At 43.4% G+C, this 115,343-nt stretch carries 97 protein-coding genes, 1 tRNA gene and 2 pseudogenes (2 of these 100 only partly in view); 76 read left to right on the top strand and 24 right to left on the bottom strand.

Features of this window, described 5'->3' with window-relative positions:
• A protein-coding gene (locus tag HXT36_RS03465; protein WP_421778574.1) for a nicotinate phosphoribosyltransferase crosses the window boundary here: on the top strand, positions 1-503 show its 3' end. The gene continues 904 nt to the left of window position 1, outside the view; the window shows 503 of its 1,407 coding nt (coding positions 905-1,407); the start codon falls outside the window, past its left edge; the stop codon is at positions 501-503.
• A gap of 38 nt (positions 504-541) precedes the next feature.
• On the opposite strand, the gene HXT36_RS03460 is transcribed toward HXT36_RS03465, so the two are convergent.
• Positions 542-889 (bottom strand): DUF3039 domain-containing protein, encoded by a 348-nt coding sequence (locus HXT36_RS03460; RefSeq protein ID WP_004131866.1) that lies wholly within the window; start codon positions 887-889, stop codon positions 542-544.
• Between the two features lie 478 nt (positions 890-1,367).
• On the opposite strand from HXT36_RS03460, the gene coaD reads away from it, so the two are divergent.
• The 6 genes from coaD to HXT36_RS03430 all read left to right on the top strand — a co-directional run bounded on the left by coaD (position 1,368) and on the right by HXT36_RS03430 (position 6,318).
• Positions 1,368-1,922: a pantetheine-phosphate adenylyltransferase gene (coaD, locus tag HXT36_RS03455; protein WP_020973209.1), complete on the top strand. Its 555-nt coding sequence runs from the start codon at positions 1,368-1,370 to the stop codon at positions 1,920-1,922.
• Between the two features lie 141 nt (positions 1,923-2,063).
• Positions 2,064-3,035: a hypothetical protein gene (locus tag HXT36_RS03450; protein WP_421778573.1), complete on the top strand. Its 972-nt coding sequence runs from the start codon at positions 2,064-2,066 to the stop codon at positions 3,033-3,035.
• A gap of 1 nt (position 3,036) precedes the next feature.
• Positions 3,037-3,687, top strand: a complete 651-nt coding sequence (locus HXT36_RS03445) for a YceD family protein (RefSeq protein WP_421778572.1) — start codon at positions 3,037-3,039, stop codon at positions 3,685-3,687.
• A gap of 111 nt (positions 3,688-3,798) precedes the next feature.
• Positions 3,799-3,993 carry a 50S ribosomal protein L32 gene (gene rpmF / locus HXT36_RS03440; protein WP_004113441.1) on the top strand — a complete coding sequence of 65 codons (195 nt, stop codon included), beginning with the start codon at positions 3,799-3,801 and terminating at the stop codon, positions 3,991-3,993.
• Positions 3,994-4,194: 201 nt separating this feature from the next.
• The gene (gene rnc / locus HXT36_RS03435) at positions 4,195-5,106 is read left to right on the top strand and encodes a ribonuclease III (RefSeq protein WP_421778571.1); all 912 of its coding nucleotides are present in this window, start codon (positions 4,195-4,197) and stop codon (positions 5,104-5,106) included.
• Positions 5,107-5,148: 42 nt separating this feature from the next.
• Complete coding sequence (locus HXT36_RS03430) at positions 5,149-6,318, top strand: tyrosine recombinase XerC (RefSeq protein WP_421778570.1); 1,170 nt, start codon at positions 5,149-5,151, stop codon at positions 6,316-6,318.
• A 36-nt stretch (positions 6,319-6,354) separates the two neighbouring features.
• On the opposite strand, the gene HXT36_RS03425 is transcribed toward HXT36_RS03430, so the two are convergent.
• On the bottom strand, positions 6,355-6,618 hold the full coding sequence (locus HXT36_RS03425; RefSeq protein WP_421778569.1) for a type II toxin-antitoxin system RelB/DinJ family antitoxin: 264 nt from the start codon (positions 6,616-6,618) through the stop codon (positions 6,355-6,357).
• Between the two features lie 175 nt (positions 6,619-6,793).
• Between HXT36_RS03425 and sufB the strand changes: the two genes are divergently transcribed.
• The 9 genes from sufB to HXT36_RS03380 all read left to right on the top strand — a co-directional run bounded on the left by sufB (position 6,794) and on the right by HXT36_RS03380 (position 17,643).
• Positions 6,794-8,398, top strand: coding sequence for a Fe-S cluster assembly protein SufB (sufB, locus tag HXT36_RS03420; RefSeq protein WP_421778568.1), 1,605 nt, complete (start codon positions 6,794-6,796; stop codon positions 8,396-8,398).
• Positions 8,398-9,702, top strand: a complete 1,305-nt coding sequence (gene sufD / locus HXT36_RS03415; protein ID WP_421778567.1) for a Fe-S cluster assembly protein SufD — start codon at positions 8,398-8,400, stop codon at positions 9,700-9,702. The genes sufB and sufD overlap by 1 nt, the downstream gene beginning before the upstream one ends.
• A gap of 9 nt (positions 9,703-9,711) precedes the next feature.
• Entirely contained in the window at positions 9,712-10,488 is a 777-nt protein-coding gene (sufC, locus tag HXT36_RS03410) for a Fe-S cluster assembly ATPase SufC (protein WP_004113429.1), read from the top strand.
• 233 nt (positions 10,489-10,721) lie between these two features.
• On the top strand, positions 10,722-12,647 hold the full coding sequence (typA, locus tag HXT36_RS03405) for a translational GTPase TypA (RefSeq protein WP_004574694.1): 1,926 nt from the start codon (positions 10,722-10,724) through the stop codon (positions 12,645-12,647).
• Positions 12,648-12,695: 48 nt separating this feature from the next.
• Complete coding sequence (locus HXT36_RS03400; protein WP_421778566.1) at positions 12,696-13,130, top strand: alcohol dehydrogenase; 435 nt, start codon at positions 12,696-12,698, stop codon at positions 13,128-13,130.
• Positions 13,131-13,266: 136 nt separating this feature from the next.
• The gene (locus HXT36_RS03395) at positions 13,267-14,328 is read left to right on the top strand and encodes a prephenate dehydratase (RefSeq protein ID WP_421778565.1); all 1,062 of its coding nucleotides are present in this window, start codon (positions 13,267-13,269) and stop codon (positions 14,326-14,328) included.
• Complete coding sequence (locus tag HXT36_RS03390) at positions 14,322-15,413, top strand: prephenate dehydrogenase (protein ID WP_421778564.1); 1,092 nt, start codon at positions 14,322-14,324, stop codon at positions 15,411-15,413. The genes HXT36_RS03395 and HXT36_RS03390 overlap by 7 nt, the downstream gene beginning before the upstream one ends.
• 259 nt (positions 15,414-15,672) lie before the next feature.
• Positions 15,673-16,740, top strand: a complete 1,068-nt coding sequence (locus HXT36_RS03385) for a site-specific tyrosine recombinase (protein ID WP_421779236.1) — start codon at positions 15,673-15,675, stop codon at positions 16,738-16,740.
• Positions 16,741-16,803: 63 nt separating this feature from the next.
• On the top strand, positions 16,804-17,643 hold the full coding sequence (locus tag HXT36_RS03380; protein ID WP_115756814.1) for a ParA family protein: 840 nt from the start codon (positions 16,804-16,806) through the stop codon (positions 17,641-17,643).
• A gap of 137 nt (positions 17,644-17,780) precedes the next feature.
• Here the strand turns inward: HXT36_RS03380 and HXT36_RS03375 are convergent, their stop codons facing one another.
• The 3 genes from HXT36_RS03375 to HXT36_RS03365 form a co-directional block, all read right to left on the bottom strand.
• Complete coding sequence (locus tag HXT36_RS03375) at positions 17,781-18,062, bottom strand: DUF6725 family protein (RefSeq protein WP_421778563.1); 282 nt, start codon at positions 18,060-18,062, stop codon at positions 17,781-17,783.
• Between the two features lie 279 nt (positions 18,063-18,341).
• Positions 18,342-18,749: a DUF86 domain-containing protein gene (locus HXT36_RS03370; RefSeq protein WP_421778562.1), complete on the bottom strand. Its 408-nt coding sequence runs from the start codon at positions 18,747-18,749 to the stop codon at positions 18,342-18,344.
• Between the two features lie 65 nt (positions 18,750-18,814).
• Entirely contained in the window at positions 18,815-19,246 is a 432-nt protein-coding gene (locus HXT36_RS03365) for a nucleotidyltransferase family protein (protein ID WP_016790002.1), read from the bottom strand.
• A 786-nt stretch (positions 19,247-20,032) separates the two neighbouring features.
• Here HXT36_RS03365 and HXT36_RS03360 point away from each other — a divergent pair.
• From HXT36_RS03360 to HXT36_RS03325, 8 genes are all read left to right on the top strand, one after another.
• Positions 20,033-20,194, top strand: coding sequence for a hypothetical protein (locus tag HXT36_RS03360; protein ID WP_421778561.1), 162 nt, complete (start codon positions 20,033-20,035; stop codon positions 20,192-20,194).
• A 3-nt stretch (positions 20,195-20,197) separates the two neighbouring features.
• Entirely contained in the window at positions 20,198-25,678 is a 5,481-nt protein-coding gene (locus HXT36_RS03355; RefSeq protein WP_421778560.1) for a Rib/alpha-like domain-containing protein, read from the top strand.
• A gap of 255 nt (positions 25,679-25,933) precedes the next feature.
• Entirely contained in the window at positions 25,934-27,610 is a 1,677-nt protein-coding gene (locus HXT36_RS03350; protein ID WP_421778559.1) for a SpaH/EbpB family LPXTG-anchored major pilin, read from the top strand.
• Between the two features lie 297 nt (positions 27,611-27,907).
• Complete coding sequence (locus HXT36_RS03345) at positions 27,908-29,044, top strand: class C sortase (RefSeq protein ID WP_421778558.1); 1,137 nt, start codon at positions 27,908-27,910, stop codon at positions 29,042-29,044.
• A gap of 417 nt (positions 29,045-29,461) precedes the next feature.
• On the top strand, positions 29,462-30,796 hold the full coding sequence (locus HXT36_RS03340) for a hypothetical protein (RefSeq protein ID WP_421779235.1): 1,335 nt from the start codon (positions 29,462-29,464) through the stop codon (positions 30,794-30,796).
• Between the two features lie 309 nt (positions 30,797-31,105).
• Positions 31,106-31,912, top strand: coding sequence for a GTP pyrophosphokinase (locus tag HXT36_RS03335; RefSeq protein ID WP_421778557.1), 807 nt, complete (start codon positions 31,106-31,108; stop codon positions 31,910-31,912).
• Between the two features lie 268 nt (positions 31,913-32,180).
• A complete protein-coding gene (locus HXT36_RS03330) occupies positions 32,181-32,942 on the top strand; it encodes a Bax inhibitor-1/YccA family protein (protein ID WP_032812822.1) in 762 nt (253 codons plus the stop codon).
• A gap of 85 nt (positions 32,943-33,027) precedes the next feature.
• Positions 33,028-33,112 (top strand) — tRNA-Ser (locus HXT36_RS03325).
• Between the two features lie 86 nt (positions 33,113-33,198).
• Here HXT36_RS03325 and HXT36_RS03320 read toward each other — a convergent pair.
• The 5 genes from HXT36_RS03320 to HXT36_RS03300 all read right to left on the bottom strand — a co-directional run bounded on the left by HXT36_RS03320 (position 33,199) and on the right by HXT36_RS03300 (position 39,215).
• The gene (locus tag HXT36_RS03320; protein ID WP_016837430.1) at positions 33,199-33,711 is read right to left on the bottom strand and encodes a Panacea domain-containing protein; all 513 of its coding nucleotides are present in this window, start codon (positions 33,709-33,711) and stop codon (positions 33,199-33,201) included.
• A 137-nt stretch (positions 33,712-33,848) separates the two neighbouring features.
• Positions 33,849-35,222, bottom strand: a complete 1,374-nt coding sequence (locus tag HXT36_RS03315) for a hydroxymethylglutaryl-CoA synthase (RefSeq protein ID WP_421778556.1) — start codon at positions 35,220-35,222, stop codon at positions 33,849-33,851.
• Between the two features lie 122 nt (positions 35,223-35,344).
• Complete coding sequence (locus HXT36_RS03310) at positions 35,345-36,751, bottom strand: hydroxymethylglutaryl-CoA reductase, degradative (RefSeq protein ID WP_421778555.1); 1,407 nt, start codon at positions 36,749-36,751, stop codon at positions 35,345-35,347.
• Between the two features lie 231 nt (positions 36,752-36,982).
• Positions 36,983-38,275, bottom strand: coding sequence for a thiolase family protein (locus HXT36_RS03305; protein WP_415696756.1), 1,293 nt, complete (start codon positions 38,273-38,275; stop codon positions 36,983-36,985).
• A 358-nt stretch (positions 38,276-38,633) separates the two neighbouring features.
• Complete coding sequence (locus HXT36_RS03300) at positions 38,634-39,215, bottom strand: xanthine phosphoribosyltransferase (protein WP_421778554.1); 582 nt, start codon at positions 39,213-39,215, stop codon at positions 38,634-38,636.
• 427 nt (positions 39,216-39,642) lie between these two features.
• Here HXT36_RS03300 and HXT36_RS03295 point away from each other — a divergent pair, with 427 nt between their 5' ends.
• From HXT36_RS03295 to mltG, 13 genes are all read left to right on the top strand, one after another.
• Positions 39,643-42,636 (top strand): ATP-dependent helicase, encoded by a 2,994-nt coding sequence (locus HXT36_RS03295; RefSeq protein WP_421778553.1) that lies wholly within the window; start codon positions 39,643-39,645, stop codon positions 42,634-42,636.
• Positions 42,637-43,059: 423 nt separating this feature from the next.
• Positions 43,060-43,494 carry a DUF4418 family protein gene (locus HXT36_RS03290; protein ID WP_421778552.1) on the top strand — a complete coding sequence of 145 codons (435 nt, stop codon included), beginning with the start codon at positions 43,060-43,062 and terminating at the stop codon, positions 43,492-43,494.
• A gap of 21 nt (positions 43,495-43,515) precedes the next feature.
• The gene (locus HXT36_RS03285; RefSeq protein WP_032842971.1) at positions 43,516-44,727 is read left to right on the top strand and encodes an FtsX-like permease family protein; all 1,212 of its coding nucleotides are present in this window, start codon (positions 43,516-43,518) and stop codon (positions 44,725-44,727) included.
• 1 nt (position 44,728) lies between these two features.
• Positions 44,729-45,514, top strand: a complete 786-nt coding sequence (locus tag HXT36_RS03280; protein WP_421778551.1) for an ABC transporter ATP-binding protein — start codon at positions 44,729-44,731, stop codon at positions 45,512-45,514.
• A 635-nt stretch (positions 45,515-46,149) separates the two neighbouring features.
• Entirely contained in the window at positions 46,150-46,776 is a 627-nt protein-coding gene (gene rpsD / locus HXT36_RS03275) for a 30S ribosomal protein S4 (protein WP_004113375.1), read from the top strand.
• Positions 46,777-47,251: 475 nt separating this feature from the next.
• A complete protein-coding gene (locus HXT36_RS03270; RefSeq protein WP_004574665.1) occupies positions 47,252-47,374 on the top strand; it encodes a hypothetical protein in 123 nt (40 codons plus the stop codon).
• A gap of 485 nt (positions 47,375-47,859) precedes the next feature.
• On the top strand, positions 47,860-49,194 hold the full coding sequence (gene galT / locus HXT36_RS03265; protein ID WP_080649148.1) for a galactose-1-phosphate uridylyltransferase: 1,335 nt from the start codon (positions 47,860-47,862) through the stop codon (positions 49,192-49,194).
• Positions 49,195-49,308: 114 nt separating this feature from the next.
• Entirely contained in the window at positions 49,309-49,983 is a 675-nt protein-coding gene (locus HXT36_RS03260; RefSeq protein ID WP_115756791.1) for a histidine phosphatase family protein, read from the top strand.
• Between the two features lie 141 nt (positions 49,984-50,124).
• Positions 50,125-50,559 (top strand): DUF948 domain-containing protein, encoded by a 435-nt coding sequence (locus HXT36_RS03255; RefSeq protein ID WP_004131946.1) that lies wholly within the window; start codon positions 50,125-50,127, stop codon positions 50,557-50,559.
• On the top strand, positions 50,559-50,837 hold the full coding sequence (locus tag HXT36_RS03250; protein ID WP_115756789.1) for a hypothetical protein: 279 nt from the start codon (positions 50,559-50,561) through the stop codon (positions 50,835-50,837). The genes HXT36_RS03255 and HXT36_RS03250 overlap by 1 nt, the downstream gene beginning before the upstream one ends.
• A 52-nt stretch (positions 50,838-50,889) precedes the next feature.
• Complete coding sequence (alaS, locus tag HXT36_RS03245) at positions 50,890-53,571, top strand: alanine--tRNA ligase (protein ID WP_421778550.1); 2,682 nt, start codon at positions 50,890-50,892, stop codon at positions 53,569-53,571.
• 63 nt (positions 53,572-53,634) lie between these two features.
• The gene (gene ruvX, locus HXT36_RS03240; protein WP_128813744.1) at positions 53,635-54,153 is read left to right on the top strand and encodes a Holliday junction resolvase RuvX; all 519 of its coding nucleotides are present in this window, start codon (positions 53,635-53,637) and stop codon (positions 54,151-54,153) included.
• Positions 54,146-55,303, top strand: coding sequence for an endolytic transglycosylase MltG (mltG, locus tag HXT36_RS03235; RefSeq protein ID WP_016636169.1), 1,158 nt, complete (start codon positions 54,146-54,148; stop codon positions 55,301-55,303). The genes ruvX and mltG overlap by 8 nt, the downstream gene beginning before the upstream one ends.
• Before the next feature lie 263 nt (positions 55,304-55,566).
• Here the strand turns inward: mltG and HXT36_RS03230 are convergent, their stop codons facing one another.
• A complete protein-coding gene (locus HXT36_RS03230; protein ID WP_016807582.1) occupies positions 55,567-56,070 on the bottom strand; it encodes a hypothetical protein in 504 nt (167 codons plus the stop codon).
• Between the two features lie 209 nt (positions 56,071-56,279).
• Between HXT36_RS03230 and aroC the strand changes: the two genes are divergently transcribed.
• The 9 genes from aroC to HXT36_RS03185 all read left to right on the top strand — a co-directional run bounded on the left by aroC (position 56,280) and on the right by HXT36_RS03185 (position 69,418).
• Positions 56,280-57,467: a chorismate synthase gene (gene aroC, locus HXT36_RS03225; RefSeq protein WP_421778549.1), complete on the top strand. Its 1,188-nt coding sequence runs from the start codon at positions 56,280-56,282 to the stop codon at positions 57,465-57,467.
• A complete protein-coding gene (locus tag HXT36_RS03220) occupies positions 57,464-59,167 on the top strand; it encodes a bifunctional shikimate kinase/3-dehydroquinate synthase (protein WP_421778548.1) in 1,704 nt (567 codons plus the stop codon). Before aroC ends, HXT36_RS03220 begins: the two co-directional genes overlap by 4 nt.
• A gap of 57 nt (positions 59,168-59,224) precedes the next feature.
• On the top strand, positions 59,225-59,707 hold the full coding sequence (aroQ, locus tag HXT36_RS03215; RefSeq protein WP_032816848.1) for a type II 3-dehydroquinate dehydratase: 483 nt from the start codon (positions 59,225-59,227) through the stop codon (positions 59,705-59,707).
• Complete coding sequence (locus tag HXT36_RS03210) at positions 59,700-61,367, top strand: CTP synthase (RefSeq protein ID WP_421778546.1); 1,668 nt, start codon at positions 59,700-59,702, stop codon at positions 61,365-61,367. The genes aroQ and HXT36_RS03210 overlap by 8 nt, the downstream gene beginning before the upstream one ends.
• A 520-nt stretch (positions 61,368-61,887) precedes the next feature.
• A complete protein-coding gene (locus tag HXT36_RS03205) occupies positions 61,888-63,519 on the top strand; it encodes an ABC transporter substrate-binding protein (protein WP_346284343.1) in 1,632 nt (543 codons plus the stop codon).
• Positions 63,520-63,751: 232 nt separating this feature from the next.
• Positions 63,752-64,678, top strand: a complete 927-nt coding sequence (locus HXT36_RS03200) for an ABC transporter permease (RefSeq protein WP_016636289.1) — start codon at positions 63,752-63,754, stop codon at positions 64,676-64,678.
• Between the two features lie 12 nt (positions 64,679-64,690).
• A complete protein-coding gene (locus tag HXT36_RS03195) occupies positions 64,691-65,680 on the top strand; it encodes an ABC transporter permease (protein WP_016797158.1) in 990 nt (329 codons plus the stop codon).
• 23 nt (positions 65,681-65,703) lie between these two features.
• The gene (locus HXT36_RS03190) at positions 65,704-67,731 is read left to right on the top strand and encodes a dipeptide ABC transporter ATP-binding protein (protein WP_421778545.1); all 2,028 of its coding nucleotides are present in this window, start codon (positions 65,704-65,706) and stop codon (positions 67,729-67,731) included.
• A 202-nt stretch (positions 67,732-67,933) separates the two neighbouring features.
• Positions 67,934-69,418 (top strand): sensor histidine kinase, encoded by a 1,485-nt coding sequence (locus HXT36_RS03185; protein ID WP_004131977.1) that lies wholly within the window; start codon positions 67,934-67,936, stop codon positions 69,416-69,418.
• A 9-nt stretch (positions 69,419-69,427) separates the two neighbouring features.
• Here HXT36_RS03185 and HXT36_RS03180 read toward each other — a convergent pair whose 3' ends face one another.
• From HXT36_RS03180 to HXT36_RS03165, 4 genes are all read right to left on the bottom strand, one after another.
• On the bottom strand, positions 69,428-69,700 hold the full coding sequence (locus HXT36_RS03180; protein ID WP_421778544.1) for a WhiB family transcriptional regulator: 273 nt from the start codon (positions 69,698-69,700) through the stop codon (positions 69,428-69,430).
• A 159-nt stretch (positions 69,701-69,859) separates the two neighbouring features.
• Positions 69,860-71,635 (bottom strand): FtsK/SpoIIIE domain-containing protein, encoded by a 1,776-nt coding sequence (locus HXT36_RS03175; protein WP_421778543.1) that lies wholly within the window; start codon positions 71,633-71,635, stop codon positions 69,860-69,862.
• A gap of 96 nt (positions 71,636-71,731) precedes the next feature.
• Entirely contained in the window at positions 71,732-73,081 is a 1,350-nt protein-coding gene (locus HXT36_RS03170; protein ID WP_421778542.1) for an LCP family protein, read from the bottom strand.
• 133 nt (positions 73,082-73,214) lie between these two features.
• Positions 73,215-74,579, bottom strand: coding sequence for an LCP family protein (locus HXT36_RS03165; RefSeq protein WP_421778541.1), 1,365 nt, complete (start codon positions 74,577-74,579; stop codon positions 73,215-73,217).
• A 217-nt stretch (positions 74,580-74,796) separates the two neighbouring features.
• Here HXT36_RS03165 and HXT36_RS03160 point away from each other — a divergent pair, with 217 nt between their 5' ends.
• Positions 74,797-78,108 carry a glycosyltransferase family 2 protein gene (locus tag HXT36_RS03160; protein ID WP_421778540.1) on the top strand — a complete coding sequence of 1,104 codons (3,312 nt, stop codon included), beginning with the start codon at positions 74,797-74,799 and terminating at the stop codon, positions 78,106-78,108.
• A gap of 57 nt (positions 78,109-78,165) precedes the next feature.
• Positions 78,166-79,791: a DUF5719 family protein gene (locus tag HXT36_RS03155; RefSeq protein WP_421779233.1), complete on the top strand. Its 1,626-nt coding sequence runs from the start codon at positions 78,166-78,168 to the stop codon at positions 79,789-79,791.
• 23 nt (positions 79,792-79,814) lie between these two features.
• Here the strand turns inward: HXT36_RS03155 and HXT36_RS03150 are convergent, their stop codons facing one another.
• Positions 79,815-80,243, bottom strand: coding sequence for a metallopeptidase family protein (locus HXT36_RS03150; RefSeq protein WP_004131993.1), 429 nt, complete (start codon positions 80,241-80,243; stop codon positions 79,815-79,817).
• 118 nt (positions 80,244-80,361) lie between these two features.
• Here HXT36_RS03150 and HXT36_RS03145 point away from each other — a divergent pair, with 118 nt between their 5' ends.
• Together HXT36_RS03145 and HXT36_RS03140 are read left to right on the top strand one after the other, a co-directional pair.
• Entirely contained in the window at positions 80,362-81,174 is an 813-nt protein-coding gene (locus tag HXT36_RS03145; protein WP_421778539.1) for an HAD-IIB family hydrolase, read from the top strand.
• A 101-nt stretch (positions 81,175-81,275) separates the two neighbouring features.
• Complete coding sequence (locus tag HXT36_RS03140; protein WP_421778538.1) at positions 81,276-82,013, top strand: ComF family protein; 738 nt, start codon at positions 81,276-81,278, stop codon at positions 82,011-82,013.
• Positions 82,014-82,081: 68 nt separating this feature from the next.
• Here HXT36_RS03140 and HXT36_RS03135 read toward each other — a convergent pair whose 3' ends face one another.
• Genes HXT36_RS03135 through glgB form a run of 3 tightly spaced genes read right to left on the bottom strand, consistent with a single transcriptional unit; the run spans position 82,082 to position 86,252 of the window.
• Positions 82,082-83,131, bottom strand: a complete 1,050-nt coding sequence (locus tag HXT36_RS03135) for a sensor histidine kinase (protein WP_421779232.1) — start codon at positions 83,129-83,131, stop codon at positions 82,082-82,084.
• A gap of 58 nt (positions 83,132-83,189) precedes the next feature.
• Positions 83,190-83,939 carry a response regulator transcription factor gene (locus tag HXT36_RS03130; protein WP_016636277.1) on the bottom strand — a complete coding sequence of 250 codons (750 nt, stop codon included), beginning with the start codon at positions 83,937-83,939 and terminating at the stop codon, positions 83,190-83,192.
• A 42-nt stretch (positions 83,940-83,981) separates the two neighbouring features.
• Positions 83,982-86,252: a 1,4-alpha-glucan branching protein GlgB gene (gene glgB / locus HXT36_RS03125; protein ID WP_421778537.1), complete on the bottom strand. Its 2,271-nt coding sequence runs from the start codon at positions 86,250-86,252 to the stop codon at positions 83,982-83,984.
• A 146-nt stretch (positions 86,253-86,398) separates the two neighbouring features.
• On the opposite strand from glgB, the gene HXT36_RS03120 reads away from it, so the two are divergent.
• From HXT36_RS03120 to HXT36_RS03055, 14 genes are all read left to right on the top strand, one after another.
• On the top strand, positions 86,399-86,995 hold the full coding sequence (locus HXT36_RS03120; RefSeq protein ID WP_346284357.1) for a CarD family transcriptional regulator: 597 nt from the start codon (positions 86,399-86,401) through the stop codon (positions 86,993-86,995).
• Between the two features lie 57 nt (positions 86,996-87,052).
• Entirely contained in the window at positions 87,053-88,033 is a 981-nt protein-coding gene (miaA, locus tag HXT36_RS03115; RefSeq protein WP_421778536.1) for a tRNA (adenosine(37)-N6)-dimethylallyltransferase MiaA, read from the top strand.
• 51 nt (positions 88,034-88,084) lie between these two features.
• Positions 88,085-89,044: a cation diffusion facilitator family transporter gene (locus HXT36_RS03110; RefSeq protein WP_421778535.1), complete on the top strand. Its 960-nt coding sequence runs from the start codon at positions 88,085-88,087 to the stop codon at positions 89,042-89,044.
• Positions 89,045-89,140: 96 nt separating this feature from the next.
• On the top strand, positions 89,141-90,130 hold the full coding sequence (locus HXT36_RS03105) for a TrmH family RNA methyltransferase (protein WP_421778534.1): 990 nt from the start codon (positions 89,141-89,143) through the stop codon (positions 90,128-90,130).
• Between the two features lie 53 nt (positions 90,131-90,183).
• A complete protein-coding gene (gene pheS / locus HXT36_RS03100; RefSeq protein WP_032815474.1) occupies positions 90,184-91,251 on the top strand; it encodes a phenylalanine--tRNA ligase subunit alpha in 1,068 nt (355 codons plus the stop codon).
• Between the two features lie 3 nt (positions 91,252-91,254).
• On the top strand, positions 91,255-93,873 hold the full coding sequence (pheT, locus tag HXT36_RS03095) for a phenylalanine--tRNA ligase subunit beta (RefSeq protein WP_421778533.1): 2,619 nt from the start codon (positions 91,255-91,257) through the stop codon (positions 93,871-93,873).
• A 242-nt stretch (positions 93,874-94,115) separates the two neighbouring features.
• Complete coding sequence (locus HXT36_RS03090) at positions 94,116-94,658, top strand: arginine repressor (protein ID WP_016797133.1); 543 nt, start codon at positions 94,116-94,118, stop codon at positions 94,656-94,658.
• Between the two features lie 137 nt (positions 94,659-94,795).
• Entirely contained in the window at positions 94,796-95,689 is an 894-nt protein-coding gene (locus HXT36_RS03085; RefSeq protein WP_018638757.1) for an exodeoxyribonuclease III, read from the top strand.
• Positions 95,690-95,758: 69 nt separating this feature from the next.
• A complete protein-coding gene (locus HXT36_RS03080) occupies positions 95,759-96,595 on the top strand; it encodes a DUF3710 domain-containing protein (RefSeq protein WP_018638755.1) in 837 nt (278 codons plus the stop codon).
• A gap of 55 nt (positions 96,596-96,650) precedes the next feature.
• Positions 96,651-97,409: a DUF3159 domain-containing protein gene (locus HXT36_RS03075; RefSeq protein WP_421779217.1), complete on the top strand. Its 759-nt coding sequence runs from the start codon at positions 96,651-96,653 to the stop codon at positions 97,407-97,409.
• A gap of 10 nt (positions 97,410-97,419) precedes the next feature.
• Complete coding sequence (locus tag HXT36_RS03070; RefSeq protein ID WP_421779216.1) at positions 97,420-98,829, top strand: class I SAM-dependent RNA methyltransferase; 1,410 nt, start codon at positions 97,420-97,422, stop codon at positions 98,827-98,829.
• A gap of 270 nt (positions 98,830-99,099) precedes the next feature.
• Positions 99,100-99,693: a DUF4097 family beta strand repeat-containing protein gene (locus HXT36_RS03065; RefSeq protein WP_421779215.1), complete on the top strand. Its 594-nt coding sequence runs from the start codon at positions 99,100-99,102 to the stop codon at positions 99,691-99,693.
• 91 nt (positions 99,694-99,784) lie between these two features.
• Positions 99,785-100,069, top strand: coding sequence for a hypothetical protein (locus HXT36_RS03060; RefSeq protein WP_004114737.1), 285 nt, complete (start codon positions 99,785-99,787; stop codon positions 100,067-100,069).
• A 108-nt stretch (positions 100,070-100,177) separates the two neighbouring features.
• Positions 100,178-101,656, top strand: coding sequence for an Lsa family ABC-F type ribosomal protection protein (locus HXT36_RS03055; RefSeq protein ID WP_421779214.1), 1,479 nt, complete (start codon positions 100,178-100,180; stop codon positions 101,654-101,656).
• Between the two features lie 655 nt (positions 101,657-102,311).
• Here the strand turns inward: HXT36_RS03055 and HXT36_RS03050 are convergent.
• Entirely contained in the window at positions 102,312-102,749 is a 438-nt protein-coding gene (locus HXT36_RS03050) for a GNAT family N-acetyltransferase (RefSeq protein ID WP_004114745.1), read from the bottom strand.
• Positions 102,750-103,164: 415 nt separating this feature from the next.
• On the opposite strand from HXT36_RS03050, the pseudogene HXT36_RS03045 reads away from it, so the two are divergent.
• Positions 103,165-103,750: pseudogene (locus HXT36_RS03045) on the top strand (type IV secretory system conjugative DNA transfer family protein); the annotation flags it as partial.
• A gap of 54 nt (positions 103,751-103,804) precedes the next feature.
• A complete protein-coding gene (locus HXT36_RS03040) occupies positions 103,805-105,121 on the top strand; it encodes a hypothetical protein (protein ID WP_020973530.1) in 1,317 nt (438 codons plus the stop codon).
• Positions 105,122-105,285: 164 nt separating this feature from the next.
• Here the strand turns inward: HXT36_RS03040 and HXT36_RS03035 are convergent.
• Positions 105,286-106,416 (bottom strand): annotated as a pseudogene (locus tag HXT36_RS03035) (IS1249 family transposase).
• Between the two features lie 413 nt (positions 106,417-106,829).
• Here HXT36_RS03035 and HXT36_RS03030 point away from each other — a divergent pair.
• Positions 106,830-106,982 (top strand): hypothetical protein, encoded by a 153-nt coding sequence (locus HXT36_RS03030; protein WP_415680658.1) that lies wholly within the window; start codon positions 106,830-106,832, stop codon positions 106,980-106,982.
• Positions 106,983-107,238: 256 nt separating this feature from the next.
• Here HXT36_RS03030 and HXT36_RS03025 read toward each other — a convergent pair whose 3' ends face one another.
• Positions 107,239-107,649 (bottom strand): hypothetical protein, encoded by a 411-nt coding sequence (locus HXT36_RS03025; RefSeq protein WP_421779213.1) that lies wholly within the window; start codon positions 107,647-107,649, stop codon positions 107,239-107,241.
• Between the two features lie 252 nt (positions 107,650-107,901).
• Between HXT36_RS03025 and HXT36_RS03020 the strand changes: the two genes are divergently transcribed.
• The 3 genes from HXT36_RS03020 to HXT36_RS03010 all read left to right on the top strand — a co-directional run bounded on the left by HXT36_RS03020 (position 107,902) and on the right by HXT36_RS03010 (position 109,774).
• Positions 107,902-108,141: a restriction endonuclease gene (locus tag HXT36_RS03020; protein ID WP_004132045.1), complete on the top strand. Its 240-nt coding sequence runs from the start codon at positions 107,902-107,904 to the stop codon at positions 108,139-108,141.
• Between the two features lie 186 nt (positions 108,142-108,327).
• A complete protein-coding gene (locus HXT36_RS03015) occupies positions 108,328-108,624 on the top strand; it encodes a type II toxin-antitoxin system RelB/DinJ family antitoxin (protein ID WP_421779212.1) in 297 nt (98 codons plus the stop codon).
• A gap of 538 nt (positions 108,625-109,162) precedes the next feature.
• Complete coding sequence (locus HXT36_RS03010) at positions 109,163-109,774, top strand: CadD family cadmium resistance transporter (RefSeq protein ID WP_004120505.1); 612 nt, start codon at positions 109,163-109,165, stop codon at positions 109,772-109,774.
• 183 nt (positions 109,775-109,957) lie between these two features.
• On the opposite strand, the gene HXT36_RS03005 is transcribed toward HXT36_RS03010, so the two are convergent.
• Positions 109,958-110,290: a type II toxin-antitoxin system RelE/ParE family toxin gene (locus tag HXT36_RS03005; protein WP_421779211.1), complete on the bottom strand. Its 333-nt coding sequence runs from the start codon at positions 110,288-110,290 to the stop codon at positions 109,958-109,960.
• On the bottom strand, positions 110,287-110,592 hold the full coding sequence (locus tag HXT36_RS03000) for a type II toxin-antitoxin system RelB/DinJ family antitoxin (RefSeq protein ID WP_353938800.1): 306 nt from the start codon (positions 110,590-110,592) through the stop codon (positions 110,287-110,289). Before HXT36_RS03000 ends, HXT36_RS03005 begins: the two co-directional genes overlap by 4 nt.
• A 413-nt stretch (positions 110,593-111,005) precedes the next feature.
• Between HXT36_RS03000 and HXT36_RS02995 the strand changes: the two genes are divergently transcribed.
• The 6 genes from HXT36_RS02995 to HXT36_RS02970 all read left to right on the top strand — a co-directional run.
• Positions 111,006-111,491 carry an NUDIX hydrolase gene (locus HXT36_RS02995; RefSeq protein ID WP_421779210.1) on the top strand — a complete coding sequence of 162 codons (486 nt, stop codon included), beginning with the start codon at positions 111,006-111,008 and terminating at the stop codon, positions 111,489-111,491.
• Positions 111,478-111,639 (top strand): hypothetical protein, encoded by a 162-nt coding sequence (locus HXT36_RS02990; protein WP_421779256.1) that lies wholly within the window; start codon positions 111,478-111,480, stop codon positions 111,637-111,639. Before HXT36_RS02995 ends, HXT36_RS02990 begins: the two co-directional genes overlap by 14 nt.
• A 444-nt stretch (positions 111,640-112,083) precedes the next feature.
• Positions 112,084-113,196: an ABC transporter ATP-binding protein gene (locus HXT36_RS02985; RefSeq protein WP_421779209.1), complete on the top strand. Its 1,113-nt coding sequence runs from the start codon at positions 112,084-112,086 to the stop codon at positions 113,194-113,196.
• A gap of 10 nt (positions 113,197-113,206) precedes the next feature.
• Positions 113,207-113,986, top strand: a complete 780-nt coding sequence (locus tag HXT36_RS02980; protein ID WP_421779208.1) for an ABC transporter — start codon at positions 113,207-113,209, stop codon at positions 113,984-113,986.
• A complete protein-coding gene (locus HXT36_RS02975) occupies positions 113,983-114,933 on the top strand; it encodes an ABC transporter permease (protein WP_421779207.1) in 951 nt (316 codons plus the stop codon). Before HXT36_RS02980 ends, HXT36_RS02975 begins: the two co-directional genes overlap by 4 nt.
• Positions 114,934-115,339: 406 nt before the next feature.
• Positions 115,340-115,343, top strand: partial view of a helix-turn-helix domain-containing protein gene (locus HXT36_RS02970; protein WP_115757655.1) — the start only. The gene runs 629 nt beyond the window's last position; 4 of the gene's 633 nt are visible here — the first part of the coding sequence; its start codon is at positions 115,340-115,342; its stop codon lies beyond the right edge, outside the window.

Genomic DNA, 115,343 nt, shown 5'->3' with positions numbered 1-115,343 from the left:
CTCTTGCGTCTTTGCAAAACGCGCCAGTCGATTCCTACGGCATTGGAACCATGCTGGTTACGGGTTCGGGAGCGCCTACTTGCGCAATGGTTTATAAGCTTACGGAGCGCCAGGGTGCGGATGGTGTTATGCAACCTGTTGCTAAGAAGTCTAAGAATAAGGCGACTGTTCCAGGGCGCAAGCTTGCGTATCGTTCTTACGATTTTAGTGGAGTAAATGGTGGAGCGAATGGTGGCGCTGCTGGCAATGGCGTAGCTGACTGCGAGCACGTGATTTCTGGATCGGAGAGTGCGCTCGCCGCCTTTAAGCCGCAAGATTCTTGGGAAGATTTGCTAGTTGACTACGTGCAAAATGGCGAATTTAATACGGAGTTTATGGGTCATGACGCGATTATGCGCGCACAGGATTATTGCGCCAAAGCGCTTAGCAGACTTCCGATTTCTGCTCAAAGTCTTATGCGTGGCGACCCTGCGATTCCTACAGAAATCAGCGTTTTAGGCTAGTTTTGCTAGTTTATAAATCAGCTTTAATTTGAGTTACTCTAAAAGCCCAGATTGTTCATCTCTTCGTAGATTTTTTTGCACTCTGGGCAAACAGGGTAGTCGTTTGCTTCGCGCTTTGGAATCCACACTTTTCCGCACAGTGCTACAACAGGGCGGCCAGTCAAGCGCGATTCGATTACGCGATCTTTGGAAACGTAGTGTGCAAAGCGGTCTGCGTCGCCGCCATCGTCCATTTTTGCGGATTCGTCTACTTCTGGTTTTTCGAGCACACTTGTGCTTGTGCTAGATCCAGAATCTGGGAGGCTTTGCGAATCGTCTTCCATAACAGCGTTCAAATTAGCAGCGTTTGAGCTATCGCCATATTTTGAATCATTTGAAAACGTCATTGCATCCCTTTCGTACAAATCGTGCTTTGTTGCTTGCGATTTATGTTTATACAAGCATAATTCATAATCGCAACAAATATTGCGCGAGCGGCATTCTCTGTTTGCTGTTGCGCGAGGTTTGAGTATTTCTCTCCTCGCAGGCGCGCCAATCTGCCTTCGAGCTTAAAGCGTAGCGCGAGAAGGCAATTTGGAGCGCTGAGCAGCTCAATGCAGAAGCACTGCTTCTGCTGCGCGCTTTGACTGAGCTTGAAATTGCATAACGTATTTCAAGCTCCTTCAAAGCGTGATTTGGCTTAAACATAAAGTCCAGTGGACTTTATGTGCCAAATCAGCCGAGCGGCTACTAATAGCCGCGAGGAATAGCGCGCTTAGACCGCGCGAACGACATAATACGCCGTAAATCTAGTACAAACTCGTGCAAAATATGCTAGTTGCGGCTTGTGTCTAGCTCGTGCCAGACACGTGGTAACCTAAAATCATGACTATAGCTGTTTGCCCAGGCTCCTACGATCCCGTTACAGCCGGGCACTTAGACGTGATACAACGTTGTACGCATCTTTTTAACGAAGTGCATGTTTTAGTGGCGGTTAATGCGGCCAAAACGCCCATGTTTTCCGAGTCGGAGCGCGTGGATATTATTCGCAAGGCGCTGGAAGACTTAAAAGACGATTCGCCAATCGGCAAGTTTGCGCCACCTTTGCGCGGTGCAGCTAAATCGCCAGCGTGTAAAATAGTTGTTTCTTCTACAGATGGTCTTATTACAGATTATTGCAAAAAAGTTGGCGCAACCGTAATCGTTAAGGGATTGCGACAAAACGGTGACTACGAGGCGGAGCTTGGAATGGCGCTGGTTAATCGCAAGCTGGCTGGCATTGAAACCATGTTTTTGCCAGCGGATCCTATTTTGGAGCATGTTTCTAGCTCTGTTGTAAAAGACGTGGCTCGTCATGGTGGAGACGTTTCGGGAATGGTGCCCAATAATGTGATACCACTTTTGCAAAGCGTTTTTTCTAAAACAAATGCAATATCGTAATCATAAAATCAGCGAAATATTATAATGGCAAGTTAAATATCACCGAAATAAGTACAATATTACTAAAATAAATACGTACTAAAATACGTACAATAAAATTGTTAAGAGATAAGAGAGCAGCTACTTAGCGAAGGAGCGCAAATGAGCGAAAACGAAGATGACACAATGGAAAGCCAGGTATCGGCAAATCGCAGCCAAAAGTTGCCATTAAATCCAGTGATTGCAAACAGTGACGATTCGCCTAGTGCTGCTTTTGAAGCTTACGACGCTGTGCCTGCTGCAAGCAAGACTAACGATGATGATGCTAGTGATGCTGCTAGTGGTGCTACTAGCGACTCAGCGGCGGCTAGCGACTCTTCTGGTGATTCTGCGGCGGCTGGCGATAATGTGCAAAACTTGTTCCCAATGCCAGATTTGCGCGAGCGAGAAGACGGCGGTGCAATAGCGTTTGACGACGAAGAAGAAAACGTGTTTAAGGCAGCAGATCCGCAAACCGTTAGTGAGGAAGTGCGCACAAAGTCGCGCGAAGAGTTCACCACTGTGTACGACATAATCGACACGATGGAAACGGCGTTAAACAGCGCAAAGGGAGTGCTCTTTGCTGCTGGAATGGCAAAGGTGGATCGCGAAGAATTTGGCGATTACTTGTCTAGATTAAAAGACATGCTGCCTGTTCAGCTGGAGCGCGCTAGTGCGTTAATGCGAGAGGCGGAGAGGCGTTTGCGCACGGCTCAAGCTCAAGCAAATTCTGTTGTGAGTTCGGCTCAAAGTCAGGCTGCGCAAATGGTTGAGGAAGCTCAGGAGCGAGCCAGATTCTTAGCAGGTCAAGAAAATGTTGTTGCGATTGCAAGAAACCAAGCGCGCGAGATTGTAAACAATGCGCAAGCAAAGGCCGAAAAGCTTACTCGCGGTGCGGATCAGTACAGTGCCACGGTTATGGAAGGCTTAAAGCAGCAATTAGACAAGCTTGAGCAAGACGTTCAAGCAGGTCAGCGCGTTTTGGAAGAGCGTAGACGCGCTGCTGCACACGTTCAAAATGAGGCTGCTAGTAAGATAGATGACGAATTCGACAGCGAGAGCAGCGAAATAAGCAAAAGTGACGAAAGGAATTAAAATGACATCGCATCCCTCCCAGTCTTTGTGGGCGGTACCAGTTGCGCAAATGGCGGCGCGAGCGGGAAGTAGCATGCAGTTGCATCGCGCATTCCCAGCGCCAGAGGGCATTGGAGACAGTGTTATTGGCGTGCAACCAGGGAGTGATGTTACAGTAGACGGCAGCTTTGATTCCGTAGTGGACGGGCTTATGTTCCAGGGCACGATTACAGCGCGAGTGCATGCAGAGTGCTCGCGATGCTTGATGCCGTTGCATAGGGATTGGCCTGTTGATGTGTGCGCGTTTTTTGCGCACGTGGAAAGCGGCAAAGGCAGCAAGGGTGCAAATGGCGGCGCGCGTTCTAATAACTCTAATAACTCTAATGATGATTTAGAAGATGCTGATATTTGGGACGAAGGCGACGATTCTGGAAATGTGTATCCGCTGGTTGGTGGCGGCGATTTTGCCGACATTGAGGCGCTGATTCGAGACACAATGGTTAGCGAGTTGCCACTTAAGCCTTTGTGCGAGCCAGATTGCAAGGGTCTTTGCTCTCAGTGCGGAGAGAATCTGAATGAGCATCCAGAGCATCATCACGACGTTACGGATATTCGTTTTGCGGCGCTTGAAGGTCTTAAGGAAAAGCTTGAAAACTCGCAAAATCGCGGTTAATCCGCGCGAACGATTACCTGTCATGTAGTGCGATTCTGAATAATGTATGGCGCTTGCTGTAATATACAGAACGCTTAAGCTCAATCGGTTGAACGAAATAGAGGAAAGATTATGGCACTGCCAAAGTACAAGACCTCGCGCGCTAATACTCATTCGCGTCGCGCCAATTGGAAGGCTTCTGCCGTGCAGACTATTACCTGCCCGAACTGCGGTTCGCCAGCGTTGTCTCACATGGCTTGCCCAACCTGCGGTAACTTCCGCGGTCGCGTGTATCGCGAAGCAATTCGCTCTGCGCACACCAAGTAGGTTGTATTTTAAGAGAACCCTGCCATCGACGGGTGGCAGGGTTTTTGCGTTTTTCCTAGTTTTTGTTGTTTCCCGAAAATGTACGTGATTTAGGTCAAATTTGGTACAAAGTCGGGAAAAGTTGACGGGTTTTGTTGTTTTGCACGCTGATTATAGCAACAAAGTCGGGAAGCATATAGCGCAAATCAACGACTTCAACGCATGCGCTATAATGTTGAAAATATGAGTGGGAACAATACAAAAGATCAAAATGGCGTCAAAAACGATATAAATGGCGTTCAAAATGACGACCAGCACGGCGCATGCACGAACCCAAATCAGCCACAAGACGCTAGAACTAGCAGCATTGGCGTTGCACGAACACAAGACGGACACACACAAAATGGTGACCCTACTCAGGAGCTTTTGCGCGCGCTTGGCACTACGATTTCGCCAGATTTGCTTGTTGAGGCGCTCACTCATCGATCTTTTTCGCACGAGCATCCAGGCACTAAAAACTACGAGCGCCTAGAGTTTTTGGGGGATGCTGTTTTGGAGCTTGTTTCTACAGAAACGCTGTTTTCTGCTCACCCAGATATGACGGAAGGTCAGTTGGCTAAGCTTCGCGCTAAGGCTGTTTCGGAGTGGGCTTTGAGCGCGGTTGCGCGAGATAAGTTGCATGTTGGGCCGTATATTCTTTTGGGTCATGGCGAGATGGAGCATGGCGGCGCTCAAAAGGACTCGATTTTGTGCGATATTGTTGAGGCGCTTATTGGCGCAACTTTTGTTGAGCATGGCATTGACGAGGCGCGCGCTGTAGTGCATCGCTTGATTGACGACACTTTGGCGGAGGTTCTTACGGAAGGCCCAGCTTTGGATTGGAAGACTTCGCTTACGGTTTTGGCGCACGAGATGGGGCTTGACGAGCCGCAATATAGAATGTCGGTTTCTGGCCCAGATTACGCGCCCGTGTTCCGTGCACGCGCGGTTTTGGCGCACGAAAACGGCGATGAGCTGCTCGGAGAGGCGGTTGGTTCTAGCAAGCGCAAGGCTCAGCTTGCTGCTGCAGATAAAGCGTGGCACGTGTTGGATAGAAGGCGTAAATCGAGCGCGAGCGAAGAAAGCGGTAATTAGGTCTTTCTGATTGCTGTGATATAAGCGATTTGAGGCGGTTCTATGGCTAGCAGTCGTAATAATAATGATTCATTATTTAACGATGATTCAGCATCATCAACGGTTGCTGGCGACTTTTGCGACTTACGCTACCACTGTGCGCGCTACGTTGACTATTTGCGCGCCAACAAAGGCCTTGGGGAGGCCACTTTGCGCGCGTATAGCGCTGATGTTTTGCAATGCTTAGAGTGGTGCAATCGCAACGGTTTTTGCGATTTGCGCGCGGTTTCTACGAGTGTTTTGCGCCAATGGATGTATTGGCTTAACAAGAATCACGCGCGCTCGAGTTTGGCGCGCAAAGTGGTAGCTGTGCGCGGCTTTTTTGCGTGGGCTACGCACGTTGGTTTGATTAGCGCAAATCCTGCGCAAATTCTTGCAACTCCTAAGATTGCTAATGAGCTTCCTACTGTTTTAGACGAGGCGCAAGCGCAAAAGTTGCTTGATTGTGTGGATGAATTTGCGGATGATTGTGCGGATGATTTTGCGCATGATTCAACTGCGCAGGATTTAACACCTCAAAGCAGTGCGCAAAAAAAGCCGCGCGCGCAAAAGTCGCCAGCAACCGATCATCAAGAAAATACGCCACTAAAGTCGCCACTAAAGTCGCCACTAAAGTCGCCACTAAAGTCGCCACTAAAATCCCTTCAAGAACATGCAATCGCCCTTAGAAACGCTGCGATTTTAGAGCTTTTATACGCAACGGGCATGCGCGTGGGGGAGCTTACAAGCCTTAATGTGCAAGATATGGATTTTGAAAATCACACTGTAAAAGTTACAGGTAAAGGAAACAAGCAGCGCGTGGTGCCGTTTGGCGTTCCTGCTGCAAACGCTTGCAAAGAGTGGATTGAGCATGGTCGAAGTGCGCTGCTGGAAAAGCATGCAGAAAGCCTAACAAGCTCGCAAGCGCTGTTTTTGGGAGCGCGTGCAAAGCGCATTGACCAGCGCATTGTTAGGAGTATTGTTCACGCGGCTGCAGCGGCTGCAAACGTGCCAGATGTGGCTCCGCACGCACTTCGCCACAGTGCTGCAACGCATATGCTCAACGGCGGAGCGGATCTTCGTGAGGTTCAGGAGCTTTTAGGACATTCTTCGTTGAATACAACCCAGCGCTACACGCACGTTTCTATTCAGGCTCTTAAGCAGCGCTACTCGCAAGCCTTCCCGCGCGCGTGATTTTTGCTCCACCCCCATGCTTCATCTGTCCACGCTTTAATCATCGATCGGAACCTCGTGTATAGTTCCGCCTGTTTCTTCCATGTGCGCTATGGATTTTTTTAGACGACTTATATTTTCTGGATTGTAAAACGGATCTGCTGAAACTTCGAATGGTATTCTGTGTTCTCTTCCAACTTTCTTAGCAAATATTGTGAATGCTGCACTCATTGAAAGCCCTAGCTCTCGGCAAACATTTTCCATAAGTCGTTTATCGTCTGCATTTAGCTTGAAATTAATGTTCGCTGTATTTGTTGTCATCTAAATTACCACCTTTCTAAATAAGATTTTAATAAAAATGCAATAAAAAATAAAGTATTTTTCTTTGTGTTTAATTGATATATGGAGAAAATGAAAAGATGTGATTTGAATCACGTAATGTCAACGCGTGGCTAAATGTATAATCGATTTATAAGCTTGATAGGAGGGTAAAACAGTGGTTGATGATTCAAATAAGCCTGAATCAAGCGCATTGATGAATAGCGTATCGACGAATAGCGTATCGACGAATAAGAATGTAGCGAATCAAAACGAATCCAGCGCCGCAAAGGTAAGCGCGGCAGAATCCAGCGCCGCAGACGTTGAAATGAGCCAGTATGTGGCAGATCGCGCTCGCGTAAACGAAGATAAAATTCGCCAAGACGAGCAAATCGTTGCCGAATTTGGCGAATACAATTACGGTTGGCACGATTCGGATGCTGCAGGCGAAGCTGCAAAGAAGGGCATTGACGAGTCGGTTGTTCGCGCAATTTCTGCCGACAAACACGAGCCAGAATGGATGCTAAACCTTCGTTTGCAAGGCTACCGCGCGTTTTTGCAAAAGCCTATGCCAGATTGGGGTGTGGATTTAAGCGGCTTTGACGCAGACGATTTTAAGTACTACGTGCGCCCAGTTCACGATCAAGCGAAAACTTGGGATGATTTGCCAGAAGATATTCGCAAAACTTACGATAGGCTTGGTATTCCAGAAGCGGAGAAAAAGCGCTTGGTTTCGGGCGTTGCGGCACAGTACGAGTCGGAAGTTATTTACAATTCGATTCGCGAGGACTTAGCAGCTCAAGGCGTGATTTTTGTTGATACAGATACGGCAGTTCAAAAGTATCCAGAGCTTGTAAAAAAGTATTTTGCAACTGTGATTCCAGTTGACGACAACAAGTTTGCGGCTCTTAACACCGCAGCTTGGAGTGGCGGCTCGTTTGTGTACGTGCCAAAAGGCGTGCATGTGGATATTCCGCTTCAGGCTTACTTCCGCATTAACACGCCGAACATGGGTCAGTTTGAGCGCACTTTGATTATTGCAGACGAAGGATCGTACGTGCATTACGTTGAAGGTTGCACAGCTCCGATTTATTCCACGGATTCGCTCCACGCTGCAAACGTTGAAATCGTTGTAGAAAAGCATGCGCGCGTGCGCTACACAACCGTGCAAAACTGGTCAAATAACGTGTACAACTTGGTAACTCAGCGAGCTTACGTGCGCGAAGGTGGCACAATGGAGTGGGTTGATGGAAACATTGGCTCCAAGGCTACTATGAAGTATCCTGCATGTATTCTCGCCGAGCCGTACGCAAAAGCGGAGACTATGTCTTTGAGCTTTGCTGGCCGCGGTCAGTACCAAGATACGGGTGCGAAGATGATTCATTTGGCTCCGCACACAAGTTCTACGATTGTTGCTAAGTCGATTTCGCGCGGCGGCGGACGCTCTGCCTATCGCGGTCTTGTGAAGATTGTTAAGGGTGCGAGCGGCTCTAGCTCTTCGGTTGTGTGCGACGCTTTGCTTGTTGACGATTTTTCTAGGTCCGACACTTATCCGCATGTTGACGTGCGCGAAGATAACGTTTCGATGGCTCACGAGGCCACTGTTTCCAAGGTTTCCGAGGATCAGCTTTTCTACTTGATGAGCCGAGGGCTGGAAGAAAAAGAGGCCATGGGAATGATTGTGCGCGGCTTTGTAGAGCCGATTAGTCGCCAGCTGCCGATGGAGTATGCTCTGGAGCTTAATCGTCTTGTGGAATTGCAAATGGAAGGATCCGTGGGGTGATGAGCGAAGATCTGAAAAAGAATTTAGGCAATAAAATGACGGAAAAAGAAATTAATATTCCTGTAGCAGACCCTAACGATCCTTATGCTGTTCCTGCTGCAATGCCTTCTAGTGCAGATAAATCCGTGCGCTCTTTTAACGTGGAAGACTTTGCGATTCCAACGCGCAAGCAGGAAGATTGGCGGTACACGCCAGTTGAGCGAATCTCTGAGTTTTTTGAAAGCTTTGAGCCGTCTAATAACGTTACGGTAGAGCTAAAAAGTGTTGATGGCGATTCGCACGCAAAGTTGCAGATTTTGCCTAAAAACGAGGCTCCGCATACCGAAATGAAGCCTTCGGATCGCGTGGCTGCTGTTGCGTGGAATTCTGCAAAGTCGGCGTACGTTTTGCATGTTTGTGGCGAAGTTACAAAGCCAGTAATATTGCAAATTCACGGAAACAACTTGCAATCGCTAGACGCTGCGAAATCACTTGACGCATTGCCACTAGACGCATTGCACTTAGTGATTGAAGCTGATTCCTGCACAAACGCGGATATTATTGTAGAACACACAGGAGTTGCAAAGCTTGCTGAAGGCGTAGAAATCATTCTTGGAGATAATGCGCACGTTTCTACAACGTTCATTCAAGAGTGGGATTCAGGCAGCAAACACGTTGGAAATCATAGGATTCACGTGGGTGCTGGTGCGTCTCTTCGTCACACAATGGTCACGCTTGGTGGAGACGTTGTGCGAATCCGCATGGATCAGGATTTTGGCGGCGAAAAGGGCGATTTGAACATGCTTGGCATGTATTTTGTGGATCCAGGCGAGCATGTTGAGCATCGCACGATGGTTGTGCATAATCACCCAGAATGCAAGTCGCGAGTAGTGTATAAGGGCGCGCTGTACGGCAAAGGAGCGCATTCTACGTGGGTTGGAAACGCGCTTATTAAGCCAGAAGCTCCGGGCACGGATTCGTACGAGTTGAACCGAAATTTGGTTCTAACTCCTGGCGCGATTGCCGATTCGGAGCCAAATCTAGAAATCGAAAACGGCAATATCATTGGCGCAGGTCACGCAAGTTCTGTTGGCAGATTTGACGACGAGGAGCTGTTTTACTTGCAATCTCGCGGCGTGAGCGAGGCGGATGCTAGAAAGCTTGTTGTGCGCGGATTCTTTAACGAGCTTATTGATGAGATTGGCGTGCAGCAAATCGTAGATCATTTGATGACTGCGATTGAGAGGCGTTTAGCTAAGACGGATGAATCTGTAAATGCGAACGAATCGCAAGCAACCGACGAATCGAAATATGCGGAAGAATAGGAGATAAACATGTCAACTTTAGAAATCAAGGATTTGTACGCGTCTGTAGAAACAAAAGAGGGACGCAAGCAAATCTTAAAGGGCGTAAATCTTACAGTTAATTCTGGCGAAACGCACGCGATTATGGGTCCGAATGGCTCTGGAAAGTCTACTCTCGCATACACTTTGGCAGGTCACCCAAAGTACGAGGTGGATTCGGGCCAGGTGCTTCTAGACGGCGAAGATATTTTGAAGATGACTCCAGACGAGCGCGCAAAAGCTGGGCTGTTCCTTGCGATGCAATACCCTGTAGAGGTACCTGGCGTTTCGATGACGAACTTTTTGCGCACAGCAAAAACAGAAGTGAGCGGAGAGGCTCCGACTTTGCGCGCGTGGGTTAAAGAGCTTAACGAGGCAATGAAGCGCTTAAGAATGGACCCAAAGTTTGCATCTCGTTCTGTAAACGAGGGATTTTCGGGCGGCGAGAAAAAGCGCGCGGAAGTTTTGCAACTAGAGATTTTAAAGCCAAAGTTTGCGATTTTAGATGAGACGGATTCTGGGCTAGACGTGGATGCTTTGCGAATTGTTTCGGAAGGCGTAAATCGCGCCAAAGAAAGCACTGGTTTGGGCATTATGATGGTTACGCATTACACGCGAATCTTAAAGTACATTAAGCCAGATATTGTTCACGTTTTTGCGCAAGGTCACTTTGTAAAGACGGCAGGGCCAGAGCTTGCAGACGAGTTGGAAGAAGAAGGATACGACAAGTATTTGCCAGAAGGTGCCAGCGAGTCTGCGATTGCATGAATCGACCTGCATGAGCGCTTAAAGCGCGAGAAGAGCAACATGATCTTCTATTCCGCGTTTTGTACGTGATTTAGGCCAAATCTGGTACAAAGTGCGGAAGGTTGTTCCGTGTTTTGTAGTCCTACATGCCGTTTCGAGCTACAAAATGCGTCAACATTTCTCGTGTAATGGCGTGTCTAAAGCCGCGAGTAAACTCGTTTAGGTTTGGCTAAATCAAATGGAAGAGGTTTGTAATGACTGTTCGCGGTGATATTAGAAATGTGGCAATCGTAGCGCACGTTGACCATGGTAAAACAACGCTCGTAAATGCCATGCTTCAGCAGTCGCACGTATTCTCTGAGCGAGAAGAAGTGCCAGACCGCGTAATGGACTCCAACGACCTTGAGCGCGAAAAGGGCATCACCATTCTTGCCAAGAACACGGCCGTGCAATACACTGGCCCGCTCGCAGAAAAGTACGGTCATCCAGAGGGAATCACAATCAACGTAATCGATACCCCAGGTCACGCCGACTTTGGTGGCGAGGTAGAGCGCGGCATTTCCATGGTTGATGGCGTTGTGCTTCTTGTTGACGCTTCCGAAGGCCCACTTCCACAAACTCGATTCGTTCTACGTAAGGCGCTTGAGGCAAAGCTGCCAGTGATTTTGTGCGTTAACAAAACGGATCGTCCAGACGCGCGTATTGACGAGGTTGTGAGCGAAGCTACAGATTTGCTTCTAGGCCTTGCACAAGACGTTGTTGAAGAAGGAATCGACCTAGATATTGATTCGCTTCTTGATTTGCCTGTTATTTATTGCGCTGCAAAAGCTGGCTATGCATCCTTGAATCAGCCAGAAAACGGCGGTTTGCCAGACAACGATAATTTGGAGCCTCTTTTTGACTCCATTATTTCCAACATTCCAGCACCAGAGTACGAGGAAGGCGCGCCTCTTCAGGCGCACGTTGCAAACATTGATTCTTCCGACTTCCTTGGCCGCTTGGGCTTAGTGCGAATCTACAATGGCATTTTGGAAAAGGGCAAGACTTACGGGCTTTCTCGCGTAGACGGCTCGATTGAAAACTTCCGTGTTTCCGAGCTTTTGCGCACTCAAGGCTTGGAGCGCACTCCTGTTGCATCTGCAGGCCCTGGCGATATTGTTGCAGTTGCAGGCGTTAACGACATTATGATTGGTGAGACGATTGTGGATCAGAACGATCCAAAGCCTCTTCCATTGATTCACGTTGACGACCCAGCTATCTCCATGACTTTCGGCATTAACGATTCGCCGCTTGCTGGCACAGAAGGCAAGGATCACAAGCTTACAGCGCGCATGATTAAAGATAGGCTTGATCGCGAGCTTATTGGTAACGTGTCTATTAAGGTTCTTCCAACAGACCGCCCAGATGCTTGGGAAGTTCAGGGTCGTGGCGAGTTGGCGTTGGCAGTTTTGGCGGAGCAAATGCGTCGCGAAGGCTACGAGCTTACAGTTGGCCGCCCTCAAGTTGTTACTAAGACGATTGACGGCCAAATTAACGAGCCTATGGAAAACACTACGATTGATGTTCCAGAAGAATACATGGGTACTGTTACGCAGCTTATGGCAGATCGCAAGGGCCGCATGGATTCTATGAGCAATCACGGATCTGGCTGGATTCGCTTGCAATTTACTGTTCCTTCGCGTGGTCTTATTGGCTTCCGCACGGCTCTTCTTTCTGCAACTCGCGGAACGGGAATCGCAAGCTCTATTTCTGCAGGCTACGCGCCTTGGGCTGGTCAGATTGTAACTCGCCAGAATGGCTCTATGGTTTGCGATCGTAAGGGTGTTGCAACTCCTTACGCTATGCAGCGTTTGCAAGCGCGCGGCGTGTTCTTTGTAGATCCGCAAAGCCCTGTGTACGAAGGTCAAATCGTTGGTATTAACAACAAGCCAGACGAGTTGGATGTTAACATTACGCTTGCTAAGCATATGACTAACATGCGTTCTTCTACAGCAGATGTGCTTGAGACTTTGACTCCACCAATTAAGATGAGCTTGGAAGAGTCGCTTGACTTTGCTAACGAAGATGAGTGCGTGGAAGTTACACCTGAGTCGATTCGCGTGCGCAAGATTATTTTGAGCCGTGATGAATGGTATAAGTGGCGCGCTAAGCAGCGTAGGCAGAACAACAACGCTGCATGATTGCTTAATGCATGATTTCTTAAAATATCGCTTAAAATATTCCTTAAAATGATGTTTAACATAAAGTCGCATTCTGTGCTATTTGCTAGCAAGTGTGCGGCTTTATGCGTTTTGGCGGCATTTTGCGCGGTTTTGGGCACTTTTGCGCACCGAATGGGCGCTATGTACGGCTTTCCGTACGGTCTTGTAATCGCGCTTTTGCTTGTTACTTTGAGCGCGTGTTTTGCTCGCATGCTTTGTGGCATGTTTGGCTTTATTTTGCACGCAATTGTGTGTTGTTCGGTTGTGTGGATGATTGCGCTTGGATGGTTTAGAGTTTTTGGCGCATTTCGCTGCGTGCTAGTTGCCATTGGCTTTGGCGTGGATAATCTTCCGTGGATTGCACAAAATGCTGGATATTTTTGGCTTTATGGCGTGATTATTGCTCACGCAGTTTTGCTTTGTATGCCTAATAAATTTTTTGTTATTTCTGGCGCTAAATAAGTGGCACTAAATCAGTGGTAGTGGCGCTAAATAAGTGGTGCCAAATCAGTGTAAGGTAGTCTTACTTATAGTCTTAGAGTAGTCTTATTTACAGTAGTCTTAGTCTTATAGTCTTAAAGTAGTTTGAGGAATAGTCATGAATAGCAATATAGTCATGAATAGTAATAAGAACAGCAGTAGTGACCGCAAATTATGTTATTTAGGGCCAGAAGGTTCTTTTACTCATCAAGCTGCTTTAAAAGTTAAAGAACAATGTAAATCGTTAAGTGCTTTGAGTCTTATTCCAACTGCGTGTGAGAATATTCGTAATATTGCTAGCAAAATTGAAGATTGCTACAATTTGGGTATTATTGCGTGGGAAAACAATATTGAAGGCGTAGTAATACCTAATTTAGATTTATTAATTGATGCAAAAAATATGGTTGGTATTGCGCGCGTGGGCGTTGATATAAGTTTTGATGCTGTTGTTTGCCAGTCGGATTCAATCGATAACTGTTCGACTATTGTTGCTCACCCTCACGCGTTGGCGCAATGCCGTAAGTTTGCTCAAAAGCATGGATTGAAAGAAAAAACCGCGTCTTCAAACGCTGCTGCTTGTAGGGATTTAGTTAATGGCGAAGTTGCCTTGTGCCCTAAAATTTGTGCTGATTTATACAATAGGCAGATTGTGAGTGAAGGCGTTGAAGATTTTTCTGGCGCGCGCACTGAGTTTTTAGTGTTAGCTCCTAGAGATGAGGCTTTCAATTTTGTTAGTATGCATCGCGAATGCTATTCATCTTTTTCTTCGATTATTGCTTTTATTCCGCGTTGTACAGGTGCTGGAGTGCTAGCAAATTTGCTTGACGTTGTGCGCGATCATGGTCTTAATATGACTTCTTTTATGTCTAGGCCGATTAAAGGTCAAGATGGTTTATATAGTTTTATTGCCACTGTTGATGCTGCTCCTTGGGATTCTACGTGCAAAGCTATGATTCAAGAGGTTGTTGAACATGGTGATTGGGTGCGAGTTTTAGCGGTGTATCCTTCTAATAATCGCAATAATCCGATTATGAATGATTGGATGCTGCCTAATGGTGGAGTGTGTATTGATGCTGCAGGCGAGGCTTCGGTTGAGGCTTCGGGCGATGCTTCAGTTGATGCTTCGGGCGCTTTGCGCACTTTGAACGTAATGCATGCAGAAAGAGAATTATTATGGTAGAAGATGCTGAATTTTCTCAAAAATTTTCTGTTGGTATTGTTGGACTTGGACTTATTGGCGGATCAATCGCAAAGCGTTTGGTGGATGCGGGCTCTTGCAAAGTGTACGCGTATAATCGCCATCAAACAATGTACAGCGAGGCGAGGGCGCTTGGAATCACTTGCGTTGAAAGCGTTGCGGATCTTGCGCGCATGCAGCCAAATGTTTTGATTTTGTGCAATTCGCTTGCATCTATGCCAGAAGTTCTTGGCGAGATTTCGCGCGGAATCAACAAGCAGCGCACAACTTTGACCGATGTTGGCAGCGTTAAAGGGCTTGTGCGCGAGCAGGTTAAGGCCGCGGGGCTTGGCGATTGTTATATTGGCGCGCATCCTATGGCTGGCAGCGAGTTTACGGGTTGGCAGGCGTCGAGCGCGGAGTTGCTGGACGGCGCGCTTTGGGCAGTTAGCGTTGATGAAAGCAGCGATTTTTGGCGATTTTTGGCGATTTTGCGTGTTATTGTTGAGTTGTGTGGCAATCGCGCGCTTGTGTTGAACGATTCTATACACGACGCTTCGGCGGCTCTGATTTCGCACATGCCGCACGTTGTTTCTACAGCGCTGGCGAACGTTTTGTGTGGAAGCGAAAATCGCAATGTTGCGTTGCAAATGTCGGCTGGTTCTTGGCGAGATATGACGCGCGTTGCACTTACGGACCCGAATCGCACGCGTGCGATGGTTGCGGAAAATCGGCGAAATGTGGCGGATTTGCTGGGTAGCGTGATTGAGGAGTTGAGTTTTGCGAAGAAGATGCTTGAGGAGAGTGATGGCGATTCTGCGGTTGCTTGCGATGAGCGCGCGTTCTTTGCTAAGGCTGATTCTTGGCGCGAGTACAAGTATAAGGAGCGCGCGGTTGCTTGCGATGAGTCGGCTGGCGATTTGCGCGAGCTTCGATTTGCGCTTGATTGCCCAGGCGATTGGCAAAGTCAGCTGATTCAAAGCGCGCAAAGCGGCGAGCAGATTGTTGGCGTTGCGCTGAGTGATTTGGCGGCTGCAAGCGACACGCGTGTAGCGCGCATAACACTCCGCCGCGTCTCAACTCTCTAAGCGCTCGCTCCGACCTGTCTTTCCGCTTTTTGTACCAATTTTGACCTAAATCGCGTACAAACTCCGGAAAACCCCTCCGCTTTTTGTACCAATTTTGACCAAAAAATGGTACAAAACGCGGAAAATTGATCAAGCATTGTGCAATTCGAAGTCGTCGATTCGAGCGGCATATAATTAGCATATGACAGAATCGCAGCAACCGCCACAATCTTCTCAATCACGCAAATCGCAGCAACCGCAGAATCGCAAGCAACCGCACATGAATCAATCTCCTCAATCGCATCAATCGCCATTTTCCACAAAAATCCAGCAATTTCTAAACCACATAATCGTGGAGCGCGGGCTTTCTCCAAAAACCGTTGAAGCTTACGAGTCGGATCTTACAAAATACGCCAACTGGCTGCGCGAAGCCCGAAAAATCAACGATGTTAGCAAAATCACGCAACTAGACATCGAAGAATACGTGCGCGCAATGTCATCACAAACAATGTCATCACAAGCAATGGCAGCGCAAAGGTTAGGGCCTCGCACGATTGCGCGGCGAATCGCAAGCATCCACGAGTGGAACAAATTCATGCTTTCCAACGCGCAAATCGCAAGCGACCCTTCTGCAGAAGTCAAAGCGCCAAAGCAGTCGGAGCATCTTCCAGACGTGCTCAGCATTAGCGAAGTGGAGCGCGTAATTGATGCTGCTGGCGGATTTGGTAGCACGGATGCCGTCTCGCTTCGAGACCGCGCGCTTGTGGAATTTTTGTACGCGACTGGCGCGCGCGTGAGCGAGGCGGTTGGCCTAAAATTCGAGGACATTGATTTGGCGGAATCAGTTGTGCGGCTTAGCGGCAAGGGGCAAAAGCAACGGCTCGTGCCGATTGGAAAGTGTGCGGTTCGTGCGTTGCGCGATTATTTAGATAAAGCTAGGCCGATTCTTGCAAGCCGCGCGCAAAAGTCGGAAGCTTCCGCCAGCGCTGCCTCAAACTCGTCATCAAAATCATCCTTAAACTCATCATCAAACGCATCATCAAACTCATCATCAAAATCCGCAAATTCTCACATGATTTTCCTAAACAAACGCGGTAAAGCGCTGTCTCGCCAATCCGCGTGGGAGGCGATTTCGCGCGCTGGTAAGATGGCAAAAATCGGCAAAGAATTGCATCCGCACACGCTTCGACACTCCTTTGCAACGCATTTGATTTCGGGCGGCGCCGACGTGCGCACTGTGCAGGAGCTGCTTGGGCATGCGTCTGTTACAACAACGCAGATTTACACGCATATAAGTCCAGACGCGCTTATGGAGGCGTATGTGATGAGTCATCCGCGCGCAAGGTAGGTGTTTTATTCGCCGCAGCATCGCGCAAATCCACTGAACATACCTTTTGCTAAACTGGAGCGTATGCCTACTGATTTACTTGGACGCGAATATGAGACTTTCCGCGCGCCAGATGCGCTTACAACGCACGGTCCTGCGCGCATTATTGCTATGTGTAACCAGAAAGGTGGCGTTGGTAAAACTACCAGCTCCATCAATATCGCTGGTGCGCTGAGTCAATACGGTAGGCGAGTTTTAATTGTTGACTTCGATCCGCAAGGCGCTGCAACGGTGGGGCTTGGGATTAATGCGAACGCGCTTGATAACACTGTTTACACAGCGCTTTTTGATTCTTCTGTAGACGTGCACGATGTGATTCGTAGCACTGCCACAGAAAACATTGACGTTATGCCTGCAAACATTGATCTTTCGGCAGCCGAGGTTCAGCTTGTTACCGAGGTTGGTCGCGAGCAGATTTTGGCTGGCGTGTTGCGCAAAGTTCGTAACGAATACGACGTTATTATTATTGACTGCCAGCCTTCGCTTGGCTTGCTCACTGTAAACGCGCTTACGGCGGCGGATGGTGTGATTATTCCTGTTGCTGCGGAGTTCTTTGCGCTTAGAGGCGTGGCGCTGCTTATGCAGTCGATTGAAAAAGTGCAGCACAGAATTAACCCAGATTTGCAAGTGTTTGGCGTGCTCGTTACCATGTTTACTCGCACTTTGCACAGCGAAGAAGTTTTGCAAAGGATTTACGAGGCTTTCCAGGGGCGCGTTTTGCATTCTGTTATTTCGCGTTCGATTAAGCTGCCAGATTCCACTGTTGCGGCGGTTCCGATTACGATTTTTGCTCCTGAGCATAAGACTGCTAAGGAGTATCGCGAGGTTGCGCGCGAGCTGATTTCTAACGGCGTTGTTGAATAGTGCGCTTAGACCGCGCTAACGACAGGATCTGCCTTTCCGCACTTTGTACCATATTTGACCCAAATCACGTACAAAACGCGGAAAAATCTTCCGCACTTTGTACCAAAATCAACCTAAATCACGTACAAAATGCGGAGTTATGTAGTGCGTTTGCGCTCGGGTATTGGCTTTAATCGCACGATTGTGCGCGCGTCGATAAACATTTCTTGCTCTGGTCTACTTCCATTTGCGGCCGCGTCGCGCATAAGATGCAATGTTTCGCCGTCCCAGCTGATTACGTGACCGATCGCGTCGTGATACTCGATTTTTTGTGCGCTGCCATTGGTTGTTTGTGCGCTGCCAGCGGCTGTTTGCGATCTGTCAGCGGCTGTTTGCAATCTTTCGCCGCCGCCTAATTGCGCGATTTTGTACGTTCGCACAACAATTCGCGCGCCAACTGGTATAAACTCTGGCAGAATCTGCCGCCTAATTAAGCTAATCGTAGTGCTGCCTTCCGTGTTATTTGTGTCTTCGTGTTATTTGTGTCTTCGCGTTATTTGCTGTGTGTTTTGCTTTGACTTTGTTAATTGTATCGTAGTGCTATCAAACTCGTAACGTTTTGCAATACACTGCAGCGCGCGAGCGATATTTCCGCTTTTGGTTGTTGATTTTGCCGATTTGAGCAACATTCTCGGGAAAAACTTGCGCACTCAATCCGTCTAGTCTATTGGCTTATTTACTCGCGTAAAATCAACCAAATTATCAGTATAGAATTCTTTATTTTTATCGATATATTCCGTGAGTATTTCAATAACTTTTTTAGAATCCTGTTTAACTGAAAAATATAAGATTTCTAAGTCCATTCCTTCATAATTATGAACTATGCAGTCGCGCATGCCAGCTATTTCTCTCCATTCAACGTTGTTAACGTTTTTGCGGAATGATGTTGAGAGTTTTTTCACATTCTCGCCAGCCTGTTCAATTGCATGTGCAACTGCGTATTGTTTTTCTTCGTCTTGAGTGAATTCGTCAAAGTTTACATTGGTTATAAATTTTTCTGCTGCGCGTAAATATTTTCGTATTGCTGCAACGTGAACCATGTCGTTTGTTTTGTTGGATTTGCTCATGTTTGCCTTGCTGTTTTTATTATGTGTATTTCGATTGCGGCTGCGCTTTAAGCTCTAAGCGCGATTCACACAATTTGGAATATTGGCTTTGTGTTAATCGTTGTTACGAACGCTCTTCGCTGAATTTCCGCATCTTCGTCCGCTAACGGCTGAGTTACGTAACTTTTGTTAACTAGGTCGATTTTTCTGCCCAAGCAATCGGCGAGTGATTGCATTAGCTCTTGTTTGCGCACAATTCGCGATGTTTCGCGTTCTAAGTTCGATTCATTTTGCAGCTCGTATATAAAATCCACGTCTGAGTTGCGATTGGCGGTTCCTTGCGCAACCGATCCGAATAGATACAGTGATTTTACGCCGAGCTTGCGTGCAATTGGAGCACAAAGTTTTTGCACGATTAACGGGGTTAGAGTAAGAGGGTAGACTGGTTTTGTGCTTTTTGAGATTTCTGCAGATTTTGTAGATTTCGCTGGATTTGCAGCTGTTGCACTAATTGCCATTTTTCCCTCCTTGTGCGCAAATAATTGCTAATTTTGACTTGATGATACCTATATATAAGTTTATACGTTTGCGCGACGACCTGCCGTATTTTAGGTACAATCGCACTACGGTTTTGTGTGTATGTGTAGTGTGTTTGCGCTCCGACCTACCTTTGCGCTTAGAGCGTAGCGCGCGAACGACAGGGCCTGCCTTTCCGCACTTTGTACCATATTTGACCCAAATTACGTACAAAACGCGGAAAAATCTTCCGCACTTTGTACCAAAATCAACCTAAATCACGTACAAAATGCGGAGTTATGTAGTGCGTTTGCGCTCGGGCACTGGCTTTAGCCTTACGATTTGCTCGCGCTTGTGGTTCGCGCACACCCAAACCACAAGATGTTGTGGTTTTCGCGACACGCGTGTCACAAAAAACACTTCACTTACTACATAAAAGTATTCGGTTATTATCTAGTATTCAATAGATTTTTTTGCAAAAGCCAATCATTATAAAAACTTTTCCTTAAAGTTCTGTTAAAGTCTATTTTTCTTGCAATTCATTATGGGGGGGGGGTATCATTGCTAAGGGCTTTGGTTAAAGCTGCGCTTTGCTATCTTGTTTTTGTGCGCGAGTTAATCGCTGGGTTAATCGCTGTGTTAGCCCTCGAGTTAACCGCCGCATTTAGCGCGGCGTTGAGCGATTGCTGAACGTTTATGCTGCGTTGTGCAGTGGGAGTTACCCGCTTTGTGCAGGTACTGGTTGGAACGCTCGGCACATTGTGCTTAACGCCTTTTGAGTATTGGATTTGTCTGGTGCTCTGCCCGTTTTGGGCGTTGCGCGCGAACGCATGAGCAAGCAAGAGCGAAGAGCAGTAACTAAGAATAAAGAGGAACAAGCCGCATGGAATGGGTTCATGCAGCGTGTTGGGGGTTGCCACGATATTCGCGGTGCCAGGAAAGGTGAGTAGACTATGTTACCAGCAGGGTTACGTGGATTCGCATCACGCGTGGGGCGTCTTGCGTTGCGCGCTTTTGCTTGGAATAAGGGTGGCGCAGAGTCTTGCGCTGCCACTTCTGCCACCGCAGCGCGCACCACACGTTCAGCTCGCACTCTTCTCCGCGCGCTTCTAGCAATGCTCATCACCGCAGCCACGCTCCTCGCAATGCTCGTCTTGCCGCCAGTGAATAAGGCGAAAGGTTTCGCAGAAGATAGGAACTCTAATCCATATCCACAGGTTTGGTGGGATGGAATGGGTTCTGGCTATGTAGTTGGAAAAGGTGTTACCCATAATGAGGGTGGAAAAACTTATCACCCAGCATGGAATGCTTATAACTCAATTTCTCTTCCTAATGCATATATAGATCGAGCAAATAGGAAAATTGTTTGGTCTGTTTTAATCATGAAAGATAATGAGTTATATAAAAGTTTGAAGTATAACAGACCTATTGATGGAAACAAGCAAGGCCCTGGTAGGGCTGCAATAATGGCTTTCTTGCCTAAAGGAATTGACTTAGACAGCGTTAGGATTTACAGACGAAGAACTGGTAAGACGAATCCAAGGATTTTAGAGAATAATCTAACTATAACTAAGGAAGATGGTAGTCAAAGAACTTATAAAAGAGGCACTTTTATTTCTTACGGATGCTTTGCGAAAAATAATGAGTGGGATAAACAAAATTTTGGTAGTTATGTAAAGCAGAATGCTTTTACTGTGTATCCAGGTAATGAAAATTGTGGTCAGCTTGATCCAAAAATTCATGTTGGAGAAACTATATCTAGTTTTACAGGCGGTAGATGGAATACAAATCAGGCTAGCACTAATGAAAGTGATGTTGCTAAGTATTTTGATGAAGCAGTTGGCAGCATGCGTTTGGGTGATTGCAATGATGAAGATAATAATGGTACTGGTATGTGCACAGTTAGACAATGGAAGTCTAACTTTGCTGCTTCATTAATGGATTGGGAAGATAGAAATCTTCGTGGATATGAGTGGCATATTACAGCTACTTATAATGAGAATGTTAAACACCCAGAACTTCTTCCTTTTCTTGTTGGATATTCTCCTAATAAAACTGTGGGAACTTGGGGCGACGATAATGGAAAATGGGCTTTTATGGGTCCGCTTGACTACGATGGTGACGGCATTCCAGATAAAGTCGAGTACGACATGGGTACTAATCCTGTTGAAAAAACGTCTTTGTTGTACCCTAAGTATGATAATAAAATGCTTCCAGATTATATAAAGAAGCTGAAGAATGACAATGGCAAAAGCGCTTATGGTGGTATAAGCAATGTTCCTGTAACTGTTTTTGGCACGAATGCTGTGTTAAAGCCGTACGTTGAAACTGGCGAATGGGTTGGAGCATCTGGTACAGGTAGTTTCACTAAGCACAAAGATGAAACAACATCAGACTTGCACTTAGATGATTTGCCTGGAACAAGTATGGAAGAGACTTTGAATGATGAAAATAAGGTGAAGTATACTCTTTCAGATGTTCCAAAAGGTATTAAGCGTAATGATCACGGAGAATGTAATGTAGGTACTGATCATGGGTGTGTCAATATAAACTACCAAACTGGTGTTATAACGTATAATCCGCGTAAAGAAGATATCGGCAATATAGTTACTTTCACGCTAAGCGTAAGGCATCCTAATGGCAATATATTCCCGTATAAATGCGCTAAGAATAATAAAGATGGAGCTTGGACAGAAAAGCAAGACGTCAAAATAAAGGTTGTCTCGCAAGCGTCTATCTACAACCCGCATTACGATGAAACGGTTGTGCATAACATAAAGCAAGGCAACGGTTACTACACTGTTGGTACTGCTACAAGCGCGGAGCCTAAGAGTGTATCGAATGGCAAGAATTGGATTATGGACGGCCCGCTGCCTAAAGGAACTAAGTTTGAGCTTAAGGATTACGACAGTAAAAAATACCCATATGCTCCTAAGAAGCTTAAATGGTCTAGTATTAGTAAAGACAACACTAATAACGGCAAGGTGACGTTTACTCCAGATAAGTCGAATGCTGGCGAATCTAACAGCACGCCTGTGCTCGTTACATACCCAGATGGTTCAACGTCTAGGGATCCAGATGCTGGCAATAATGGTAGTATTGTTGCAGCTCCCGTTAGGGTAGAAGACCTTACGGTTACTAGTAATCCGCAGGATTTGAATCTTCGCCTTTATGATGGCAAGCAAATAAACAACAGCAATCAGTTTTATGTATTGTCTTTTGGTAATTCAAGTAAACCTAAGGAGCTTACAAAAGGCCAGAAGATTGGTAAAGACGCCAAGGATAACGGCATTGTGCTGGATTCGTGGTCCACTAACGCAAAGGGTCCTATTACCTTCCGCGCCGTGTGTCATAAGAAGGATGACCCTAAGGCTCCGTACACGCTGCTTAAGCCTGCCGAGGGCAAGAACAAAGCAAGCGGCGACGTTGACGGCTTGCAATTCCAGGACTTCCGCCAGTGGATTCGAGATAACGACCCTAAGTGTGCGAATGGTAACTGCACAGATGGCAATCAATACCTTTCTAGGGGAGAATGGAACAGCAGCACAATGGAGCGTTCGCGCGCGCTGATTGGTGGCACCCCTGAGAAGGCAGGCGAGTACGAGTGCAAGGTGTTCGCTTTCCATGAGCCTCATACTGGTGCAGGGAAGCAATACAACGGTGCGCTGAAAACGTTTGATGATGCGGCAAAAAATGGTGGTTCTACCGAGTATTCAATACTTTTTAATAACTATGAAAGTATTAAAGCGGAAACAAAAGGCACAGAGTGGACTGTAGACTCCTTCCACTTTAAGATAAAGCTTAACGACAACCAAAAGTACAACCCGACTTATGTGAAGACTGGCACTATTGAGGCTGGTAAGTTTAAGATTGGCGATTTTGTTGATAGCAATGGCAATTCTTCGAAGCAGCCTACGAGCATTAAGAACGGCAACGGCGTTCCAACGAAAGATCAAGATGACATTGTTGTGGATAGACTCCCAAAGGGCACGTGGTTTGAGATTAAGAGGCTGATAAAGAGCGCAGATAAAGATAACAATAAGGCCAAGACGTACCCTTGGGCTAACTTGGAGGGCGACGAAGATAACGTTAAGCGCGATGATAAAGGCAATCCTGTTAAGAAAGATAACAAGATTCAACCAAATGATACCACTTCAATTCGCGAATACGGCGCCGTCACCTTCCGCCCAGATAAGTGGCAGGACGCTGGCGAGTACTGGGCCGAGGTTGTTGTGCACTACCCAGACGGCACATCTACGGATCAGCCAGAATCTATTAACTACAATCACCCTGTGTATGCAAAGGTGAAGGTTACGCGCGACGACGATAATAATAAGCTTAGGCTAGATTTGTATAAGCGTTACAGCAATATTGGTATGGGCAACGGCTACGACCTTAAAGTAGGTGAGTCGTTACCTAACGATGCAACTTTCGACTCGTGGATGACTAAGTCTGTTGGCAACTTGCATCAGCATGTAGTTTGCTCCAAGAAGGGCAAGGATGGCAAGTATAGCGATTATACTTACAACACTCTGCCTGGTCATGTTAATAACACAAAGTCGAATAAAGATAGCGAAAAAGACGGCTTAAGGTTTAAGAGCGAGAAAGTCTGGAAGCACGCTAGCTTTAAGCAGCAGGAGCAGTGCCGTCTTAAAGGCGGTAGTAGTTGCGATAAAGACAACTACCTATACGACAGGGACGGCGCTTCCGAGCAGACACGCGGTAGTTTTGGAGGCAAAGCTCAGAAGACTGGCGACTACGAGTGCAAGGTCTACGTTATAAGGGGCGACGATAAGTCTGCGGCGTTTGAGAAGGCGGTTAAGAAGAATATCGAGAATAACAAGAAGAACAAGAAGAACGCTGACCCAGTTGACGGCGTGTTGAAGACTAAGGACAATAAGTATCCGTACGGCACAGACGGTCAGGGCTACACGACTCGTTCATTTGCGATTCGTATTCATAACCTCAATCACTTCTACAATCCGCAATATAACACCATCACTCTTACTGCTGGCACTCACGGATCTTCGGCTGTGCCTAAAAGCGCCAAGAGTGCGAATGGAGCTACCGACAATCAGAGTGATGTTAAGGCTGGGGATTTGCCTGCTGGCACTTGGTTTGAGCGCAAGAGGTATAAGTCAGAAAATCAGGGAATCCCATTATTAAGTTACTCGTTGTTTGAAAACGGTCAAGCTAATACCGAAGATAAAAAGAATGCCAAGGATACAAAGAAGGTTGGTGAATTCGGTAAAGTGTCTTTCTACCCTCATAAGTGGATGAATGCCACGCCAGAGGGGAAGCCAGACAAAGTCCCTGTTGTTGTGCACTACCCAGACGGCTCTACATCGGACGACCCAGATTCTGGTAACAACGGTAAGCCTATTTACGCGTATGTGAATATTGTGCGGCCAAAAATTAATAATCCAGATTTAAAGCTGGAATTGTTCTCTCGCTATAATGATGCTACAGATAATACGGATGGCCAAAAAATAGCCGCTAGCTACGATAGTAACAACAATATTAATAGTCAATATGGTGTTACTGTTATGAAAAACTTAGGCTTAATAAAGGATCTTGGCATTAACGCTTGGTCGGAAAATAAGCCTGGTCAGATTGGCTTTAAACTGCTATGCAGGAAGAAGGGTGATTCCAACAGCAAGTGGAATGAGAAGCTTGATAAGTTGTTCTTCCATGTGAGCAAAGAAAAGAAGTGGGGTCACGCTGATTCGTTCGATAAGCAAAAGCCATGTAGAGAAAATTCTAGTAATTGCAAAGCGGATCTTTTGTATGACAAAGACAGCAACACTATGGAGCGTTCGCGCGGCAAGATTGCTGGCGTTCCTACAGAAGTTGGCGAATATCAGTGTGCTGTGCTTGCTGTTAAGCCAGATGCAGAGAAGGTTTACACTAGTAAGCTTGCTCAGCCAAAGAACAGGAATGTTGGCGGCGATAGCTCTTTGAATGTTGAGAATCCTGCAAATGATTTTGGCAAGCTCGTGAAAAATGTTGATTGGGCTATTGTTTACTTCCCAGTGCATGTTGTGGAGCCATTTAACCTGCCGAAGACGGGCGGGGAAGACTGCGTGAATTGGAACATGCTTATGAGCGTTGTGTGCGTGCTTGGCACGGGCGCCATGGCGGCTGGGTTCTTCCTTGACCAGACGAAGTGGGGGCGCGCGATTTGGCGTGCTGTGGCGGCGCGTGTTGGGTTGTGCGGTGCTGCGGCTGGCGCGTGTGGTTCGGCTGGCGATTCGACCGCTCGTGCGGCTTGTGTGGCTGAGTGCGGTGCGTCTCGCGCAGCGGTGGCTAATCGCGCTGTAGGTGCGGCGGCTTGCGGCCACGCGGAACCTGCCCCCGCAGTCAAATCTTTTATCCGCAAAACTGCCAAAAAGCTTCGCGCTTTAAGGCGACGTAGCGAAAGGTGGCGATGCTGATGAAAATTTTCTGCAGCTTAAAAACTGCAGTGTCAACGTTCCATATGTCGGCAATGGCGTTACGTAGTTGCGTTACATAGTAACGACAATTATGCCGAAGCATGGTTCGGATTTAATCTTGCTGCGCGCGGCGCAAATCGTAGCCGCCGACAGAGTTCATGCGGCTTTGCGATGACTCCGCCGACCGTGCGCAACACAAAACATAACACATATCTCTCAAAGTGTTCGCAAGAACAAAACAAACAAGGAGAAAATATGAACAAGATAACAAAGCAGTGCGTGGCCGCGGTGGCCTCGCTCGCGATGGCTGGCACGCTGTGCGTTGCTGGTGCCGTGGTTGCTGGCAGCTCCGCGTGGGCGGCTGATGCACAGCCTGCTCCATGGTCTGCAAATATTGGTGATAAAAAAGGCACCATTACCATTACCAAGTACAGGGATGAAATCGACTCAACAAGTGGTAAACAGGCCAAAAAGACTCCTGTAGAAGGTGCAAAGTTTAAGGTTTACAAGGTTCTTACGCTTAATAAAAAAGATGTTAACCTTAAAGACTATTCTAATTGGCTAAATGTTGCTGCTATGGTTGATACACTCAACAAAACACCAGATCTCAACAATGCCGATCAAATTACTCTTGATGCTGGTTCTGTAGAGCAGACAACTAATGGTAGTGGTGTTGCAAAGTTCACTGACCTTGAAGTCGGCTTGTACAAGGTTGTTGAAACTCAAGCCGCTAAAGATTATGCGCTACTTTCTAGCCCATTCTTCATGACGATTCCAGAAGTCACTCGCGATGCGAAAAATAAGGATAATACCTACAAGTATGATGTAACTGTTGATCCTAAGAACGTATACACTGCTGATGCTATTCACAAGACAGCTGATACGTCTGCAATGGTCGGCGGTGGCGATACATTGCCATACACCATTACGACTACTGTTAAGACCAGTACTTCACATGAGGCTGGTAAATATACAGAGGATGATTTCACTGATTTTGCCGTGTGGGATGACGCGTTGAAGTCTGCTTATGATTCCAACGCTAGTGTTGTTAAGAGCGTGAAGATTGGTGATAAGGATCTTAAAGCGGCAGATAATAAGACTTATTACAACGTTAACGTTGAGAATACTCCTAATGACACTAACCGTAGTCGCATTAAGGTAACATTCACTAAAGAAGGCCGACAAGCTATTGCAGATAAACTTAATAATGATACTGATAAGTCTAAGCCTTCACAATTAACTGTTGAGCTTAAGTTTACTCTTAAGACTACAGTTGCTGCTGGCGAACTTATTAACAAGTACGGCTTCCAGCCTGGCTATCCATCTACTACACCTGAAGATAAGAAGCCAAAGCCTGTAAATCCAGATACCCCAGATCCAAAGTCTAAGGTGACTATTGCTAACTTCCAGATTAAGAAGGTTAACGGAGCTAAAGATACTGAAGCTCTTGGTAAAGCTAAGTTCGAAATCTTTGCTAAAGAGGCGGATGCTAATACTTGCGTTGCAGATACTACTCGTACGAATGGTTGCAATGGCTCTTCTAAGGCTAAAGGCTTTACGAATGCTCAGGATGGAACGCCTGCTACTGGTACTACTGCTGGTTTGACTAATGCTTTCAAGGCAAAGGTTGGCGAAGAATTCTACGTTGTGGAAACCCAGGCTCCAGACGGCTTTGCTTTGTCGCCAAAGGTAGAGAAGGTAAAGATTCAAGAAAGTGGAAGTGAATGGACCGCTGGCACTAAGACGTTCACATACACCTTTAAGGATCTTCCAAACGGTGGTCCTGATGGAAATGGCAAGAGCTGGTTCAATCTTCCAAAGACTGGTGCTGCTGGCGTGATTATCTTTGCGCTTATTGGCCTCGGTCTTGTTGGCTCTGGTATGTTCGTATTCCTTAAGAATCGCAAGAAGGAAGAAGAGCAGGCTGCGTGATTGTGTGTGATTAGCCAACGCTGGATTAGGTGGCGTTTGGTTTAATCATGCAAAAGATTTAGGCACTTTGTACCAGAAGACACGCTGCAGCGCTTAAAACAAAATGCGTTGAGCATTTTGTTTCTACGCTGGCGTGTTCTGGTACAAAGTGCTCTAATCTTTCCCGAGTTTGTACGTGATTTAGGTCAAATGTGGTACAAAACCCGTCGTCTTTTTCCGCTTTTTGTACGTGATTTAGGTCAAATGTGGTACAAAGTGCGGAGTTATTTAATTCAATAGCTTGAGCTTGGAGGAGTTATGAAGCTAGCCGATATTAGCAATTGGTGCCACTCGTTAAGCGAGCGCGCTGTTGCTAAATTGTTCAAGAATAAGGCGAAGCGTACCTCCAATGTGGCTGGCACGAGCAGTGTGGCTGGTGCGAGTGATTTGCTAGAGGAAGAATCGCAAGCAACCGAAGAGCAAACTCCACGATCCAACTCAAGCAAAAATATAAACCAAAATACACTTAAAACTAAAAAAATAACTAAAAAGAAAAGCGCGCTGATGCGCATTCTAGAGCCGATTGCGCTGGTTCTTGCAGGCATTCTGTGCTTTAGCTACCCTGTGTGCTCAACGCTGTGGAATAATCACGTTTCTAAGGAGATTTCCACTGCATACGATAAGTACAATCACGACCAGGCTGGCGACGTGCGGCGCGCGCACATTCGCGACGCAAAGCGCTACAACGCAACGCGCAAAGATATGCTCACGCGAGACCCGTACGGCGGCGATGGGCAGGAAGATATAACCAATACGCCTGGCTACAAGCGCTACCTTAAAACGCTTGAGGAGCCGATGGGCATTATTGGCATTGTTAAGATCCCGAAGATTGGCGTAAAGCTGCCGATTTACCACGGCACGATGCAAGAGACGCTGGCGCGAGGCGCGGGGCACTTGTACGGCACGGATTTGCCAGTGGGCGGCAAAGGGCGGCACACCGTGATCACCGCGCATACGGGCTTGCCGAACGCAACCATGTTCGACTCGCTAACCGACCTTAAAAAAGGCGACTACTTTTACTTAGACGTGCAAGGCGAGACCTTGCGATACAAGGTGTTTCGCATAAACGTGGTGGATCCGCACGACATAAGCCTGCTGCAGCGCGAGCCTGGGCGCGATTTGGCAACGCTGCTTACTTGCACGCCGTACGGAATCAACTCGCATAGGCTGCTGGTTACGGGGTATCGCGTGCTGCCGGACCCTGTTGCGGCGCCAGAGGACCATGTGCAGTGGCCGCTTTGGATGACGCTGTTTGTTATAGCGATGATATTCTCGGCGGCGATTCTTTCCATGATGATTACGGCGGCGGCTGGTAAGAGGCGGCGCAAGTGGGATATTCGCGGCAAGCACATACTATGGGTTGGGCGCGGCGAGATTAAACTGCGCGCAAAGTGATGCGCGGCGCGTGGGCCGCGCGCGAGCGATACTTCCGCTTTTTGTACGTAATTCGGGTCAAATTTGGTACAAAGTGCGGAGTTGTGTTCCGCTTTTTGTACGTGTTTTAGGCGGATTTTGATACAAAGTGCGGAGTTGTGTTCCGCTTTTTGTACGTGTTTTAGGCGGATTTTGATACAAAGTGCGGAGTTGTGTTCCGCTTTTTGTACGTGTTTTGGGTCAAATTTGGTACAAAGTGCGTCGCTTTTCCTGATTTTTCAACGTTTTATAGCCTTTAACCACATTGATAAAAAATTCTTTACATACAAAAACAACGTTATTTATTATCAACATATGTCAAAGAAAATAAATATTAACGGCATACCCGATAAATTATTTAAAAAACTTATTGAGTCAGAGAATTCTAAGTCATGTCTTATGGCTTCTCAAAGCAATTCTCGAACAGACTTGCGACGCTGCTTAGAATCAGGAAAATTAGTCGAGCCATATTACGGCTTCTACGCTATTCGTGATCACTGGGATCAATTGCTGTACAAAGATAAAGTTAAGCGTATTGCAGTCACTCTTACAAACAAGATAAAGATAAAAAAGTGGAATTTTACTGGCGAAACTGCCGCCGTGCTCCTGGGGTTGGAGGTGGTTCACTTGCCTTACATACATCATTCGCTTACCGAAATATACGTGTCGTCTAGTTATGCGGAAAAATTTGCTTCGAACAAGAAAAAATCTGATTTAGAGCGGAAAAAATCGGTGCGAAGTGCATTTAGACACAAATATAGCCGACTAAAACTTCCAAACATAATAGAAGATGAATCTGGTATAAGGCTAGATGATTTTACTAAAAATAGACATAAAAATGTGAGCAACGGCACAATTATTGGCAAGGGCACAAGCGCTAATAGCGGCATAGTAAAAAATACGAATCTTTTGACGGCGTCGTCATTTGGGCATATTGCGACTGATGAAGAACTTGCTATTAGTCATGTTGCCAGCATTTACAACGTTCTCTACGTGTGCGCTTGGAAGGGGTCGTTCGCCGAGTCGCTAGCAACTTTCGATTCTGCTGCTCGAAAAGGTGAAGATCTTAACAAAATTTTGCGTGTTTGTCGTAAATTTTACGGCTCCATGGATTGTTGTAGCGATACGCCGCAGTTCTTGAACAGTGTTCAGAATCCAAAAAACGCGGATTTTTATGGTGTAAATTATTCGCCTATTAACAATCCAAATTTTCTTGGCACCGATGAATTTGATGTTTTGTCGCGAATGGAGACTTTGGTAAACTATGCGAACCCTAAGAGCGAGAACGGCGGAGAGTCACTTGCGCGGGCGATAATGCTTGAGCTTGGTTTTGTGGAACCAGAGTTGCAGCACGAGTTTCCAAACCCGAATCATCCACAGAGCCCATATCGCGCAGATTTTATGTGGAAAGTTAACGGAAAAATTATTGTTGGAGAGTTTGATGGCACCGATAAATATTTGATTGAAGATAGAACTTTGCTTGATAGCCGCTCGGTTGCTTGCGACTTGCGTACTGAGGATTTTGATGGAAGTGTTGAAAATATCAACAACTTCAGCACAAATAACTTATATAGATATAATCGTGATGCAGTTAGGAAAGAACGCAATAGAGAGCGGTGGCTTATGGATTGCGGAGTTGTTAGGGTTGTGCGATTTGATTATTGCGATCTCTTGAATCCGCTTGAGTTTAAGAAGAAGCTGCTTTCTGCGGGAATTCCTGTGGCCGTTGCGTGATTTACAACATTCTCGATTAATCTTTTCCGCTTTTTGTACGTGTTTTGGGTCAAATTTGGTACAAAGTGCGGGGTTGTGTTCCGCTTTTTGTACGTGTTTTAGGCGGATTTTGGTACAAAGTGCGTCAATCTTTTCCGCATTTTGTACGTGATTTAGGTCAAATTTGGTACAAAGTGCGGAAAGTCGTTCGCGCGCTACGCTTTAAGCGCGAAGGAAGGTCGTCGCGCAATCGCACTATATGTTGTCGCTTGCGCATATTCCCAGGCGATTATCAGACTTATAGTAAAATTGCGAGTAAAATAAAAAGACGTGATACTTGATCGTCATAATCGTTTAAATTTGGCCGAACTTTACGCCAGCTTGCAAGGGGCTGGCGATGGTGGGGCGTCAGACTCCGCCGCGGAAAAGTCGCAAGCAACCGCAGACGAAAAGTCCGCGCAAAAATCACCTATAAAAAGCGAAACGCCGCATCTTCCGCCCGAGCAAATGTACGAATTCGTAAACATGATGCAAGTGTACGAAGGCGCGATGTACGAAATCAGCACGAAGCTGGAGATTTTGGACGGCGAGTTTCAGGTGCGATTTTCGCACAACCCAGTGCATCACATGGAGCGGCGACTAAAATCCGTGCACTCGATTTTTGAGAAGCTGCGCCGCAGAAACTTAAGCATATCAACGCGTTCGATTCGTGACAACCTGTTCGACGTGGCTGGAATCCGCGTGATTTGCAACTATCGCGACGACGTGTACGCGGTTGCGCAATATCTTTCCAAGCAAACGGATATTCAGGTGCTGCAAGTTAAGGACTACATTAAAAACCCAAAGCCGAATGGGTACCGCAGTTTGCATGTGATTTACGCTGTGCCAGTGTTTTTGTCGTCGGGCGCGCATTACACGCCTGTTGAGGTGCAATTCCGCACAATTGCAATGGATTATTGGGCGAGTTTGGAGCATGCGTTGCGCTATAAGGCGGATTTGCCAGACGCAAAGTTGGCGGAGCATTCTAAGACGCTGCTTGAGTGCGCGCAGAATTTGCAGGCAATTGAGGCGAAGATGCAGGGGATTCATCGCGATATTAATGGTGCGCCGCGAGTGGAGGATGCGCCTGAGTCGTAGCAATCTAGTGCGCGACGACCTGCCTTCGCGCTTAGAGCGTAGTGCGAAAAAGCAATTCGGAGCGCTGAGCCGCTTAAACGTAAAGTCCAGTGGACTTTACGTGCGGCGAAGACGTGAGCGCAGCTAATCTGCGCGAACGACACGACCTACATTTCCGCTTTTTGTAGCACGACACGCATAGTTGTACAAATGTACTATAATTAGATACTTAAGGATTTATAGGGCTTTATAATGTTTTATAGTGTTTTATAAGGATTTAGGAGGATTTATGGGAGATTTTGGAAGTTTTAACGGCAATTATGCTGGCGATTTTGCGCAAAACCCAACAATTGTAGACTCGCAGGCTACTTATGTGCGCGAGCAGGCGGAGCGAGTGAGTGTGCGTCGCGTTTACGCAGAGATGACCGTTGGCTTAATAGTTACAACGCTTGTTGCAATGTTTACGCAAAGCACGGGTGCGCTTTACTCTTACTTGTATGCTACGGGTAGGTTCGGCTTCTTCGGCATTATTATTGCGCAAGTGGTGCTTGCTGTTGTACTTGGAATGCGCGTTATGAAAATGAGCGTTTTTGCTGCGCGTGCAATGTTCTATGCGTATGCGGCACTTACAGGCTTTACACTTAGCACGATCTTTACTGTGTTTAGCCTAGGCTCTATTGCAATGGTTTTGGCTTTAACTGCTGGATTCTTCCTGTGTCTTACAATGCTTGCGCTTACTACAAAAGTGAATATGCTTAAGGCTGGCCCGATTCTTATGGTGGCTTTGTTGGTGTTGTGCGTGAGCCAGGTAATTCTTATGTTTGTTGCTCCAAGCGCTGGAACTATGCGATTTATTGCTGCGATTGCAGTGTTGATTTTTGCAGGTCTTACGGCTTACGATGCACAAAAAACTCGTGCGATTTTTGAAGCGTATGCTAATCAGCCAGAAATGATTAAGCGCGTTTCGATTATTTGCGCGTTTAATCTTTATTTGGACTTCATCAACATGTTTGTGTACTTGCTGGAGTTGCTTGGAAATAGGCGCGACTAGGTGCGAGCCTGCGCGTTTTTCCTAGGGATTATGGTAGGCTATTCGCTTGTGTGATTGACACGCGTATTGCGTAGCGAGCACACATGGATGGGTGTCCGAGCGGTCTAAGGAGACGGTCTTGAAAACCGTTGTAGGGAAACCTACCGCGAGTTCGAATCTCGCCTCATCCGCGAGTAAGTGGCTTGAATAAAAGTTCAAGCCACTTTTGTGTTAAGCTATTAAATCTTTTTGGTCTATCATAGAGCATCATACTGGCTCATGCATCACCAAGAATACGTAAAGTATTAGGATACTGTTTTTTTACAGCATCCACAGCACTAATAAACGTATTTTTCCTAGCAGGATATGAACCAACATCTGACGACTGAAGAATATCATGTATAAGAATCGGTTTATTGTGCAAAGCATCATACACATTGTGCCACGCACCACCAGCGCGATGAGTATAATTTATTAAATCAAATGCATTCATCCAAGCATATTTTTCAACAACAGTATCTACAATGCGATCAGCATACTGGTTAGTTTCGTGATTAGGTGCATTAAAAATACAATTCCTGCCAAACTGCTTAAATTCGTTATAAACGCTAGGCTCTATGGGGCCATATTCCCAAGCTTGAATCTCATCCGTAAATAATGGGCGCTCAGGATTATTACGCAACGATTCCACCTGCGCAAAATATACTAGCTTATTCAAAGTGAGATTTGTCAATGCTAGCGTTTTCCCATATCGATCAATAAAAATTGATGCTATATCTAAAGCTTTCATATTTAATCTCCTTTCAACAAACTTATTATGCGCACAAGAATAAAATATATTTTACAGAATACCTCGTTAATATTACAAGAAAAACGCAATATACGGGGTACTTATCGCACTGTTTAGAGGTGCAAAGTGCGGAGATGCTAGATAGTGCGATAGTTGCGCTCTTGAGATTTGATGGAGTCAAGCACGAATCGCGCGCCACTTCGATTCTTCTGGCTGCTTACAAAATCTTGCGGAGAATAAGGCGCTGCGCTGTTGAACATCTCCTCGTATTGCGAAACGGTTAATTGCGTGCGATTGTTTAATGTTTTTATGTGCTGATTGGAAAACAGCGCGCTTCGCCATCCTGGAACAAGTGTTGCGCTAAAGAATTCTGCTACAGCGCCCGAACCGTAAGAGAATAAGCCGATTTTTTGGCCTGGGAGTAGGGGAGACAAGCGCGTAGGCGATTCATTTGAGTGCGTTGCGGAAGATAAGTCGCAAGCAACCGTTGATGAATCGCCAGTAGACTCTGATGAATCGTCATCAATCGCAGAATCGCAAGAATTCCTAAAATAATCGTAATCAAGTAAAGAAATTAATCCTAAATAGAGTGAACCAGTGTAAATATTACCGATTCGGCGACTGTATTGTGTGCTGTCTTGGTATCGCGCAAGAAGACGTTCGCGAGTATCGCTTGTAATAGACACGCCGTCATTTGCGTGCAACACGCCATCGCATGAGTGCGGCGCGCCCGAATTTTCCTCCAACCCAGCTCGAAGCGCCTTAAGCCCCATTTTTGTGTACGGAAGATGGAAGCAAATCGCCTCAAAATCGTTGAAATTGCAGGCGTTTTCTGCACTGTACCGCTGCCACACGTCGCAGAACATACGAATGTATTGCTCGGTTGAAAACTTTCCGCGCGCCAAAGCAGTGCTTTGATACACGGGCCGCCAAAAATCCTGGATTTCCGCCGATTTTACAACGCTGTCATCGTTGATTTGCAACACGCGCGGATTCTCGCTTACAAGCATCGCCACGGCACCAGCGCCTTGCGTCACCTCGCCAGGAGTGCCAACGCCGTAGCGCGCAATGTCTGCAGCAATCACCAAAACTTGCGCGCCAGGATGCGCCAAAACGTAATCACGAGCCATCATAAGCGCCGCAGTTCCGCCATAACACGCCTCTTTTACTTCCACGCAACGCACCCACTCGCTAAGGTTTAGAAGTTTGTGAATGTAGAGCGCGCTGGATTTGCTGGCGTCGACGCCGCTTTCTGTGCCAACGATCACCATTTTGAGTCGGTTTCTGTCGATGGACGGCATCAGTGGCAGCGCAGCTTGAGCGCCAAGCGTTACGATGTCTTGATGATTTGGCGGCACCGCTTGCTCGCTTTGGCCGATTCCAATTGTGAATTTGTTAGGGTCAATTCCGCGCGCAATCGCAAGGTCGCGCATGCTTAGGTAGCAATTTGGGGTTGCGAAAGTTATGCGGTCGATGCCGACTTTTGGCGTGTTTTGTGAAGTATTGCTCATGGTTTCCTATTTTTTTTTAAGTGCGATTTTTTAAGTGTAATTTTAGTGGTGTAAATTTTACGGCGCGGAAGCTTCCGACTTTTCCGCGGAAAAATGGCCATTAACCGCGCGTTTTTGCGATTTTACGTGTTCCTGCGCTTGCGCAAATCATCAAGAATTATTCTTGCAGAATTCGTGTTCAAATCGGAAGAATTTTTGTTTAGAAGCGCGTGAACAACCTTTTGAATTTCGTCTCCGCGCGCTCCGCATGATATAGCGATGTTTGCGGCCTGAAGGCGCATGTGGCCAGCTTGGATTCCAGGGCCCGCGAGCGCGCGAAGAGCCGCCAGGTTTTGCACGAGTCCTACGGCTGCTAGAACGTTTCGAAAATCGTTGGCGTTATCGACTTTAGCAAGTTGCAGCGCGATTTTTGACATTGGGAGCGAGGCGATTGCGCCGCCCACTGTGCCGATTTGCAATGGGATTTCGATGCGGCCGTAAAGGATTTGGTAGTTATTTTGCAAGGTCCACGTTGAAAGAGGCATGTAGCGTCCAGATTTTGCGGCCCATTCGTGCGCGGCGGTTTGCAATGCGCGCGTGTCGTTGCCCGATGCGAGTGCTGCAGCCACTATTCCGTTGAGGATTCCTTTATTGTGTGTTGCAGCGCGCTCCGCGTCTACGGCGGCCAGTGAGCTTAAGGCGGCGATGCGGCGCGCAAGGCGCATGCCGTCGGTGCGCTGCGAGGTGTGCTGTTCCGCGGTCTGTTCTTCGTGTTGCTCGCAAGCACTGCCTATGCGCTCGCAGCGCTCGTCGGCATCTCCAGCCGCGGCAGTTTTTGCGCTAGGCACAAGCGCTTCTACGGGTATGCGCACTTCGGCGACTGTTGCCGCGCGGCTGGAGTTGGCAAGAATTGCCACCAGCGCCTTGCGCCCAACCCAGCTTTCCAGCTGGGTTTTAACAGCTTCGCCAATGGTGTTTGCAATGTTTGCGCCCATTGCATCGCACGCGTTTATGTCTAGTGTTAGCTTGGCGAAGCCTGTTAACGCCGCCGCCTGCGCGCGTTCTAATCCGCCGCCGCGTTGGTATATTGATGGGTGCGCGGAGCGCGCAATCTCACTAATCGCCGCGCGTTTTGACTCGTCTCGCATTATGCTATCTAGTTTTTGGGCTACGCTTCCGTCCGCGTCTTCAAAAACGATTTGCGCGCGCGTAACGTAATGCTCGCTGCGTGCAACAACGCCGTTTTCTAGGCTTTTCGACGCGATTTTTGCGCCGTTGCATGCGGCAGCGATTACGGACGGCTCTTCCGTAGCCATCATCACGTTTCGAGTAACGCCGTTTACTTTTAGGCCGCGCACAACGCCTACTGGCAGGCTGAATCGCCCGATTTGATTTTCGATCATGCTGTTTGCAACGCTTGCAGGAATGTTTGTTTCGCTGCTTTGCGCGAGTTGCTCGAGCAGAAGTTGCGCAAAATCGCCGCTAAGCGCGCACTCTGATTCCAGCGTTTTTATGCGCTGTTCTACGCTTAATTCTCGAAAAGCTGACATGTTTCTCCATTTTTTGCGCTATTTTCACGATTTTCATTTTTACGATTTTTCACTTTTGCAATGTTGCTTTGACGCTATTGACACCATTTTTCAAGTCGCCAGTAACCGCCACATTCGCTAGCAGCCGCCACATTCGTCGCCAGCAACCGCGCGTGTCACAACACGCATCCTTCAGTCGTCACAACTCCAGTTGCAACACACGCGTTTCAACCGCGCACGTCAATCGCACGTCTACTTTCGCATCCTAACTTGCATGCTCACTCCAATTCCGCCTCCCACGCACAGCGCCGCAACGCCGTTTTGCATGTGATTGTCTTTAAGCGCGTAAAGAAGTGTTGTTAAAATCCTGGCTCCGCTAGCGCCAAGAGGGTGACCGAGCGCAATCGCGCCGCCTCTTACGTTCAGCTTGCTTTCGCTTATGTTCAGCTGCTGGCACACGGCTATGCTTTGCGCAGCAAATGCTTCGTTAATCTCAAAAAGGTCAATGTTTTCAACGGTGTAGCCCGTGTTTTTTAGCATGCGCTCCATAACGTGTTTTGGCGCGTATCCCATAAGGTCTGGGCTGATTCCGCCCTCGGCAAATCCCACGATTTCTGCCAAATAGTCGATTCCGTGCGCGATTGCGTAGTCTTTGCTCATTAAGACGAGTGCTGCTGCGCCGTCGTTGATGCCGCTTGCATTTCCAGCGGTTACGGTAGGCGAGTGTTTTGTGCCAGAATCTGCCTCGCTCATTCCATCAGCTTCGCGTGTTCCAAAATCCGCCTCACTCAAGCCACAGTTCGCTCCACGCATTCCATCAGCTTCGCGCGTTCCAAAATCCGCCTCAAACAACGTTTTAAGCTTAGCCAATTTCTCCATAGAAGTGTTGGCACGCGGATGCTCGTCTCGGCTAATCAAAGTTCCGTCCGCAAGCTGCACGGGAGCAATCTCCGCGTCAAAATCGCCGTTATTTTGCGCAAAAACGGCTTTCTGGTGCGATTTTAGCGCAAAAGCGTCTTGCTGCTCGCGCGTTATGCCAAACTTTGCAGCCACGTTTTCTGCAGTAACGCCCATTTCTTTGCCAGTAAAAGCATCACAAAGACCGTCTTTTTTTAGTCCATCAACCAGCGCGCTGTTGCCGTAGCGAATGCCACCAAATCGCACGTTTTGCGCGTAAAACGGCACGTTGCTCATGCTTTCCGTGCCGCCAGCAACTACGACTTGTGCATCTCCCATGCAAATCGCCGACTGCGCAAGGCGAATGGCCTTAAGACCAGACCCACAAACTTCGTTGATTGTCATTGCGCAACTTGACTCGTCAAGCCCCGAGCTAAGGGCGATTTGGCGCGCAACGTTTTGACCGCTGCCTGCTTGAAGTACGTTGCCAAAAATCGCTTGATCTACGGATTTTGGGCTGATTCCTGCGCGTTCGATTGCGGCTTTTGCTGCGATTGTTCCTAACTCAACAGATGTGAGCGACTTCAACGCGCCTCCGAATTTGCCTATCGGTGTGCGCGCTGCGCTTACAATCACAACATCACTCATACGTTTAGCCGCCAATCAGTTGAAAACTAGCCGATTAAAGCTATCTTGATCAAGCTATCTTATTGAAAATTATTAAAAATTGCATGTTGAAAACTAGCACATTTAGAGTAATAGGTTTCAAACACCAACCGAACTACTTTATCGTATTTTTACGCAAAATTGCGATTTGTGAAGAATTATGTTTAATTTTTTCACAATTTGCGCACAATCGCATTTTTCGCATTTTCCGCTTTTTGTACGTGTTTTGGGTTGATTTTGGTACAAAGTGCGTCAATTTTTTCCGCTTTTTGTACGTGTTTTGGCCTGAATTTGGTACAAAATGCGGAAGTATCGTGTGGTATAAAATGCGAAAGTATCGCTATTTGCGGAATGTGATTGACCCATCGCTAGGATCCATTGACTCCACAATCGCCAGCGAATCCAAGTCATATCCAGCTTCGCGCAACGCGTCTCCGCCGCCTTGGAAGCCTTTTTCAATCGCAATGCCAATGCCAGCAACCGTGGCTCCAGCGTGATCGCAAATGTCAATCAACCCTTGCAAAGCCTTGCCGTTGGCCAAAAAATCGTCCAAAATCAAAACGCGGTCGTCTGCGCTCAAATATTTTCTAGACACAATTACGGGGAACTCGCGCTGCTTTGTAAACGAGAATACGGTAGACACGTATTGATCGCCATCCAGGTTTATTGATTGCGCTTTCTTTGCAAAAACCACTGGAATGTTGTCAAAATGACGCGCAGCAACGCACGCGATTCCAATTCCCGAAGACTCAATTGTTAGTATTTTGTTGATTTGCGTGTTTTGAAAATGCTGCGCCCAAGCGGCTCCCATTGCATCAAAAAGCGCACAATCGCACTGGTGGTTAAGGAATGCGTCGACTTTCAAAACATTTCCTGGCTTAACAATGCCTTCTTTTTGGATGCGTTCTTCCAGTTCTTGCACGATGATTCCTTTCAAATTGCGCCGTATTTTGCGTGTGCAGCGTGTATTTGTATAGCTTACCCCCCGCTTTGACTGAGCTTGAAATTGCATAACGCATTTCAAGCTCCTTCAAAGCGTGATTTGGCTTAAGGCATAAAGTCCAGTGGACTTTATGCGCCAAATCAGCCGAACGGCTACTAATAGCCGTGAGGAATAGCGCGCTGTAACGCGCGAGCGACACGACACGCCGTAAATTAGGTACAATCGCACTACAGTTTTACGTGTTTATGTAGTGCGTTGTACCAAAAAACACCGAAATTAGGTACAATCGCACTACAGATTTGCGTAATGCGTACAGTGCAAAACGCACGATTTGTGTTTGGCTGCCGTCCGTTAAAATTGGTTAGAGTTTAATTTTTGCGATTTGGAACACGGGGGAGAGTGGCTTTTGAGCAAGTACGGTTACGATTTTGATTTGTTTGGCAATCCAGAAGATGCCGACGAGCAGAGCGATGCTCTTATTAATGAAGTTTTCGACGAGCAGCGCGATGCTTCTGTTGGTGATGCCCCTATTATCGATGCTCCTATTAATGAAGATATGACGAGCGAAGTTTCTGCTTCTATGGCGGCTTTCGATTCTTCCGCTGCCTCCGCCCAATACAGCCAATCCGCCCAGTCCGCCCAATACAGCCAGTCTGCCCAATCATCCCAGCGCACACCAATCGCACAGCCATCCGCACAATCTTCCAACATTCCTGAAATCAACCCACAATCGCTTTTAGAAGGCTTAAATCCACAGCAATCCAAGGCTGTTCAATACACTGGCCCCGCGCTTTTAATCGGAGCTGGCGCAGGCAGCGGCAAAACGCGTGTTCTTACGCGCCGAATCGCGTGGATTTTGGCTAATCGCAAAGCGTGGCCGAGCCAAATTCTTGCAATCACATTTACTAACAAGGCGGCAGCGGAGATGCGCGAGCGCTTGGCGAGCTTAATCGGCAATAGTGCAAATAGCATGTGGGTCTCTACTTTCCATTCTGCTTGCGTTAAGATTCTTCGCGCTCATGGCGATTCAATCGGCTTAAAATCAGGCTTTTCTATCTACGATTCTTCGGATTGCGAGCGTCTTGTTAAAATAATCGCATCCGAATTGAACATCGATATTAAAAAGTTTACGCCGAAACTTTTATTGTCTAAGATATCTGATTTCAAAAATAATTTGGTTACATGGCAGGAAAATCTTAAAAATTACGCACCAGATTATAAGCCAGGCGCGTCTGTATCTGGCGCATCTAGCTTTAATGCTGCTGGCAATGCCGATGCGCTTTACGCCGCTGTTTACGCGGAGTACCAAAATAGGCTTAGCGTTTCGAATGCTGTTGATTTTGACGATCTGATTATGCTAACGGTTAAGCTTTTGCGCCAAAATCCGCAAGTTAGCGCGTATTACAAGCGAAAGTTCCGCTACATTTTGGTTGACGAGTATCAAGATACAAATCACGCGCAATACGTTTTGATTCGCCAGCTTGCAGGTGTGGGTGATTATTCCGCAGTTCCACAAGTTTCCGCAGCTTCACCAGATTTCGCAGCTTCACCAGATTCCACTCAACTTCCGCAATCTTCAATCACGGTTGTTGGCGATTCTGACCAGTCGATTTATGCTTTCCGCGGTGCAGATATTCGCAATATTCAAGACTTTGAGCAGGATTTTCCAAACGCTACAACAATTATGTTGGAGCAGAATTATCGCTCTACACAAACCATTTTGAACGCTGCAAATGCTGTGATTTCTAACAACACTAATCGCAAGCCTAAAAAGTTGTGGACATCTTTAGGCAAAGGTTCTCCAATCGTCGGCTACGTAGCAGATAACGCGCAAGGCGAGGCGATGTGGGTTGCTCAAGAAATCGCGCGCTTAGCAAGTGAAGATGGCGAAGATGGCGTAAACTACTCAGATATTGCGATTATGTATCGCGCAAATTCGCAATCGCGTAGCTTAGAAGATGCGCTTATTAAGTCGGGCTTGCCTTATCAACTTGTTGGCGGAACTAAGTTCTACGAGCGTCGCGAAGTTAAAGATGCTCTTGCTTACTTGCAATCGATTGCAAACCCTGATGATGATGTTAATATGCGCCGCATCTTAAACGTTCCAAAGCGTGGTCTTGGTGCGCGTGCTGAGTCGCAGATTACGTCTTATGCAAAAGAAAATTCTATAAGTTTTTGGTCTGCTCTTAGTCAAATAGATAAGATTGCGGAGCAAATTGGTATTTCATCTAGAACTTTTAATGCGCTTAAGAGTTTTAGGGATCTTATGACTTCGCTTATTGACTTTATGAAAGCTAACGATTCCAAGCCTTCTAAGGTTGTGGAGAACGTGCTTAACGAAAGCGGATTGTTGCAGGATTTGCGAGAGTCGAAAGACCCTCAAGATGAATTTAGAGTAGATAACTTGTCTCAATTGCAATCGGTTGCAGCCGAGTATGAGCAGAATACGCCTGATGCTAATGTTGCTGGTTTTTTGGAGACTACGGCTTTGGTTGCGGATTCGGATCAGCTTCCAGACCAGGGTGAAGATACTGGAAAAGTTACGCTTATGACGCTTCACACAGCTAAGGGCTTGGAGTATCCTGTTGTGTTTTTGACTGGCATGGAGCAGGGCACTTTTCCTCATTCGCGCTGTGTTGACAATCAAAAGGAGCTTTGCGAGGAGCGTCGTCTTGCATACGTTGGCATAACTCGTGCTAAGAAGATTTTGTACGTTACTTGGGCAGCTGAGCGCTCTCAATGGGGAAAGTCTGCGGAGATGATTCAAAGTCAGTTTTTGGACGAGATTCCTGCGGATTTGATTTGCTGGAAACGCACAGAAGCGGCCGTTATGCGAGCTGGACTAAGGGGAGCAGGCAGAGATTTTGACCGCGATTTTGACCGCGATTTCTCCGATGATTTTGGAAGCGACGGCGGTTGGAGCGACGATTCGTACACAACTTACGGAGGTTCGAGTTACAGCGGATCTCGCTACAGCAAATCGCATTATGGCAGCTCGTATGGTTCTTCAAAGTCTTATGGCAAGTCGTATGGCTCAAAGTCGTATGGCTCTAGTTCGTATGGCAACTCATACGGCAAGTCGTATGGCTCAAAGTCTGGCAAAGTCACCACGCGAATCGCAAGAAAATCGAGCGCATCGTACCAAAGTCAATCGTCCACCTCAAATTTGCAATCGTCCGCATCGTCATTATCTTACAAAAAGCAAAGTTTGCAAGAAAAAGACAATCACCTAAATATCAACGATTTTCATGAAGGCGATAAAATTTCGCACGACACATACGGCCTTGGAACTGTTCTTAAAACACAAGACAAGGGCAGAAACTCAATTATTACAGTTGACTTTGGTTCGGATGGCGTAAAGCGACTTATGCTAAGAGTTGCTCCGATTGAGAAATTGTAAAATTGTAAAATTTCTCGTTTTATAGATGTTGTATGCAAAATAATACAACCTTATTGAAGATTACTTTAAATTGTTAATTGTAATATTGTTATAACTAGTGCGTGATTATATACACTAAAACAAAATATTCAAGACTTGTTTTCTATTAAGCTATACGAAAAAATATAAAAGTAAGAAAAATATAAGAGTAAGAAAAGTATAAACGCAAGAAGAATAAAAGTAAAAAAGAATAAAAGTAAAAACTGCAAATGTTCAAGATTTGTGACTCAAGGGGAAGTCGACTAAGTTCTGAATCATTGCGATTGTATTTATAAACGATATTTAAAAGGCGTGGCGCTTGCAAACGTGAGTGCCGTAAAGCGTGTTGCGTTAAACAAAAAGCAACACTAAAAAATAATAACTAGATTTAATGAGGTATTTATTATGAAGAACAAATTATTCGCATCGCTTCACGCAATTGTGTTTGGAATTCTTATTGCTATAGCGCCATTAACATTTGCAAAACCATGCTCAACTGGTGGCATGAGCAAAATGTCTAAAATGGCTAAAATGCCTATGATGATGCAGCCTATGGCATGCTACTACACAAGCCGCGTAGCTATTGGAATTGGCGTTGTTATAGCGATTCTAGGCATTATTGCGCTATTTGTTAAAGAACACGTTCGCGCTGGCTTAAATATTGCTGTAATTGCTAACTCTCTGTTTATGATTGCTACTACAACATTCCTTATTGGTGTTTGCAAAAGTCCAATGATGCATTGCGTATCTGTTATGCGTCCAACGTTGATTGTGCTGTCTGTACTAGCGTTGGTGTTTGCATCCGTTAGCGTGTATCTCGATACTAAATCTGCTTGCTAGTGCGCATCTAAGTAATTTACTATGCACACTATTACATTAAAGCGATTGCCGCTAGAAAACCTAAAGCAAAAGCCGCTAAGAACCGCCGCGTTAATCATGGTTTCCGCGTGCCTAGCTGCAGTGTTTTTTGGCGGCTCGCTAATCTCCCTAAATCTTTCAAACGGCCTAAACAGCATGCGCGCTCGCCTTGGCGCGGATATTATGGTGATTCCGCAAAATACTTACAATCGTGCGGAAGCGTTGCTAACTAATGGCGGATCTAGCACGTTTTATTTTACGAACAATATTGAGGATTTTGTGCGAAAATCAAAAGGCGTTGAAAAAGCAAGCGTACAAACTTACATATCTTCTCTATCTGCTGGATGCTGCGCGGAAAAGTTGCAAATCATAGGTTTTGACCCTACGAGTGACTTTGTAATCGCGCCATGGATTTACTCGCAACACAAAAACGAGCTTAAAAAAGGGCAGATGATTGCAGGCGCAAACGTGCTTGTTTCTTACCAAAACACGGTTCGCTTGTATGGGCACGAATGGCCGATTGTTGCGCAACTTGCTAAAACGGGCACTAGCCTAGATAACTCAGTGTTTGTAAACAGAGACACGATTCCAGCGGTTGTTAAATATTCGTCGAAAGTTGGGCACACTGCGATTCCTGCAAAATACGCACGCAAGGCTGTTAGTGCTGTTCTTGTAAAAGTTCGCAAGGGTTTTAGCGCTAAGAGTGTTGCGGAAAATATTCGTAAAACTAGCGGAATTAAAAGCCTTGGAATGGTTTTTCCAGGCGGAATTACCGAGCAGACTAAAAAGAGTTTAGAAGTGCTAAACAAGGCGATTTTTCTTGGCGTTTTTGCGTTTTGGGCTGTGGGCGTGTTAATTCTTGTCTGCGTTTTTGCGGCATCTACATCGGAGCGCAAGAGGGAATTTGCTTCATTGAGGATTTTGGGCGCAAATAAGCGCATGCTTTTTGGCATGATTTCGCGCGAATCGGCTGTGATTGGCGTTGTAGGCGGCGTGATTGGTGTTGCGTTTGCTTCGCTTATTTTGTTCCCATACAATATTGCGATTTCTAGTCAGTTGCAATTGCCGTATTTGGAGTCGAATGTTTGGCTTGTGTGCGCGCTTGCGGCAGTTTCTGTAGCGTTTTCGCTCGCTAGTGTTTTGGTAACCTCTGCGATTATTGTTGGGCGAATCGCAAGCAGGGAAGCGTATTTGACTTTAAGAGATGGCGAGTGAGATGGCGAGTGAAGTGGTTAGCAACGATTTAGGCGATTTAGGCTTAGGTGATTTAGGCGATTTAGTCGTAGATCTTAAAAATGTTACTCGCGAATTTAAGCGCAAAAATCGCAAGTTTATTGCTGTAGACAATGTTGATTTTTCGCTTAAAGCTGGCGATTTTGTTGCGATTGTGGGCAAGTCTGGAAATGGAAAATCAACTCTATTAAACATGATTGCAGGGCTTTTAAAGCCTACGCGCGGAAGCGTTACGATTTTTGGATGCAATATTTCGATGCCTTCTATAAGCGATGAACAAACTTCTGCGATTCGCGCAAAAAACATTGGTTTTGTTACGCAATCGCAGACGCTGCTTGCTAATTTGAATGTGCTAGATAACGTTATTTTGCCTGTTATGATTGAGCGTGCATCTTATAAGCGAGTAGGCGATTTTGCGCAAAAACTTGATCCAGAAGATTGTGCGAATTTAAATTCCTTCGCTATGGATTTGCTTAAGCAACTTAACGTGGACGATCTTGCGCATTGCTATCCGCGCGAGCTTTCTGGCGGAGAAATGCGTCGCGTTATGATTGCGCGCGCTTTGATTAATAAGCCGCGTTTGTTGATTTTGGACGAGCCTACTGGCGATTTGGATTCGCAAAATACTCAAACTGTTGTGTCTTTGCTGCGCGATTGTGCGGCTTCTGGAGCGGCTGTTTTAGTTGTGACTCACGATGAATCGGTTGCTGCAAGCGCTGATTGCGTTTACGCAATGGACTCTGGTGTTCTACGCGCGCGCTTAGACTGAGCGCTTAGACCGCGCGAGCGATTTTCCGCTTTTTGTTGCTGTTTTTACTGGTTTGAGCTACATTCTCGGGAAAAATTGACGCATTTTGTAGCTTTAATTAGCGTTTTGAGCAACAAAAAGCGTCAACCATTTCCGCACTTTGTAGCTTAAAGCGTTCGCGCGGATTAGCCGCGCTATTCCTCGCGGCTATTAGTAGCCGCTCGGCTGATTTGGCATGTAAAGTCCACTGGACTTTACATTTGAGCCAAATCACGCTTTGAAGGAGCTTGAAACGCGCTATGCAATTTCAAGCTCAGTCAGAGCGCTTTGCAGCGCAGAAGCAATGCTTCTGCTTTAAGCGGCTCAGCGCTCCGAATTGCCTTTGTGCGCTACGCTCAAGCACAAAGGCAGGTCGTCGCGCATATTCTACGGCGCGGAGTAGTATAGGGAACGATGCCTATTTTTCGTAGGCATTATCTGGAGCCTTAGCCCATCAGTGGGTCGGCGCGCAAGAATTATGGCGTTATTTAAGCGTTTTAATGCTTTCGCGTTCGTGTGTTTACACGAAGAAGCACTGGAGAGGCCGGCTCAGCGTGAATAATCGTAAAAGTTTGGTTCACGTTCCGTTCAGATAACGACAGAATAAAGGATTAGTAATGACTAATATTCAGCGTTCTCGCCGTCAGGTGCGTCTTTCTCGCGCCCTCGGCATCGCTTTGACCCCAAAGGCTCAGCGTATTTTCGAGAAGCGTCCATATGCTCCAGGTGAGCACGGTCGCACTCGTCGTCGTACCGAGTCCGATTACGCAGTACGTCTTCGCGAGAAGCAGCGTCTTCGCGCTCAGTACGGTCTTTCCGAGAAGCAGCTTCGTGCAGCTTACGAAAAGGGTACGCACACTGCAGGTCAGACTGGTGACGCAATGCTCACCGATTTGGAAACCCGTCTTGACGCTTTGGTTTTGCGCGCAGGTTTTGCTCGTACAACCGCTCAGGCTCGCCAGTTTGTTGTGCATCGTCACATCTTGGTAGATGGCAATCTTGTTGATCGCCCATCTTACCGTGTTAAGCCAGGCCAGACCATTCAGGTTCGCGCTAAGAGCCAGACAATGGTGCCATTCCAGATGGCTGCTGAAGGCGTTCATCGCGACGTTTTGCCAGCAGTTCCTGGTTACCTCGATGTGAATCTTGCCTCTTTGAAGGCTACTTTGACTCGTAAGCCGGAAGTCGATCAGATTCCAGTTGAAGTCAACATCCAGTACGTCGTCGAGTACTACGCTCGCTAAATTCTGGATTTCATTCTTAAGGACATACCGCTTGACCCCTGCTGTGCATTGCATAGTGGGGGTCAATGCGTTTGCGCTCCAACCTGCCTTTTCGCTTAGAGCGTAGCGCGCTGTAACTCGCGAGCGATTGGCGCTTGCATAATAGCAATATGAATTATGATAAAAGCTGGTTACATGTTGGTGCACATTAACTTTTGTTAGGGAAAGGTCGCAAGCAACCGAACATTATGCAACAAAACGCTTTAATAATAAAACAAAATCACATATAATAATTACATCAATGCCCGTTATATTACAAAATATAACATTGTGCGAGTGTTGAATCAGAAAATATATAATAGGTAACTAAGCGTTTAAAGCGTGTTATTAATATACAAAAGAATATATAAAAGAATAAAAGAAGATACAAAATACAAGTAAAACAGAATACGCAATAAAAGAAGATTAGAGAGTAGAAGAGACGATGGAGTCAAAGATGTCTCAACAAAATACCAAAGCGAATGCGCTAAAAGCACAACAACTTGCCGCACGCGCAATTAACAAACACGCAAAAGATGCGCTAAACAATAACACTTTTGAAGGGGTGGTCTTGTGGTAGAGCCTAAAAAGATTAACGGGTTGCACAATATTCCAACTACAGCTGGATTTGCAGGCCCAGGCGGCGGCTTTGAAGGTGGTGCTGCTGCAGGATTCGAGATTGACGACGCATCTAAGCATAAGAAGGCAGATGAACGCGAAGTCGAAAAAAGCTTAGAAGACACAGATGCTTTTGACGCAATAGACGTTAACGCGATTCGTGCTAGAAACAAAGCTAGCGGCGCAAACGAAACGGTTATGAGCAAGATTACAAGCACGGGTGTTGGGGATTCTTCGCTTAGTAGCCTTGTAGCTCAAGCCGAAGGAGAAGCTGCTGCCGATGTGCGCGATTCGTTGTATGTAACTCAGCAAATGCCTGCAATACCTGCGGTTTTAAGTGGTATTACGCCGCAAGAGCCGCCGCACGCAACGCAATCTCCGATTCGCGATTTTGGCGGCGAGTATCCGTATAAGTTGTATCGCCCTGGAACTTACGCGCGCGAGCATATGCGCATTACAGCAACAAAACTTTCCGACGGGCGAGACTTTTTCTACATAGATGACAATCCAGAATACGTTAGCGGCCACAAAACAAGGGAACTGATTGACCCTAGAAAGTTGGCGTATCGTTTTACTTCGCATGTTGATAGCGAAGGCAACGAAGTTCCTAGCGAAGTTCCGCAAATGCGCCAAGATCCGCTTACAGGAGACTGGATTCCTATGTCTAGGTTGTGGGCAAAGCGGCCAGCTGCGATTCTTGGTGAGGATTCAAATAATCATGATTCGGCGGATTCGGCGGATTCTGCGAAAGATTCTTCGCCATCAAGAATCGACCCATTTGCTGGCAGAAAGCCGCAGTGCGAGTATCAAGATGGCGAAATTCCAGACGAAGACTATGACGTTGTTGTTTTTGAAAACCGCTATCCAGCTATGGCTCAGGTTGCAGGCGTGCCAAATACAACAACATACGTTGACGGAAATCCATTGTGGAAGCAGGCTCCTGCAGCAGGTCGATGCGAAGTGATTTGCTTTAGTTCAAACGAGAATATGCTTCCAGCTAATCTTTCTGTTTTGCGCATGCGCACGATTGTTGAAGCGTGGGCGTTTAGAACCGCAGAAATTAGCCAAATCGAAGGAATTGAGCAAATTTATCCGTTTGAAAATCACGGCAGTCAAATCGGCGTAACTTTGCATCATCCTCATGGTCAGATTTACGCGTATCCGTTTATTGCTCCTAGGTTAGAGCAGGAGTTGCGCCACACTGAGGCTTATTTTGAGCGCACTGGCAGCAATCTTCTTAAGGATTTGATGAATTCAGAGATTGAAGCTAAAAAGCGTGTGATTATGCATAATCACAGTTGGGTTGCGTATGTTCCAGCTGCTGCTCGATGGCCGCTAGAGGTGCATGTTGCTCCTGTTAGAGACGTTCTTACTTTGGATCAGCTTGACGACCAAGAGCGTTGGGATTTGGCGCAAATCTACATAACACTTCTTAAGCGTGCTAATAAGTTCTTTGGATTATCGTCTTCAAACGCGGGCGATTCGAGCGCTAAATCGTTTGCAAGTTCGGCTGCTTTCGACTTATCTTCTGGCGCGAGTGATGCAAATTCCAGCGATTTCGTTGATTTGCCTTACGTTGCAGCGTGGCATCAAGCCCCTGTGCATGATTCTCGCCGCTCGCATTATCGCCTTAATTTGCAATTCTTCTCGTTTATGCGAGACGCCAATAAAATCAAGTATTTGGCTGGGTCGGAAGCAGGAATGGCGTCTTGGATTTCCGATACTACTCCAGAGTTGATTGCAAGCAGATTCCAAGAATTAGGAGATGTTGACTTGGATTAGTCTGACTTGGATTAGTCTGACTTGGATTAGTCTTGTCTTGATTAGTCTTGATTAGTCTCGTCTTAATTACTCTAATTTTTACACGTTTTACTTAAAAAGTGAGATGATTAAGTTATGTTGTTGCATCTTTATTTAGTTCGTCATGGTCAAACCATGTTTAATTGCTACAATCGCTTGCAAGGATGGAGCAATTCTCCACTAACTCAAAAAGGGCTTAAAGACGCCGATTTAGCGGCTCAAAAGCTTAAGAACATTGTTTTTGCTGCCGCATATTGCTCCGATACAACTCGCGCGCAAATCACAGCTGAGCGTATTTTAAGCGAAAACGAAAAGCATACGCATATTCGTCCGCATCTTGTAAGCGATATGCATTTTCGCGAACAATGCTACGGATATTTTGAAGGCCAAGATATGAATATGGCTTGGTGGGCTGCAGGTGCGCCTCATGGAGCAAAAACATATAACGAAATCGTTGAAAAATTTGGTCTTGCTGCAACTCGAGACATGCTTAAAGAGGCCGACCCATTCCACGATGCAGAGTCAGATATTGAATATTGGAAGCGCGTTGAAGGCGGTTTCAAAATAATCGCAAGCAATCCAGCGTTAAAAGATGGAGACAACGTTTTGCAAATCTCCCACGGAAACACGCTTTTAAGCCTTATGCATCGTTTTGCACCTGTTGGCTACGATTTGAGTGAGCGCCCGCAAAATGGAAGTGTAACTCGCCTTGATTTCAACACGGCAGAGCCGATTGATCAAGCTATAACAATTAAGGGATATAACGAGTAAATGCGATTAGTTTGCGCAAAAAATGTTCGTTAAGTGTTCACTAAATGTTCGCTAAATTTACAAAAAGAGTCTTGACTCTTCGTTAATCTTTTAATACATTGCGTGGGTAGTCGTGTGTAAAACAGCAGGAAAGAGGTTACGATGAGCGTTGGAGACATTGCTGCTCTAATTGCAGCGATTTCGTTTGCGGTGCTTTCGGGATTTATGATTTATCCGCTTATTCGGCTGGGTAAAATGTTTAATCAGATTTCTCAAACTGTTAAGGAATCGGGCGAGCACGCTTTGCCTGCTATCGACGAATCTGTTACAACAGTAAAACAAGTGAACAAAACACTTGAAGACGTTAATGCTGTTACAGATGCTGCTCGCACTACAGCTACAAATGTTGGCGCTCTTACGGATTTGTATGGCGCTTTTCTTGGAAAGCCAGTTGTTAAAATTGCATCTGCTTGCTATGCGCTTAAAGACACTTTTAATGCGTTCTTTAATAAGGCTACTGTTCCAACGGATGCTGCAGAATCTTCCGCTAGGCATGCGGCAAATTCTGGCGAGTCGTTTACGCCTAAGGGGGAGTGATGTTTAAGCGTTTATTTTGGATTTGCGTCGGTTTTGTAATGGGAGTTATGTCTGTTACAAAAGCTCGCGCGTACGTTAAGGAAAAGTTCCCACAAAACGCTAGGAATTTCTTCTTCGATAAAGATCCAAAAAATCTTACTTTAAGCACGATTTTGTCTTTGTACAATGATTTTAATTCCAGCAGAAAAGCCCACGAGTCGCAGATTAACTCTAAGTATGCTAGTAAGTATGCCGATAAGCGTGACGATTCGTTTACAAATAAGTCTTATACTAAGTAGTTACTAAGTGGTCTTATACTAAGTCTAAATAAATAAAAAGGAGTTCGTACCCATGCGCACAGCAGAAATTGCAAAGCGTTATCTTGATTATTTTGCCAAGAATGGCCATATGGTTGTACCTTCGGCATCGCTGATTTCTCCAAATCCAACGACGCTTTTCACGATTGCAGGCATGGTTCCATTCATACCTTATCTTTTGGGAGAGCAAACGCCTCCTTCTCGCAGAATGACGTCTAACCAAAAGTGCGTGCGTACTCTCGATATTGACGAAGTTGGTAAAACAACTCGTCATGGCACCTTCTTCCAAATGGTTGGTAACTTTAGTTTTGGCGACTATTTTAAGGAAGAAGCAATCCACTACGCTTGGGAGCTTTTAACAACTCCGCAAGATAAGGGCGGCTATGGTTTCGACCCAGAAAAACTTTGGGTAACTACTTATACAGACGACGACGAAGCTCGCGCAATTTGGAAGAATGAGGGCTTCGACCCAGAGCACATGCAAGTTTTTGGCATGGAAGATAACTTCTGGACTACTGGTGGCCCTGGCCCTGGCGGCCCATGCTCCGAGATCTACGTGGATCGCGGTCCTAAGTATGGTAAGGATGGCGGTCCTGCTGCTGACGAATCTCGTTTTATTGAGATTTGGGATTTGGTTTTTGAGAACTTCCAGGTAGACAACGTAAAGTCTAAGACTGATTTGCACATTGTTGGTGAGCTTGATCAAAAGAATATTGATACAGGCGCTGGTTTGGAGCGTTTGGCTTACCTTATGCAAGGCAAGGAAAACATTTACGAGACTGACGAAGTTTATCCAGTTATTGAAGCTGCAGAAAAGCTTAGCGGCGTAAAGTACGGCAGCAATGCCGATGCGGATGTTCGTTTCCGCGTTGTGGCAGATCACGTGCGTTCCGCTTTGATGATTATGAGCGATGGCGTGCGTCCAAGCAACGTTGGCCGCGGATACGTGCTTCGCCGTCTTCTTCGCAGAACTGTTCGCGCAATGCGTATGCTTGGCGTGCAAGACCCAGTTTTGCCAACCTTGTTCCCAGTTTCTAAGGGCGCTATGGAGCCAAGCTACCCAGAGCTTAATAACACTTTCCATGAGGTTAGCGAAGCTGCATACGGTGAGGAAGATGCGTTCCGCCGCACTCTAGAAAAGGGCACGACTATTCTTGACTTGGCTGTTGAAAAAGCCAAGAAGGAACACAAGGATGACCCTATTGTTGGTGGCTCCGACGCATTTACTTTGCACGATACTTACGGCTTCCCAATTGAGTTGACTCTAGAGATGGCTGCTGAGCAGGGTGTTAAGGTTGATGAAGCTAAGTTCCGCGAGCTTATGAGCGAACAGAAGGGTCGCGCTCGTGCGGATGCTTTGAAGAAGCGTCACAATGTGGACGTTAGTGTTTACGACGACATTAAGAAGGCTCTAGAAAAGCCAATCGACTTCCTCGGTTACACAGACTTCTCCAGCCGTTCCAACGTTTTGGCGATTGTTGAAGCAGGTAAAGGCTCTGTTAAAAGCGTTAGCGCTCCTGCAAACGTTGAGGTTATTCTTGATCGCACGCCATTCTACGCTGAGCGTGGTGGCCAGATTGCCGATCAGGGTGAGATTATTTCCGACGATGGCGCAATTTTGGAAGTTGACGACGTTCAGCGACCAATCAAGGATTTGATTGTTCACAGCTGCCGACTTACTGAAGGAACTCTTAGCGTTGGTGCTCCAGTGAACACAAATATTGACCAGGTGCGCCGTGCTGCTTTGGCTAGAAGCCACACTGCTACACACACTCTTCACAAGGCTTTGCGTGAGGAGCTTGGCCCACAGGCAACTCAGCGCGGTTCTGTAGTAGATCCAGATCGTTTGCGCTTTGACTTCCAATGGCCAAAGGCTGTTGATAAAGATGCGTTGTTGCGTGTAGAAGCTCGCGTAAACGAGCGCATTCGCGAAGACTTGCAAGTTGTTCCAAAAGAAATGCCAATTGACGACGCTTTCAAGCTTGGAGCAATGCACTTGTTCGGCGAGAAGTATGGCGATATTGTTCGCGTTGTAGAGATTGGCGACGGCTGGAGCCGCGAGCTTTGTGGCGGTACTCATGCTAAGAGCACTGGCAAGATTGGTATGGTTACAATCCTTTCCGAGTCTTCTATTGGCTCTGGCGTACGCAGAATCGACGCGCTTTGCGGCGAAGAAGCATACGAATATGGCGCTCGCGAGCATGCTTTGGTTGCGCAACTTGCAGACATGGTTAACGCTCGTCCAGACGAGTTGGCTGAGCGTTTGGAATCCTTGCTTAACAAGATGAAGGATTCTGATCGTAAGCTTGCTTCTGTTTACGAATCGCAGCTTAATGAGGCTGTTCCAGAATTAGTTGAATCGGCTAAGCAAAGCAGCTCAAAGATTAAGCTTGCTGTAAAGAATGTTGGAAACTTCGGTTCCTTCGACGCTTTGCGCAAGACGGTTCTTGACGTTCGTTCTCGCTTGGGTGAAGATTCGCCAGTAGTTGTTGCGTTGTGCGGTGTAAACGAGAGCGATAAGCCAATGGTTGCTGTTGCTACTAACGATGCAGCTCGCTCGGCTGGTGCTAAGGCTGGCGACTTGGTGCGTACAGCTTCCAAGGTGCTTGGCGGCGGTGGCGGCGGCAAGCCAGACTTTGCTCAAGGCGGCGGTGCGGATTCTTCTAAGATTGATGAAGCACTCGAGGCCGTGAAAGCCGAAGTTTTGAAGCTATAGTCAAAAGGTTAAATGTTTAAGATGTTTAACACTCGAGCCAAATTAATAAGTTAGAGTTTTCGTATGATTTGGCTTGGCGTTGATTTAGGAGATGCCAGGGTTGGGCTTTCTAAGTCCGACCCTGAGCTGACTTTTGCTCACCCAATCGGTAATATTCAAGCCTATGGCGACTCGTTTAATGCGATTGAAGACGTTATTAACGTTATAGAAGACAATAGTGTGAGCCGAGTCGTAGTTGGTTTGCCTTTGCAATTAGACGGGTCTGAAGGAAAGTCTGCTAAAAAAGCGCGCAGATGGGGTGCTAATTTAGCCAAGCGCATTAAATCGCTTTTTGATTATGGCGATTGGTCGCTTGATTTTATTCCAGAAGTCGTTTTTAACGACGAACGACTAACAACAGTTACTGCTCATAGGCAATTGTTAGATGCTGATTTTTCCACTAAAAAGCATCGTCCAATGGTTGATCAGCAATCGGCAGTATTGATTTTGCAATCTGCGATTGACGATTACAGAAATGCTTGCAAAAATGTAAAAGGCGACTCGCAAAGTGACTCCATCAGAAAGGAAGCGTTTAATGAGTGAGAATATAGACGATTTTTTCAATCAAAACGCTAAATGGAGTCACAATTCATCCAATCCACCTGTTCCGCCAAAATCGCGAAAAGCAAGAAATGCGCGTAGAAATCGCAAAAGTAAAAGAAATCGTATAGTTGCATTCATTCTTGCACTAGTTTTTGCGTTGCTATTTGTTGTTGGATACGGCTTATATCGCGTTGCAGTTTATGTAAGAAACAATAGTCAGTCGTCAATTATGGAAGACTGGCCAGGTCCTGGAAGTGGGTTCGTTGAATTTACGATTGAACCAGGTCAAGGATCTGTAGAAGTGGGAAATAACCTTGTTAAGGCGCAGGTTGTAAAGTCGCAATCCACTTTTTCTAATATTGTTGCAGCAAATAACAAGATTTTGTACCCAGGAATTTACGCGCTTAAAAAACACATGAATTCAATGGACGTAGTGGAAATTCTTTCCGACCAAAGCAAGGCTGGTGGATTCTTAGACGTTAAAGCAGGGGAGCGCGCAACGGAGGTTATTCGCAAGGCTGCACAAATCTCGGGAATTGACATTGCTCAATTTAACGCGATTCAAAAAACAGACGGAGCGGGGATTTTGCCGCCAGAAGCGGGCGGAAGCTTTGAAGGATGGTTGGAACCTGGAGTTTACAACGTAAAAGCTATTAAGTCAGCCAGCAAGATACTGGCAAAAATGGTAGATAAGCGCGTTAAAAAGCTTGATTCCCTAGGCGTTCCTAAGGGCGATTTGCGTCAAAAAGTTCTTAAAATTGCTTCCATTGCAGAAGCAGAAGTCAATAATCGCGAATACTACGGCAAAGTTTCGCGCGTAATCTTAAATCGTTTAGCTAAAGACATGCCTTTGGGAATGGATACTACGGTTGCATACGGCATTGGGATTAAGGCGATTAACCTTACGCAATCGCAGCTAGACGATGCAAGCAACCCGTACAACACTAGGATTCACAAGGGGCTGCCTCCTACTCCTATAAGCATTCCTGGAGATAACGCGATTTTGGCGGCTCTTAATCCAGCGAATGGTCCATGGATTTATTTTGTTACAACCAACTTAAAGACAGGCGAAACTAAGTTTGCGGATAACTACGACGATTTCTTAAAGATCCGCGACGAGTATAAGCGCTCCAACGAAAACGCCAACTAAGCTTTGGTATAACGTGTTTCTCTTTTTGGTGTTGCGCGATTCTCCTATTTACTGTTGTATGAGCGAATCGACTTGCATGAGCGCTTAAAGCGTAGCGCGCGAATGCACGTCGATTCGCTGAGCCGCTCAAACGTAAAGTCCAGTGGACTTTACGTGCGGCGAAGACGCGAGCGCGCTTATACCGCGCGAGCGAAACATCTCATTCAGGGCGAAAAATCTCGAATCTCCACCTTACTTAACGCTATAAAATCGCAGCAAAAAGTTCAAAGCATAACAGCGATGATTGCAGATGCAGCTAATACTGGTACGAACGGGATTTTATTTTGTTTATTTTGCACAAGATGCTCGCGGAAAAATCGCAAGCAGACTCTAGAGTAGATTTTCCACACTAAAATCCAAATTAATCCAAATATTCCAACTAATGCAAACCAGTAGATTATGCAGCCGAATCCAAATAGCGCCAAAGCTTGAGCAATCATAGAAGCGCACGTAACGTCGCCAAATCCAAGTGCTCCGCGCATGCAAAGTTTTTGCACCAAAACGTAGAATGCAAAAACTGTTGCTGCGCAAAGCCAGCCGCGCAAAAGAAAATTAACATTGTGCAAAGTAATCATCGAAAAAATAAGATTCGCTGCAGATTGTGCAAAAGCAGCTAGTACAACCCAAAGTCTAGGCACAACGCGGCTTGTTAAATCCGTTGCGCACAGTGCAATCGCGCATATAAGCGTTGGCGTTGCAAATAAACACGCTATAATAAACTGACTCATTTGATTATGCTAAATAAGCGAAAATTGCATTGCAATAAATTTTGCTCAATGTGGTTAAAGGCTTGTGTGATAGATTGCGTGGATTGTGAGCAATACTTAGTGGTTAGTAGAATACAGATTTAGAATCGAGTATTGATTTAAAATAAAGAACAGTATTAAGTGCAAGAAGTATAACAATAAATATAACGCACAACGCGATTGGAGAAGGCATGCTTAGATGGCAAACGGCAGGGGAGTCGCATGGTGAAGCGCTGGTGGCAATGATTGAAGGCATGCCAGCAGGAGTTAAGATTACTAGCGCAGACATTGTTTCTGCTCTTGCGCGTAGACGACTTGGATATGGTCGCGGAGCGCGAATGAAGTTTGAGCAAGACAAAGTGCGTTTGCTTACAGGCGTTCGCCACGGTGTTACTCTTGGGTCTCCAATTGCAATCGAAATCGCAAATAGCGAGTGGCCAAAGTGGGTTGAAGTGATGAGTGCAGATCCGCTAGACCATGATTTGCCAAAAGAAGGCCGTAACGCGCCTCTTTCTAGGCCGCGCCCTGGGCATGCGGATTTAACAGGCATGCGTAAATACGGTTTTAGTGATTCTCGCGAGGTTTTGGAGCGTTCGAGTGCCAGGGAAACGGCTTCTCGCGTGGCTTTAGGCGCTGTAGCTGATGCGTTTTTGCACCAAGCGTTGGGTGTGCGCACAGTTGCGCACGTTATTGGGATCGGCGGCGAATATGTAAGCAAAAGTTTAGCCCTGCCAACACCAGATGATATTGAGGCGTTGGATGCTTCGCCTGTTCGTACTCTAGATAAAGATGCCGAAGCGCGCATGATGGCTCGCATTGATGAAGCAAAAGCCAATGCAGATACGCTTGGCGGTGTTGTAGAGGTTTTGGCATACGGCATGCCTGCTGGAGTTGGAACTTATGTTGAGTCGGATCGCCGATTAGATGCGGCGTTGGCGGCGGCGCTTATGGGAATCCAGGCGATTAAAGGCGTGGAAATTGGAGACGGTTTTGAAGAAGCAAATCGCCCTGGTTCGGCTGCTCACGACGAAATCGTAACAGGCGAAGATGGCAACATTGCGCGCCTTAGCAATCGTGCTGGAGGAATTGAAGGCGGAATGTCAAATGGAGAGACAATTCGCGTGCGCGCTGCAATGAAGCCTATTCCGTCTATTCCGCGTGCTTTGCGAACGGTAGATATTCTTACTGGCCAGCCAGCGCAGGCAATTAATCAGCGCTCTGATTTTACGGCAGTTCCAGCCGCTTCCGTAGTTGCAGAGGCAATGGTTCGATTAACGCTTGCAAAGTATGCGTTAGAAAAGTTTGGTGGAGATTCGCTAGAAGAAACTGCTAGGAATGCTAAGAGTTACGTTCAATCTTGGAAAGAGCATATGAGATGAGCGAAGAATCTTTGCAAAGTTCCACTCACGGTGTGCCTAAATACAAAATGCCGTTAGCTGTTATAATCGGCATGCCTGCAGCTGGAAAAACGCGTGTTGGCAAGGAATTAGCGCATATTTTGAATGTTCCTTTTATAGATACAGACGATTTAATTGAGCAAAAAATCAATATGCCGATTAGCCAGTATTTTAAGGATTTTGGCGAAGAGTCTTTTAGAGATATTGAAGCTCAAATTGTTAAAGATGCTATTTTTGCAGATTCTGAGCAATCCGCCCCAATAATCGCCCTCGGCGGCGGCTCCCCAATGCGCCCACAAACGCAAGAAGTCTTAAAAAAATATACAAAACTCGGTGGCCGCGTTGTTTACTTGCAAGTGGATCCAAACGATGCAATTGAGCGCGTAAGCTGGAATTCAAATCGCCCTATGCTAAGCGGCAAAGACGGAGCAAAACGGTGGTTGGATTTGTTTGCTAAAAGAGACCCCGTGTTTTGTAAAGTAGCGAATTTGCACGCTCGCGTTTACGGATTAACGCCAAAACCTGCCGCAAGAAAGCTGAAAGATATGATTATGCAACGAATTGTGCATGTAAGTGGCAAAGATATTGAAGACTATAATGTTCATATTGGCGCTGGTGTTATGAGTCTTTTGCCGCAAATGCTTGGAAAAGAGCCTGTTCGAGTAGCTTTGATTCACACTCAGCCTGTTCAAAGGCATAGCGATAAAGCAAGAACTATTTTGCGCGCTGCTGGCTACGATGTTTTTGACATTCTTATTCCAGACGCAGAGGCTGGCAAAACCGTTAAGGTTGCGGATTTTGTATGGTCGCATCTTGCAAATGCTGGTTTTACGCGTTCGGATGCGATTGTTGGCTTGGGCGGTGGAGCAGCCACAGATTTGGCTGGATTCGTTGCATCTACTTGGATGCGTGGAATCCGCTACGTAAATTGCCCAACTTCGCTTCTTGCTATGGTAGATGCTTCGACTGGCGGAAAAACTGGCGTAAATACTGCGTTTGGCAAGAATTTGGTTGGTAGTTTTTACACGCCTGCAGGCGTTTTGGCAGATACTTGCGCGTTTTCTACTCTCAATAACGATATTTTTGTTGAAGGCTTAGGAGAGGTTGCAAAATCAGGGTTTATTGGCGATACAAGCATCCTAAAAATTCTGGAAAATCCGCAAAATGCTAGCAAGTTGCGCACTCTTGATGGCTCTTCTGTTTTAAGCGATTTACACTTGAACAATATGGTTTGCGATTTAATAGAAAAAAGCGTGCGCGTCAAGGCGTATCACGTTTCTAACGACTTAAAAGAGCAAGGTTTGCGCGAGTTTTTGAACTACGGCCACACTCTTGGGCATGCAATTGAGCAAATAGAGCATTTTTCTTGGCGTCACGGAAACGCGGTTGCTGTTGGAATGGTTTTTGCGGCGGAGCTTGCGAAAATTTTGGGCTATTTAAGTCCAGAAGACGTTGAGTATCATCGTTCACTTTTAAAGTCACTTGGATTGCCAATATCTTGGAATGGCGGCGGCAGTAATGACGATGCTTTTGCCAAGGTTCTTGATTTAATGCATAAAGATAAAAAAGCTAGAGGCAACACCTTGCGATTTGTTGTTTTAGACGGGATTGGAAACCCGATTCACTTAGATAATCCGCCGCTGGAGGCGATTCGCGAATCATTTAATAAGATTAGAGGTTAGAAAATGGTAGATGCAGAAAACGCGCAAAATTCAGAAAATTCAAAAAACGCTATAAATATGCGCAAAGTTTTGGTAGTAAACGGCCCAAATTTGGGGCGATTAGGCGTTCGCCAGCCAGACGTTTATGGCAGTCAAGATTTTGAAGCACTGTGCTTGCTTTGCAAAAAGTGGGCGCAAAAGCTTAACTTGCAAGTAGAAGTGCGTCAAAGTGACGACGAAGCACAAATGGTGCACTGGATGCACGAAGCAGCTGATACGCATACTCCTGTTGTTATGAATCCTGCTGCTTTTACGCACTACAGTTATGCGCTCGCGGATGCTGCTCACATGGTTTTGGATGCTGGAGTGCCACTAGTGGAAGTGCATATTTCTAATCCTTCTGCGCGCGATGCTTTTCGTAAAATTAGCGTGATTAGCGCTGTTGCAACTGGCACTATTACAGGCATGGGTCTGTACGGTTACAAGCTTGCACTAGAAGCTGTTGCTCATTGTGTAACACCCGAGTCGAGGCTCGAAGATACTATGGAGTTCCATGGTTAGAAGAAAACATGGTAACTCTCAGGAGCATATTACAAAGCATATTTTTGTTACTGGTGGCGTTGTTTCGTCCCTCGGAAAAGGTCTTACTGCATCGTCTTTAGGTAGGCTTTTGCGCAGCCGCGGTCTTCACGTTTTGCAACAAAAACTTGATCCTTACATCAATGTTGACCCAGGTACAATGAACCCATTCCAACATGGTGAGGTTTACGTTACAGAAGATGGCGCAGAAACAGATCTTGATATTGGTCACTACGAGCGATTCCTTGATGTTTTCTTAAGTCAAAAAGCAAATGTTACAACTGGCCAGATTTATCAATCCGTGCTTAGAAAAGAGCGCGCTGGCGAGTATTTGGGTCAGTGCGTGCAAGTTATTCCACACATTACTGGCGAAATTAAATCGCGTATGCGTGCGCAAGCTAGCGACGATGTAGACGTTATTATTACGGAAATCGGCGGTACTGTTGGAGATATTGAGTCGCAGCCATTTTTGGAAGCTGCTCGCGAAGTTCGCCGCGATTTGGGCCCAGAAAATTGCATGTTTGTGCACGTTTCTTTGGTGCCTTATATTGCTGCAGCTCATGAGTTGAAGACTAAGCCAACTCAACATTCCGTAATGATGCTTCGCTCTCTTGGTATTTCTCCAGACGCGCTTGTTTTGCGTTCGGATCGCCCTCTTAATCAAGGCATTAAAGACAAGATTTCGCTTATGTGCGATGTTGATGCAGAAGGCGTTGTGAATTGCGTGGATGCTCCAAGCATTTACGATGTTCCAAAGATTTTGTTCAACGAGGGCTTGGATGCTTACGTTGTGCGCGAGCTTGAGCTTCCATTCCACGATGTTGATTGGAACGAGTGGGAAGATTTGCTTGAACGCGTTCATCATCCAAAGCATGAGCTAAACATTGCAATTGTTGGAAAGTACATTGATTTACCAGATGCGTATCTTTCCGTTACGGAGGCCATTAAGGCTGGCGGTTTTGCAAACTGGGCTAAGGTAAACGTGCGATGGGTTGCTGCTGATAAGTGCGAAACTCAAGAAGGCGCTGCTGCAGCTCTGGACCAAATGGACGGCATGGTTATTCCAGGCGGATTTGGTATTCGCGGCATTGAAGGTAAGATTGGCGCGCTCCGTTACGCTCGCGAGCATGGCTTGCCAACGCTTGGCCTTTGCCTTGGCTTGCAATCTATGGTTATTGAGTACGCTCGTCACGTGCTTGGGCTTGAAGATGCTAATTCCACAGAGTTCGAGAAGGATTGTGGAGATCCAGTAATCGCAACTATGGAAGAGCAAAAAGATATTGTTGATGGCAAGGGAGATATGGGTCACACAATGCGACTCGGTTCTTATCCTGCAACTCTTGAAGAAGGCTCTATTGTTGCTGAGCTTTACGGTTCTACGCATGTTACCGAGCGTCATCGTCACCGTTATGAAGTGAACGTGGCGTATAAAGATCGCTTGCGCGAAGCTGGCTTGCGTATTAGCGGCCAAAGCCCAGATGGTAATTTGACTGAGTTTGTGGAGCTTCCTAAGGATGTTCACCCATTCTATGTTGCAACTCAAGCTCATCCAGAGTTTAAGTCTCGTCCAACTAAGCCTCATCCTTTGTTTGCTGGATTAGTGGCGGCTGCTCTTGAGCATCAAACAAATAACGCTAAGTGATTTAAGCTGCTAGCTATTTGACTTAAATTATTAAGTGGTGTAAACTCGTGACTTTGGGTGCGATTTTACACCACTTTTTATTTTGATTAGTACTTAATCATCTTGTTGCATATTTTGCATCGTTTAACATGATTGTTACATATTCCAGATGCAAATTTACATTTTTGTAATATCACTGCAGATGTAAAAGACTTGGCAAAATATCGCATAGAATACGATTTAATCTAATATTTTTCTATTACAATAGTTGTTTTTACTGTTTATATACAAAATAACAGTAAATTTTACATTTAGACTTTGAGCTTGCGTTGTTTAATAAAATCCGTATGATTGAATTTTAATCAACGAAGAGGCCTCCTTATTGGCTTTGCAAAGAATCCATCTGGCAATAAATACTAGGTGGATTTTATTTATTAAGCCTATAGAGCCTGTAAAGCGTAAAGGCTTTGCAAAGCTTGTAATGAGACTTTTTCGTGATAATTAATGGAATCCTGCCATACCCAACGTTAGGAGAAAATATATGAAGAATAAGGCATTACTTTTTGCCGCAGCCGCGTGCTCGGTTGCTATGCTGCTCGGTGGATGCGGTTCTTCTGCCTCGAAGACCGCTCAAACAAATGGTGGCAAGGTTGTTATTACCGTAAACGACTCCGAGCCTCAGAACGAGCTTGTTCCAGGAAACATTAACGAGAATGCTGGTGCTCGTCCTGCTGTATTGGTCAACTCCACGTTGGTCACTTTTGATGAAAAGGGCAACACGGTAAACGAAGATGCCGAGAGCGTAACTCCAAACGCCGATGCAACCCAATACACCGTTAAGCTTAAAAAAGATAAGAAGTTCAGCGATGGCACTCCAATCACCGCAGAAAGCTTTACTAAGGCTTGGAGCTTTGTAGCAAACGCTAAGAATGCTCAGAAGTGCTCTTCCTTCTTCCAGACCATTAAGGGCTACGAAGACTTGCAGAAGAATGACACTAAGGGCGACGAGCAGCTTTCTGGCTTAAAGGTTGTAGATAAGTACACCTTTACTGTTGATTTGAACCAGCCAGATTCTGTGTTTGCTATTAAGGTTGGTTACCTTGCATTCGCTCCTCTTCCAGAATCCTTCTACAAGAATCCAAAGGCTTATGGCGAAAAGCCAGTTTCCTCTGGACCATACCTCTTTAAGTCTTGGGATCACAACAAGCAGATCGAAGTTGTAAAGAATCCAGATTATGATGGCCCACGCAAGGCTCAGAATGATGGCGTTACCTTTAAGATTTACACCGACGGCACCGCTGCTTACCGCGATGTTCAGTCTGGCAATCTTGATATGACGGACAACATTCCAGATACAGAAACCAAGACTTTCCAAAAGGACACAACTGTTAAGGCATACAACCGTCCAGGTTCTGTAATCCAGCAGTTTGGTATTCCTGCATCCTTGCCACACTTCGATGTAACTACCGAAGAAGGCCGCTTGCGTCGTCAAGCTGTTTCTATGGCAATCGACCGCGAAACCATCATCAAGAAGGTTCTTAACAACACTGCATCTCCTGCAAACGAGTTCACTTCTCCTTTGACTCCAGGCTACAAGGCAGATCTTAAGGGACATGAAAACCTTAAGTTTAATGCCGCAAAGGCTAAGGAACTTTGGGCAAAGGCAGATAAGATCTCTAAGTATGATGGTCCTCTTACCTTTACTTACAACGCCGATGGCAACGCTAAGTCTGTGTTCGACGCAGTTGTAAACTCCCTTAAGAATCATCTTGGAATCAATGCCGAAACAACTCCAGTTCCAACATTCCAAGAGTTCCGTAACGCATGCGAACAGCGTCAGGTTAAGGGTGCATGGCGTGCAGGCTGGATGCCAGATTACCCAAGCCCAGAAAATTACTTGACTCAGGAATTTGCTTCCGTTGCTGCGGATGGCAATGGTTCCAACGAAGCTGATTACAAGAATCCTAAGTTCGATGCTTTGCTTAAGAAGGCTTCTTCTTCTCAGCCAGCTGAGGCAACTAAGCTTTATCAGCAGGCTAACGAGATTCTTCTTGAGGATCTTCCATACGTCCCACTGTTCTACTCGAACGCCAAGGCTGTTATGGTTCCAAGCTTGAAGGGCTTTGTAATGGATTGGCAGAATATGCCACTTTACTACAAGCTCCACAAGTAAAGATCAAAATCAAGTAGCTATTAAAATCAAGTAGCTATTAAAAAATAAATCATAATTAAATAGCATGTAAAAACGTGCTGCTGCCTTCGAATGGCGAATAAAATTACAAAATTCTATCCGCTGTTCGAGGCAGCACTTTGTGTTTTTACTTAGGTTGGGTTAAATCAATATGCAAGCCACAAGTTGGGTGTGTGCTATGCGAATTTTTAAGTAAATATATAAGGAGAAACCAATGGGTAAATATGTTCTGCGCCGCGTTTTGCAGATGATTCCTGTGGTTCTCGGCACAACATTGTTGGTATACGCTTTGGTGTTTGCTTTGCCTGGAGATCCAGTAAAAGCAATGTTTGGCGATAAGCCAATTAACCATGCTGTAGAAGCGCAAATTCGTGCCGAGTATAACTTGGATAAGCCATTTATTATTCAATATTTGTTGTTCTTAAAGAATGCGCTTACTCTTGATTTTGGTCATACTTTTGCTGGTCAGCCAGTAATTGACGAGATTGGCCGCGCATTCCCTGTAACCATTAAGCTTGCGTTGATGGCGTTTGCTTTCGAAGCCTTGTTCGGCGTAGCTTTCGGTATAATCTCTGGCTTAAAGAAAGGAAAGTGGTACGACAGCGTAATCCTAGTTGTATCACTTCTTCTTATTTCTGTGCCAACATTTGTTACTGGCTTTATTGGCCAATATTTGTTTGGTGTTAAGTGGCATATTATGCCTGTTACTGCAAGCAATGATCCTGGATTCTACGATCTTCTTCTTCCTGCAATAGTTCTTGGATCCGTTTCAATGGCATATATTATTCGACTTACAAGGTCGGAAATTTCGTCAAACATATCGCTTGATTACGTGCGCACGGCTCGTGCAAAGGGCTTAAAAGAAGGCTCCGTTATTGTTCGACACATTTTGCGTAACTCGCTTATTCCTGTTGTTACATTCTTAGGTCAAGATTTGGGCGCTCTTATGAGCGGCGCAATGATTTCGGAAACAATCTTCAACATTCATGGCGTTGGATTCCTTACATATCAGGGAATTCTAAAGGGAGAAGGAAACCTTGTTGTTTCTATAGTTACGCTTCTTATGTTGATATTTGTAGTCAGCAATCTTCTTGTTGACATGTTGTACGCGGCTCTAGATCCGCGCATTCGTTACGCGTAAGGAGAGCACATTATGGAAGATAATTTGATGGAAGATAATTTGATTACAAATAATGCAAATTACAATACATTGCCAGGTCAGGAACGCTATGTTGCTCCTCTTGACGATACGCCTCTTCAAGAAGTTGATTCTGTAGACGAATCCGCTCCAGCTACAAGCATGTGGGCTGATGCTTGGCGATCTTTGCGCAGAAATCCATTGTTTATTGTTTCTGCAGTTTTGATTATTGCAATTATTTTTGTTGCGCTCTTCCCAGGCGCTCTTACAAAGCACAATCCTAATTACTGTGTTTTGGAGCACTCGCTTGAGCCAGCTTCTGCTGCGCATCCGTTTGGATTCGACATGCAAGGATGCGATATTTACGCTCGAGTTGTATATGGAACACGTACATCTTTAAGCGTTGGCTTGCTAGCAACCGCCTTAGTGGTGTTAGTTGGTTCGCTAATTGGAGCTTTGGCTGGATTCTTTGGAGGATGGATTGATGCGGTTCTTAGCCGAATCACCGATATCTTCTTGGCTTTGCCAATGCTGCTAGGTGCAATCGTAGTTTTGCAAATGTTCCGCACATCTAAGTCGATTTGGAAAATCGTGTTTGTTATGGTTCTCTTTGGATGGGTAGGCGTTGCTCGAATCGCAAGAAGTGCTGTTATGGAATCCAAGAATCTTGAATTTAACACAGCATCTACTGCTTTAGGTTCTACTCCAATGCGAAACTTGTTCCAGCACATTATTCCAAACTCGCTGGCTCCAATCATTGTTGTAGGTACAACTTCTCTCGGCTCTTACATTGTTTTGGAAGCAACACTTAGCTTCTTGGGTATTGGTTTGCCAACAACAACAGTTAGCTGGGGTGTAGATATTTCTACCGCTAGAAATGTTCTTACTACAAATCCAGAAGTCTTGTTCTATCCATCCATTGCGCTCGCCATTACCGTGCTCGCCTTTATTATGATGGGCGACGCCGTAAAAGATGCGTTGGATCCAAAGAGCCGTAAGGCGTAAGTTAGCGTGGAGGAATAGTGATTATGAACACAGCAACACGTAAAAATGTAGATACTATTGCAATGCAACGCGAGCAGGGTCCTTTGCTGGAAGTTAAAAATCTTCAAGTTGACTTTACAACGGATTCTAAAAAGGCCGTACACGCTGTTCGCGATGCAAGCTTTAACGTTTACCCAGGTCAGTGGGTTGCAATCGTAGGCGAATCTGGTTCTGGAAAGTCTACTTCTGCAATGGCGGTTCTTGGTTTACTCCCTGGAACAGGTCACGTTACGGGTGGTTCTATTAAGCTTAAAGGTCAAGAAATAAGCAATCTAAAGCCTAAAGATTATGCGGCTTTGCGCGGTACAGCAATGGGATTGGTTCCGCAAGACCCTATGAGTAATTTGAACCCTGTTTGGCGAATTGGAACTCAAGTTAAAGAAGCTCTTCTTGCAAATGGCGTTGACGTAAGCCATGAGAAGCGCTCCGCTTTGGCAGAAGCTTTAGCAGGAGACGCTGTAGAAGTTAAAAGCAACGAAGACGAAATCTTCCTTGGCTCTAAAGAACTGAGCGCATTATTAGACGAAGCAAAGCAAGCTTTGGCGCAGGCTGGTCTTAGCGAGCAAACGAATGCCGAAAAGTTTAATGAAGCTATGGAATACTACAAAAAAGAGTGGGTTCCAGGTTCCGAAACTCGTTGGCGCGTTGCAGACGATTTAATCAAGTACGGTGTGAACGACGACAAGGCTTGGGAAATCGCCAAAAAGTATGTTGTTGGTGCAAGCGTTGAAGACCGCATTGCTGGTTTGCTTGATGAAGCTGGTTTGCCAGATGCTGCAACTCGCGCACGTCAGTTCCCGCACGAGTTTTCTGGTGGTATGCGTCAGCGCGCGTTAATCGCGATTGGCTTGGCTTGCCGTCCAGATTTGCTGATTGCAGATGAGCCAACTTCCGCACTAGATGTAACTGTTCAAAAGCGTATTCTTGACCATTTGCATACGCTTACCGATTCTCTCGGCACTTCTGTGCTCTTTATTACTCACGATTTAGGTTTGGCTGCAGCTCGTGCTCAGCACGTTGTTGTTATGTATAAGGGTCGCGTTGTTGAGTCTGGTCCATCTCTAGACGTTTTGCAACATCCGCAGCATCCATACACTAAACGACTTGTTGCAGCGGCTCCAAGCCTTGCTTCTCAGCGAATCATCTCCGTTAAGGAGCATGGTGGCAACGCGGATAATTTGCTTGAGCATCACGTAGTGGGTGAGCAAACTCTTGAAAAGAGCGAGCATATTATTACAGTCGACCACTTAACTCGCGAGTTTAAGCTTCCGCGCAAGAAGGAACTTTTCAAAGCTGTTGACGATGTTTCGTTCTCTATTAAGCGCGGAACAACGTTGGCAATTGTAGGCGAATCTGGTTCTGGTAAGTCTACTGTTGCAAACATGGTTTTGAGATTACTAAAGCCAACAAGCGGAACCGTTACCTATGAGGGCAAGGATATTGCTGAATTAAAGGGCGCGGATTTGCTTGATTTCCGCCGTCATGTACAGCCAGTGTTCCAGAATCCTTACGGTTCGCTAGACCCAATGTATTCGATTTATCGTTCGATTGAAGAGCCTTTGCGAATTCATAAGATTGGAAGCAAAAAGAGTAGGCAGAATCGCGTACGCGAGCTTTTGGACATGGTTCGCATGCCTGCTTCTGTTATGACTCGCTTCCCGAACGAGCTTTCTGGCGGTCAGCGTCAGCGCATTGCGATTGCGCGCGCAATGGCATTGGATCCAGACGTAATCGTTTGCGATGAGGCTGTTTCTGCATTAGACGTGCTTGTGCAAGATCAGGTTTTGCATTTGCTTAACGATTTGCAAGCAGAGCGCGGATTAAGCTACTTGTTCATCACTCACGATTTGGCTGTTGTTCGTCAAATCGCAGATGAGGTTGTTGTTATGCAACACGGCAAGCTTGTTGAGCATGCTACAACCGACGAAGTGTTTGATCATCCTCAAAAGGAATATACTCGCGATCTTCTCGACGCAATTCCAGGTGGAAACTTGGAGCTTGGATTGGATTAGTCGCAAGACTCGTATTAGTGCAAGCTAATAGATGCAGATAAAAGTGCAGGAGATAAAACTTCTGCACTTTTGTTTTGGCCTATAATTATTTGTTTTATAACGCGCTTTAATAGACTTTAGAATCTTGGTCTGTTTATTTGGTCTGTTTATTTAGTCTGCTTATATTCGCGTGTTTATATTCGCGTGTTTATATTATTAAATCATGGCTGATTTTTCTCATATTCTTGCAACGCGTCCAGATTTTGACGAGTCGGATCGCGAATGGTTGCATCACCTTGTAGCAGATTGGCAAGTAATAGCAGATTTAAGTTTTGCAGACTTGCTTTTGGTTATTCAAAACGGCAATGGCGATTACGTTGTAGCAGAACAATGCCGTCCGTCTACAGCAATCACGCTTAGAACCGAAGATTTACTCGGCGTAAAGCTAGATGAATCAATGCATAATGAGCTAGAAGCAGCAATGAGTAAAGAAACAAGTTTCCACTCTTCTGTGTTAAGAACTGTTGGCAGAGCTACTGTTTGCAACGTTTACGCTCCAGTTCGCCACAACGGCAAAACGCTTGGTCTTGTTCTTAGGGAAACAAATCTTGCAACAAGAGAATCAAACGGTAGGTACGAGACGGAAAGCATTAATGCTGGCAAAACGTTGTTCGACATGATTGCGCGCGAGCAGTTTCCGTACCACGATTCAATGCTAAATCAGCGCCACAATGCTCGTGTTGCAGACGGTTTTATTATTTTAGAAGAAAGTGGTGTTGTTCGTTATGCTTCTCCAAACGCAATCAGCTGCTTCCGCAGACTTGGCGGATTAAACACTATGCAAGGCGAGTTCTTGTGCGAGTTTGGAGCGCGTCTTCTTCACACAAACGATGTTGTTCCCGAAAGCTTGCCTTTAGTTTTAAGCGGTAAAGCCGATGTTGATTGCGAGTTAGAAGTAAATAATTCCGTTGTTTCTATGCGCTCGCTGCCGCTTTATGGTCCTAACGATAGAACTGGTGCAGTTGTTCTTTGCAGAGATGTTACGGAGGTTCTTAGAAGAGAAAAGGAGCTTCAGACTAAGAACGCTACCATTTCCGAGATTCATCATCGCGTTAAGAATAATCTTCAAGCTGTTTCTGCTTTGCTTCGTCTTCAAGCTAGAAAAACCAAGTCGTACGAAGTTAGAAAAGAGCTAGAAGAAGCTCAAAGGCGAGTTCAAACTATTGCTCTTGTTCACGAAGGTTTAAGCCAGACAGCCGATGAGGTTGTTGACTTCGACAAAGTGATTTCTAGCTTGCTTAAAATGACGATTGAGCTCGCTTCACAAAATCAAAATATTACGGTTGATTTTTGTGGTAAATTCGGCAAGCTTGCAGCTCAAGATGCAACGCCTCTTTCTCTTGTTTTAACCGAGCTTGTTACAAATGCAGTTGAGCATGGTTTTGAAGGCATGAGCGAAGGTCATATTACGATTTCTGTTGGTCGTGGAGGAGACAATCTTAGTATTGTTGTAGAAGACAATGGCGGCGGAATCGAAAGCGAATCCTTGCATGGAATGGCAAAGTCTTCTGGATCTGGATTAGGCACTCAGCTAATCAACACTTTTGTTACTAACGATTTTGGTGGCACTGTTAAGTGGGAATCGCGAAGAGAAGGCGGAACTCGCGTTTTGCTGGATATTAAGCTGCGCGTTCCTGGAGTAGAGTAGTCTATCTAACTAAAATTCAGCGTTTTGATTTCTGCGCGCTCGCATTGCTCTACGCTTTAGCGAGCGCCTTTCGTCTTCGCTAAGGCCGCCCCAAACGCCGTAATCTTGGCTTGTTTCTAGAGCGCATCTTAAGCAATTGTCTGCAACGTTACAAGTTCGGCACACCGCTTTGGCTTCTTCAACTTGCTGATTGGATGAGCTGTTGTTTCCCACTGGGAAAAATAGCTCAGGATCCTTATCTCGGCAAGCTGCTTTGGAACGCCAGTCGAATGCGCTACTCATAAGTAAATAACCTCTTTTTAATACGCGTTTACACTTACTAATCAAAGTTGTTAGATTTTACATAAAAACTATCCGCACTCAAGGAAAGCATGAATATAACTTTTTTTCAAGACTTTTACAAAATTTTTTTAATCTTTTTGAGTGATTTAAATCATATTTTTATGTAAAACTCAATATTTGCAGCAAATTAGCTTTTCCAGGAATCACCATTATGCATCTTCCTGGTGTTTGATAATCTTCCACGCTTAGTGTTTTTAGTAAGTCGTTAGGTATTCCAAGCATTGAGTCTGTTGCAGCATCGCCTGTTGGGAAGATTATTCTTACTGGCGCTTGCTCTGGTATGCGTATGTGTCTTGCGTTTTGAGCGCAAAATATTACTGTTGTTTTAGTGTCTTTTAGTTTGCATTGCAATTCTTTAGACTTTTCGTCGCTGTTAAAAGGCTCCAAAAGTGAGTCTGCGTTGTCTTGAATGTGAATGTTTTTTGAATCAAGATTTTGCGCACTAATCGCATTTTTAATCACATTTATAAGATTAGACTTTCCTCGTTTGCTTCCGCCAATAATCGCTATGTTTCCAAGATTTATTGGCAAAATTGCTTCGCTTAAGTTAATTCCGTCGTCTTTTAAGCCGATTAAAAGTCCAAACTCGCTATCTTTTGTGTTTTTGCAGTATTTATTAAGTGTTGAATTATTTAAGTATCTTGGTAGGGGAGCGCTAAACAATTGCTTAGGAGTTTTGTAGCAATAGAATTTTCCAGCCAATTCGATTGCTTTTATAAGCGAATTTTTGTTTTGACTTTGTGAGCATTGTAACGCCACTATTCCGTCTCCTGTATTGCAATATGCTGCTCCAGGATTATTCGGGTTTATGCTTGCGGCGGCAGGAGACCCAAGTAGTTCGTGCGATTGCATTGCGTCTCTAACTCTTAAACAAATGTTTATAGACATATTCGCCTTCATATCTGCATTTACTTGTCCCATCGGATTTTGTGTGCACGCTATAAGATGCATTCCTAGGGATCTTCCAACAGAGGCTATGCGTATTAGGCGATTCATGTAATCGGGTAGTTGATTTTTAAGAGCATGGAACTCGTCTATAACAATCACCATTGAAGGCTCGCTTGGTTTTACTTGACTAATATCGTGGCAGCCTTGATTTGCCACCAATCTTTCTCGCCTGTCTAATTCCATTTCTAATCCGCGCAATGCTCTTGCAGCATGCTTAAGATTTAAGTCTCCAACGTTTCCAACACTGTGCGGTAGTGTGGAAAGTGAATCGAATGTAGCTCCTCCCTTAAAATCCATAAACACAAATTGCAATAATTTAGGTGAATATCTAAAAGCTAGAGCCAAACACAAAGATGTTAGTAAAACGGATTTTCCAGACCCAGTTGTTCCTGCTACAAGCGCGTGCGGACCATTTTTAACAAGATCTATACAAAAATAACCGCTGCTGTTTATTCCGATTGGAGCTTCTAAAGAGTTTTTAGAAGACACTAGCCAAGCGTATACAACATTTTTCCATGGAGGAACACGATTTTGCATGTTTTTGGAGTAATTTGTAGAAACGATTTGATTTGCGTTATTAATCAGCATTGCTTCTAGGTTTATTGGAACAAGAGTTCCTGGAACACCTTTAATATGAGAATCGACTGTTGTTTTGCTAAAGTGAACGCTTTGATTCGTATTATTCTTTACTAAACTTTTGTTGTTTTTGTTTGAATTGTATTGAACAATTTGCGGTATTAAGCAAGCAATATACATCATTATGCTAGGAACAATCATTGCAAGCATCATCCAACTTTTTTGCAAAAACGCCATTATAGCAAGAGCAATATTGGCTAAAATAGGCACAATATTTGCCATTATTTGCATCCAAAACATTGGTTTTGAAGATATGCTTTTAGTATTGTTTGCATTGTTTTCGTATTCCATAACGCAATAGTGTATTGCTATTAAGAAATATGCAAGTAAAAACCACAAATGTGGTTAAAGGCTAAATTGGCTAAATATGATTAGCTAAAATTATGTTTATTGCTCTGCAAGCGTTCCAACGTTTCCAGGCGCATGCGTTCCAGCAGATAATTGATCGAATAATTCAATGTTTTTAGCATCGTCTAACAAAACGGCTGATCCAACTGAATACACCCAATAATCTGGATTAGTCCAATAGACTGTGCCTGTTACGCCGTCTTTTCCTGTTGCTTCCTTAAAAGCAAGACCCATGTTCAGCAGTGTTCCAGGATTCGAGTTTTCGTCTAATATTGCAGAATCAAGCGATGCCTTTGCAAAACCTTTTACTTTCGAGAAGTTTGTAAGCGTGCTGCTAGATAAAGCTTTTTTCATTATTGCGCTAATTACCATTCTCTGTCTTGCAGCTCTTCCAAAATCAGATTGAGGATCCGCATATCTCATTCTAGAAAATGCTAATGCAACGTTTCCGTCTACACTGTGGCATCCTGCAGTCCAATTAAGCCCGCTGTAGGCATCGCTAACTGTGCGATCGTAGCATAAGTCTATTGTTCCAAGCGAGTTTACAACGTTTGTAAGTCCTGCGAATTTTATTTCTGCAACGTGGTCTATTTTGTGGCCAGTAATTTTTTCAACGGTTTTTGTTAGTGCTCTATTTCCAAGATCTTGTGCAACTGTGTTAATCTTCATTTGCTGACCATTTACAGAAACTAGCGAGTCTCTTGGAATGGATATTAAGGAGCTGTGCCCACTTACTGGTTTTGTTAAAACAAGAATCGTATCTGTTCTAAAACCAGTTATTTCTTTTGCTTCTTCGCCTTCTCGCTGATCCGATCCCAGGATTAGCCAAGTTGTTTCTTGAGTATCTGGAGTATCCGTTAACCAATTATCTCGCTTAATTTGAGAGTCAACCCAGTTCCAAGATAAAACGCCGCATGCTCCTACAAGAATCAATATTGTTACTAAAAGCAGGGATAAGTACTTTAGTAAGCGATGTTTTTTTCTAAAAGCAAGAGCTCCAACAGAAGAATTACTTGCTATTGGTCTAACTTCGTTTTGACTAAAGTTTTGGATTCTTTTTGGAGTAAAACTAGATGCACTCGCATTATTTTGACTCAAACGCTGACTTTGTTCGGGGTAGTATTGCGAGCCGTAGTCTTGTGCTCTGTGATTTTGTGCGCGATAATTTTGCGAATTTTGGCTTACTTTTCTAGGCTTTGGCTCAAACGACGGTGCACGCTGAACAGTCTCTTGCTTGTTTAATTCGCTGTTTTTATGCGCGTTATTGTGTGCATTTTTAGGCGGAAAGCTCGGTATTGAATTCGCGTTTTTATTGTGTTTATTCGATGGAGTAAAGCTAGGTGGATTATTTTGATTCCCCAAAGCGTCTTCTGGACGTTGCTGGCTCATTTATCCTCCCTAAGCCATACATTTGCAATATTGATGGCGTCTATATGTATGCATAATTATTAGTGAAAACTACCAATGGCATTATAAAGCAACGTAGTTATAAACGATTTAACAACGTGCTTTTTGTAGTGTATTATTTTCCTTTTGGAACAGCGCATATTGTATTATTTAGGTATTTATCTGCAATTCCCATGTAGTGACCAGTTTGTGGGTTTCTTATTGTTCCGTCTTCTGGGTTAACGATTCCGCCGCTATTTGGATCAATAAGTCTGCCTAAGCTGTCTTTTGCTAATCCAGTTTTTGGATCCACGCGCCCAATTTTAACTGCATTTGGATCTGCATAGGAATTAGAGGAATTAAGGCTATTCTCGCCAGAATTTGTAGACTCCTCAGAGTCGTTAGAATCTGCACTAGAAGTATCGGAGTTTTCTTTAGAATCAGACTTTTTACTGCTCTTTGAGTTCTTTTTTGAAGACTTTTTACTTTTACTTGGTTTTTCGCCTAAATCTTTAGTTAACGGCTTATCTTCTTGCATTAAATCCCAAACGTCTTGCGCACTTTCGTCTAAAATAACACGATTTTCATCGTATGGGTCGGTTGCAATCGGTATTGTTTGTGCGTAAATGTGCGAAGGCTTTAGATTACGAAGGCTTGCAGCTAAACCAACCAGTGTTGTAGGGTTTGCAAGACCCTGGCTCATATTAAGTGACTTTAGAGCTGATTTTGCAAGTTGATAAAGTTGGCCCGACTGTGTTAGAAGATTCTTAGATAGCGCTTGATGAATAAGTTGCTTAAGAAGATATTGCTGGCGCGTTGTTCGCATAATATCGCTTCCGTCGCTTGCGCTGTCGTGCCTCATTCTTGCATATTGTGTTGCTTGCACGCCATCAAGGTGTTGGAGTCCGCGCTTTAGATTAACGCCCGTGTAGTAATCCCTAGTGTTTACAGGAATGCACAGGGTTACTCCGCCAATCGCATTAATCATATCGCTTAAACCGCTAAAGTCTGCAACAATAAAATCTGTTATGTTTAAGCCAGTAATCTCGTTTACTGTTGCAAGCGTACATGATGCTGCACTTGCTAAGTCGCCTCCCTTAGCGTATCCAAGTGCGAAAATCGAGTTAAACATAACTTTACGTCTAGCTGGAATTCTGCCTTTAGACGTATTGCACGATGCGGCTTTAACCATTGAATCTCTTGGAATTGAAACAATGTTTATATAAGACCTATCTGCGCTGATTTGAACAATCATTGCTGTGTCTGATTGATGATTTTCGTCTTCTCCGCCGCCCTGAAAAGCGCGATTCTTACCTTCTCGAGTATCTTGACCAAGAACAAGAATATTAATAGTTTTACCAGCATTAGGGTCTATTGACTGAATCTGTTTGGTGCTTGTTGAGATGGTTTTTATAACGCGCGAACTAATAGTAGAAGAAAAGTCAAGCCATACGGATGCGATTATTGTAGTTAAAAAGACTAGAACGGCAATAATTGCCATGCAAATGATTTTACGAGTATTATTAAGCGTTTGACTATTGAGAGTATGGTGTGGTGCAGATGAGTCCCAATAGTTAGTTTGGTACCGACGGTCTTGATTATACCGAGAGGCTGCCATGCTTCCTTCTTTCGTAAATGCACATATAAATCACCATTATAGTGTATTCTATTGAGATTTTAACATGCATAATACATACCCCTTGCGTAAACTGTTATGTATGGATTCAATAACCGCTGAAACTTGCACTTTTGAAAACGATGTTTTACAAGTCTTTTCTGCTATGAATAGAATAAAGCCTCGCGAGGTTGATTCTTCTATTGTTTCAATAATGAGCGTTGAGCAAGATACGCGGTTTTACGAAGAAACTTTGCAAGCGGTTATAAATCAAAGTGTTCTTCCTGGAACTATTGTTGTAGCTGATTGTGCTAGTAGAACACAAAAAGAGCTAGTAAAGTCTTTTAACGTTCAAATAGAGCCAACTCAATTATCGGGATTAATTTCTAGTGCAGATTTTTCCAACGGAAATCAAGCTTTTAGTAATGCGTATGGCAATGCGGACAGTGGCAATAATGCTGAATCCTACAAACAATATAAGCAAGTAAAAGTTGTTATTCTTCCTATTAAGTCTGCAAAATCATTTGGAGATGCTGTAGAAAAGTCTTTAAGAAAACTTTTGCCATTGCAAGGCGTTAAGTCGCTGTGGCTTTTGCACGACGATTCAAAACCTTGCGATTCAAAATGCTTGGAAGCTTTAAGAGAGACTTGGCGAAACACTCCAACAGCTTGCGTGCTTGGTGCAAAACAAGTTGATTGGCAAGGAAAAATTCTTCACAACGTTGGCATGTATGCGTGGAAGCATAAAGTGCATTCGCTTAGTGTAGAAGGCGAGCCAGATCAAGAGCAATACGATTTTAGGGGAGACGTCTATTCTGTTTCTCTTGCAGGCGCTTTAGTTTCGCTTAGCACTTGGCAAACAATGCGAGGAACTCAGCCTTGGCTTACCACTTTTGAAGAGTCTAACGATTTTTGTAGGCGAGTCGTTTTAAGCGGTGGGCGAGTTGTTGTTGTACCACAAGCCAGAATCGCGCATAGAAGAGCGCGTTTTGACGGTCTTCGCACTAGGAGTGGCGAAGAGCGCGATGCAGAAAAAACCAATGTTTGCTACGGCTTAGCTTATTCGATTATGGCAAAGCAAAGATACATGTATACAGATGTTAGCGTTATTATGTGGCCTCTTATTTGGCTTTGCTCTGTTCCAATGTCAATAATCCGAGCACTGCAATCTTTGTTTGCTAAGCAGCCGTATGTTGCGTTTATGCGTCTTATGCTTCCTTGGATTGCGTTAGCACAATTACCTCGCGCTATTTTTGCAAGAAGACGAGTGTCTAGAGTTTCAAAAGTTTCCTTAAAACGACTCACTTCTCTTATAGCAAGTCGTAGTCAAATTACGCGTTGGAAAGACAAAACTATTGCTTTTAAGACTCAAAAAAAGGGTGTTATTTTAAGTCCGCTTGCAAGAAAACACTTGCATAGAAGAGTTTTGTTTAGGTGGAGCGCAGCAATTTGTGCATCTCTTCTTGTTTTTGCAACCGTAATACTTCTTTACGGAGCGCCAATTAATAAGATTCTTTCTGGATCTTCGCTTTATTCAAGCCAGCTTCTTTCTACTGGAACAAGTTTTAGCGATTTATTTAATGCTGCGATTGGAGCATACATTCCAGACGACGGTTTTGCGTCTCCTCTTCCTCCATCTCCGCTTCTTATGATTTGGATGCTAGCTTCCATTGTGTTTGGTGGTAACACGCTAGCTGCAATAAACGCCATATTTTTCCTTGCAGCTCCTGCAATGCTACTAAGTTTTTGGGCGCTCGCAGGCGTGTTTACTAGATCAGACATTGTGCGAGTGTGCTCTGGTCTTTGTTGGACAATGATTGCGATGGCTTTTGGCGTTTTTGCTAGAGGCGATTTGCCAATGATTCTAACAATGGTATTTTTGCCAGCTGCATTTGCGTTCGCTTTCCACGCTGTAGGAATGTATGTTACAGAAGACCCTGTTGTTCCAGTTGCGTCAATCCAAAGCGCAGCTTGCGCATCTTTGTGCTTTATGGTTCCGCTTGCTGCAAGTCCTCAGCTTTTGCTGCCAATGTTTGTTATTTTTGTTGCATCGATTATTATGGTGCGCTCGCATCGTTTTATGCTTGCGCTAATGCCTGTTCCATCTGTTTTGGTTCTTTTGCCAACGCTTGGTAGCGTTGTGCGTTATTTTGGAACTGGAATGTGGCGTCAAATTTTTGCTAGTATGGCTTTGCTTTCTCAAAAAATAAATGGTGCTCCTAGAGCTAGCAGTTATATAGACGTTTTGCTTCGAGCGTTTAACATTGATTTGAATCATTTTTCTTCGGGTTCAATGTTAATTTTGCAACTTCGCGGAATAATCATGATTGTGTTCGCAGCCTTAGCTGTACTAATGGCTTTGTGTGCGCTTGCTCTTCCGTTTGCTTTAAGAGCTTCAAGAATGATGTGGGTTGTAATAGTTAGCGGAATGGTGCTTTCTTTAGTTGCTTGCCGCGTTGTTGTTGCATCCGATTTTGACGGTCCTATTAGTGCAAGTGTTCTTCCAGGCGTAAGCTTGAGCGCTCTTGGTGTTCTTGCATGCATGTGCATGGTTGCAGGAAAAGCAGTTCGTAGATTTGAGCCTTTGCGAAAATCTAATTCTGCTAATCAAGACAATAATCCAGACGATTACACTACGCGAGTTTCTAAGCGTGCAGCTATGAATCGTTCTGCTAAAGCAATGATGAAAAAGCTTATTCATCTTGCAAGAGGAATTTTAGCTTTTGGAATTTTTGCAGTTGCTGCTTTGCTTGGATTATTTGCGATTATTAGCGGACCTGTAACATCAGTTTACGCAAGCGATAGTGGCCTGCCAATGGTTGTTTCGGACTACTTGAATAAGAATAGTGCAAATCGCGTTCTTGCGATTAAAGCTGTGAATAGTCGTGAGTTGAATATTTCGCTTATGCGTACCGCTCGTGGCGATTTAGTTGACTTATCTCCATCTTTGCAAGTTAGAGATGTTTTATATGGGCATTCTCCTAGCACGAATACGCTTTATTACGCGGCTTCTAAGCTCCTTTCTCACGCAAGCGATGAGTCGATTGTAACCTTAAAGCAGCTTGGTATTGGCGGAATTTACATTGTTAATGATTCTAAAGCCAAAAACGATTTAGCGGCTAATAATTCAATGATTAGCTTAGAAGGAGACGCAAATAAAGACGCAACAGAAAAGTTGATTGCAAACGTAAACGCTTCGGAAGGAACTCAGCTTGTTGTTTCATCTAGTCATGGAACGTATTGCAGATTCGACGATGTAGCAGACATGTCTTCTTCTAAAACTTCGATTTATAGCCATTCGCGTCCACTTTCTTGGAGAATTCCGTGGATTGTTGTTTTTGCTTTAGTGCTGCTATTGTATTGCCTGGTTGCTTTGCCTCGTTTTAACAGCAATAACGTAATAGAGCGTGAATAATTAGGATGATTAGTTAGAAGCTATGATTGATTAGACGGATAAATGGCAGGTAGATTAATGAAGTCAAATACGAATTCTAAAAATAGTCATCGTCATGCACAAGATGCTGCTTCAATTAGCGCTTCTGTTCGTTTTAGAAGATTCAAACTGTGGTCTTTGTCTATTTTAAGCGCTGCAATACTTGTTTCTTGCGCCGTTGTTGCGTCTTGCGTATGCCCACTAAAACAGCTAACAGACGACCCGATTTCTCCCATTGGAAGCGTAGAAAAGCGTGTTAGTTCTACAAATTTGCAAACAGTTTGCCCTAGCAGAATAGCTTTACCAGATTCAGCAAAATATGGCGATAGCGAGTTTCAAGAATCCGAAGGAGACTTAAAGTCAATATCCAGATATGCGTCTTTTGGCAACGTTTATAAGTCCACTTTTAACGGCGTAAAATATGCTGGAGATTCTAAAGATTTAGTTAACAAATCTTTTAACAATCCTCCTAGTTCTTCTAGTGATCCTAGTGATTCAAGCGAAAGCCAAGATAGAGCCTATTTTGCAGAAAGTAATGTAGATAAAGACGCTCAAGTTTTGGAAAGTAGTCTTTTAAGTGCGCAATCTGGAACCGGGTCTGCTGCATCTGTTGCGTCTTGGGCTACAAACGGCGACTTAAAAGGATTATCTGCCACTTCTTGCGTATCTCCTTCAATGCGCCAAAACTTTATTATTCCAAGAATAGCGGAAGGTGTTTCTGTAAGATTAAACTCTGTTAATCTTTCGTCTAAGCCTACAGTTGTAAGCGTTAAAGCATGGTCAACTAATAAATCGGGAGCGCAGCTAAATCTTTCTACAGGAAGCACTTTTACTGTTCCAGCACATAGTGACGCTTACTTTAACATTTCTGCAGCTGCATCAAAGTCGGATGGCCTTTATATTCAAGTTTTAAGCGAGCAAGCTCCAGTTTCGTCGTTTGTTAAGTTTATTAGTTCATCTGGTCTTGTTTCTAAAGGCGTGGATATTATTTCTCCGCAAGAATCAGCATCTTTAGAGCCTGTTTTGCCAGGAGTTAGTGAAGGTGACCAAGCCAAAGCTTATATTTGGTCTAATAAAAGCGGAAAAGTCGATTTGTATTGGCTCGATGATTCTGGAAAAAAGGGCATAAAGCAAGTAGATTTTAGTGCAAGACAGATTCAAGTTGTTGATTTACCAGAAGTACCTAAGGGCGTTGGGGCGATTTTTGCGCAAAGTAACGTTCCGATTTTTGCTATGGCTTCTGTTGAAAAAAGTGGCAAAGATGGTCAAAGCGATATTGCTTTTGTTAATGCTGTTCACTCTATTACAAATAGTGCGCTTGTTTCTCCATTTTCTGCAGACGAAACTTCGCTGCATATTGCAAACGGATCTGTTGATAATGCCAATGTAAAGCTTAGTGCTTACGATTCTTCTGGCTTAAAAGTTGCGTCTAAGACTATTGAAGTTAAGTCTTATACTGTTTCAACGATTTTAGCGAAAGATATTAATCTTAAAGCTGTTATGTATACTCTTAAGTCTAAATCTGGAGTTTCGTTTGCGTCTAGGATTCAATCAAAAGCAATAAACGATGCTGGTTTTGCAGGCGTTGCATGGATTCCTTCTAAGTCGCTTGACCCTAACAGTATAAGTGTTAAAGTTCGCTCAAATCCTTCGATTGTAAAGTAGACTTAGGGCTTTTAGGCTGTTATTTACAATCCCCAATCTGGGTCGATTTCTTCTGGTCTTCTTCCGTACAATTCTGCTAAACGTTGCACTATTTCGTCTCTAATCGCGTATTGAAGCTCAGCTCTGCTAGTAACGTGTGTGCATAGTGGAAGTCTGTACAAAACTATTCTTTGTGGTATTCCTTTAGATGCAGGAAAAGCTTGAGACATTATTCTTTTATTACTTTCCCACAAAACTGGCTGGCTTGGAGGAACATCTTCTACAGCAAATTGAACGTCTTTTATAAGATTTGACCAAGCACTGTTAAGTCTTCTAATTTGAGCTGCCACCATTGAATCGAACATTCCGCTGGCTGTTCTGTATCTAGGAAGTCGCGTGCCAAACATTGGCGCACGCATGCCGCGTCCGTGGCGGTTTCTGTATCTTTTTTGTTCCCATACTAAAGACGTCATACACCTAACTTTATTTGTATGCTAGGGCATTTGATTAATGTGCAAACACAAAACGGTGTAGTAAATATGTTGATAATATGGAATACTTGAATTGCATAGTTTGTACAGGAGGAAATCGTTGGAGCCAAATATTCATGAGTACAATGAGCAGGGGCTTTGTGAGCGTCTTGCTTTGTGTTCACTTATTGGTTTTGACTTAGACAACACTCTTGCATGCTCTAAAAAACCTATGACTAGCCCAATGTGCAAGGTTTTTGGAGATTTAATCAATAAAATTCCTGTTGCTTTAATTACGGGCGGAGACTTGCGATTAGTCAAAAGCCAAGTTTTAAGCGTTTTGCCTGCTTCTACGAATCTAGACAATTTTCACATTATGCCAACTAATGGAACAAGCTATTATCGAATTGTTGATGGCAGTCTTAAATGCGTGTATTCTCACACGATTTCCGTAAAAGACGCAAATCGCATTATTTGCGTTGTTAAAGATTGCGCTAAAAAAATGGGATTGCTAAAAAGCGTTGGAGACAAAGATCTTTGGGGTAGTCAAATAGAAAATCGTGGTACTCAAATCACTTTTTCTGCACTAGGTCAGCTTGCTCCAATCGAACTTAAAAAGGATTGGGATCCTAGCGGCAAGCTAAAGGAGCAGCTAGCTGAACAAATTTCTGCATATTTGCCCGACTTTTCTGTGCGAGCTGGCGGAGAGACAAGTGTTGATATTGTTTGCAAAGGAAACGATAAAGCATATGCTCTTGATTCTCTTTGTAAGATTTGCGACATTTCGCTAAAATCTGTTGCTTTTGTGGGAGATCGCATGTACAAAGGCGGTAACGATTACCCAACTTCTTTAACAGGAGCGCTTGCGATTTGCGTAAAAAATCCTAATAACACTTTTGAATTGTGCTCTAAGCTATTAGAAAGTCTTAACTAAAGTTTTAAGTAAATACTTAACTAAAGTTTTAAGTAAAAAGCCTTTAACCACATTGCTCTAATTTTATTGCCATTTGTTTTTAGCATTGCTATCGTCTTTTTATGATTTACAAAAACCTTAACGAAAGCAAGCAAAATCGGCTTATTTTCAACGTTTCTTGGGTAAATTTGCTTAAGACCATTCTTAATCTTGCTTTTCCAATTTCTTGTGCTGGCTGCTCAATGGCAGATTGCGTGCTTTGCAACGAATGCAAATCAAAGTTTAGTAAATGGCATAGAGACCCGTTTAGTGGCGTATTTTGCAAAAACATCTATTCTTGTGCAACATACGGATGGGCTGTAAGAAGGTGTATTTTGCAATGGAAAGATCATGGAAACCAACTTTTAGATAAGCCTTTTTCTAACTTGCTTTTTAGCTTGATTATTAGTGTTGTTGGAAACTCAAACAAAGTGGCCATTATTCCAGTTCCTTCGTCTTTTGCGTCTAAAAGAAAGCGCGGCAGAAGTCATATGGATCCAATAGCTAAAAATGTTGTTAAAAGTCTTAAAAAACAAGGCATTGATGCTACTTTTGTTAAAGCAATTAAAATGATTAATGTAAGGGGAAAGTCCGTTCAACTAAGGGGGAGTAGGCAAAGGTCTTTGCGCACGTCTAAAGGTTTATTGGTGGATGCAAGTGGCATTAAAAACGGGTACAAAGTGATTATTATAGACGACATTATTACTACGGGGTCTACGCTAAAAAACTGTGTTAAAGAGCTAAATAAAAGCGGTGTTGCTGTTTTTGCGTGTTTTGCGCTGGCTGGAGTGTGGTCTAAAGAAAGCGTTTTATACTCTTAGATTTGCGTGTTTAAGGATTTTGCGTGTTTAGCTTGTATGTTTAAGCTCTTAAAACTCGCGCAATCTTTCTATTCGCTATATGTAAGCGGCAATGTTATCTCAAAATTAACTCCGCGCTTATCGTCTACAACTCTAACGTTTCCGTGATGAAGTAGCGCGGCCCATCTTGCAATCGAAAGTCCTAATCCGGTTCCGCCAGACTCTGTTCCCATTCCTTGATTTCCCTTAACAAATCTGCGGAAAATGTCTGCTCGATTTTCTTCAGGAATTTGCGTTCCAAAATTAATAACATTGCAAACTAAAATATTTTTTTCGTGATTCGACTTAGCGCTTATAAGAATCTTTGTGTTGTCTGCAGAATGCTTGATTGCGTTAGATACTACGTTTGTAAACAATTGAGATAGGCGATTTTTGTCTCCAACAAGCATAATGTTGTTTTCAATATTAAGACTTATGCTGTGATTGTGACCCGCGTCTGCGATTTTTACTGTTTCTACAATGTTGTTAATAAAGTCTTTAAAGTCAAAGCTTGTAATAACAAGGCTCTCTGCGCCTGCTTCTACTCTAGATAAGTCAAGAAGAAAAGTGATTAAATCAGCTAATTTATGTGTTTGATTTACGATTGCTTCCATATTTGATGGCGTTGGCTCCACAACTCCATCTGCAAGGTTTTCCACCATTGCTTGCAAAGCGCTAACAGGCGTTCTAAGCTCGTGGCTAACGTTTGCTATAAGGTCTCGGCGCATATTGTCTGCGTGCTCTAGTTCTTCTGCCATCTCGTTAAAAGCAAGAGTGAGCTTTCCAACTTCGTCTTTTCTGCTTTCGATCTGAACACGTACAGAATAGTCGCCATCTGCCATAGTCTCTGCAGCATCGCGCATTTGTCTAAGTGGGGAAGTTAATCCTCTAGAAAATGCGTATGTTATTCCTAATGCAACTGCAAGAGTTAGTGGCATTGCAATCCAACCACTTAATCCAACTTTTAGTAAAAACCATGCCATAACAAATGCTATAGCTGTTGCAAAAACAATAATCGCAGACAATTCGCCTTTTAATGACGTAAAAAATCCTATTGCGCTTTTAGGATGAGGCAGTGGATTCTTTAGAGTGTTCTTCATCGAATTTTTTAATGAACTCTTTAGTAGATTGCTATTTTTTATGTTCTTATGATCTTTGCTATTTTTGAGAATCAAATTCTGGCTCATAATCTTCTTTAGGTGGCTCAAAAGCGTAGCCTACTCCATGTATTGTGCGAATCCAATCAGATCCAATCTTATGTCTTAAAGATTTAACGTGGGAATCAACTGTGCGCGTTCCCGAAGCATCTGGCCAATCCCAGACTTTTTCTAAAAGCGTTTCTCTTTTTAACACTTCGTGAGGGTGATTTGCAAAAGTCGTAAGTAAAGAAAACTCTGTAGGCGTAAAGTGGATTGCTTTTTCGCCAATCGTAACAAGTCTCTGCTTTGTGTCAATAATCAAGTTTCCAAACTTAATTAAAGTGTTGTATTGTTCTCTTTTTGCTATTATTGCAGCGCGCTCAACTCTTCTTAAAAGCGCACCGCATCTTGCAATAAGCTCTCTAGGGGAGAATGGCTTTGTAACGTAGTCGTCTGCTCCTGCGCTTAGTCCAGCTAGTTTATCTGCTTCTGAGTCTCTTGCTGTAAGCATAAGAACAGGAATCGGGCATTTAGATACTATTCTTCGCGTTGCTTCTATGCCATCCATAACAGGAAGCATAATATCCATGATTATAAGGTCTGGTTTTAAGCTTAACGCTGCTTTAACTGCAGACACTCCATCGCAAACAACTCTAGCTTTCCAACCTCTAGCAGCAATTCTTTGCGCTATAGCTGTAGCTAAATCTGGCTCGTCTTCTACAACAAGAATTGTTCGAGGAGCACTTGTTTGCAATGGAGTGTCCAACATTTTACCTAGTTTAGATTCCTTTTTAGCTATTTAATCATTACCTTAATCTAGTGGCTTAAGGAATACAGCTCCAAGTGCTGGAACAGTAATCCTTGCAGAATATGGCCTAGAATGATACTCCTCTGCGGCAGCAGTAAATGTGCCGTTGTGAATATCGGATCCGCAATACTTAGCGTCGTCTGTAGTAAGAATCTCTTGCCACTTTCCACCCTTAGGCAATGCCACTTGGTAATCTTGCCATGCTTGACCAGAGAAGTTAACAACAACAACGATTTCTTCGCCGTTGTCTCCGATTCGCATGTAGCTTAATGTATTGTGGTCGGAATCGTCGCTAGTAAGCCACTGGAATCCGTCTGGTGTAAAGTCTTGGCTCCAGAACGCCCTAGAGCTCTTATACAAAGCATTAAGATCTGCAACCAGCTTTTGAACTCCTTGATGGAATGGCCATTGAAGCTCGTGCCAATTAAGCGAATTGTTGAAGTTCCATTCGCAAGACTGGCCGATTTCTCCACCCATAAACAGAAGATTCTTTCCTGGGTGAGACCATTGATACGCCAAGAGCGCTCGAAGGCCAGCAAACTGTTGCCATTCGTCTCCAGGCATCTTTCCAAGAAGAGATCCCTTGCCATACACAACTTCGTCGTGGCTAAGTGGCAACACGTAATGCTCGGAATACGCGTAAACCATAGAGAACGTGATTTCGTTGTGATGCCAACGGCGATTAATCGGCTCTTCTTTAAGGTATTGCAAAGTGTCGTGCATCCAGCCCATGTTCCACTTTAAGCCAAAGCCTAAGCCACCCATGTCTGTAGGAGCAGTAACGCCTTGGTATGCAGTGGACTCTTCTGCAATCATCATAATTCCAGGATTATTCTTGTATGCAGTAGCGTTTGCTTCCTTAATAAAGTCAATAGCTTCAAGGTTTTCGCGTCCGCCATACATGTTTGGACGCCATTGGCCAGCTTCGCGGCTGTAATCCAAGTAGAGCATAGAAGACACGGCATCTACTCGCAAAGCGTCAACGTGATACTCGCTAAGCCAGAAGCACGCGTTAGCAACCAAGAAGTTGCGAACCTCGTGTCTGCCAAAGTTAAATATGTACGTTCCCCAATCTGGGTGCTCGCCGCGAAGTGGATCTGGGTCTTCGTAAAGCGCAGTGCCGTCGAATCTGCCCAAAGCAAAGTCATCCTTAGGGAAGTGTGCTGGAACCCAATCCATAATCACACCAATTCCAGCCTTGTGGAGCTTGTTTACCAAGTACTTAAAGTCGTCTGGGCTTCCAAGCCTTGAGTCAACAGCATAATAACCGGTAACTTGATATCCCCAAGATCCCGAGAATGGGTATTGTGTAAGAGGCATAAACTCAACGTGAGTAAAGCCTTCTTGCTGAACGTAGTCAACTAAGTGGTTTGCAAGCTCGCGATAATTGTCGTAATCGCGATTCCAGCTATTTGCTTGAACTTCGTAGATGCTAACAGGTCCATCATGCGCATTCGTCTTTGCGCGATGCTCAAGCCACTCGCTATCGTGCCACTTAAAGTCGGAGTCAACAACAACAGAACCAGTGTTAGGTGGAACTTCGTGCGAGCGCTCCATTGGGTCTGCCTTCATAATCCAGTTTCCAGCTTGAGTCATAATCTCAAACTTGTAAACCTCGCCTGCGCCTACTCCTGGAATAAAAAGCTCCCAAATGCCACTAGAGCCAAGCGAACGCATTGCATGACGGCGGCCATTCCAATAGTTAAAGTTGCCAACAACTCTTACAGCGCGAGCGTTTGGAGCCCACACAGTAAAGGATGTTCCAGTAACTTTTTTAACCATTTTGCCTGTTTCTGGGCTTACAAGACCCCAAGAATCAGTAATGCTTTTAACATGAGCACCTAGTGCTTCCCAAAGTCTTTCGTGCCTGCCTTCGCCAAACAGGTACATGTCCATGTCGCCGATTTGAGGCAAGTGGCGGTACGGATCGTCGTCTACAGACTCTGTGCCGTCTACTTCTACGGTACGAATGCGGTAGCTAGGAACAGACCATTCTTTGCTTTTAGCGTGTTTGGTTGCAGGAATAGTGGCAACAAAAATGCCATTGTATTCGTGCTGAGCTTCGTATTCGCCGCTCTTAGTGAGAATTGTTACTTTCTTGGCCATTGGTCGTAAAACGCGAACCGTGGCAGTACCAGCGCCATTGCCAGTTCCGAGATGTCCACCAAGGACCTCGTGAGGATTGTAATATTCTGCATTGCTCACCGCAGCAAGCACGTCTTGACGAACGGCAACTGCGATTGCATCTTCATTGATGTTAGATACTGTACTCATGTTGTCTATCATACAACATTATTTGCGTATGTCTTGTGTGTTTTGAGCAAAGTTTGACTAATAAGTCAAAAAAATAATTTAGAAGCGTTCAAGTCTTTGCCTTATGGGAAACTGAAATGAGTTTTTCTGTGCATACGGAGGGTTCTGTGGGTTATCAAGTCGGCGATATGGTCGTCTATCCTCGTCATGGTGCGGCTAGAGTCGAGGAAATTAGTGAACGTACTGTTAAGGGTGTTACTAGGCAATATTTGCGCTTAGTCGTATTGTCTTCAGATGGTTTAGAAATTAACGTTCCTGTAGATAATGTTAAAAAAGTTGGCGTTCGAGACATTGTTGGCGCCAAAGAAGTTGCTAAAGTTTTTGAGATTTTGCGTACGCCAATCATTGAAAAAGAAATGAATTGGTCTAGAAGATACAAGCTTAACGTTGAGAAAATTGCTACGGGTGATGTTAATAAGATTGCGGAAGTTGTTCGCGATTTGTCGCAGCGAGACGTTGATGAACACGGACTTTCTGCTGGAGAAAAGCGCATGCTTGCGCGCGCTCGCAGTATTCTTATATCGGAAATCGCATTATCGGAAAAGATTGACGAGGCTCAAGCAGAGCGTTTGCTTAACGTGAATCTTGGTTATGCTAATCCTTTGCCTGGAGACGAGGAACACCATACTCATGCTCCAGAAGAAGCAGCTGCAGATACTCTTAGATTGCTTGCGGAAAAGTCTAAAAAAGCTAAGAAGAAGTAAGTCTATTTTTATTAGCTTAAATTTTATTAGCTTAAATTTGCTACGTAGGAGCGCATTGTGTGCAAACCGCCGAAAGTGATTTCGATTGTAGGACCAACAGCATCTGGCAAAACGAGTCTTGGTATTGCGATTGCAAAGAAATTTGCTGAACGTGGTGTAAAAGCGGAAATTATTAACGCAGACGCATATCAAATGTACCGTTATATGGATATTGGTACAGCAAAAGCCACTAAAGAAGAGCAAAGCGCGGTTAAGCATCATTTAATAGACATTATTGATCCTCAAGAATCTATGAGCGTTGCAAAGTTTCAAACGCTTGCGCGCCAATGCATACGCGATTTGCAAGAAAAAGGTATTCGCCCGATTCTTGTTGGAGGATCTGGTCTATATGCTCGCGCTGCCGTAGACGATATAACTTTTCCTGGCACAAATCCTGATGTTCGCAAAGCTTTGGAAGAGCGCGAAAAATCGCAAGGAGCAATGGCGCTTTTTGAAGAATTACAAAGGCTAGATCCAGTGGCTGCTAAAAATATGGATCCAAGAAATTCGCGCAGAACAATTCGCGCGCTAGAAGTTATTGAGCTAACAGGTAAGCCGTATTCTGCAACTTTGCCAAAATACAAGTATTTGATTGATTGCGTGCAAATCGGATTGGACTTAAGTAGAGAAGATTTAGATGCACGAGTGGATCTTCGCACAAAAATGATGCGCGAGCAGGGTTTTGTAAACGAAGTTAAAGAGATTCGCTCAAAGCTTGGTGTTACTGCTATAAGGGCTTTGGGATACAAGCAAATAATGGACTATTTAGACGGTTTGTGTAGTGAAGACGAAGCATTTGACGATATTGCGCAAAAAACTAGGCGACTTGCGCGCAAGCAAATGGGCTGGTTTGGAAGAGACTCGCGTATTCATTGGATTAATGCTTTGAAATCAAGCGTTGTTGACGATGCTATGGAAATAATCGACGCGGCGGATAATGGCAATTTCAAAGATGATTTGATTGCTGAATCAACTTCTCATCATCTTGGCGAATTGTAAAGTGAATATTAAAAGTGAATAGCAAAAATGAATATCAAATAGGAGATTTTTGTGCATAATCATTTAGAAAATTCGAGCGCGAATGATGCTTCTGTTAAAGACGCTATTAGCGCAAGTCACGCGCATCAGCATAAGCTTTCGCTAACACTAGCGTTAACGTCAATTGTGTTTTTGGCAGAAGTAATCGGATCTATTTTAACTAATTCGATTTCTTTGCTGATTGATGCTGGTCATATGCTAACGGATATTTCCGTTTTAGCTGCATCTACGGTTACTGCGATTTTAATGCGCAAAAAGCCTAATGCAAAGCGCACTTGGGGGTGGGCAAGGCTAGAAGTGATTACTGCTGCAGCTGGAGCTCTTGTGCTTCTTTTTGTAGGCGTTTATGCGATTGTGGAGTCGGGGATGCGTCTTTTTGGCGCAAGTCATAATGAAATTCACAGTGTAAATCAGCTGCTTTTCTTTGGTGTTCTAGGTCTTCTTGCAAATATTGCTTCGCTTATAATTCTTGTTTCTCAATCTAAAGACAATATGAATATGCGAGCAGCGTTTTTGGAAGTTATGAACGATGCTTTAGGCTCTGTAGCAGTAGTTGTTTCTGCATTAGTTATGATAGCTACAAATTGGAGCGGTTTCGACGCTGTAGCTGGCGGAATTATAGCAATTTTGATGATTCCTAGAGCGTTGCACTTGCTTAAAAATGCTGTAAAAGTTTTGCTTGAGCAAACTCCAGAAGGATTGGATATAGAAAAAGTTCGTGACCATCTTGAACATGTTCCGCACGTTCTTGCTGTTCACGATTTGCACGCAAGCACAGTTTCTACAGGAATGCCTATTTTTATGGCGCATGTTGTTGTTGAGCGCGATTTGACGATGGGGCAGTGTGCGGATATTTTGAGCCAGCTTCAAGATTGTTTGCGTGATCATTTTCCAGTTTCTGTTTCGCATACAACGTTCCAGTTGGAGCCAGAGGGATATACTACTCAAAGTTCGTCGGAGCATCACGAGTAGTTTTTCGCGCAGTTTTGTTGAGTAGCCTTGTATTGTAACAGTTACGTGTGTTGTAAATACATGTAAATGTAAATACGTATAAAGTAGAGTGATATTATGCCGTTAAAAGAGTTAATAGACAACGCGCATAGCGATCGCGTTAAGCGCATTTGTGCAATAAGTCGCGCAAAATCGCGAGGGGATGGGCGCTTTTTAGTTGAAGGCCCGCAAAGCGTTAGGGAAGCTGTAAGGTACGCGCGTAAATCGATTTTAGACATTTATGTTTTGCAAGATGCTGTTAATAGTGGCAGTAATCGTAGTTATAGTGGCGCCACCAGTGGCGGACCTATAGAAGTAATAGCTAAAATCGTTGACGAATCATTAAAAAATAATTGCTATGTTCATCCTGCAACAGCAGAAGTTATGCGCAAAATCAGCACGGATTGCCAGGGGATTGTTGCACTTTGCGATTCTAAGGTTTTAGACGAAGAATTTAGTAAAGAATTTAATAAGATTAGTGAGGCTAATAAATCTGGGCTAGAGAGCGGCGATGATACTAAATCTTGCAAAAACAAAAACATATTAATTGCATCTTGTTGGCAAGTAAGAGACCCAGGCAACGCTGGCGCGATTATTCGCGTTGCAGACGTAGCTGGATGCAATGCTGTTGTTTTTGTTGACGATTGCGTAAGTCGATTTAACTCAAAGCTTGTTCGCTCTAGTGCAGGATCGTTATTCCACTTGCCAGTAGTAAAAATGAGCGAAAACGAATGGTTTGATTGGGCAAAAAATGCAAAGATTAAAGTGATTGCTGCTGATATTTATGGAACGGAAAATAAAAAGCCAAAGTCGTTTGCGCGTGTTTTAGATTCGTTTAGAAATGAGTCTAATATCGCCGATAATATCACCTCTAATAATGCCTCTAATGTCGCAATATTATTTGGAAACGAAGCCAGAGGATTGCCGCAAGAAGTCTTAAATAAAGTAGACGAAATATCGGTAATACCAATCTACGGAAAAGCGGAATCAATGAACTTAGCAACCAGTGCAGCGGTAATGCTAATGGGCTTGGCTATGTCTAGTCATGAGCGAAAAATGGGGATTTGAGACGTTTTTTGAATGCTTCACAAAAGTACGCATACACGGATAGGAAGGGTGCTGTGGCAAAGAGTCAGCCATTTGACGCAAAGTCAATTACAAAGGTAGTAAAAGAGGGCATTGCTTGTGTTCAAGCCGCTAAAACAATGGAAGATCTAAAAGCGGCAAAAACTAAGTATGCTGGCGCTCAGTCTGCAATGACACTTGCTAGCAAAGCTATTGGAAGTCTTCCAGTAGAAGAAAAGAAAGAAGCCGGCAAAGTAATGTCTGCTTTGCGTGCTGATTTTGGTAGGGAATTTGCGGCGGCTCAAGAGCGTATTAAAGCTCAAGAAGAAGCAAATATGCTTCAAAAAGAAACAGTCGATATGACTTTGCCAATAAATCGTAAGCCGCTTGGCGCTCGCCATCCGATTGCGCGTATTATTGAAGATTTTGAAGACTTTTTTGTGTCTATGGGTTGGCAGATTTCTGCAGGTCCAGAAGTTGAAACAGAGTGGTTCGACTTTGATGCATTGAACTTTGGCCCAGATCATCCTGCTCGCCAAATGCAAGATACTTTCTACGTGCAGGGAAATCAGGCAAAGGATGCTGCAGGATTTGTTGGATCTAACATGGTTTTGCGTACGCAAACTTCCTCCGACCAGGTTCGCGCGTTAATTGAGCGAGGCGTTCCTCTGTACATTGCATCCCCAGGCCGCGTGTTCCGCACGGATGAGCTTGATGCAACGCATACGCCAGTCTTCCATCAATGCGAAGCTTTGGCTGTAGATAAGCACCTAAGCATGGCAGATTTAAAGGGTGTTCTTGATCGCCTTGCTGTTGCAATGTTTGGCCCAGATGCAAAAAGCCGTTTGCGCCCAAGCTACTTCCCGTTCACGGAGCCTAGCGCGGAGTTGGATCTTTGGTTCCCAGATAAAAAGGGTGGCCCAGGTTGGATTGAATGGGGCGGTTGCGGAATGGTTAACCCGAACGTTCTTAAGTCTGCAGGCTTAGACCCAGATGTTTATACGGGATTTGCTTTCGGTGTTGGTTTGGAGCGCACTTTGCTGCTTCGTCACGATATTAACGATATGCACGATTTAGTTGAAGGCGATAAGCGCTTCGCAGAACAGTTTGTGATGGGAGAGTAACTCATGCCAATGGTAGATATTGACTGGCTTAAAGATCATGTTGAAGTGCCAGAAGGTTTGACTTATGATCAGCTTGCTAAAGATTTGGTGCGAGTTGGCTTAGAAGAAGAAGAGATTCACGATTCTCAAGTTACAGGTCCTATTGTTGTAGGCTACGTTGTTGATGCTACTCCAGAGCCGCAAAAAAACGGCAAGGTTATTAATTGGTGCCATGTTGATGTTGGAGATAAATACAACGAGGTAGACGAAAATGGCAATAAAGTTCCTCGTGGAATTATTTGCGGCGCTCCGAATATGGCTGCTGGAGAAAAGGTTGTTGTAACTCTTCCTGGCGCTGTTTTGCCTGGCGATTTTAAGATTGAGCCTCGCAAAACTTACGGCCACATTTCTAATGGAATGTGCGCGTCCGAGCGCGAGCTTGGTTTGGGAGATAGTCACGATGGCATTATTTTGCTTCGCGAATATGGATTCTCTAAAGCAGAATATGAGGCGTTAAAGCCTGGAGATGACGCAATGTCGCTTCTTCACTTAAACAAGCCTTTGCTAGAGATTAACATCACTCCTGATCGCGGATACGCGTTCTCGTACAGGGGTGTTGCGCGCGAATATCACCATTCAACTGGTGCTGCATACACGGATCCTGTGGTGGAACTTAATAATAAGACAAGTCAAGTTTCTGTTGAAAACGCGTCTACAGATATTGAAGTTAGCATTGAAGATACAAACCCTATTCATGGCGTTGTTGGATGCGATCGATACTACGCGCGTGTAGTTCGCAACTTTAATCCACAAGCTGCAAGCCCTAATTGGATGCGTAGGCGTTTAACTCGCGCTGGAATGCGTGGAATATCTCTTGCAGTAGACGTTACAAATTACGTAATGCTCGACTTAGGTCAGCCTCTTCACGCTTATGATTTAGATAAGATTGAAGGCCCTATTGTTGTTCGCCGCGCTAAAGCTGGAGAGCATTTAACAACTTTAGATGGCAAAGATAGAGAGCTTAACGTTGAGGACTTGCTTATTTGCGATTCTCCAAAGGGAAATCACGGTTCGCGTGTTCTTGGACTTGCTGGCGTAATGGGCGGAATGTATGGAGAAGTGACGAGCGAAACAAAGAATATTCTTGTTGAAGCTGCACACTTTGATCCCGTTTCTATTGCGCGTACAGCTCGTAGACACAAGCTTCCAACCGAGGCTTCTCGCCGCTTTGAGCGCGGAGTAGATACTCAGCTTCAGCCTGCAGCTGCGCAAATGGCTGTTACAATGCTTAGCGAGTTTGGTTCTGGAGAGCCTTCTAATACGCCTACAGACGTAAACAATACTGTTGATAGAAACGTTATTGTTTTCAAAGCTAGCGAGGTAGAGCGCGTTTCTGGCTTAAGCATTGATTTGAACCGCATTAGCGATATTCTTACGGATATTGGTTGCTCGGTTGCTGGCGGCGGAAATGGTTCGTTCTCTGTTTTGCCTCCAACTTGGCGCCCAGACTTGAATGATCCATGCGATTTGGTTGAAGAAATCGCGCGCTTGGTTGGCTACGATGAGATTCCTGTTAAGGTTCCAGCTGTTCCTGTTACTGGCAAAACTGGTTTAACGCAGGAACAAGCAACTCGTAGAGCTATTGCTTATGAGCTTGCAGAAATGGGCTTGGTTGAATCTTTGAGCTACCCATTTGTTGGTAAGGAAGATTTTGATGCTTTCCGCGAAGACGTTGATTCTGTTGCTAAAGTTAGCGTAAAAATCGCAAATCCTTTGGCTGGCGATCGTCCTTGGCTTCGCAGGAATGTTCTTACCACTTTAGCTGGAACGGTTCGCAGAAATATTCGCCGCGGTTTGAGCAATGTTTCGCTTTATGAGCTTGGCCACGTGTATTTTGCAGATCCTAATGCTCCTGCAATTCCTGCTTTGCCTGGATCAGTTCGTCCTACGGATGCTCAACTTGCAGCTTTGGATGCTGGTTTGCCTAAGCAGCCTTTGCATGTTGCAGCGCTTTTTACTGGCAAAGCAGAAGAAACTGGTTGGCTTGGTACGCATCGAGACGTTGATTACAGCGATGCTCTAGAAGCTGTTCAGCGTTTAGGAAAGCGCATTGGCGTTGATTTTAAGATTTGTCAGCTTAGTGCGAACGATGCTCCTGCTTCTTGGCATCCAGGAAGAAGTGCAAAAGTGTTTGTTGCTGTTGATGGTGGCGACGATGTGGAAATTGGCATTGTTGGAGAGCTTCACCCTAGCGTGAATGAGAATTTGGACTTGCCAAAGCATTCTGCAGCATTCGAGCTTGATTTGAGCGCATTGTTTGACGCAATGCAAGTTAAGCCTGTTCAAGCAAAGCCTGTTTCTACATTCCCACCTGTTAAGCAGGACTTTGCGTTTGTTGTTCCTTCTTCTTTGAGCGCTAGCGACTTAGAGAAAGCCATTGTTAAAGCTTCTGGCGATTTGCTGGAGTCTGTAGAGTTGTTCGATGTTTATGAAGGCGAGCAGCTTTCAGATGGTTTGCGGTCTCTTGCTTATTCGGTAACGTTTAGAGCTGCAGATCGTACGCTTTCTGGAGAAGAAATGGAAGCTGTTCGAGATGCAATTACAAGAGCGGCTAAAGATTTGCATGCAACTTTGCGCGTGTAAAATCGCAAGTTAGCGTTTTTAATTAATGCGGCTGAATAACTATTCTTTAGTTGTTTGGCCGCATTTTTATTGTGATTTTTATTGTGATTTTATTCAGTATATTCGTTATATCCAATATGCAAATATTAGTAAAGATTAATAAATATTAGTGAATGTTGGCCATTATTGCTAAATATACGTAAAGTTATGCATATATACATGTATATTAGATTGGAATAGTTTTTTAGAAAGGTTTGCCAGCTATGGTTCACGCAAAGAAGAATTTTGGGAATTTTGATGATAATGACTCTGCTGGCAAGCAACGTCCTGCAACTAAGGCTGCGCGATTAAACGCGATTGAGCAGGCGCTTTTAAGCGAGGTTATTACTTCTCAATCGCAGCTTGCTGCTGTTTTGGCTCGTAATGGTTTTGATGTTACTCAAGCAACTTTGAGTCGCGATTTAGACGAGATAAATGCTGTTAAAATTCGTCTTACAGATGGCAGAATTGCGTACGTCTTGGGGGATGGCACTGGCAACCGTCACGCAATGGATACGGTTAGGATTGATCAGCAAGTTGCAAGAACTCTTTCTGGTCTTATTACAGAAGTTGGATTTGCTAATAATATTGTTGTGATTCACACTCCTTCGGGCGCTGCTCAATATGTTGCTAGTGTTATTGATAGACAGCCGTTAAAGGGGATTTTAGGTTCGGTTGCTGGCGATGACACAGTGCTTATGGTTTGTGTTTCTAACGAAGAAGCGGAAAATCGTGCAAATTGGATGCTTTCTGTTGCTTCTAGGTAGTTGAAAATCTGTAGCAAAGCGGCGCGCAAAGATTAAAATATTTGTCATTTAATATTTGTCATTTAATATCTTCTATTTAATACTTGTTATTTTGTAATACGCATTTGTAATACGCATATTCGATTAGAGTGGATTTTATGATTACAATTACAACTTCAAACTTGAATGGCATTCGCGCTGCCGAGCGAAAGGGGATGCTTGATTGGGTGCAAAATCACACTCCAGATGTGTGGTGTATGCAAGAGGTTCGCGCTCCGCAAGATGCGATCGACCCGATTATGAGCAAAATCAAGGATTTGTATGCGTCTAAAAGTGGCGAATCTGTGCAAAATGAATATGGACAAGATGAATCTGCAAAAAATGACAAGCAATTTTGCGTTACAAATCAGATTTGCGATATAAAAGGGCGCGCTGGAGTAGCGCTTGTAACGTCTTTGCCAGTTGTAGAGCAGCGTTACGGTTTGCCTGGTTTAAGCGAAGATGTGGATTCCGGTCGATGGGTGGAAACCGATGTTCATACTCCGCAGGGGTATGATATTACGGTTGCGTGCGTGTATGTTCATGCTGGAAATGTTGACGATCCGCAAAAAATGCATCAAAAATTCCGCTTTTTAGACACTATGCTTACGCGATTAGGGGAGCTTAGAGATATTGCTGCAAGTGGCGGAAATCAGGCGATTTTGTGTGGTGACTTTAATATTGCACACACCCCTTTTGATATTAAAAATGCTAAAGCGAATGAGAAAAGTGCTGGATTTTTGCCAGAGGAGCGCGCGTATATCGACCGCTGGATTAACGAGTATGAATTTGTAGACGTTATGCGAATGCTTGCTGGCAATATTCAAGGGCCGTACACGTGGTGGAGTCAGCGAGGCAAAGCTTTTGATAACAATGTTGGATGGCGTTTAGACTATCAATTTGCAACTCCAGAGCTTGCAGAAACTGCTTGCGGATTCGTGATTGATCGCGCTCCAAGCTACGATTCGCGCTGGTCGGATCACGCTGCGCTAAGCATAAGATACAATGTGTGATTTTGCTTTGCTTGTGGTAATCTGGTGAAGTTGAGTAAAAGTGGCATTGGCCGTTAGAAAAGAGGAATTATGGGATGGTTTAAGTCGAAGCGCAAGGCTAAAGCTGATAGTAAAAATGCTGGAAATCTTGCGGATTTGCAATCCCAAAATTCGGCCTTAAACGAGCTTATTGAAGGCGGATACAGCGCAGACACGTATTTGGGTCGAGGAAATCTTAGAGGACCTTGGAATATTTCAGACGAAAAGGTTCCTGATTTAAGTACGTATATTGACTTCGGAGCTATTCGCATTCCGTATTTGCAAGGAATAGAGTTGCGCGTAAAAAAGCAGCGCGAGTCTAACCAAGTTCTTGGCATAACAGTTACGTATAGGTCTTCTAGCGTAGAAGTTGAGGCGTTTGCGGCTCCTAAAACAGAAGGAATTTGGAGCGAAGTTCGCGCGGATTTGCTTAAGGGAAATTCTGATGCCAGGGAAGTGAATGGCGTTTTTGGCAAAGAGATTATATTGCCAGTTGAAGTGGAAGATAAAACTGTAGATACGCGAATTGTTGGAGTGGATGGCCCGCGTTGGATGCTTCGTGGAGTCTTTTCTGGTGTAGCTGCTGGCGATTCTTCGGTTGCTGGCGATTCAAAAAAGGCGAGTGATGAAGCAGTTTTGCTTAATAAGTGGTTTAGTGACATTGTTGTAGATCGCGGAAGCGAGCCATTAGCACCAAGAGATATGATTCCAATGCATGATGTTGTGGTTCCTAGAGATTCTGACAATGGTGGTTCTGATAATGTTGATTCTAACAATGGTGATTCTGGCGAAATTCCAGGCCGTCCAAAGGGGCCACTTGGCGCAGATCAGCAGGTAGAAGTCAAAACTACGCTAACTCGCGGTCCAATGTTCTCCGAAGTTCGTTAGTAAAATAAAACAGCAAAAGTCGAATAGCAAAAGTCATGTAGCAAAGGATATTGTCTTGGAAAAAAATGCGAGCAGCAAAAAACGCTCAGGATTAGCCTCTTTAGCTTCCATTGGATCCGATGGAAAAGCGTTTTCTGTGATTGACTCACTTGGCGGAGTTCGAGGCGTAATCGAATCCATGCTTCCAGGCTTACTGTTTGTTATTTGCTTTGTTGTAACGCGAAACGTGCAAACAACGGTTATTGCGTCTGCAGCTCTTGCAGTTTTGCAAGTGGTTGCGCGACTTATTCAACGCCAGTCGATTATGGGTGCGCTAAGTGGGCTTGTCTCTGTTGGAATCTGCCTTATTTGGGTGTGGACGAGTCATCAAGCTCGCGACTACTACATGATGGGCTTTATTACAAACGCTGTGTACGGTGTGCTTCTTGCGATTTCGCTGATTGCGCGTGTGCCAGCGCTTGGGCTTGTTATTGAGTCGATTCGCAAAATGCCTACGGAAAATTTTGGCGCGTGGCTGCACGAATGGCTTGATTATAAGCCACTTAAGCGCGCGTACATGTATGTTACTGGATTATGGATTGGCGTTTTTGCGCTGCGACTCGTTTTACAAGTGCCATTATATTTGACAAATCACGTTGTGTGGCTAGGCACTGTTCGATTGCTTATGGGATTGCCGTTCTGGGCGCTCGCGATTTGGGTTTCTTACTTGATTATTGCAACGCCGTTTATGCGTCTTCATCATAAAAATCGCGAAGAAAAGCAGGTTGAAGAAAAACAGATTAGCGAAAAGCAAAGTGAAGAGAAGCAAAACTAAGGGGTAGTACATGCAAGTGACGATGCGAATTGAGCGTTATGCGGATCAAGGAAGATGCGTAGGTCATCTTGACGGACGCGTTGTATTCGTGCGATTTGCGCTGCCTGGTGAGCTGGTTGTTGTGCGCATGGATGAGCCGATGCGTGCAAAAGCGCACTTTTTTACTGGCGAAGTTGTAGAAGTTTTGGAGCCTAGCGCGGATCGTGTGGAGCCGCAATGGAAGCTCGCTGGTCCTTTGGCTCAGGGCGGCGGAGTTGGCGGCGCGGATTTAATTCACGTTTCTTTGCCTGGTCAGATTCGTTGGAAGGCTTCCGTAATTGCCAATCAATTCCAGCGTTTAGCGCATATGGATGTTGCGGAAAGCGATGTTAGTGTTGAGCGCATTCCAAGGGACGAGGAGCTTAACGGATTTAATTGGCGTACGCGCATGGAGTTGGTTGCGGATGATGAAGGGCGATTGTCTATGCGTAAGCGCGAGTCGCATGATCGCATTGCGATTGATACTATGCCACTTGCGTCGCGCGCGGTTTTGGCTGTTGCGGATTCTTTGGACTTGTGGAATCGTTCTTTTTCGCCAAATGCGCAAATTCGTCTTGCTGTTCCAGAGCCTAGGGTTGATGGTTTGGATTTTAATGATAAGGCTGCGCTTCTTAGTGCGATTGGCGAAAATTATGCGCTTATAGTAAATGATGAGTTGGTTGCAGGCTCGGCATTGTTGCGCGAGCGCGTGCGTGTTGCGGCTGCTTGCGATTCATCGCGTATTCGTACTTTTGACTACGATGTTGATGCGCGCGGTTTTTGGCAGATTCACCGCGCAGCTCCAGAGCATTTAGTGAACTACGTTTTGGGATTAGTCCGTTCTGCGCTTGGTGGTCGCACTAAGAATACGGTTTTGTGGGATTTGTATTCTGGTTCGGGTTTGTTTACGATTCCGCTTGCGACTTTAGCTAATGTTGGCGGAGATGCTGCTGGTGCTGCAGGTTTCGCTGGAGCTGCAGAGCCAGCTCGCGTGCTTAGCATTGAGGGTGCGCCGATTGCTGTAAAGAACGCAAGGCGAAACATTGGGCGCGCAGGTCTTAGCAGAGATATTGTTGAAGCTTTGCAAGGTGATGTTGCACAAACGCTTGAATCGCAGGTGTTTAAGGCGAGTAAGTCATCTAAGATTGTGCGCCGATTTGCGCATCCAGATGTTGTTGTGTTGGATCCTCCGCGCGCTGGTGCTAAAGCTCAAGTTTGTAAGCAGATTGCGAAGTCTGGAGCAAGAGCTGTTGTGTATGTTGCTTGCGATCCGACTAGTCTTGCTCGCGATGTTGGTACGTTTAAGGAGCTTGGCTACAGCGTTCAGTCTTTGCGCGCGTTCGACATATATCCCAACACTCATCACGTCGAGACGGTTGTATTGATGTCACGTGTGAATTAGGTGGGTGCAGATTTGCCCTTGTGTAGCAAGGCTTAGCGAGGGCTATCGTTAAAAGGTTTAGCGCGTGGCGGCTTTAGGCTGGCTCGGCGTGGTTTTTGAACGTATTTTGGCTGTATGAGGGAACATATCAACGCTCTAGGGTCGAGTGCACAGGATGTTAACGTTAAAAAGTGCACACACTTTGCACCCAGGCTGTGAAGTTGGAAAATATAGCTCAAAAGGTAAAATGAGACCTGATTATTAGTATGTGCACGAGGAGGTGCTTAGGGAATGGGTAATAAGAAGTTTATCGCAGAGACGAAAGATGTTCGTTTAACGGTGAAACGTGCTGATACCTTTGGTGTGAGCTTTGTTAACTGTGAACAAGATAGATTGAGGGTTGAGGAAGCGCAAAATGTTATAAGGCTTATTCAAACTAAAAAAGTCTCAGCTTCGAATTGGCTGAGGTGGTTTACTCAGGGTATGCCTGAAATTGTTGTGAGTTTGCCACATGATGTGGAAGTTTGTGAGGTTGAATCTGATTCTAATCAAGTGCTCATCACGGATATTGAGATTGGTAAGCTTTATGTAGAAGTGAACAATGGCAAGGTAGAAGTTGTTAATTTGAAGGCGGATGATGTCTTTCTTAAATGTTATAATGGGTTGGCTTCAGCAACAAACGTAGAAGTAACTCATGTTTGTACGCTTGATACGTTAAATGGCATGAGTATTTTAGAAGGAACAATCACCAAGGATGCAAGCCTTGAAGTAGATTGTGAGAATGGTGTCACCGAGGTTTCAGATAAGAAGAAGGTAAATTGTAAAAACGATGGATTTGCGCATTACATGGTGCACTGTCTTAATGGGAAAGCTATTGCGAAGTAGCAGACATATAGATCAAAAAAGAAGCAATAAAACTTGATATAAGTTGGAATTAGAGCGTATATAGACATACCGATAAAGGAGGAAGCCGTATATGCTCTATGTAAAATTTGATGATTTCGAAGATGTTAGCGTCATGGGAAATGAGAAAGATCATGGAATGTTTATTCCGATTAAGGATGGGAATGTGTATGCTGAGTGCGAACGGTGCGGTGTAGTTGAAAGGATCACCTCACCATGCGAATTCATTGCTAGCACATTTAGGTCAAGAGTGAACTTCAATGAAGGTTATGAACTTTGCGAGAAGTGCTTGCAAGAGGTTGAGTTTGTTACTGTCGCTTTGAGAACTGGGAAATTACCTAATCGAGAATTGAAATAACTGAAAAAGCAAAGCAGTGATAACCGTAGTAATACAGGAAAAACTAAACGTTAAAAAGTGCACACACTTTGCACCCGGGCGGTAAATGATAATTTAGGGAGGCGTTTTATGTCAGTAATTAAAATTGAAAACCTCACTTTCTCATATTATGGATATGTAAAACCCATATTTAAAAATGTATCGTTTTCCTTTGATACAAACTGGAAAACGGGATTGATAGGAAGAAATGGAATCGGTAAATCAACTCTATTTAAGTTACTTTTAAATCAAGAAACTTATCAAGGTAAAATAAGCAAGGATGTTGAATTTATTAAATTTCCACCAAATATAAGCGATACTTCAAAATTAGGAATTGAGTTATATAAAGAACTAATATCAGATGATGAAGAATGGAAGTTATTTAGAGAACTCAGTTTGCTAAATGTAGATGAGAACCTTGTTTACAGAGAGTTTGAAACGCTTTCTAAAGGGGAACAAACAAAAATCCTTTTAGCTATTTTGTTTACAAGAGAAGATGGCTTTTTACTTATTGATGAACCAACAAACCATTTAGATATGGACGGAAGAAAAATTGTAAGTGAATATCTGAAAAGTAAAAAAGGATTTTTGCTTATATCTCATGATAGAGATTTTTTAGATGGTTGTATCAATCATGTTATTTCTATTAACAGGAATTCTATTGATGTCCAATCGGGAAATTTTACATCATGGTATGAAAACAAAGTGATGAAAGACCAATTTGAAATTAGTCAAAATGAGAGATTAAGAAAAGATATTAAACGATTAAAAGAGTCTGCAAGACAAAGTCAAATTTGGTCTGATAAAATTGAAAATACTAAAAATGGTGTAAAAGTATCAGGTGTAAAACCAGACAAAGGACATATAGGTCATCAATCAGTCAAGATGATGAAAAAATCTAAGAATTTGGAGAATAGACAAAACAAGGCAATAGAAGAAAAACAGAGTTTACTAAAAGATATCGAAACAAAGGAAAGTCTATTATTGCATCCATTACATCATCATAAAAATCCTCTAATATCGGTTAGCAATTTATCATCATGCTATGGAGAGAGACAGATCCTAAATAATGTAAGTTTCGAGATAAAGCAAGGCGACATAGTGGCTATATATGGGGGTAATGGTAGCGGAAAATCAACCTTGATTAAAATTTTATTAGGTATAAATCACGAGTATACAGGTGAGATAAAATTAGCAGGTAATTTAAAAATCTCGTATATTCCTCAAGACACATCTAATTTAACAGGTAGCCTAAATGAATATATTCACAAGCAAGATGTTGATGAAACATTGTGTAAAACAATTCTAAGAAAATTAGATTTTTCAAGAGAATTATTTGAAATGGATATGAAGAATTATAGTGATGGACAAAAAAAGAAAGTTTTAATTGCTGTAAGTTTCTCAAAGCCAGCTCATATATTTGTTTGGGACGAACCACTGAATTATATAGATGTAATATCAAGAATACAGATTGAGGAAATTATAAAAGAAGCAAAGCCTACACTCATATTTGTGGAACACGATAAGCGATTTGTAGAAGATATCGCTAATAAAATAATACAATTTTAAGTAAAATCCAAATCCCAGTTTGTAGTGCCTTAGACTTTTATCATCATACGACATTCCCCTTGCCAGTTTCTCTCCTGCAATGAACGTTAAGGCTCTTTTATTGATGCATGGTTATCATAAGGGTAGTCTTGATACACGTGAGACTGTCGTATTGATGTCAAGGGCTTAATAGGTGGGTGCATTTTTGCCCTTGTGCAGCAAGGCTTAGTGAGGGCTATTGTTAAAAGGTTTAGCGTGTGGCTGCTTTAGGCTGGCTTGGCGTGATTTTTGAGTGCTATTTTTCTGTATGAGGTAAGATATCGACGCTCTAGGGTCGAGTGCACAGGATGTTAACGTACTTCGCTTGCGTTGAAAGCACACTGTGCTTTCAACTTTGAGCAAGCTCAGCGAATCGAAGTGCATTCGCGAATTATATTTAATAGCTCATGCAAGTCGATTCGCCACCTTGCACCCACCCTGTGAAGTGGGGAATGTTAATTAAGTACGATTCATGCATAGTATGATGAAATACTTTCTTAGCTTCTTAGTGAGTTTTCCCTATTTATTGATCGCAATATAAATTGAAAATAGGCATGAAAAAGACGATAGATTTTTTCTTTTCTATCGTCTTACGCATTTAGTATCCAATTTTTCAGTTCAACAAACTAAAATTGACTTATTCGAAAATTTTAATAAATCTCTTTTGCGTCTTATCACATACATATCCTATATTTTCATAGAATTTATGTGCTTCTGTTCTTGCTTCTGCTGAGTTTAACCTGATAAACTTAAGTAATTTTTGTCGAGAATCCATTTCTAAATGATTCATCAATTTTTTTCCAATGCCTCTTCCTTGAAACTCTGGTAAGACAGCTAATCCTAGAATATTTAATCCACAATCTGAATAAAGACTCTCATACATTTCAGCATGTATAAATCCAACAACCTTATGTAAATCCTCATCCTCATAAACATAAATCACATGATGCTTTTTATCAGCCGATAGTTTTGTGATTTGATTCTCTACTAACTCTGTAGAAACAGTATATCCTAAAGAAATATCACATATTTCTCGTATAGATTGAGCATCTTCTTTTTTTATTTTCCTAATCATTTCATTGCCTCCGCAACTTCAAATTTATCTATCTCTATTATTTCAGATATACCCTCGACCATATAGTTATAACAGTAAATCTTGCAATCTTGTAATTACAGTATTTCTATTAAGCTTAACCTTGCCTTTTCTCTTTATATATTCTTCAATATCAAACACATTCTTCTTGTTATAATCTTCTAAGATGGGAGCGTAATGAAAATAGACGAGTAAATAACAGATATACAATATATAAAGGCAAGTCAATATAGATTTTTTCTTGTATAATTAACTCAAGAAAAGTTAGCATAAAAGGTTGGCAAGCCATGAAAAAACTGACAAAATCCTTGACAGACAGTGTAGTTTTGTCTCTTTTCACGTAGAATTTTTTAATTGGTAGAAATATATACCTGATGGATAGGTACGTGTTTCTGCCGATTACCCAGATGATGTGTATAGTGGAAGACTTCCAGTTCATGTAAGATGTTTACTTGATGAGTTTGCAAATATTGGCTTAATTCCTAAATTTGAGAAACTAATAGCGACAATTCGTTCAAGAGAAATATCGGCAAGTATAATTCTGCAAGCACAATCTCAATTAAAGGCAATCTATAAAGACCATTCAGATACAATAGTTGGTAACTGTGACTCCACACTCTTTCTAGGAGGAAAAGAAAAAACAACAGTAAAAGAGTTATCAGAAACCTTAGGAAAAGAAACCATAGACCTATATAACACATTAGAAACAAGGTCAAATCAAAAATCTTTTTGGTCTAAATTACCAAAAGACTTGCAAGGAACTTATGAGTCAAGATGAAATAACTGTAATGGATGGCGGCAAGTGTATATACAAACTAAAAGGAGTGAGACCTTTTCTATCTGAGAAGTATGACATTACAAAGCACAAGAACTGTAAGTTACTGGAAGACAATGACAAGAGAAATACTTTTGATATTGAGATATATATGAAGAGGAAAGATAAGCCTAGTTTGAAGTCAAATACTTTCATTATAAGAATTTAGTTTAAATTAGATTAATACATTATATAATTATTGTTAAGAAAGAGGTTGTAGATAATGAATGAAAAAGATATTTTAAAAAGCTTGGCACTTAATTTTTCTGAGAGGAAAAGCTTAGCCGCTCTAAATAACTATGAGGTGTTATTTAACAATATAGTTTATGTAAACAAATTGTTTTATGATTTAACAATTAAGCTAGATGCTTTGAATAAAGAAATCGAACAGTTGATTATTGAAACATATACGGTAAATGATGAGTTTAATGAAGTAGCAAGCTCAAAACAATATTTTAAGAAAATTATTCCTAGGATATTGAAAAATGATTTCGAAATATTAAAAAAATTTTTAATTGTTTTTAAGAGCGATGAGATAGATAAGATAGATAGTAACAATGTTGGTAAATTAAGAAAAGGATTTATTGATTACAGTAACTTAGTAACCACAACTAGACAGACACTTGACAGCATGGTTTCAGACGCTTATCAACTAATAATATTAGATGCAAAAGAGCTAAATTTTCATGTTCTTACATCTTTAAAAAGCTTTGAACTATATGCAACTAAATCAATCAGGCATTCTTTATTTAATCAAGAAATAGAAGATGCGTTAAGTGAATTTGATAATTTAAATTACAATCAACGTGTAAGAGGGGTTGAGTCAGATATCACAAAATGTACAAAGAAGAATTTTGGTGACAAAATTGATTATATTTTTACTGAGTTAAATTTAGATAATCAAGAAGCTTTAAAAGAAGAATTGAAAAATTTATTTAGATTTTCATCTGAATTCACGCATATTGGATATACATCAACTTTATTCACTAGCTCAGACAGTTCAGATATTATTTTTTGTAGTGATATTGGACCATATTTATTAAGCACTGAAAATTTTAATGAATTAAAGTATGAAATCTTATCGACTATGATGAGATTTATATCAGCGATATATCTTAAATCAATCTCTTTTATGGTAAATAAAGTTTATAAGCGTGAATACGCTACTCGATTATCTAAACAGATAAACGATTATATAACAGAGGTGAATCATTTACTACAGACCAGAAATAACTCCTATTGTTTTTTCATTAAAGAAGGTTTAAAAGATTCGGATGAAATTATTGAGTTACAGTGTATGTGTGGTGTAGTAAAGAAATGGGAACCACCTCATGACTTAGCTGAGCTATACTGCAAAGGGTGTGGCAGTAGTTTTAAATTGATAGAATTAGAGGGTAATCCAGGTTATATTATTACATCTATAGGACCGGTAAAAGTTATAGGATCAGATGTTCCTGAAATTTTTGAAATGAAATTTGAGGATAGAAAAGTTTTGTTTGATAATTGTAGAGAAATTATGAACAGTTATGAAGAAGAATAAAAGAAAAATAGTTTTATATAATGGGACGATAGAAATTAAAAACTCTATCGTCTTTTTTATACTCAAAATTAGGAGGCTAAAATTGGGTTATAGGCCAAAAAGTGTGTAAAGCTAAGCTGATGAGTATTCTTAAAATAGAAGCAGTCAGCTTAGCTTTTTGATAATTACTGGTAGTATTCACGACTCTTATGGAACTCATTCCAATCAACGCCAGTACCATATCTTGCTGGTATTCCAAATACTTCAGATAATCCTTGATTAGAACGCTCCCAATCTTGCCTATAGAGTTGTTCTATACGTTTACTAGTAAAAGAATGAGTGACTATCCAAGACTTATCTCTTGGCTTACTCGTGTTTAAATAACACCACCAGCATATAGCGTGTATACGTTTTAACAAGCTTAATCCACGATGATTACGTAGCATAGCGCGAATTCTACTATTCATTGATTCAATAGCATTATTAGTTGGTGGAATAGGATGATTGCAATCTTCTGGGGGATTAAGAAAAGTAAACATATAACCCTCACGAATACGCCTATCAATCATTGATTTAGCACGAACTAGTCTTTGATGAGTATCAGCAATACTACCATCACAATACTTGCTTTTCTCTTTAAGAAAATCACTCCAAGTATTCACCTAATTATTGTAAGAAATAAGCCAATTACGAGCTTGATCTTCTGTTTTTATGTCAGAAACAATGTTAGCTAATGACAGTAATTGCTTACCAGGAGTAAGACGAGGATTAACTCCAGTTAAAGCTTTAATGTTAAGACCTATATGGAATAAGCAACGTTGTATTTTCGTGTTAGGCCAATATGTTTTTACTGCTTTACGAATACCACCAGAACCATCACAAACTACTACTAGCGGTTCCGCAATACGCTGCATGAGGTAACCCCGCGCGCGACTATTCTCACTACGAGCCACGTACCAGCCTAAAACATGTTTACCAGAGTAAGCGATTAATACTACAGATTTACGTCCTAAATGAATACCATCAACATGAATGTAATCATAAACTTCATCCACGAATGGTACTTGCGGCCATAAGTCCCATAAAAGCTTATTCTTACGTCTTAAGGTACGGGCTGAGAAATCATATGAATACTTATCCTGAGTCTTATTAGATAAAAGCCAATTTAAACTAACTGTTAAATCGTTTGATTGTCTATCATACGCTCTACTTTTAGAAGCTCCGCAGTTAGAACAACGGTATCTAGTAGTGCCAGCATTGGTGTAACCATTCTTGCTCATTCTATGATGACAGTTATTGCATAGTGGGTTATTCATACAAATGAAGAATAACCCACATTCGATATACATTGAGCCCTACTGCTATAAGGGTTATGAGCTGATTTTTTACACACTTTTTGTCCGGGTGGCGAATGTGCAGAAAACAGATTCGATTACCGCAAAACGCTTGTATTGCAATGCGTGAGACATGATTTCTTACACACTTTTTGGCCAATAACCCGTGCTTTCCCTATGCTAATTACAACGGAGAGTAAAGTGAAAATAGTTGAGTGCTCGCGTTGCGGGGGCGTACAAATTGTTAGAACTGAAGAAACAGCTGTTAATGGGGATGTTAACAGAAATCTAAGCGCAAATAAACTGCCAACGAGATTGATGAGCTTAAAGTTAAGAAACAGCAGCTTCTTATAGAAAAAGCAGGTCAAGAAGATGCTAAAAGACGAATCAGAGAAATGGAAGATTTTCTGAAAAGTGAGCGTCACGATATTAGTGAGTATGACGAGAAGCTGGTAAGAAAGTACATCAAGAAAATAAAAGTTTACGAAGACAGGTTCAGCGTAACTTTTAAATCAGAGATTAGTGTGGATATTGAAAGAGCATTGTAAAAGCCAAAAGACTATGAGCATTTGAAATGTTACAAAAGTCAGCCTAGGGGGTGAATCCTCTCTAGGCTGTTTTTATGCTCAAAAATCAAGCTATCAAGCCAATCTTAAACCTTTTAACGATAGCTTTTTCTATCGTTAAAATGTGCACCCAATATCCATAGTGTGCACTCAAAAAAGTGTAGCTATACTACCCGTTCTCTCAATCCGCGTGGAGAGTGTTGTTTTGATGTCACGGGCTTAATAGGTGGGTGCATTTTTAGGCTTTGTGCTTTTGGTTTCTTCTTCGTAAAAACTCTTTAACAATGATTGGAATTATAGTTGGGATACATTCAAGAGTAATAAAAAATGTAATGTACGTGCAAGTCCAGCTACTACCCAATTGCCGAGGAGACTCTTGTAATATCAATAAATCAATAGCAGGGGCGATAAGCGCGATAGCGATGGTTTTACAAACTCCTAAGTTTTCGAGTGTTTTTTGATTGACAACAATCGAGTAAAGAAGAATTTTTGTTAAACCAAGTGCATGAGCTATAACAATGAGTAAAAAGGGTGAGTCATAAACAATTTCCCAATCGAGTGATTTAAGAGAATTAATAATCAGGGCTAAAAGAGGGAGTAATAATGAAAAAAGGAATAATCGTATAGCTTGATATACAGATTTCTTCATAACTAACCTCCTTAAATTTATATAGTCAAGTGGATGACTACTGTCATAGACAGACTATTTTTCACTCATTTTACGTTAATTTATCTTACTTAGAAAGTTGGGATAACCATATTCGATTAAAATCTAGCGGTTATTGTCAGACAGGACTTAAAGAACTGGATAAATACGGCATTGAGTATCATATCGTGAAAACATATCCCAATGGGGTGAGGGTTGGATATGTGCCGAATTATAAGGCACCGAAAAACAAGAATGGTGTTAATCAAGCGTGGTTTTCGGCTAGCTGGTAAGCAAGGGCATGGTCTTTTTGTTACAACGTCTAGGTTTTCGCAGAAAGCTAAAGATTACGCTGACAATCATCATATTATTTTGGTTGATGGTGTGAAGCTTGCAAATCTTATGATTAAGCATAATTTTTGTGTTTCAACAAGAAAAACGTTTGAGATTAAAACGATTGATACTGATGCTTTGCTTGAATATCAAGATGAGTAGTGTTTTTGTGTAAGTTTTGTGACTTGATTTTGTTGATTTTGAGTTTGTTAGCTGAGTTTCTTACGGTTTTTGAATGCAATTTGCTTTTAATATTACGTATAAGTGTAAATGCTGATGCTAATGCTGATGTTAATGCAATGCCAATGCAATGTCATGTAATTGTTGTAAGAAACAAGGGGTGATTATATGGCGAAAACAGCTAACTTGTATACTCGTATTGATCCGGAGTTAAAAGAGCAGGCAGAGTATATATTGAATTCTTTGGGTCTTCCTCCTTCGAGTGATATTACCATGTTTTATAAGCAGGTTGTTTTACAGCAGGGGCTTCCTTTTGATGTGAAATTGGGTTATAGAGAGCCGCGTGATGTGAGTTCTATGACTCAAGGTGAGTTGAATGATGAGTTGGAAAAGGGGTATAAGTCGGTTTTATCTGGTGATGTGAAGCTTGCGGATAAGGTTTTTGAATCTTTGCATAAGACATAGGGTTTGTGTCGTGTGATAATTTTCTTATTTTTTATTTTGTTTTTGAAGAAAAGTATGAAGTTGTGGTTTCTCGTGTGCTTTATGGGAAAAGAGATATTGAGAAAGTTATAAATGGCAATTAAACCTTTTGCGATATTTCCTATCGTTAAAAAGTACACCCAATATCCATAGTGTGCACTCAAAAAAGTGTAGCTATACTACCCGTTCTCTCAATCCATTTAGAATCAATTTGTTTGTTGTCAAGAAAATAAAATAATAGACTATAAGACTTTTGAAAACAATGGCTTTATTTAGATGAATAATGTTTGGTCTATCTAATTTTATATATTTTCAATCTTCACAGTTTGCGTGGATATCTATCAGCATATTTGACAAAATCATATAGTTTAAGTAAATTTCACAAGTAATATTTCAAGGAAAGGTGGGAAAATTGTGAAGTTATTTCTTAAAATGTCTCCATTGGTAACTGCCGAGGCACAATGTGTGTGCAGTCAATTTTGATTGGCTGTAAACATTAAACATTTTGAAAGGAGAAATAATGGAAACAATAGTATCCGCTTTATTAGTTTTTGTTTCTACATCCATTGACTACTTAGTTGTTTTGACTATTTTATTCGCTAGTCAAGGAAAGAAAGGTTTGAAATCAATTTATGTGGGGCAGTATTTAGGTACAGGACTGCTTGTACTGGCTAGTCTTATTGCCGCTTACTTTTTAAATTTTATTCCACAAGATTGGATTATAGGACTCCTTGGTCTAATTCCGCTAGGTCTTGGTATAAGAGCAATTTTTGTGGATGAAGATATTGATGAAGAAGATATCGAGGGGAAAATTACCGGAGATGGATCAAAAATCTTAGCATTTACAAGTTTAACAGTGGCAATGGGTGGAGATAATTTAGGAATTTATATCCCCTATTTTACAGGAAAGAGTTTGATTGAGATTAGTATAAGTTTAGTAATATTTGCTTTAGGGATTTTGATTCTATGCAAATTATCTCAAAATCTCGCCTCAATTTCTGCTATCGGAGAGACTGTGGAAAAGTATGAAAAAGTAATTGTACCTGTCGTGTTTATTGGACTCGGTCTCTATATATTGATTGAAAATGGAACGATTAATTATTTCATAGGTCAAGTCCTAAAAGTGGTGTAAATTCATTTCCTTCCCTTTATCTGCTATTTTTACGTTCAAACTCAAACGAGAAAATAAGTGGTGCTTCCCACCGTCACGGCGCTTCACCGTGCTATAAGATGCAGGAGGATGATTAGGTGGGTGCATTTTATAACGTTCGAAATTACGCTACTTCGTTCGTTACTTTTCTAATACAAACGTGTATTAGTTATTTGGGTCGTTAACAATACTTTCTATATTTCTGCCTGAGTAGAATATGCGAATAACTGTTACAGTCATTTGGTTTTCGTCTACTTGGTAGAAAACAGTGTAGTTATCGACTGAAACTCTGCGTATTTCTTTAGAACACCACGGCTCCCACTCTACAAGCTGATATCGCATAGGCATAGTGTTAAGAGAACGTATAGCATGCTTAATGCGGTTGACTTGTTTTTCAGCCGTTTTAGGAACTTGTAATGTAAAGCGAATGTATTCGTATAGATCGGTGATGTCAAGGAACGCTTGCGGAGAATAAATGACGCTATAGGTTGTGCTCATACGCCGTATTCCTTAGCGAAGAATTGGTCTACTTCATCTGCACTGTATTGTTTGCCAGTTGAAATAGAGTCGATGCCTTTTTGTAATTCTTTATCCAACTCGGCTCTTGTTAAGCTGCCTAAAGCAGTAGGCTTATTAGTTGGCAAGCGGAGTTCAAATGGCATGCCTTTTTGTAAAACAATCTGGCTGTAAAGCATTTGGATTGCTGAAGATGGAGTTATTCCAAGTTGGCTCAATATGCTTTCAGCGTTTTCTTTAAGATTTGTATCGATTCTTGCATATACAGCGTTTGTGTTTGTCATTGTGTTCGCGTCCTTTCTGACCTTATTTTACAAAATGCTTGCAAGCATACGCAAGCAGATGAAAGCAAAAGTTTAATCACTATTCAGATTATGACTCCACATTGTTGTATCTTCGGATTCAAAATCAAGCTATTAATCAGGTCTTAAACCTTTTTGCAATATTTTCTTATCGTTAAAAGGTTTAGCGTGTGGCAGCTTTAGGCTGGCTTGGAGCGGTTTTTGAGCCCACTTTGGCTGTATGAGGGAAGATATCAACGCTCTAGGGTCGAGTGTAATAAGTTCAATGACTGTTGCTTGTGCACAATGTGATATACAAATGTATCAATCACTTGGGTTTTCAATTAAGATTGGGAACTTGTTTGCATTTGAACCATAAGTCACAGTAATTAGATAAAAAAATAAAGGAATAAACTATGGAACATAATTGCGGATTTATTAACGATAAAAAAGCATTTAGATATAGAGCAGCAGCCATCATAGTCGAAGAAGGTTGTGTGCTATTTGCAAGAAATGATGAGGACGACTATTTCTACTCAGTTGGCGGAGCGGTTCACGTGGGCGAGACATCAGAAGAAGCCGTTAAGAGAGAAGTATTTGAAGAGACAGGTCTTAATTACGAAGTAGATCACCTTGCCGTCATACACGAGCACTTCTTCATCGGCAGCTCCGGCTTAGATGGAGTAGACTTCCATGAGCTTACACTCTACTACTTGATGAAGTCCATTGGCAAAAGAGATTTTACGAGCCAAAGCACTACAGAGTCAGGTGCTAAAGAGACAATGCATTGGTTACCTATAGATGAGCTTGATAAGTTCAAGGCTTACCCGACATTTATGAAAGAATATCTTAAATCGGAGCATAGTGGAATAGAGCATATAATTTCAGATGAGCGATATTAATGAATCCCGCTATTATGGCAAGAGATCGTTACATGGGAAATTTGATTTAAAAGACAAGCCAGGCTCTTGTAAGTCAAGTTCTGATGTTCTTAAAGTACCAGGGCTTAATAAAACAGGTAATGTTGCTATAGGTTATAAGAAGAAATAGTAATATTTTGCAAATGTTAAACAAATGTTTTGTGATTGCTTATATTTGAGTTTTTGACGTAATGCTCGTATAATTTTCCACGTAAAGCACATTTAAGTTTATGAGGTGTTGCGCTATGACTGCCCAAATGATCGCTAGTCTTAAGAACGGTTTGAAAGGCATATAAAAGCACATAAAACAGCTTAAGATACATATTCTTTAGCAGTATTAAACACGCATTGCGCATGATGTTTTGTCATTATGTTTGCACATGCGCGTTGGTTTTTCTGTAGTTTTTGCACGTTTTTTGCATGTTTTTGCGCATTCTTATCGTTCTTGTAAGCAAGCGTTATCTTTTTATCTAACTGATTTTCATTGTTGAAATTTATTCAATAACAGTAAGAATTAAGGTTTAATAACAGTAAAAATTAAGCTTTAATAACGAGTAAGAACGAAGCAATAATAATGAATAATAATATAGAAAACGCAACTAATAGTCGCAATAACAATAATAAGCAGTCAACTAGCAACTTAATATTGCGTATTGATAATATAACAAGATCTTATTCTCGTGGATTTGGTCGTAAGAAGACAACTCGCCAAGTTTTACATAACGTATCTTTTGATATTCATTCTGGTGAAATATTTTGCTTGCTTGGCCCTAATGGTGCAGGTAAAACAACTACCGTAAAAATTGTTGGCACGTTGTTAGCTCCTGATAGTGGTAGTGTTCGTATTTCTAGTATTGATGCTGTGAGTAATCCTCGAGAAGCGCGTAAGCATGTGTCGTTACTTCTTGGAGGTGAGCGAGGATTTTATCAAAAGTTAAGTGCATTAGATAATCTTCGTTATTTTGCTGATCTTTCTGCTGTTCCATATAGGGAGCAAGGAAAGCGTATTCACGATGCTCTTGAGCAAGTTGATTTACTTGATAAAGCTCATGATGCTGTTCAAACTTTTTCAAGGGGAATGTGGCAGCGGTTGCATATTGCTCGATCGCTGGTCGCTAGAACGGACCTTATGCTTTTAGATGAGCCTACCACTGGTTTGGATCCTGAAAATGCTAGGAAAGTACGTGAAATTATTCATGCTTTACGAGATCAAGGAATAGCGATTTTGCTAACTACGCATGAGATGAGTGAGGCTGAAAAATTAGCTGATACTGTTGCTGTAATAAATCACGGTAATATTATCGCTCAGGGAAGTGTTCAGCAGTTGGCTTCTTTGCAGCATATTGATCATGTAACAATGTACGCGTATGAATGTGAAGTATCAAGCGGAACTCCTAGTGTTAAGGAAGAATTGCAAAAACTTGATGGAGTGTTGTGGTGTGATGTTTTTGAATCGCATGGAGTGTTAAATATTACTATCGCGTGGAGTAAAACATTATCTCAAGAACGAAATATTAAAATTCCTGTTGATGGGATTACACGTTTAGGTGATCGCGCTGCAAGTTTGGAAGAAACGTATCTTGCTATTGTGCAAAATGATAATTTTTCTGCATCAAATACTTCTACTTCTACTACTTCTTCTGCTACGCCGTCTTCTTCGTCTTCTTCACTTTCATTGAATAAGTAGGAGGCTTAATATGAATACTTCTACTCATTCATATGCTTCTGTGATTCGTGGCTTATGGTTTCAGCTTAAAAGCTTAGCAAAAACAACGTTTTTCTTGCAAAATGCGATACTTGCTCCAGTATGTTTTGCGTTGATGAAAATTGTTGCCTACTATGGTTTTTCTCATAATTGTACAAACTGTCTTAATAATATTTGGGTTGATTCTTCTATAGCTGGATTATGGTCTGCTACAACTACTGCTGTTGGAATTATTGGATACCAGCGTTATTTAGGAACATTACAATATTTAACTTTAAGTGTTATCTCACCTTCTGCAGTGTTTCTTCCTATTGTAGGATCCGCAGCTTTACTTGGGTGCATTGGTATGCCGATTGCGATTATTACCGTTGCTGTTTTCTGCCATGGGTTCTTTATGATAACATTCACGCAGCTAGTTGGATACTTACTTTCTATGCTTGCTTGCGTAGCTTCTGCTGCATTATTATCTGGAATTTTTGTATTATGCCGTAAAGCTACAGTTTATGAAGGTTTGATTTTAATTCCTGTATGGATGCTTTGTGGAATAGTGATACCTGTAGAATCAATGCCATTGCCAGCTCGTGTTATTGCGTTTATTCATCCGCTTACGTCTGCAGTGTGGGTGTCTCATGCGCAATCGTTTAATGCTACTACTGTGTTAGCAATTGTGTTATGTGTTGTATTATCCAGCGTTCTACTTGTTATTGCAGGTTTTATGTTACGTCATGCTATTCGACTTGCAACGCTTAATGGAAGTTTAAACATAATATGATACGAAATAATAATCAGGTTGAAACTATGCAAAATAAAATGCAAAATAAAATTATTCAAAATAGTAAGTACGCTGAATTGCATCAATATAATCAATATTCACAGTATGGTCACGTGAGCGTGTTATCTAGTATACGAACTGGTGCAAGAGTGAGTATACAGAGTATACCTAGCTTAAATAGTTGGAATACTGCTGTTATCCGTATGATTATTGAGCCTCTTTTATCCACGTTCTTATACGTTTTTCTATCTGGAGCTGTAAGTGGAGGATTCAATGGAGCAGTTAGTGCTGCAACTAGCGCTGGTTTTAATCATAGTTTGATTGCTTCAACTCTTGCTGCTGTGATGGGTGCATGTTCTATTTCCACAAGTATGACTGTGTCAGAAGCACTAGCATGGGATCGTTTTGAAGGTACAACACCATTCGTGCTTACAAGCGCGAAAGTTGCATTACCATTATGGTTCGGTCGTATTATTGCGCTCGTGACTATTTCTTTGGTGAGTGATGCTGTGACTTTGTTTATAACAATGCTTGTAGTAAGCCCAAGTGCTTTCTTTGTGATTAATATGAGTGCGTTGATGCTGTTGTTCCTTATTGTTCCTGTTGCTTCTACGGGATTTGGTATCGCTATAGCTGCTATAAGCATGATGATGAATGATGTTTATACTATTTCTAACGCGCTTAGTGCAATACTTCCTATTGTTTGTGGTGTGATTGCTCCAGTTAGCGTATTTCCTAAGATGATGCAATACGTGTTATATGTGATTCCAGTAACTCATGTTACGCAAGTATCGCGTAGTATAGTTGATGGTTCTGTAAATGTTGGCGTATCGCTACTTGTGATTCTTGTTGTCGGCATGTTATGGGCAATTGTTGGTGTGATCATATGGAATGTTGGTGTGGCAGTTCAACAGCGTAAAGGTACTTTAACAAATATAGGGTTTTAGCTGATAAATATGGGATTTAGTTAATTAAATAAGGATTTTATTATCGGGTATAGGGGTGGGTAATACTAAAAGCATATTGATTATTGGCATGAATGAGAGCAGAGCAATGAGGTGAATATCGGTCTTCGGCGCGTTGTGTTGTATGGCTCGTGCACCTGGATTTTGTACGTTCTCTGTTAGTTTTGTATAAATTTCTTTTGAAACAGCTATTTTCACATAATTATGTGCGCGTTTGCTAAGAAAATGCCATGTTACGATTCGTAACGCTTGTGTTCTCGTTCGTTCCTTTTCTATTCATATGTTGCTCGTTAGCATGTAATTACGCAGTGCGATTATTAATTGCATTACGAGCAAAACAAATAATCGTTAAGAACGAAAACTTATAGCCAATGAAAGGAGTTATACGATGT

The organism is Gardnerella sp. DNF01144 (genome assembly GCF_049244245.1).
In the GTDB taxonomy this organism is placed as follows: Bacteria; Actinomycetota; Actinomycetes; order Actinomycetales; family Bifidobacteriaceae; genus Bifidobacterium; species Bifidobacterium piotii.
This window is presented reverse-complemented; position numbering and strand designations above follow the sequence as displayed.

Coding starts and splice junctions, on each gene's coding strand:
- HXT36_RS03015 (WP_421779212.1), top strand. CDS start 108,328: ATGGCGAAAACAGCTAACTTGTATACTCGTATTGATCCGGAGTTAAAA.
- HXT36_RS03090 (WP_016797133.1), top strand. CDS start 94,116: ATGGTTCACGCAAAGAAGAATTTTGGGAATTTTGATGATAATGACTCT.
- HXT36_RS03340 (WP_421779235.1), top strand. CDS start 29,462: ATGGCTTCTCAAAGCAATTCTCGAACAGACTTGCGACGCTGCTTAGAA.
- HXT36_RS03205 (WP_346284343.1), top strand. CDS start 61,888: ATGAAGAATAAGGCATTACTTTTTGCCGCAGCCGCGTGCTCGGTTGCT.
- HXT36_RS03210 (WP_421778546.1), top strand. CDS start 59,700: ATGGTTAGAAGAAAACATGGTAACTCTCAGGAGCATATTACAAAGCAT.
- HXT36_RS03150 (WP_004131993.1), bottom strand. CDS start 80,243: ATGACGTCTTTAGTATGGGAACAAAAAAGATACAGAAACCGCCACGGA.
- HXT36_RS03395 (WP_421778565.1), top strand. CDS start 13,267: ATGAATAGCAATATAGTCATGAATAGTAATAAGAACAGCAGTAGTGAC.
- glgB (WP_421778537.1), bottom strand. CDS start 86,252: ATGAGTACAGTATCTAACATCAATGAAGATGCAATCGCAGTTGCCGTT.
- HXT36_RS03450 (WP_421778573.1), top strand. CDS start 2,064: ATGAGCGAAAACGAAGATGACACAATGGAAAGCCAGGTATCGGCAAAT.
- HXT36_RS03160 (WP_421778540.1), top strand. CDS start 74,797: ATGGATTCAATAACCGCTGAAACTTGCACTTTTGAAAACGATGTTTTA.
- HXT36_RS02990 (WP_421779256.1), top strand. CDS start 111,478: ATGAGCGATATTAATGAATCCCGCTATTATGGCAAGAGATCGTTACAT.
- HXT36_RS03310 (WP_421778555.1), bottom strand. CDS start 36,751: ATGTCAGCTTTTCGAGAATTAAGCGTAGAACAGCGCATAAAAACGCTG.
- HXT36_RS03000 (WP_353938800.1), bottom strand. CDS start 110,592: ATGACAAACACAAACGCTGTATATGCAAGAATCGATACAAATCTTAAA.
- HXT36_RS03400 (WP_421778566.1), top strand. CDS start 12,696: ATGATGTTTAACATAAAGTCGCATTCTGTGCTATTTGCTAGCAAGTGT.
- HXT36_RS03085 (WP_018638757.1), top strand. CDS start 94,796: ATGATTACAATTACAACTTCAAACTTGAATGGCATTCGCGCTGCCGAG.
- HXT36_RS03190 (WP_421778545.1), top strand. CDS start 65,704: ATGAACACAGCAACACGTAAAAATGTAGATACTATTGCAATGCAACGC.
- HXT36_RS03155 (WP_421779233.1), top strand. CDS start 78,166: ATGAAGTCAAATACGAATTCTAAAAATAGTCATCGTCATGCACAAGAT.
- HXT36_RS03260 (WP_115756791.1), top strand. CDS start 49,309: ATGTTGTTGCATCTTTATTTAGTTCGTCATGGTCAAACCATGTTTAAT.
- HXT36_RS03060 (WP_004114737.1), top strand. CDS start 99,785: ATGCTCTATGTAAAATTTGATGATTTCGAAGATGTTAGCGTCATGGGA.
- HXT36_RS02980 (WP_421779208.1), top strand. CDS start 113,207: ATGAATACTTCTACTCATTCATATGCTTCTGTGATTCGTGGCTTATGG.
- HXT36_RS03270 (WP_004574665.1), top strand. CDS start 47,252: ATGTCTCAACAAAATACCAAAGCGAATGCGCTAAAAGCACAACAACTT.
- HXT36_RS03070 (WP_421779216.1), top strand. CDS start 97,420: ATGCAAGTGACGATGCGAATTGAGCGTTATGCGGATCAAGGAAGATGC.
- HXT36_RS03220 (WP_421778548.1), top strand. CDS start 57,464: ATGAGCGAAGAATCTTTGCAAAGTTCCACTCACGGTGTGCCTAAATAC.
- HXT36_RS03165 (WP_421778541.1), bottom strand. CDS start 74,579: ATGGCAATTATTGCCGTTCTAGTCTTTTTAACTACAATAATCGCATCC.
- HXT36_RS02985 (WP_421779209.1), top strand. CDS start 112,084: ATGAATAATAATATAGAAAACGCAACTAATAGTCGCAATAACAATAAT.
- HXT36_RS03170 (WP_421778542.1), bottom strand. CDS start 73,081: ATGAGCCAGCAACGTCCAGAAGACGCTTTGGGGAATCAAAATAATCCA.
- HXT36_RS03380 (WP_115756814.1), top strand. CDS start 16,804: ATGCCTACTGATTTACTTGGACGCGAATATGAGACTTTCCGCGCGCCA.
- HXT36_RS03430 (WP_421778570.1), top strand. CDS start 5,149: ATGGCTAGCAGTCGTAATAATAATGATTCATTATTTAACGATGATTCA.
- HXT36_RS03390 (WP_421778564.1), top strand. CDS start 14,322: ATGGTAGAAGATGCTGAATTTTCTCAAAAATTTTCTGTTGGTATTGTT.
- pheT (WP_421778533.1), top strand. CDS start 91,255: ATGCCAATGGTAGATATTGACTGGCTTAAAGATCATGTTGAAGTGCCA.
- HXT36_RS03140 (WP_421778538.1), top strand. CDS start 81,276: ATGATTTACAAAAACCTTAACGAAAGCAAGCAAAATCGGCTTATTTTC.
- HXT36_RS03425 (WP_421778569.1), bottom strand. CDS start 6,618: ATGACAACAAATACAGCGAACATTAATTTCAAGCTAAATGCAGACGAT.
- aroQ (WP_032816848.1), top strand. CDS start 59,225: ATGCGCAAAGTTTTGGTAGTAAACGGCCCAAATTTGGGGCGATTAGGC.
- HXT36_RS03305 (WP_415696756.1), bottom strand. CDS start 38,275: ATGAGTGATGTTGTGATTGTAAGCGCAGCGCGCACACCGATAGGCAAA.
- HXT36_RS03315 (WP_421778556.1), bottom strand. CDS start 35,222: ATGAGCAATACTTCACAAAACACGCCAAAAGTCGGCATCGACCGCATA.
- HXT36_RS02975 (WP_421779207.1), top strand. CDS start 113,983: ATGATACGAAATAATAATCAGGTTGAAACTATGCAAAATAAAATGCAA.
- typA (WP_004574694.1), top strand. CDS start 10,722: ATGACTGTTCGCGGTGATATTAGAAATGTGGCAATCGTAGCGCACGTT.
- HXT36_RS03050 (WP_004114745.1), bottom strand. CDS start 102,749: ATGATTAGGAAAATAAAAAAAGAAGATGCTCAATCTATACGAGAAATA.
- sufC (WP_004113429.1), top strand. CDS start 9,712: ATGTCAACTTTAGAAATCAAGGATTTGTACGCGTCTGTAGAAACAAAA.
- HXT36_RS03255 (WP_004131946.1), top strand. CDS start 50,125: ATGAGCGTTGGAGACATTGCTGCTCTAATTGCAGCGATTTCGTTTGCG.
- HXT36_RS03230 (WP_016807582.1), bottom strand. CDS start 56,070: ATGAGTCAGTTTATTATAGCGTGTTTATTTGCAACGCCAACGCTTATA.
- rnc (WP_421778571.1), top strand. CDS start 4,195: ATGCGCTATAATGTTGAAAATATGAGTGGGAACAATACAAAAGATCAA.
- HXT36_RS03135 (WP_421779232.1), bottom strand. CDS start 83,131: ATGAAGAACACTCTAAAGAATCCACTGCCTCATCCTAAAAGCGCAATA.
- HXT36_RS03320 (WP_016837430.1), bottom strand. CDS start 33,711: ATGAAAGCTTTAGATATAGCATCAATTTTTATTGATCGATATGGGAAA.
- HXT36_RS03350 (WP_421778559.1), top strand. CDS start 25,934: ATGAACAAGATAACAAAGCAGTGCGTGGCCGCGGTGGCCTCGCTCGCG.
- HXT36_RS03250 (WP_115756789.1), top strand. CDS start 50,559: ATGTTTAAGCGTTTATTTTGGATTTGCGTCGGTTTTGTAATGGGAGTT.
- HXT36_RS02995 (WP_421779210.1), top strand. CDS start 111,006: ATGGAACATAATTGCGGATTTATTAACGATAAAAAAGCATTTAGATAT.
- galT (WP_080649148.1), top strand. CDS start 47,860: ATGCGCATTACAGCAACAAAACTTTCCGACGGGCGAGACTTTTTCTAC.
- HXT36_RS03130 (WP_016636277.1), bottom strand. CDS start 83,939: ATGTTGGACACTCCATTGCAAACAAGTGCTCCTCGAACAATTCTTGTT.
- HXT36_RS03020 (WP_004132045.1), top strand. CDS start 107,902: ATGGTGTTAATCAAGCGTGGTTTTCGGCTAGCTGGTAAGCAAGGGCAT.
- HXT36_RS03200 (WP_016636289.1), top strand. CDS start 63,752: ATGGGTAAATATGTTCTGCGCCGCGTTTTGCAGATGATTCCTGTGGTT.
- HXT36_RS03185 (WP_004131977.1), top strand. CDS start 67,934: ATGGCTGATTTTTCTCATATTCTTGCAACGCGTCCAGATTTTGACGAG.
- HXT36_RS03285 (WP_032842971.1), top strand. CDS start 43,516: ATGCACACTATTACATTAAAGCGATTGCCGCTAGAAAACCTAAAGCAA.
- HXT36_RS03030 (WP_415680658.1), top strand. CDS start 106,830: ATGGAAGATTTTCTGAAAAGTGAGCGTCACGATATTAGTGAGTATGAC.
- rpsD (WP_004113375.1), top strand. CDS start 46,150: ATGACTAATATTCAGCGTTCTCGCCGTCAGGTGCGTCTTTCTCGCGCC.
- HXT36_RS03025 (WP_421779213.1), bottom strand. CDS start 107,649: ATGAAGAAATCTGTATATCAAGCTATACGATTATTCCTTTTTTCATTA.
- HXT36_RS03195 (WP_016797158.1), top strand. CDS start 64,691: ATGGAAGATAATTTGATGGAAGATAATTTGATTACAAATAATGCAAAT.
- HXT36_RS03290 (WP_421778552.1), top strand. CDS start 43,060: ATGAAGAACAAATTATTCGCATCGCTTCACGCAATTGTGTTTGGAATT.
- sufD (WP_421778567.1), top strand. CDS start 8,398: ATGAGCGAAGATCTGAAAAAGAATTTAGGCAATAAAATGACGGAAAAA.
- rpmF (WP_004113441.1), top strand. CDS start 3,799: ATGGCACTGCCAAAGTACAAGACCTCGCGCGCTAATACTCATTCGCGT.
- HXT36_RS03175 (WP_421778543.1), bottom strand. CDS start 71,635: ATGGAATACGAAAACAATGCAAACAATACTAAAAGCATATCTTCAAAA.
- mltG (WP_016636169.1), top strand. CDS start 54,146: ATGAGTGAGAATATAGACGATTTTTTCAATCAAAACGCTAAATGGAGT.
- HXT36_RS03180 (WP_421778544.1), bottom strand. CDS start 69,700: ATGAGTAGCGCATTCGACTGGCGTTCCAAAGCAGCTTGCCGAGATAAG.
- HXT36_RS03345 (WP_421778558.1), top strand. CDS start 27,908: ATGAAGCTAGCCGATATTAGCAATTGGTGCCACTCGTTAAGCGAGCGC.
- HXT36_RS03005 (WP_421779211.1), bottom strand. CDS start 110,290: ATGAGCACAACCTATAGCGTCATTTATTCTCCGCAAGCGTTCCTTGAC.
- HXT36_RS03065 (WP_421779215.1), top strand. CDS start 99,100: ATGGGTAATAAGAAGTTTATCGCAGAGACGAAAGATGTTCGTTTAACG.
- HXT36_RS03080 (WP_018638755.1), top strand. CDS start 95,759: ATGGGATGGTTTAAGTCGAAGCGCAAGGCTAAAGCTGATAGTAAAAAT.
- HXT36_RS03040 (WP_020973530.1), top strand. CDS start 103,805: ATGAATGAAAAAGATATTTTAAAAAGCTTGGCACTTAATTTTTCTGAG.
- HXT36_RS03105 (WP_421778534.1), top strand. CDS start 89,141: ATGCCGTTAAAAGAGTTAATAGACAACGCGCATAGCGATCGCGTTAAG.
- HXT36_RS03010 (WP_004120505.1), top strand. CDS start 109,163: ATGGAAACAATAGTATCCGCTTTATTAGTTTTTGTTTCTACATCCATT.
- coaD (WP_020973209.1), top strand. CDS start 1,368: ATGACTATAGCTGTTTGCCCAGGCTCCTACGATCCCGTTACAGCCGGG.
- ruvX (WP_128813744.1), top strand. CDS start 53,635: ATGATTTGGCTTGGCGTTGATTTAGGAGATGCCAGGGTTGGGCTTTCT.
- HXT36_RS03385 (WP_421779236.1), top strand. CDS start 15,673: ATGAATCAATCTCCTCAATCGCATCAATCGCCATTTTCCACAAAAATC.
- HXT36_RS03330 (WP_032812822.1), top strand. CDS start 32,181: ATGGGAGATTTTGGAAGTTTTAACGGCAATTATGCTGGCGATTTTGCG.
- HXT36_RS03355 (WP_421778560.1), top strand. CDS start 20,198: ATGTTACCAGCAGGGTTACGTGGATTCGCATCACGCGTGGGGCGTCTT.
- HXT36_RS03445 (WP_421778572.1), top strand. CDS start 3,037: ATGACATCGCATCCCTCCCAGTCTTTGTGGGCGGTACCAGTTGCGCAA.
- HXT36_RS03370 (WP_421778562.1), bottom strand. CDS start 18,749: ATGAGCAAATCCAACAAAACAAACGACATGGTTCACGTTGCAGCAATA.
- HXT36_RS03280 (WP_421778551.1), top strand. CDS start 44,729: ATGGCGAGTGAAGTGGTTAGCAACGATTTAGGCGATTTAGGCTTAGGT.
- HXT36_RS03055 (WP_421779214.1), top strand. CDS start 100,178: ATGTCAGTAATTAAAATTGAAAACCTCACTTTCTCATATTATGGATAT.
- aroC (WP_421778549.1), top strand. CDS start 56,280: ATGCTTAGATGGCAAACGGCAGGGGAGTCGCATGGTGAAGCGCTGGTG.
- alaS (WP_421778550.1), top strand. CDS start 50,890: ATGCGCACAGCAGAAATTGCAAAGCGTTATCTTGATTATTTTGCCAAG.
- HXT36_RS03365 (WP_016790002.1), bottom strand. CDS start 19,246: ATGGCAATTAGTGCAACAGCTGCAAATCCAGCGAAATCTACAAAATCT.
- HXT36_RS03460 (WP_004131866.1), bottom strand. CDS start 889: ATGACGTTTTCAAATGATTCAAAATATGGCGATAGCTCAAACGCTGCT.